Here is a 113,192-nt window from a genome sequence, read left to right as displayed (position 1 = left end):
AGATCAAACCAATGTTCGGTCCTTCCGGAGTTTCGATAGTACACAACCTACCGTAGTGGGTGTAGTGAACGTCACGAACCTCGAAACCTGCACGCTCACGCGACAGACCGCCGGGACCTAAGGCTGACAGACGACGCTTGTGCGTGATCTCTGCCAGTGGATTGGTTTGGTCCATAAACTGCGATAACTGGTTTGTTCCGAAGAACGAGTTGATCACAGATGATAGTGTACGTGCGTTAATAAGGTCGGTTGGTGTGAACACCTCGTTATCACGAATGTTCATACGCTCGCGGATGGTACGTGCCATACGCGCTAAACCAACACCAAATTGTGCGTAAAGCTGCTCGCCAACAGTACGAACACGACGGTTTGACAAGTGATCAATATCATCCACCTCAGCTTTTGAGTTGATGAGTTTGATCAGATATTTCACAATCGCTATGATATCCTGCTTGGTTAATACTTTTGTTTCGTCAGAAGTATTCAGCTTTAATTTACGGTTGATGCGGTAACGGCCCACATCGCCCAAATCATATCTTTTATCTGAGAAGAATAAACGATCGATGATACCACGAGCTGTTTCCTCATCTGGTGGTTCAGCATTACGTAACTGGCGGTAGATATGCTCAACCGCTTCCTTTTCAGAGTTTGAAGTATCTTTTTGTAACGTGTTATATATAATAGTATAATCACCGCTGGTGGCAGCATCCTCTTTGTTAAGGATGATGGTTTTAACACCGGCATCAATGATCATATCGATGTGATCGTCTTCCAGTACGGTTTCGCGCTCAAGGATGATCTCGTTACGGTCGATAGATACCACTTCACCGGTATCCTCATCCACGAAATCTTCTACCCATTTTTTAAGCACCCTTGCAGCAAGCTTACGGCCAATAAATTTCTTTAAGCCGCTTTTGCTTACCTTAACTTCGTCTGCAAGCTCAAATAATTCTAATATATCTTTATCAGAATCATAACCTATAGCACGAAGAAGCGTGGTAACCGGGAACTTCTTTTTACGGTCAATGTAAGCATACATCACGTTGTTAACGTCTGTAGCGAACTCAATCCATGAACCTTTGAAAGGTATAACACGGGCCGAGTACAATTTTGTACCGTTGGTGTGGCGGCTTTGGCCAAAGAACACACCAGGTGAACGGTGTAATTGAGATACAATTACACGCTCGGCGCCATTTATAACAAATGTACCTTTAGGTGTCATGTAAGGGATGGTTCCCAGGTACACGTCCTGTACAATTGTTTCAAAATCTTCGTGCTCAGCATCATTACATGATAAACGAAGTTTTGCTTTTAATGGCACACTGTAAGTTAACCCGCGCTCAATACACTCACGTATATCGTAACGTGGCGGATCAATAAAATAATCAAGAAACTCTAAAACGAAGATGTTCCTTGAATCTGAAATAGGAAAGTTTTCGGCAAATACTTTAAACAACCCCTCTTTGTAGCGGTTGTCTGACGTGGTTTCCAATTGAAAAAATTCCTGGAAAGATTGTAACTGTACATCCAGGAAATCGGGGTAATCAAGTACCTTTCTGCTGGTTGCAAAGTTTACTCTTTGGTTATTATTGTTTGCCAAGGTGTTATAATTTAATTTTATTAAACCTGTGTTTAGATATGAGATATTAGATGCGAAATCTGAGACAGATAAGAACTTCTCTTTTTATAAAACGTGAGATTCTCATATCTCATATCTCACGCCTCAAATCTACATGACGTATATAAACAGCAATAGACCCCGACCAAAAATGGTCGGAGTCTGATGCTATTTTGTGTTAGGTTAAATTATTTAACCTCAACTACTGCTCCGGCTTCCTCTAATTGTTTTTTCAGAGATTCAGCTTCTTCTTTAGTTACACCAGCTTTTAACTCTTTAGGAGCGCCGTCAACTAAGTCTTTAGCTTCTTTCAAACCTAAGCCAGTTAAGTCTTTTACTAATTTAACAACTGCTAATTTCTGACCACCTGCTTCTTTCAGGATCACGTCAAATGCAGTTTGCTCAGCAGCAGCTGCAGGAGCGTCATCGCCACCAGCAGGAGCAGCTACAGCAACAGCTGCAGCAGCAGGCTCAATGCCATACTCGTCTTTTAAGATCTGAGCTAATTCGTTTACTTCCTTTACTGTTAAGTTTACCAACTGTTCAGCAAACGCTTTTAAATCCGCCATTTTATTTTTTATTTTTTACTTAATGCTTTTTGTTTAATATCGAACTTTAAGGTGTTCGTTAACCTCTTTCTTGTAATGTTTTTACAACACCTGCAATGATACTTCCGCCTGATTGTAATGCAGAAATAACGTTCTTGGCTGGTGATTGCAGTAAGCCTACTATCTCGCCTATCAATTGTTCTTTTGACTTCAGTTTGGTCAAAGTATCCAATTGATTATCGCCGATAAATACCGATGAATCAATGTATGCTGCTTTTAAAACCGGTTTATCACCTTTTTTCCTTAAAGCTTTAATCAGCTTTGCCGGGGCAGTTGCCGATTTTGAGAAAAGGATTGATGAAGAACCTTTTAATACATCATATATCGGGGCAAAATCACCACCGGCTGCTTCCATAGCTTTTTTAATTAAGCTGTTTTTTGCAACCTGCATTGTGATATCAGCCTCGAAGCATTGACGACGGATATTATTTACTTTTGCAACCGTTAGATCAGCTGTATCGGTAATATAAAAGTTACCGTACTCTTTAATCTGATCAGCAAGGGCAAGAACAAGGTCGTGTTTTTCTTCTTTATTCATGATTAGATCCCCGCTACTGATTTAGTTTCAATTGTAATACCCGGCGACATGGTTGAAGAGATATGTATGCTCTTAAAATATGTGCCTTTTGCTGCTGATGGTTTTAATTTAGAGATGGTTTGCAATACTTCTAATGCGTTCTCGTAAATTTTTTCAGCAGTGAAAGATGCTTTTCCTATTGAAGTATGGATGATACCGGTTTTGTCAACCTTGAAATCGATCTTACCACCTTTTACATCAGCCACAGCTTTACCAACTTCTGGTGTTACTGTTCCTGATTTAGGGTTAGGCATTAGGTTACGCGGGCCTAATATACGACCCAAACGACCTACCTTAGCCATAACGCTTGGCATAGTGATGATAATATCAACATCAGTCCATCCGCCTTCAATCTTGGCAATATAATCATCCAAACCAACGTAATCCGCACCTGCATCCTTTGCTTCTTGCTCCTTATCAGGAGTACAAAGCACTAATACACGTACAGTTTTGCCGGTTCCATGAGGCAATGTTGCAATACCGCGTACCATTTGATTGGCTTTACGGGGATCAACACCTAAACGTACATCTATATCAACGGATGAATCAAACTTAGTATTGGTTAATTCCTTTACCAATGCTGACGCATCTTGTAATGTATACGACTTATTAGCCTCAATTTTGGAGAGTGCCGCTTTTTGATTTTTTGTTAATCTAGCCACTGTCTTAAACTGATTTGTATAAATTAATTAATTCCAGGGTGCCGTACCTGATACGGTTATCCCCATACTGCGGGCAGTACCTGCCACCATTCTCATGGCTGATTCTACTGTAAATGCATTCAAATCAGTCATTTTATCTTTGGCTATTGTCTCAACCTGTTCCCAGTTTACGCTGGCAACTTTTTTACGGTTAGGCTCGGCCGAACCACTCTTTAAGCCGGTAACTTCTAAAAGTTGTATAGCTACTGGAGGGGTTTTAATGATAAAATCGAAAGACTTGTCGACATAAACAGTAATAACTACAGGTAACACTTTACCAGGTCTGTCCTGGGTACGTGCGTTGAACTGCTTGCAAAACTCCATAATGTTCACACCCTTTGCACCCAATGCTGGGCCAATTGGTGGAGATGGGTTTGCAGCGCCGCCCTTCACTTGTAGCTTTACCATCGCACCGACTTCTTTTGCCATTTTGATTTGTTTTAATTATAACTCAATGTTAGTAAGTGGAAGCTAAGTAACATTTAAGATCGTTAGGTTTGGGACGTTGGATATGAGATTTTGAGACTCGTACCAGGTTATCAAACCTTTATTTTTTTATATTATTGTTAGTGTTGAGGGTTATGACTTTCAGATGCCTTACATCTAAAATCTCATATCTCAATACTACTCTTTCTCTACTTGCATGTAATTCAATTCAAGCGGCGTACGGCGTCCGAAAATCTTTACCATTACTTTCAGTTTCTTTTTCTCTTCGTTAACCTCTTCAATTACACCGCTGAAACCGTTGAATGGCCCGTCCATTACTTTAACGTTCTCGCCAACGTAATATGGTACGTTCATGGTTTCGCCTTGCGCGCTCATTTCATCAACCTTACCTAAGATGCGGTTAACTTCGGCCTGGCGTAAAGGGATAGCATTACCTGCTTTATCACCTAAGAAACCAATTACACTGTTCACATTTTTAATAATGTGCTCCAGCTCGCCGTCAAGTGAGGCTTCCATTAATACATAACCCGGGAAGTAGTTGCGTTCTTTGGCAATTTTCTTTCCATCGCGCATCTGGTAATATTTTTCGGTTGGGATAAGTACCTGTGGTACTAAGTGTGTTATTCCTAACCTGCTTACTTCGGCGTCTATATATTGTTTTACCTTTTTTTCTTTACCACTGATGGCCCTAACTACGTACCACTTTAATTGATCACTCATCTACTTATATATAATTAGGTTAGTGAAGTATAAAACTGATTAAGCAAATAGCCTATTATCTGGTCCATACCAAAAATGACCATAGCAATAATAATTGCAGCTATTAACACCAACACGGCGCTGTTTTGCAATTCTCTCCAGGTTGGCCAGGTAACTTTCTCGGTCAACTCGATGTATGATTCTTTAATATATTCAGCTACGCCTGCCATTTTATTAATTGCTTATGCACGGGAACAAGGATTCGAACCCTGATCAAAGGTTTTGGAGACCTCTATTCTACCGTTGAACTATTCCCGTGTATACTATCTCTAAAAATAGAGAAACTGTATTGTGTTTGCTTATTGTGAATAAAGTACCGAGACAAAAGCCCCGGTACTTTACACAAAAATTAACCGTTTGCTCTGCCTAAAGGCAGATTGTAATTATGCTAATATTTCAGTTACCTGACCAGCACCTACAGTTCTACCACCCTCACGAATAGCGAAACGAAGACCTTTTTCCATAGCAATAGCGTTGATTAGCTTTACAGTGATAGTAACGTTATCACCAGGCATAACCATTTCTACGCCTTCTGCCAAGGTGATCTCACCTGTAACGTCTGTTGTACGGAAATAGAATTGCGGACGGTATTTGTTGAAGAATGGAGTGTGACGGCCACCTTCTGCTTTTGATAATACGTAAACCTCTGCTTTGAAGTCAGTGTGAGGGTTAACAGAACCTGGTTTACAGATAACCATACCACGACGGATATCAGTTTTCTCAATACCACGTAATAATAAACCTACGTTGTCACCAGCTTCGCCACGATCAAGGATCTTGCGGAACATCTCAACACCAGTTACGGTTGATTTTAAGTTCTCAGCACCCATACCTAAGATGTCAACAGGCTCACCAGAGTTAATAACACCACGCTCGATACGACCGGTTGCAACAGTACCACGACCAGTGATCGAGAATACGTCCTCAACAGGCATCAAGAAAGGAAGGTCTGTTAAACGTGGAGGAATTGGAATGTAGCTATCTACAGCATCCATTAACTCCATAATTTTAGCTACCCATTTAGCATCGCCGTTAAGACCGCCTAATGCTGAACCTTGGATAACAGGGATATCATCGCCAGGGAAATCGTAGAATGATAATAACTCACGGATTTCCATTTCAACTAATTCTAATAATTCTGGATCATCAACCATATCCACTTTATTCATGAATACAACCAATGAAGGTACACCTACCTGACGAGCCAAAAGGATGTGCTCGCGGGTTTGAGGCATCGGACCATCTGTAGCAGCAACAACAATGATTGCACCGTCCATCTGAGCCGCACCTGTAACCATGTTTTTCACATAATCCGCGTGACCCGGACAGTCAACGTGAGCGTAGTGACGGTTTGCAGTTGAATACTCAACGTGCGCTGTGTTGATAGTTATACCACGTTCTTTTTCTTCAGGAGCAGAGTCAATTGAATCAAATGAACGAGCTTCTGATAAACCTGCATCAGATAACACTTTGGTTATAGCTGCGGTTAAAGTTGTTTTGCCGTGGTCAACGTGACCGATTGTACCGATGTTTAAGTGCGGTTTACTGCGGTCAAATTTTTCTTTTGCCATGATTTATATTTGTTTGTAGGTTAATTTATTCTTTAAAATATAATTTGTTAAAATTATGAGCCAACAATGGGATTTGAACCCATGACCTCTTCCTTACCAAGGAAGTGCTCTACCCCTGAGCTACGTCGGCTTGTATTAGTTCATTGTAGAGCGGAAGACGAGGTTCGAACTCGCGACCTATAGCTTGGAAGGCTATCGCTCTACCAACTGAGCTACTTCCGCAATTTTTAAAATCCAAAAACTAAACTCTAAGTCCTAAAACAATTTTTAAGATTTAGAATTTAGCATACTGGATATCATTCGTGGGGGGAGAAGGATTCGAACCTTCGTAGCCGAAGCAGCGGATTTACAGTCCGCCCCATTTGACCGCTCTGGTATCCCCCCATTGTTGATTTCGGATTTACAATACTCAATTGGAAGCTAAGTACCATATTTCCGAAATAAACAGAGCCTCCTATCGGGATCGAACCAATGACCTACTGATTACAAGTCAGTTGCTCTACCAGCTGAGCTAAGGAGGCTTAAATTGTTACCATCACCTATTACCATTTCGGGCCTTCGGATTTTTTGGCTGCAAATTAATTGCGCTATTTTATTTCTTTTTAAAGAACCACCCTTTCCATAAACTGAGTGGTGGTTAAGACCTCTCTGAAAGGGATTGCAAATCTACAAAAATTTAGAGCTGTACAAAATATTTTTGCAAAAAAAATCGGCAGGCTTTAAACCTGCCGATCCGCGCACAATTTTAGCGCTCATATATGCTTAAAAATCATCATCTTCCGCAATAAGGGCCGCTTTTTTAGCAGCTTCGGCAGCAATAGATTTTTTTGTTTTATGTTTTTCAATCTGCTTGCGAAGGCTCTCAACCACCAGATCGGTAGCCTCTTCAAACGTTTTACACTTCTCTTTAGCGAAAATTTGGTTGCCGGGCAGCAAAAGCTTTATTTCGGTTATCTTGTTGGCCTCATCCTCTACATTCTCTAATTTTAAATATACTTCACCACTAATGATATGATCAAAAAAGGTTTCCAGCTTATCTACTTTCTTCTGAATAAAATCCAATAGTTTCTGATCTGCAGTAAAGTGAATAGATTGCACGGTAATTTTCATTTTTCCTCCTTTTTATGCCTTTGGATGGGCTTGTTTATAAATAGATTTAAGTCGTTCTACTGAGTTATGCGTATAAATTTGTGTGGCGCTAAGGTTAGCGTGGCCAAGCAACTCTTTTATAGCATTCAAATCGGCGCCTTTATTTAACAGGCTGGTTGCAAAGGTGTGCCTTAACACGTGTGGGCTGCGTTTATCCTGGGTTGATATGTATGACAAATATTTTTGCACTATTATGTATACAAGCTTTGGATATGCGCTTGCTCCTTTATTTGTAACGAGTAACGTTAAGGAATTGTTATTAAAATTTTCACCTTTTTTAGCCTCCATATATCGCTTTAACAGTTGTAAAAGCTCGTTATTTAGCGGTATTATCCTCTGTTTGTTGCGTTTACCTAAAACTTTAACGGTGCTTTCGTACCAATTTATATCATCATCTTTTATGCCTATAATTTCGGCCAGGCGCATGCCGGTGCCAAAAAGCATCTCAATAACAAGTTTATCTCGCAGGCCGGCAAAATCTTCAGAAAAAATATGGGCATCGCCAATATCCATCCTGCCATCCAGCATGCCGGTAAGCCTTTCCCCGTCAACAACGGTTGGCAGGTTTTTAGGTACCTTTGGCACGGTAATGCGCGATGTTGGGTTAATGGTTACTATCCCTTCCTGCAATAAAAATTTAAAGTATTTGCGCAGTGTGGCAATTTTACGGTTAACCGACCGGGCAAGCAGTTTGTTATCCATCAGGGCTATCATCCAGTTGCGGATGTCGTGATGGGAAATTTCTGATGGGTGGGTAACCAGGGGCGTGGTGTTGGGCGGGTTCAAAAAAAGTATAAACTGCTCCAGGTCGCTTTGGTAAGCAGATACAGTATGGGGTGAGTACCTTTTCTCGTAACTGATATACTGTATAAACTTGTCTAAAAACATAAAAACTATTTGAACACCCAATAAATTGAATGTACAAATAGTTTTTTTATAGTGACAAGAAAATATGTAAAATTCTATCCGGAGAAGAATTAAACATTAGTTTCTAAATTCATATTCTGCTTGTAGATAGCATGTTTAATTTCATGCCTGCGGGTAATTGATTTTTTTTCGAAAGCCTGGCGACTGCGCAGTTCTCTTAAAACACCCGTTTTTTCAAATTTCTTTTTAAAGCGTTTTAATGCTTTATCTAATGATTCGCCGTCTTTTACGTTAATGATGATCATAATTCCAAATACCTCCTTTCAGGGACGTCAAAGGTAGGAAATTACTTTTAATTCTGAAATACAATATTTTATATTTTTCTGTACCGATCTTACTGCTTCAACGATTGCGGCGCCCTCTTATCCGGCGGCAAAGCCATAAATTTTTTGTAGCTATCGTTTATGTATGCCACCATCGATTCGTTGTTGTTGCCACGCAGGAATGAATAGCTTGGCCTAAACATGGTCATAAAGTTTTCCAGGTCGTTACCTTTTAAAGGTACAAGGCTGGTTACGTAAGCCGGGCTAAACGCCGCATCAATGGCACGCTGCTCTGCCTCGCGCTGAAAGTAGCGCTTTAACCTGCGTGCTTTTTTACCTTCGCCACTAAACCAGGTTGATGGCGAAAAGGCATAAACCTTACTTTTTTCGTAAACCTCGGGGTACTCTTCGCGTGGGTTAAAGGTTGTGCGCGTGGCCGTGATGTTAACTGCCCTTAAAGATATCATTGACGTGGTAAGCTCAATCTTTTTAGGTGCCATATCAACCAGGTACAGCGTATCTGATGTATACCCGGGCGAGTTAAATATTAAAGTATGCCCTGCCGCGGCCCGGATGCCAAAGTTTCCCTTTTTATCGGTAATACTTACCTGCTTGTTGGTGATGTCTTTTATAAATACATCTGATAAGCGGTTGTTGGTGCCATGTTCGTAAACAGTGCCTTTAAATATACTTTGCGCGCTGGTAAATGTAGCTACTGTTAATAATGGAATGATAAGGATGAGTAGTTTTTTCATGGCTGATAGATTAGCTAACAGTTAAACCTGTATTGTTGGGCAAAGGTTTCAATTTTAATATTTCAAACCAACAAAAAACCCGGCCTAAACCGGGTTTTTTAATATTATTACTTTTTCCACACATTATTGTCCGAATTGTAATCCGGCAATACTTTGTCGGGGTCATAAGTTACAGATTGGATCTCTTCTGTAGACGGGTACCTAACAATAAAGCTGTTGTTACGTTCCCAGATCTCAACAGGTAATTTAACACGGTCAACCTTACCGCTTACGGTTTTAATTTCTAATGTTGCAGGCATAACCAGTTTATCCAGGTTATCTAAAGTAATCAACGCCCCTCTTGAAGCATCGCCGCCAACGTATTTAACATCGCGTACGCCAACATCAAGGCGCCAGTTGTTTACATACCAGCCTCTCCAGAACCATTGCAATGTTTCGCCGCCGGCATTCTCCATAGTACGGAAGAAATCATCAGGTGTAGGGTGTTTGAAAGCCCAACGCGCTATGTAAGTGCGGAAAGCAAAGTCAAAACGCTCGGGGCCTAAGATCTGCTCGCGTAATAAGGTTAAACCTGTACCTGGTTTGAAGTATAGCATCCAACCGGTATTTTCTTCTTTCAGGTTTTCAGGGTAGCTCATTACCGGCTCCATTTGCGAACTGGTTAAGTAAGCGCCAACTTTTTGCATATCCTGTTTTTTACCTGCGTATTCGCCTTTATTAAAATCGGCAGTGCTAAGTGTGTTTATGAACGTGTTAAAGCCTTCATCCATCCAGCCATACAAACGCTCGTTTGAGCCAACTATCATCGGGAACCAGGTGTGGCCAAATTCGTGGTCATTAACATTCCAAAGCGAAGCTTTTTTAGCTTTCCAGCTACAAAAAACAATACCCGGGTACTCCATACCACCCACAACACCCGCTACAGCGGTAGCCGCAGGGTAAGGATACTCGAACCATTTTTGTGAGTTGTACTCTATAGATTTTTTTACATACTCGGTAGAACGGCCCCATGCATCTTTACCATCGCTTTCAACCGGATAAGCAGATATCGCTGTCGATTTTTTACCACTTGGCAAATTCATTTTAGCAGCATCTACTATAAATGCCGCTGATGAACCCCATGATGCGTCACGTGCATTTTTGATCTTAAATTTCCAGGTCAGTTGTTTTTTACCTGCCGGGCGCGATGAAGCTTCGGTGACTTCACTTGCAGAACGGATAACTACCGTCTCCTCGCTCTTTTCTGCTAATGCCCAACGTTTTAATTGTTCCGGCGTATAAACATCTTGTGGGTTTTGCAACTCGCCCGATGCTACCACAATATGGTTTGCAGGTGCAGTAATGCTTAGGTCAAAATCGCCATACTCTAAATAAAACTCGGCAGGGCCGGTATAAGGTAGGGTATTCCAGCCCATAACGTCATCGTAAACGTACATGCGTGGGTACCATTGCGCCACTGTGTAGATGTTCCCGTTTTTAGTTTTTTGGATACCGGTACGGTCCGAACCATACTCAGGTACAACGAATGAATATTCGATGTTTAGTTTTACCTGGCCGCCATTAGGGTTAACACCGTTTGGTAAAAACACCTGCATGCGGGTATCATTAATTAAAAACTTAACAGGGGTGTCGCCCACCTTAACCGATTTGATGTTGTAACCACCGTTTGACAATGCGCCGCGACCACCGTTACGGCTACCGCTTGGGGGAATGATGGCTGTGCCACGAGAGTCTTGTTTAAATAAGTTTTGGTCTAACTGCATCCACAGGAAATCAAGTTTTTGCGGACTGTTATTAGTGTAGGTTAATATCTCTGCACCCGTTACTTCGTTATTTTGATCGTTAAGAGTGGCAGATAATTGGTAGTCGGCACGGTTTTGCCAGTATTTAGGGCCCGGCTGCCCATCTGCCGCGCGGAACTCGTTACCATTTTTGCTGTAGAAAAACGGCGCAAAGGTTTCGTGGTAGTTATAATTGCTCACCGGGGCTTGCTGTGCCTGGCTAATGCCCGCAACAGACATAAAAGCCAGCGTAAACCCGGCAATTAGTTTCATTTTCATAATTTTTTAATGATTTGGTAAAAACAAGGACAAGTATACTAATTATTGAATTAGCTACTATGACATTTATGTACTGTAATAATTAAATTACGAGTATGTGTTAAGTCTGAAGCCCAAAGCCTTAAGTCGGTAAATTCATTCTATTTCATGTTTACCAGGGACTTTCGACTAAGACTATTTACCTAATAAGTGTTCATCGTAAACCTTTTCATCAAAGCCAAAGAAAAGGAAATTGCCTTCCTCTATCACGGGGCGTTTGATCATGCTGGTTTTCTGCTGCAATAATTGCAAGGCATCATCTTTGGTTTTGATGCCCTCCTTAACAGATGGGTCAAGCTGTTTGTAGGTTAACCCCTGCTTGTTCATAAACTTCTCGTATCCTGCCTTGCTATCCCACTCAATTAATTTTTCGGTACTTACACCAAGCTTCTTAAAATCGTGAAACTCGTAAGCAACATTGTTTGCTTTAAGCCAATCGAGCGCTTTTTTTACTGTATTGCAATTGGTTATGCCGTAAACTTTCATGGGCGGGAAGTTATTTGTTAAATTTTGTCATTGTAAGCTCGGTACCTATTGTCGCGAAGCTTTTGATCATTTCTATCGACCGGTCTATCAGGGCAGGCAGCTCGGGCTTTTCATCATCATCAAAACCGCTTAGCACGTAATCTACCTGGCGGCCTTTTGGATAGTTGTCGCTCACACCAAAACGCAGGCGGGCATATTCATTGTTGCCTAATGTTGCTTCGATGTGTTTTAAACCGTTATGCCCGGCGGCGCTGCCTTTGGGTTTAAGGCGGAGCGTACCTAATGGGAGGGCAATATCATCTACAATAACCAATACATTTTGCACCGGGATCTTCAGCTCTTTCATCCAGTGGTTTAAGGCCTTACCGCTAAGGTTCATGTAGGTGGTTGGCTTTATCAAACAAAGGGTGCGGCTTTTATAGGTTACCTCGGTATAGTAAGCCAGCCGCATATTATAAAACTTAGCCCCCTCCTGCTTTGCAAATTCATCAAGCACCATAAAACCTATATTGTGCCTGGTATCGGCATACTCGGGCCCAATATTCCCTAAACCTACAATTAAATACTTCATACCCACTCCTCCCCAAAGGGGCAACTTTTTAAAGCGCAATTATACAAAAATAGCGATGGGTTTAAAACCCATCGCTATGATATCTTTTGTAGCCGTTGTAAGGTTTACAACCCTACTATTGAATACGGTACCCGGATATTTTTTACACGATAATAATACGGATCAAGATAACCATCCTGACAATCTGATACGCCACAGCCCGAAAAATTCAAACAAAAGGTTAGTAACAATTCGTTACGGCCGTTAACAGATTCGGGGTGAATGGCCGGGGTATAATAACGAGCGTATTTACCAACCAAATATTCGCTAATAGTGTAAATGTACTTTTGCTCGGTAAATGGCCCTGTTGGACTGTTAGACGTAGAGATGTAGACATCGCGCTTAGTTTCGCAGTTAAAGCCCTGATCCATAGACATCATGATATATTTACCATTTAGGTAAGATATAGTGTTGTTACCCGGCCCTACTACAATTTTTGCAGCATCGGCGGTGGTAGGCTTGCTTGCCCATGATGTACCATCCCAAAATGTCCACGTCAACGGATCATTTTGTGCAAACCTGGCTACAAAAATATTTTGGCCATAGCCAAAGTTAAAGCCTTGCGAGCCGAAAGAATATACGTAACCATCGTTACCTTTCACCATACCTGTAGAATAAGAAATATCTGTTTGGCCCGACATGCCCTCTGGTGTATAACGCACGGCAGTCCATTCGTTACCCACATTAGGTGTAAGCTTGTATAACGATTGATTTGTAGCGCCCAGGCCCTTACCTTCTCCGCACTGCACCCAAACGTTATTGCCTATCTGTACGCCTAAGCCCGGCCACGACCAATCCGTGCCCGGCTGGTTGTTAAATATTTGCCTTGGCCTGCCATGCGCGCTGTTTGAAATGGTCATGTTAGGGGTATGTTCCGGGTTCCAATCAGTAGCCGTTGGTTGGATCATTACCGAATTATTGTAGTTAAAAAAGTCTGAACAGGCGAATTTCTTATTATCGCGCAGTCTTGAACCGTCCCAGGCATCCTGTGTGATCCACAATACACGGCCATCGCTTAACGGCACGCTGGTACCCTGGTCAAACGCTACCGAACCCTGGCTTGTATTATTCCTTTCAAAGAAACCTATTGCCGCATCATCCCTGTAAACCTGCTCTGCCATTGGCAAAATCGTAAAGTTTTGGTTTGTGCTTTTACTATCTGCTGTTTCAAGGGTTACTCTGCTATCTGTAGCCGATAAACTGAGCGCCAAACCGGTATTCTTATTAACGATATTAAAAATGCCTATTTTTGATCCTTGTATAACTGCCCATAGTTCGGCTGCGTTAGCCGATTCGCGGTACTGTTCGGCTTGTGTGCCCGCCTGTGCCCCGGCACCGGCATTTAAAAATTTACCTGTAAATAAATTTCTGATCTGGTAATACCTTACCCCCCCTACTGCGCTATTGTATATAAGATGCCATTTTTGCCAAAGCGGCATTACATCCAAGTTTGTTCCTACTTCTATTTTCTGGTTATCCTTGTATTTCTCGTTAAAGGTGTAATTGCCTGCTACCTGCAGCAATTTACCATTAGCACTTGTAATACTAAATACACCATACTCAGTAGTATTAAAATCGTAAACTTTAAACTCAACATTCCATTCGTATTTCTCGCCAGATTCGGCGGTTACTACAAATAGCTTTTTTAGCGAGGTGGCATCAAAGGCCTCTCCTGATGCAGGAAATACAGTCGCCCCGTCAGATATGACCATATTGGCTTTTAGTGCCGCCATATCTACACCTTTTTGCACGTTAACGGTTATGGTATGCGTGGTGTTATTGAACAGCGCCGGGCCTACCTGCCCCTCGGCAAGCGCAAACTGTTTGATCATTCTTCCCGGACTGGCAAATCGCTTCTCATCCTTAGAACAGGATACAACAAGTACAATAGCCGTAAGCAGTAGTAATAGTTTTCTCATATTTAATAGTTATGCTAAATTGGTTTAGCAAATATAAAAAAGTAAATCGTTTTAGCAAATTTTATTGAAACTTTCTACTGCATAGCATAATCTGGAAATGCAGACATAAAAAAAGGCGACGGTTGATACCGTCGCCTTTAAATTAATTAATTGGTGAGTTAACCCAATAAATTATTTCCCTTTGCTTGCTTCCTGCTCAGCCTGGCGTAACGCACGTGATGTAGTTACAGATACAATTGTATCTTCCTGCGCGTTGGTAATAGTAAGGTTAGGGATGTTGATCTCGTTAACTTTTACTGATTTACCAACCTCAAGGGCTTCAATACTCACTTCAATGTTATCCAGGTGATCTTTAGGCAATGCCTTAACACGCAGTTTCCTTAGTTTTTGAACTAATTTACCACCCACTTTAACACCCGGAGAAGTACCTGTTAATTTTACAGGGATCTCGATAGTTACCGGCTTGTTTTGATCTAACAATAAAAAGTCGATGTGGATAAGTTGTTCCGTTAACGGGTGGAACTGCATATCTTTAATAATTGCCTGTGATTTAACACCAGCAACTTCAATGTCGATGAAATGAACAACCGGCGTATAAACTACGGCTCTCAAATCAGCTGCGGACACTGCAAAGTGGGTTTGTGTTGCACCACCATAAAGTACTGCAGGCACTAAGCCCTGGTAACGCAGTCCTTTAGCGTCTCTTTTCCCTACGTTCTCTCTTGGAGAACCGCTAATAGCAAATGATTTCATTATTTATTTAATTACCGCGCCTACATTGGCAACGGATGTCTTTATTCTCTTTTGGGCTATGAACCATTAACCATGATCCATTCGCTTCTTTAATCTACTCTAAAAAGCTGGCTTATCGAACCATGCTCGTTTACATTGCTTATTGCCTTTGCAAACAACTCGGCAGTGCTAAGCACCCTAATTTTAGGGCTGCTGTGTTTTAGCGGTATGGTATCGGTCACTATCAATTCGGTTAATGCCGAGTTCTCGATAGTTTCATACGCCTTGCCGGATAATACCGGATGCGTACATACCGCCCTTACGCTTTTCGCACCACGTTCCATAATTAACCCGGCTGCTTTTGCAAGCGTACCTGCCGTATCACAAATATCATCTATCAGTACAATGTCTTGGCCCGTAACATCACCTATTATGGTCATACTCTCGATCTCATTCGCGCGCTTGCGGCGTTTATCGCAAATAACAACTTCGGCATTAAAAAACTTAGCGAAGCTGCGTGCCCTGTAAGAGCCACCCATATCCGGCGATGCAATAGTTAGGTTACCTAAACCAAGGCTTTTAATGTATGGTACAAATATGATAGATGCATCTAAGTGATCTACCGGTACATCAAAAAACGCCTGGATCTGCGCGGCGTGCAGGTCCATCGTCATGATACGGTTAATACCTGCGGCTACCAGTAAGTTTGCTACCAGTTTTGAGCCAATGGCAACACGCGGCTTATCTTTCCTATCCTGGCGGGCCAAACCAAAGTAAGGTATAACTGCAATAATGTAGTGAGCTGATGCACGGCGTGCGGCATCTATCATCATTAACAGTTCCATCAGGTTATCGGTAGGCTGGTGTGTGCTTTGTATTAAAAACACATCGCAACCACGGATACTTTCGTTAAAATGCGGTTGAAATTCGCCATCGCTAAAACGCGACAAAACCACATCGCCAAGCTCCTGCCCGTATGATGTAGCAATGTGTTGAGACAGTTCCTTAGAACCTGATCCTGCAAATAGCTTAACTGTATTAAACTGTAAAGGCATCTTCTTATTTCGGATTTACGATTACGATACCGGGTTTTAAGCCCGTGATCGGCAGCTTCAAGTACATCAACCCCTTATAAAAAACAATCGGATTTCAATTTTTCTATCAGATATTAATCCGAAATTGAAAATTCGAAATCCGAAATTCTTAAGTTGCCCGACCAGGATTCGAACCTAGACAAACGGTACCAAAAACCGTCGTACTACCATTATACTATCAGGCAATCTCCTTTGGTTTGTAAGCCATCCCGAAAAGGAATGCAAATATAGGACGATTTTTTAAAACTCAAAAGCAAAAATTAAAAAAGTATTCTAATTTATTTTTGGAGCCAAAACATCCGTTAAAAAGTGTTAACGTTTGCCGATTTAACATAAACATCGTAATGTTTTTCTTATTTTCGGCTGCTTAAAACCTGAAATAGCTCGTATTAATCAGCATGAACTACAATAAGATCAACAATATTTTTGGCTGGGCAGCCGGCATTATTGCATCAATAACCTACATTTTAACGCTTGAACCCTCTACCAGCTTTTGGGATTGCGGCGAATTTATAGCTTGTATCTACCGCCTGCAGGTGGCCCACCAACCCGGTGCACCCTTATTTACCATGATAGGTAAGGTGTTCTCGCTCCTGTCATTTGGTGATAACATGAAGGTGGCTTACTTTACCAACATGGCATCGGCACTGGCCAGCGGCGCAACCATCCTGTTCTTGTTTTGGACAATTACTGCCTTAGCCAAAAAACTTGTTGTTAAGGCCGGGCAAGAGATCACCCCAACCAACATCATACAAATTATCGGTGCCGGTTTAGTGGGTGCTTTAGCCTATACCTGGTCAGATACCTTCTGGTTTTCGGCTGTAGAGAGCGAGGTTTACGCGCAATCATCCCTTTGTACCGCCATAGTTTTTTGGGCGATATTGAAATGGGAGAACCACGCCGATGAAGAACGTGCAGATAAATGGATCATTTTTATTGCCTATGTAATGGGCTTATCTATTGGTATCCACTTACTAAACTTATTGGTTATACCTGCAATTGCACTGGTTATTTACTTCCGCAGGGCTAAAAACGTTACCACACCGGGCACTATCTGGGCCTTTGTTTTAGGTGTAGTTACCGTAGCCATGATACTTTGGGGAGTAATACAATTTACCGTTAAAGGCGCGGCCTTTTCAGATCTGCTGTTCGTAAACAGCCTGGGCATGGGGTTCAATACGGGCGCCATCATATTTTATTTATTAGTAATTGGCACCCTTGCCACAGGTATTATATATACTATAAACGGCGAAAAAACATACATGTGGGCCGCTATAGCTTGCTTTATACTGGCTATTGGCTTTAGTGCCGGCATTATTGGCCTGGTAGCAGGAGCCGCAATACTCGCATTATTAGAGTATGTAATAAAAGTGCGCGAAAGGCGTGTTGCTTTAAACCGCGTGTTAATTTGCGCGGTGTTTATCCTGTTTGGTTACAGCTCATTCGTAATGATCGTTATCCGCGCAAAAGCGGGCACAAACCTTAATAACAGCGACCCGCAGGATGCTTTCGCGCTTAACAGCTACCTTAATCGCGACCAGTATGGTGATACGCCTTTACTATATGGCGAGTACTTCGATTCGCAGGTTACCGACCAGACCGAGGGCGCTAAGATCTATCGCCGTGGCGAAAAGGCATACGAGGTTGCAGGTAAAAAATTAAACACAATCTACGATAGAAACACGCTGTTCCCGCGTATGTTTAGCCAAAAACCGGGGCATCCTGAGTTTTACAGAATGTGGAGCAACCTTGGGCCCGAGGAGCACCCAACCATGGCTACCAATATTGGCTTTTTCAGCAGCTGGCAGGTTACGCAAATGTACACCCGCTACTTCCTCTGGAATTTTGCAGGCCGCGCCAACGAAATGGACGGACAAACCGCGCAGGGTGTTGATGGCAGCTGGTTAAGCGGTTTTGGCAATAAAGACCTGCCAAGTACCGTTACGCAAAGCAAATCGTACAACAGGTTATATTTTCTTCCGCTTATTATAGGTTTATTGGGGATGATCTATCATTTCCAGCGTAACCAGCGCGATGCGGGCGTAGTAGTAATACTGTTCTTTTTTACCGGTTTAGCCATTGTGCTTTACCTAAACCAGGACCCTTTGCAACCACGCGAGCGTGATTACGCTTATGCGGGCTCGTTCTACGCCTTTGCTATTTGGATAGGCTTGGGTGTGCTGTTTATAGCCGACCTGTTAAGTAAAAAAATAAACCCTAAAACAAGCGCTATAATTGCAACCGTGGTATGCTTACTTGCGGCCCCTGCCTTAATGGCTAACCAGGAATGGGATGACCACGACCGCTCTACCAAACTTACCCCGCATGATATTGCCTACGATTACCTGAACTCCTGCGCGCCAAACGCGATCTTGTTTACTTACGCCGATAACGATACCTACCCCCTTTGGTACATACAGGAAGTTGAAGGCGTAAGGCCCGATGTGCGTATTGTTAACCTAAGCTTGCTGGGTACCGATTGGTACATCCGCCAAATGAAAGGCAAAATGAACAGTTCAGAGCCGCTGCCTATAAGCATGCCAAATGATAAGTTTAAGGCGGGCATCCGTGATGTTATTTATTATAACGATGCCAAAATTGCCGGCAATGTTGAACTGAAAGAGGTTTTTGATTTTATCACCTCTGATAATAAGGATAACATGGTGCAATACCAAAACGGCGAAAACGCTAACTACCTGCCAAGCAAAAACTTTAAAATGACGGTTAATGCAGATGAGGTAATCAGATCCGGAACTGTACCTGCCGATAAAAAAGATAAAATAGTACCGGAAATGGCCTGGACCTACCCCGGCAAATATGTAACCAAAGACAACCTGGCCATGATGGACGTTTTAGTGCATAACAATTGGAAACGCCCTGTGTACTTTGCATCAACCGTACCAAGCGATAATATGCTTGGGCTTGACAGGTACCTTTATAGTGAAGGCTTAACATACAGGTTAATGCCATACCAGCCGGATACTACAGCCGCCGCGCAGGAGAACAGCAACACGCTTAAAATGTACGATAACATGGTTAACAAGTACAAATATGGTAATTATAAAACCGCCAGGTATTTGGATCATGAATCGTTAAACTTGTTTTACCCACTGATTACCCGTTTGTACGCTACCCTTGCCGATAACCTTTTAAAAGAAGGGCATCAGGACCTGGCCAAAAACGCCTTAAAAAAATATGATGAGGTAATGCCTTCTGTTATCATCTCGTCTGAACTGGCGGTGCGTAAATACTACATGGCCGAAAGCGCCTTTAGAATGGGGGATGTTAAATTAGGCGAATCGCTTGTTAAGCAAATTGATAAGTATTTGGTAGAGCAATTGAATTACGCCTACATTTTATATCAAAAAGGTGATGGCAACCTTAACACCCGCGACGTGCAATTATCGCTATCCTTATTAAACGGCATGGTTAATTTAACCAAAAACTTTAAGCAGGACGGCTTAAGCGGCACCATAAACGGCCAGTTAAAAGACTACGGCAATAAATTTGCCGGAATGCAAACACAGCAATAGTCTTCGATTTATGATAAAGCAAAAGCGGCCGAGAGCCGCTTTTTTTATGCCATATATGTCGTAACATTCGCGGCTTTGTATCGTCTCATTTAAAACCATCACTTATGAAATCTACATACATCCTGTTAGCCCTGTTGCTGATAACCGGCATAGCATCAGCCCAAAATAAACTTAACAGGATAGACTCGCTTATTAAAGAGAAAAACAAACAAGGGCTATTTAACGGCAACGTGCTGGTGGCAGAAAACGGGAAAGTAATATACAGAACCGCTATTGGATATGCCGATACAACTAAACAGGTGCAGTTAACCACTGCTTACCGGTTCCACATCGGCTCGATAGCTAAAGAATTTAATGCGGTTAGCATCATGATGCTGCAAGAACAGGGGAAGCTGAATATTGATGATAAAATTAACAAATATCTTAACGGGATGCCCGGCTGGGCAAACAACATCAGTATAAAAAACCTGCTGCAATATAGCAGCGGTATCCCTAACCTTAACTGGAAAGCACTGAATGGTGATGCTGATGCTTTAGCAGCTATAAAGGCCATTGAAAAGCCCGACTTTGAGGCAGGCACACAATATGCCTATAACAACAGCAATACTTTTTTACAACGTCAGATTATCGAAAAAGTAAGCGGGATGAAGTTTAATGACTTTGTCTCCAAAAAATTGCTGAAGCCGCTTGGCATGAACAATTCAATAGTTGACCCGGTTGATAGCACACCTTTTATGGCTATCTCCTATAATAACAGCTTTGTACGTTCGCCATTGGTTTACCCCATAACCGGGTGGACGGCCGTAACACTTGATGATTTTTACAAATGGGAAAAGGGCCTGGAGAATTTTAAACTTATCAACCCCGAATCTACACGGCAGATCCTAACGCCTTTTGCACCCAACCGGCAATGTGGCTTGGGCGGCGGTACCATGGACGGACCTAAACTTATTACACACCAGCATGATGGCACGGCTATGAATTACCAGGCCCTGCTAACCGCAAGTGTACCTAAAGGCCGTACAGTAATACTGATGACCAATAATAAACAAAACAATTTGTACGATATTAACAATGCGATTGAGGCTATTATGGATGACAAGCCATAATAGGCCTTAAAAATTAAGTTTTGACGGGTCAGTGTACAGGGTGTCCCATTCCGTCCCGTTTTTTAAAAAACGGGACACCCCTCTGACCTTTTAAGCAACTGGTAAACAATTACTTAAATAAAAACTACTTTACAGTGTCCCATCCACATAAAAATCCAAGTGTTTGATTTACAGCAATTTGAAATTTAAATTTAACACAGTGACATAAATAACGGGACACTAATTAATAATGCATAAAAAAAAGCGGCCTTTGAGCCGCTTTTGTATAATGTTACCTTAAAATAATTAGTCCTCTTCCACAACACCCATGCTGCAGAATTTGTCGATACGCTCGGCAACCAGTTCATCAACGTTGCGTTCGCCCAAGGCTTTAAGGTCTTTTATCAATTGTTTTTTAAGAATGGCAGCCATAGCAACCGGGTCCTGATGAGCGCCGCCAAGCGGTTCTTTTATAACGCCGTCTATTAGTTTGTTCTTCAACATTTCTGTCGAGGTCAGTTTCAGCATTTCGGCAGCGCGTTCTTTTTGCTCCCAGGTCTTGAAAAGAATGGTAGAACAGTTCTCGGGAGAGATTACCGAATACCAGGAGTTATCCAGCATTAAAACCTTATCGCCAATACCTATACCTAATGCACCACCAGATGCACCTTCGCCAATCACTACACAAATAACAGGCACTTTTAGTACTGCCATTTCTAACAGGTTACGGGCAATGGCTTCGCCCTGTCCGCGCTCTTCAGCCTCAAGACCTGGGAATGCTCCCGGGGTATCTATCAGGGTAACCACGGGCTTGCCAAACTTCTCGGCCATTTTCATCAGCCTTAAAGCTTTGCGGTAACCTTCGGGGTTGGCCATACCAAAATTGCGGTACTGCCGCTCTTTAGTGTTACGGCCTTTTTGGTGGCCAATAAACATCACGGTTTGACCATTTAAAGTCCCAAAACCACCTATGATCGCCTTATCATCACCTACAGTACGGTCGCCATGTATCTCAATGAAATCATCGCACATCAGCTCAAGGTATTGTAGGGTATAAGGGCGCTCGGGGTGGCGGGATATCTGTACTTTTTGCCAGCCGGTTAGGTTAGCATAAATATCTTTCTTAGCGGTTTCCATCTTGGCTTCAAGTTCTGCAATGGTGGCCGACATGTCAAGCTTGTTTTTCTCTTCAACTTGCTTAACCTTTTCTATCTGCCCCTGCAATTCTGCCAGTGGTTTTTCAAAATCAAATGTAATCTTCATACAATTTTATTGGCCGCTAAATTAAATAAATCAAATGGCATATTGTTTAATTATCCTTACTTGAATGTTTTCAATTTATTTATCTGCTGTGGCGATAGTAAATAATAGGTATTAAGCGCCGCGTTTAAAATAGCATTCCGCAATTCGCCCTGGTATAAACCATAGCGGTTTGTATAGTAAATAAGGTTGCTTTCGTTTATCTTTTTTGTGCGGAATAAGGCATCCAGTTTAATTTCGTTAGTTACAATAAAGTTGCCCATTTCTATCTTCTTACGCTTTAACTCGGTGTATATTTTAGTTAAAGAGCTAACCTGCGACGGGCTAAGATCTATCTCCTTCTTAAACTTTAACGCTTTCTCTGCCGATGGGAAGCCGTTAATATCGGCGACCGTGCTCATTCCATAAACATCCTCCCCTCTTATGAGAGCATTGTATTGCACATCGCTCAACGTTTTCACAGGGGATGGTTTTAACGTGCTATCCGGGGCCTGCGCTTTGGCATTAAAGCTGATGAACATGATAAAAACAGTGGCAGTCAGTAGTTTAAACATAGTATCAGTTTGATTATAAACGCGCAATATTTGAGCCAAGGTTTTTACTATAGTACCCTTCAATTTGCATAGTTTAAATATCGCTTGAAGAAGATTTCTCGTCGCTACGCTTTCCCCGAAAGGACATTGAGGCAAGAGTGGTTTACTCCACCTTCATCACCTTAGTACGCTTACTTATTCCGTTCTCGTTAAAGGCTTCTATCTGGAAATAGTATGGCAGGCTTTTTTCCATCCCGTTAAAATAGTACTCGTTTACATTGTATACCATTATGTTGTTATACAGTTTATCGGGTTCGGTGCCAAAGTAAATGGTGTAGCCCACAGCCCCGTCAGTTTGTCGCCAGCGGATCCAGGAATTGCGGCGCTCAGCATCACCACGCAGCACTATTAAATTCCTTACTGTATCGGGCGCGGCACCGGCTCCTTTGCCAAATATACGGAAGCCCGATAAAGCAAACTTACCGGTTGGCATGTGCAAGTTCGTTACTTTAAGATAGCGTGCCTTTGCCGGGGTCTTCAGCTCCACATAATCATGCGGTACATCGGTTTTATTCCTGCTTTTATCTACCAGCATCTTCCACGTTTTACCATCGATAGAAGAGGTGATCACATACTGGTGATAAACCCCTAAAGATTTGCCCATGAAAGTGGCATCCTGATCGGCATAGTTTAGCTGGATAGCCCTAACGGTACTCACTTCGCCAAGGTCGGTTTGCAGCCATTCGCCTTTGTTGGCCGTTTTTGCGCTCCAATAGGTTTTAATATCTTCATCAACCGCCAGGTTTGGCACATAAGCACCCAGCGTTGACGATACCTGCACAGGCTTGTTGTAGTTAAGCAGCATCCAACCTGTAAAATTGCTTTTCAAGTGGTCTTCCTTGCCAATGGCTAAGTAGTGCGGGTAATCGCCATAGGAAGTATTAGTGTACAACACACCATCTTTATCAAAACCGGCCGGCCAGAAACCGTTACGGCGTTCAAAATTATTCTTCACATTAATAACCATAGTGCTGATGTGCCAGTAATTACCATATTTATCGGCCCAGGTAGCGCCGTGGCCCGCTCCTTTCGCGAAGCCGCCAGGCTTATAACTGAACGGATTATGCTTTTGATAAGTAAACGGACCAAGGGGCTTATCGCCCACATAAACGCCGTCGCCATATCCACGGCCTTCGGTGCCCGGCGCGGCATACTGCAGGTAGTATTTTCCGTTATACTTGTTCATCCACCCTCCTTCCATAAAGCCGGTTAGGAATACATTATCATTGTTCTCGCCGAAGCGCTCCCAGCCGTGTTCTTTCCAGTCGAGCTTGATCATTTCCTTTTTAGGGCCTATAGGCTCAAAGGTCTTGCGGTCTATTTCCTGCCCGTACATAGGCAGGGTGTTACTGCTGCCATGATAAATGTACACGCGGCCATCATCATCCGCGAACAACCCCGGGTCCCACGCCCCTACTTTAAAATAATCTTTAGCGGCCTTCCAGGTATCGGTACGCGGGTCGGTACTCATCCACAGGGTAAAATCTTTGTTATAGGTAGAGCCTATTACCAGCAAGGTATCGCCTAAAACCAATGTGCCGGGCGCGCAAAGCTCGTCGCCTTTCACCTCATTGTAGGGCCGTACAAACTTGCGCGATACAAACTTCCAGTTCAGCATATCGCTGCTCCACCAGTATCCAAACTGGTTGGTACTAAACAAATAGTAGTTGCCTTTAAAAAGGGTAACGGTAGGGTCGGCAGTGGCGCGGTGCTTGCCCCATGCCGCGAAATTTTCGAACGGCGTGTAGCCGTAATCTAAATTCAGCGGGTTACAATAAGTAAGCCTTTTGGTTTGTGCCGTTGCGGATAACACACAAGCGTATATAAGGGCAGTTAAAAGGATCCGGAACTTCATAACAGGTAGCGTATTTGGTTAGCACATCAAATATCAGTTTTTGGGCCGATAAAAGAAACACGCCTTAGCCTTTAACACTAATTGGCCAATTAGTTGTGACATTGCAAGAAATTTGATAGCCGCCGTATTTTGTATCTTCGCCCATTCAAACAACACGCTATGTACAAAAACTTATCCCGGGCGACAATAATTGCCTTTGCAGCTTTAAGCTTCGCATCTTGCAACAACACCGCTAAAACCGATAAAGCACCCGTGGCTGATACCATTGCTAAAGCCCCTTCGGCCCCGACGGCAACTTCGCCTCCTGCTGTTATAGATACCGGCAAACTGGTTGGCGCATGGCACGATGAAACCATTAAAACCGATAAAGGCGAAAGTATTGCCTATGAAGTGGTAAGCAGCGGACATAAGGTTTACATTCAGGCTATAACATTCGTAGGAAACGATCTGAAACTGAATGATACGCCGCCTATTACCGCAGCCGCATCAGAGATCCGGAAGGAAGGTGATGGCTACGTAAGTGTGGAACGCCCCGACGAAAGCTACAAAGTTGACAAAAAAGGCAACCTGCTTTTATTTGATAAGGGGATATTGGTTGCCACCTGTAAAAAGATATTGTAACAACAAAGGGCCCTTGGGCCCTTAACTATTATTTGTGATTTTTATTCCAGCCTATCTTCATCTTGCCGCCCTCTTCGTGCGCGCGGATGTGGAGCACAATTCCTTTAAAGCGTTTTTTGGCAAGTTCTTCCTTGTCTGTAATCAGGCTATCTTTCCCCGGGTTGCGCAACGGTATATCCAAAGCAATATCGGTTCCTCTTGTAAACCCATAAACGCCTTCTACATCCACATTTAACACACTGCTGCTAACCTGCAATGGTTTTATGGTTATCATATCACCTTTAACCAAAAAGTGCCCATCTAACTTTGGTATGCTAATGTTCTTAAGGTTGCGGAATGGGAACGCGAATTTACCTACGCTTACCAACGGTTTAAAATCAATTAAAGCCGCGTTGCGTAAGCTGAGGTCTAAATTACCGTTAATGGAGTTTGGCACCAGGTTACCGGCATCTGTAATGCCACCGGTAATGCTTGTTTTGGCCGATAAAAAGCCCTTTAGGTTTTCCGACGTAAAATCCTGCAAACCAAAATTATTAAAGGCCACAAAAAATTCGCGCATGTTTACGTTGCTTATCACCGTGTTCACAGCAAAATTATTCAGCTTTTTACCCTGCATCATTTTACCATTCATTTTTAAAAAGCCACCGGCATGTTTAACCCCTATATTTTTGATAATAATGCCATTATCAGTAGTCAGCAGGTCGGCAGTTGCATCCGTCGCCAGGAATTTTTTATAGTAAACTTTGGCAACTTGCATGTGCATTTCGGCTTTGCCCTTTTCAAGCACCGTGCTTAGCTGGTCTACAACATTACCGCTGTTGGCCCTGCTTTTAATTGCGGGCGTTTGTTTACGTTCGGCTAAAAAGCCTAAAAATTCGCCAAGGTAAAGTTGCGGGCTACGTATTTGCCAGGTAAGCAAGATCTTTTCTGGCGCGTTATAATATAAATTAAGGAAGTTGTTTACCCGACCGTTCATGTTAACAATGCTTCGGCCGCTTTGCAGGCGAATGTTGCTTAGTATCAGGTCATCGCCAACAAAATTTAAGGATATGGACGAATTGGTTAACTTAATATTACGCGGGATATAATGTATATCGGTATTACGCAGTACTATAGCCCCTCTTATAACAGGTTTGTTTATTTTGTAATCTACAATATCTGCGGTGTAACGCAGCTTCATATCAGCCTCGCCATTGGCAAACTTGGCTACGTTGTCTTCCAAAAAGTAATTAAGATCAGCCGCCGGGAAGTTCGATTTAAAATTACCTGTGGCAATAGGTTTTACCAGATTAATAATGCTGCCGGTATCAATAGTGAACGGCAGGTGGTTGTAGCTCCCCTTTAACCCTATTAGTTTAATGGCAGAGTTATCATCGCCGTAACCCTTATCCTTCACATAATTGTTAGTAAAAATGCCGTTGAAACTGCAATTGTCCAGTTCGCCGCCCGGTATGGTTATCTTACTATCCTTAACCCTGGCGGTTACATAAATTTTAGGGCCACCATCGCCTCCTCCAAAACTTCCGTTAAGGTTACAGGTAACATCCATGGGTTTGCTGATGTTAAAGCGATTCAACACTTCGGTAATATTGGGCGCAAGCAATCCAGAGGCGCGTCGCCATAAGATCTGGTCGGCAACAATGTTGATGTCAAAATTAGCCGACGGCTTATCCTTTGTTGCAAAAACTGCGTTTATTTTAAATGGCGTTTCACCAATGTTTAAAGGTTGTACCGATACATTTACCTTGCCACTCCCCTCGTTATAGCCGGCAACAAAATCACCTTCAAGTTTTTGGTTTTTTATAAAGCTGCCCCGCTTACTATTAAATGCCATGCTTTTTGCCAGTACATCCAGATGGAAATTGGCACGCCAGCCACTGTCCGGATATTGCATTTTGCCGCTCAGGTCATTCACGCTAAATTTGAAAAGTTTATATGCCTGCCTGTTATCTACTGTAAACGTCACGTTACTTAGTGTAAACTTTTTTAATTGGGTGGACGAGCTGCTTTCTGACGGGTTATCTTTTACCTTTTTATTATCCTTTTTAAAAACGGCGGTATTACTGTAACCTGTGCTATCTGTAAACAAGTCGATAGCAGCATTACTGATATCAATATGGTTAATGTCGATCGTGCCCCTGAACAAGGCCATGGTATTGATAGAAACATTAAAATCTTTGGCGTTTAGCAGCGTATGCTTATGGCGGTCGTACTGTTTATCGCGGATCAATACGTTTTGCAGGGTAAGCGAAACATCCGGAAAACCACGGAAGAAATTTGGCTTCATATCGCCTATAACGAGGGTGCCGTCCACACTTTTATCAAGCTGTTCGTTCACCATTTTAAGCACCTTGGCTTTATTGAAACTGATATACATGGTTGCGCCAACAAGTACCAGCACAATTAGTAGTACAGCGCCGGCAATAATCTTAAGGGAAATTTTTAACCACTTAGGCATATCAACAGTTTTAGGTTAAATAGTTAAATGCCTTATTTTGTTTGCTTTGTAACAAGATGGTTAATAGCGGATGGGAATAATGACCGGGTGAAAAACCTTCTCACCCTCTTTGCGAAGCAGAGAGCTAGGCAAACGGAGTAATGTAGGGGGTGAGTAGAATAGCCTATTTTACCTATATTAGCTCCGGACAAACCATGGCTAATACTGCACCCCACTTACGCACCGTTAACGTTACCCGCTATGTTACGCCATTGCGCGAGGGCGGTTCGTTGCCCGCTATTGCCGAGGCAGACGACGGATTTTTATATGTACTTAAATTTCGTGGTGCCGGACAGGGACCAAAGGCTCTTATTGCCGACCTGATAGGCGGTGAAATTGCCCGTAAACTTGGCTTTAAAGTGCCCGAACTGGTGTTTGCCAAACTGGATGAAGCCTTTGGCCGCACCGAGCCGGATGAGGAAATACAAGATCTGTTAAAGTTTAGTGTAGGGCTTAATCTCGCTCTGCATTATTTATCAGGCTCAATCACCTTCGACCCTACCGTTACTTTTGTAACCACCGAAATGGCCTCGAAAATTGTGTGGATGGATGCGCTGCTGATGAATGTAGACCGCACCGCACGCAATACTAATATGCTGATGTTTAACCGCGAGCTTTGGTTGATAGACCATGGCGCGGCGTTATACTTCCATCATAATATGGAAAACTGGGAGGAACAGGCAAAACGCCCTTTTACGCAAATAAAAGATCATGTGCTACTGCGCAAAGCCACAGAACTGGAGGCGATGGACGCACAATTTAAAGCCATACTGACGCCGAAATTTATTCAATCGGTTGTAGACCTCATACCGGATGCATGGCTTACAGACCGCTCGTTTGAAACAGAGGATGAGCAGCGGCAGATTTACGCCAAATTCCTGAACACCCGATTAGCTAACTCAAATGTTTTTGTAACCGAAGCACAAAATGCAAGACCGACACTTATTTGAGTATGCCGTAATACGCGTGGTGCCAAGGGTAGAGCGTGAGGAATTTCTGAACGTAGGGGTTGTTTTGTTGTGCAGTAAACAAAAATTTCTGAAAATGATATACCACGTTGACAGGGAGCGCCTGCAAGCCTTCGCCAAAGACCTGGACATTGAGGCACTTGAAGAAAACCTGCTCTCGTTCCAGCGTATTGCGCAGGGTGGTAAAGATGCCGGCCCAATTGGTGAGTTGGATGCGCCTTCGCGTTTCCGCTGGTTAACAGCTACCCGCAGCACGGTGGTACAAACCTCTAAGGTACACCCCGGGTTTTGTTTGGATGGCGAAGATTCGCTGACAAGACTGTACGATCAATTGGTGAAATAATTCTTTGTGCCCCTCATGGGTTAATGAACACCCTGTTACGCCATCGTTTTCGCAGATTTATATTTTGGGGTATGTAAAATGTACACTATATATTTATAAATTAGCTCTCCATTAACCAATTAACCGCTTCATGAACCTATCTGTCAGGATAAAAGCCTTTGTGCTTTGCATGCTTTGTTTTTGTGTGCTAAATGATGCCATCGCGCAAAAAAAGAAGATCAAACCTAAATTCAGCGTTATTGCTTTTTACACCGGTAAGGAAGACCAGGCTCACATCAGCTTTATGCACGAGGCTAACAAATGGTTCCCTGCCATGGCTAAGAAGTATAATTTCACATACGATTCTACCAACAACTGGAAAAACCTGAATACCGGGTTCCTGGCAAAATATAAAGTAGTTATTTTTTTAGATACCCGCCCGGAGGATTCTCTGCAACGCGCGGCCTTCGAAAAATATATGAAGAACGGTGGCTGCTGGATGGGGTTCCACTTCTCGGCGTTCGCACTTAATCAATCGGCAGTGCCGCAAAACTGGGATTGGTACCATAATACCTTTTTAGGCTCGGGCGAATATGACAGTAACACCTGGAGACCAACATCGGCTATTTTAAAGGTTGAAGGTAAAGACCACCCGGCTATGAAAGGGCTTGGCAACACCTTTAAGGCATCGCCAAATGAATGGTACCGCTGGCAAAACGATCTGACTAAAAATCCGGATATTCAAATATTAGCATCTATAGACCCGGTAAGTTTTCCGCTGGGCACAGGCCCTAAACAGCATGAAATATGGCATAGCGGTTACTATCCCGTAGTGTGGACCAACAAAAAATATAACATGGTTTACTTTAATATGGGCCACAACGATATTGATTACGAGCATAAAACCAATAAGGACCTATCGCTCACTTTCGGCAACCCGGCAGAAGACAAACTGATATTAAACACCCTGCTATGGCTGGGTAACAAGAAATAACAATAAAACGTAACCCCTACCCCAACATGAAGAAAACACTTGTGATAGCCGGCCTTTTGTGCTTCAGTGTGAGCGCTTTTAGCCAGGCAAAAAAAACGCCGTACTCGGCTACTAATAAAACGGTAAAAATGTACGTTACCGAAAAAGGATCGACCAAAAGACTTGCCCCTGCCGGTGACTTAAAATTTGTTACAGAAGCACAACCACCCGAAACCGAAACACTTGTTTTTGTAGACCCTGAAAAGAAGTTTCAGACCATGCTGGGTATTGGCGGCGCGTTAACAGATGCCGTTGCCGAAACTTTTTACAAGCTGCCGAAAGATAAGCAAACTGAGCTTTTAGAAGCTTACTACAGTAAAACTAAAGGCATTGGCTTTACCCTTGCCCGCACCAATATCCAAAGCTGCGATTTTAGTAGCGGCAGCTACAGCTATGTAAGCAATAGCGATAAAAACCTGTCGACCTTTGATGTAAGCCACGATAAAAAGTACCGCATCCCGTTCATTAAGGCGGCAACTGCTGCCGCCGGTGGTAAGCTAACCATGTTTGTATCGCCATGGAGCCCGCCCGCTTTTATGAAGGATAACAACGATGTATTACACGGAGGCAAATTAAAGCCCGAATTTGCACAGAGCTGGGCAAACTTCTATATCAAGTTTATTAAAGAATATGAAAAACTGGGCATCCCTATCTGGGGCCTATCGGTACAAAACGAACCGATGGCAACGCAAACCTGGGAATCTTGCAAATATACGGCTGAGGAAGAGCGCGATTTTGTGAAGAACTATTTAGGACCAACGCTTTGGAAACAAGGCATGCAGTCGAAAAAACTGATCGTATGGGACCATAACCGCGACCTGCTTTACCAACGCGCAAGCACCATTTTGGAAGACCCTGCCGCTGCCAAATACATTTGGGGCATTGGTTTCCACTGGTATGAGACCTGGACAGGCGCAGGCCAAAACTTTGAGAATACCCGTTTGACACATGCTGCCTTTCCCGATAAGAACCTGATCTTTACAGAGGGTTGTGTAGAAAAGTTTGATTTCACCCGTTTGGACGACTGGAACCTTGGCGAGCGTTATGGCCTATCTATGATAAACGATTTTAATGCCGGCACCGTAGGCTGGACCGACTGGAACATCCTGCTTGATGAAAAAGGCGGACCAAACCATGTGGGTAACTTCTGTTTCGCGCCGGTACATGCCGATACACGCAATGGGCAGTTATTGTACACTAACTCTTACTACTATATAGGCCATTTCTCTAAATACATTCAGGCGGGTGCAAAACGTATTGCTGCCGCTGCAAGCAGAGACAAACTGCTAACCACCGCCTATCAAAATCCTAATGGCTCGATAGCCGTAGTAGTAATGAACCGCACCGATGAGAAAATTGATTACAGTTTATGGATAAAAGGCAAGGCTGCCAAAACCACAAGCGAACCACATTCAATAGCTACCCTGGTAGTGCAATAGAATAACAAAGCCCTTCAAATTTTGAAGGGCTTTGTTATTCAACAAGAAAAGCGGGCGCCATTGGACATCCCGCTTTATCACTCATCACTCACTCACAAAAATTATCCGGCAGTTGGGGCTTTAACGCCTCTCCTGTTTTTCATTCTTTCTTTTAACTGAGCTTTAAGCTCAGTGTAGTTCTTTAATTGTTCGGCATTAAATACCGCTTTAAGTTCACCGTCGGTTTGCATCATAATTGCTTTGCGGCTCTCGTGGTTCAACTTACGGTCGGCAGTGCTTCGGTTAGCTTTTAGGCTATCCATTTGTGTAGCGCGCTTCAGCAAAATGGTGTTCACCTTAGCATACTGATCCTGGCTAAGCGTTAATTTCTTCTGTAGCATCTGAGACATTCGCTGTGCCTTTTGCTCTGGCGCAATATTTTTGTGCCCGCCGCGTTTGCCATGCATCCTACCTTTAAAACTGGCTTTCAAATCGGCATATTTACTTTGCTGATCGGCAGTTAATATAGTTTTCAAATTCGCATCGGTAGTAACCATAATAGCTTTACGGCTTTCGCGCGTCGCTTTACGGTCGGCGCCTTTCGCAGCCTTCAGGCTATCCATGCTGGCAGCGCTTTTTGCAAAAATCGCTTCGGCTTTTTTAGACTGATCTGCCGACAGGGCTAATTTTTTGCTCAACATATCCGTTCTGTGTTTCGCTCGCTGCTCCGGCGATTTTGCTACCCTTTGGGTTTGTGCCTGGGCAAACACCGCGGTGCCGGCCAGGAATGTTATCATCAATAATATCTTTTTCATGTTTCTTAATTTTGGTAGTATGACGCTATTTAACTGCCTATGGTTTAATTAAGGTCATCATCATATTGTCATTACAGTAGTATTATGCGCAAGCCAGCTATCAACCAAGAGGTTATTTAAATTGATTTTAATGAAAATTTATTATTTATAACACTATATTAGCCTAGCTAATAAGTATTAACCTTTAAACTATGCCATTACAGCTTACAAGAATTTGGAAGGTTTACAAGCTTATTTTTAAAAATATTTTAACCAAAAAATTCAATAAAACAGAGGATGCAAGTAACTGGCGTGCAAAGATATTTATAAAGATAATCCTCTATGCAACACCTTTAAGCCTGCTGGCTTTGTTACCAAGTGTTATTATTTTATTTAACAACGGGCGTACTTTTCTACCCCTGTTTGATTGTTTCATTTTATTAAGCATCCCAACCGTTGCGTTGATCAGCAGAATTAAACTATCGTATCAAAAGGCATACGTGGTTTTAATGCTTTACCTGCTTGCTGTAATTAAAACGGTATTATTGGGTTCGTTTGAAATTGGCGCTATTTACTTGCTGGCATTAAGCGTTTTTATTTCGCTGCTTTTTTCATCGGCGGTAATCATCACATCAGTAATAGCCAACATTTGTATTTACACGGTGCTTGGTTTGATAATACATTTCCAACTGTTTAACTCGCAGCTCATCAATAAATACCCTGTTGATTTCTGGATATTTTATTCATCCAACTTCTTGTTTTTAAACATGGCAATAGTTGTGATAATACGCCATATTATTACCGGGATCGAAAAAACCATTTCGCAGCAAGCCAATTTGCGCATGCATTTGCAGCATGAAGTAAATAATAAGAATTTACTCAATGCCCAACTTATAGAATCTGTAGGGCATTATAAAAGCTTATTTTTCAGGAACCCGTCGCCTATGTGGATATTTGATTCGGAAACGCTTCGGTTTTTACAGGTAAACGGGGCCGCGATCAGAAAGTATGGTTATACCCGCGCCCAATTTAAGTTGATGACCATTAAAGATATCAGGCCCAAAGAAGATATTGAAAGCCTGCTGGATACACTGGACAAGATCAATAATAACAATAATGGTGCGGCTGTTTCTACGGTTAGACATATGGGGAAAAATGGTAAACCGTTTTACGCCCAGGTAAGATGCAGCGATATTGTTTATCGGGGCAAAACGGAACGGTTAGTGATATCCACAGATATAACACAGCAAATACAATACACACAAGCTATTGAAAAACAAAACGAACAATTGCGCGAAATTGCCTACCTGCAATCGCATATTGTAAGGGCTCCGTTAAGCCGTATTTTAGGCTTGGTTAATATGTTAAAAACAAGCACCGATAAACAATCGGAGACTGAGATCATAGCATACTTAGACACATCGGCTAGAGAATTAGATGAGGTGATAAGGGCAATTGTTAATAAAACAGAAGGCGTTGACCCCGTAAACCATAATTAACCGGCAAACTCCTCTACAAATTCATTCAGCGTAATTAAATTGTTAATGGCATCGCCCATTGTGTTATTAAAATAGGCGTAAACCCTTTTTCCGCCGCCAAGCCATTCATGTATATACTGAGCATATTCATACAAAAAAGCATCGGTGTAACTGCCACGGTAGCCCCCATTTGGGCCGTGAAAACGCAGGTAAACAAATTCGGTTGCCATATCTACCATAGGCGTTAACGATTTTGGCATATCTTGTATAACCATCCCACAGGTATAGTTATCAAGCATCTCATACACCTCATCCTTGTACCAGCTGCGGTTGCGAAACTCTATGACGATGTCCCACCCGGCAGATAAGCCTGTATCCCGGATATTAACCAGCAGTTTCTCTAATTGCCTTATATTGCTTACATCATTACTGCCCGGGAACTGAATGAGCAGGCTGCCCTTTTTGTTGCCCGCGGCATCTATTACCTGCATAAAGCGATCAACATCCTCGGGCTTAAAAAGTAACTGCTTGTTATGGGTAATGTCGCGCCAAAGTTTATAGGTGAACCTAAAATTATCGGGCACCTCGTTGGTCCATTTTTTTACGGTAGATGCTTGGGGTAGTTTATAAAAAGAGCTATTGATCTCGATACTGTTAAAAAGCGACCCGTAATAAGTTAACCGCGATTTATCCTGAAAGTGCGGGGGATAAAGGGATTTATTGGGCACTGGCAACACCAGCCCGCTGGCTCCCGAGTAAAAATTTTGCTTAGTATGATGCATGCAATAACTTAACACACTTGTATTTACTATTGTTGCGCTTATCTTAGCAATTAATTAACCCAATAAACCTCATAACATATCTCACATGAAACTTACAGGCCTGTTTATTATTTCGGCACTTGCCCTTGCATCTTGCACATCAAAACCTGCTACAAACGTTAACGACGACAAAGCCTCGCCAATAGTTGGCACCTGGAAACTTGTAGCCGCTGTAACGGTAACCAAAGGCGATACCGTTAAAGATTACCCCGTGCCAAACCAGGAAATGCTTAAAGTACTAAACGCTACCCACTTCGCCTTTATGCGCCACGATCTAAGCAAAGGCAAGGGCAAGGATGCTACCTATACCGCGGGTGGCGGCACCTACGATTTTAAAGGCGATAAATACACCGAGCACCTGGCCTACTTAAACGCCCGCGAATGGGAAGGCCGCAGCTTTGATTTCACCGTTCAATTTAAAGGCGATACGCTGATACAAAAAGGCATTGAGAAGATCGACAGCCTTAACATCAACCACGAGATCATCGAGACTTACGTTAAGCAGAAGTAAAGCTTACGACCAAAACCCCTGCACTTTTATTTGTGCCGATGGATAGCCCTGCTGCTTTAGCAATTTACGCAGCTGGGCTACCATTGTATTGTTCCCTGCCAGGTAAAATATAGTATTCTCTAAACTGTAATGCTGGTTAAGTACCCATTCCATGAGGCTGTTGTGGCCGTAAACATCTTTGCGGGCAACGGGCTCAATAGGCGTCCAAAAATACTCGTTAAATAACTTGCGGTGCTCTTCATTGCCAATTACTACCCCGCCCGAAAAGCGGGTATGCGGCAGCACCATTTTTTGCAGGGCCAGTAAATGCCCCATGCTGCTTTCATCGCCCAGGGCAATTACGGCCGAAGTTTTATCGGGCTGGTGGTGTGTGAAGCCTATTTTCTTAATATAACTTATAGTATCGCCCTTTTTTAAATGCCGTGCCCACTTGCTGCCGGGGCCGTTGTGCACGGCATCAATATAAATGGTGCAGGTATGCGTTTCAGCGTCCCAACCGGATGGGGTGTAATCGCGGAAGGTAAAATCATCTACCCTGAATTTAATGTAAGGTACATGCTCCCAATTGCTCATATCTGCAAGGGGCAAGTGCAGGTCTATTTCTATCAGGGTCGAGGGGTTCCAGGGGCGCACCTCAAGTACAGTACCTGTTTGCAGCAAGCGCGCCTCAAACAGCTGGCCTGCCTTTCTTTTTAATTTGCTTAAAGTGGATGTTTCCATGTGAGATAAATTGACACTACAAAGAAACATCGCAAATCAGCTTACATCAATGGCATACCTGCGGTATTCATTGGACTATTTACGGTATTCTGCGCGAAATGAAAGCGGCGTTACACCTTCCGATTTTTTGAAAAGACGAGAGAAATAGGCATGGTCTTCGTAACCAAGGGTATGGGCTATCTGCTTTACATTTTTACCGCCATAGTATAAAAGGCGCTTGGCTTCCAGCATGATCTCGTTCTGGATCCAGTAACTTACCGAGAACCCGGTGGTTTTCTTGAGTGCCTCGTTGAGGTAAGTTTGAGATACGTTCAACATCTCCGCATATGCCGAGGGGCTTTTAATGGTTACGTAATTTTCTATCAGCAAAGCTTTAAACTGCTGGGATAATTCTACAGGCCGCGAAACTTTTAGGGAGTGGCAATTGCTCTCGGCATAACAACCCGCCGCTATGCCTATAAAAGATTGCAATAGCGAAAGTACGATGGATGTGTTGAATGTGCTGCTTTCATGTTCATCAAAGCGTTGTTGAAGCAAAACCAATAACCCGCGGCATTGCTTCATTTGCCCCTCATTTAATGTGTAGGGTTTTTGAACCGCAAGTTGCCCTTCAAATACTTTGCGGTAATCGGGCGGGACCAACATGGCATCAACCGCCAGGAACCAGCCACCTGCGTGCTTTTTGCTTATACCATGATGCACCTGCCCCGGCAAAACATAATAAAGCGAGTTGGCAGAAAAACTAACTTCGATAAAATCGATCATCATGGCTGAGCTGCCACTTTCAACCACAAAAAAAATGTAATGGTCATCCCGGTGAGCCTCCATAATACTCTCTTCCATACGCATCTCATCAATACTGTAATGCCATATTTCAAGGCCAAGGGCGCTGCGCTTTTTTAACTGATGTACGGGGATGTCTTTCATCTGCAGTAGCAAATGTAAGCGATAAATAAATACCGTTGGGAAAATTGTCCATCTGTTGGCGAACATCTTCCATGGTGCAGGGCGGTAGTTGTTTGCACATTTGTAATGTCAATAACGACAAACTAAAAACATAACACAATGGCACGTTTAAAAGCTTTAAATCCTGACGAAGCAACAGGCAAAACAAAAGAATTATTTACCGCTATAAAAGGCAAACTTGGTGTAATACCTAATATGATGCGCACAATGGGAAATTCACCTGCCCTGTTAGAGGGTTATCTTAACCTGAGTGGTGCATTGTCTCATGGCACACTGGGTGCAAAAACCGGCGAATTATTAGCACTTGCAGTAGGACAGAAAAATAGCTGTGATTACTGTGTATCAGCACATTCATACATAGGCGAAAAATTAGCGCATATTGACGCCGCTACTTTGCAGAACGCACGCAATGCAAACGCGGCGGATGCTAAAACCGATGCCGCTTTAAAATTTGCTACCGCATTGGTTAACAAACAAGGCCTGGTTAGCAGCGCTGATGTTGATACCGTCAAAGCTGCCGGCTATACTGATGGTGAAGTTGGCGAGATTGTGGGCCACGTGGCCTTAAACATCCTTACCAATTACTTTAACAACACTGCCGACACCGAAATTGACTTCCCTGCGGCTAAAGCATTAGATGGTGTTGAGGCCTAATAGCGCGGCTAAAATATCAGCTAACAGTAAAAGTCGAACAATGATGCTTCGGCTTTTGCTGTATTGTTTACCTTTATTTAAGCATATATTTATGGAAAGCCTTACCTTATTTTAACCGGATGCCCGATAATAATAACATACTAACCCTTATAGATCCCGCGAACGGGCACTTCCTTTTCAGATGGTTTACATTTGATTATAACAGCCAGTTTAATTACCTGCGCCGTAATAATTATTACTCGGTAATATGGGTTAAGCAGGGCGCCGGCAAATTACGGTCCGATTTCTCTGAACATGATTTTAAGGATAACGACCTGCTTGCTTTTACCCCGTACCAGCCCTTTATGCTTACCGAAAGCAAGCCGCTAAGTGGCGTATGTATCGAGTTTCACCCCGATTTCTTTTGCATCCATAAGCACGATAAAGAAATTTCGTGCAGCGGTGTATTGTTCAATAACATTTATAGCCCGCCATTTGTAAATATTGACAGTAATACGGCCGTTATACTGGATTTGTTGCTTGGCCAGATCAAAGCTGAAATGGAAAATGAGGCCATGGCACAATACGAGATCCTGATATCTTACCTTAAAATATTCCTGATCACCGCGTCGCGGTTAAAGGCGGCACAACAAGAACTGCACAGCCAGGAAACAGATACTAAAGTTTCTATTTTGCAAAACCTGAAGGAATCTATCGAGCTCAACTTCAAGACCAAACACTCCCCAAGTGAGTATGCCGATATGCTCAATATCTCTGCAAAGGCTTTAGCCCGCATCACCAAAACACACTTTAACAAAACCATAAGCAACTTAATAGCCGAGCGGATCGTAATTGAAGCCAAGCGCGAACTTTACCTTACCAACAGGCCCATTAAAGAAATTGCTTACAGCCTGGGCTACGAGGACGAATATTATTTCAGCAGGTTTTTTAAAACTAACGCGGATGTATCGCCGCAAATGTACCGCGATAAGGTGGGCTTTGCCAAAGCTGTGGTAAACGGCAAACTGATGATAAATTAAAAACGGGCCACCTTTTCGGCAGCCCGTTTCCAGGTGTAGGATATAAAGAAACTCTCAATCAAACTTCCAGCGAACAAAGGCCTCGATGGCTTCGTATTCGGCAAGGCCAAGCTGGTTGTAGAGGCGGGCGGTTTCCTGGGTGCGGTCCTCGGCCCTTACCCAAAACTCGCGTGCATCATCACCGGGGAAAACCGGGATATCCTTTTGGGATTGATGTTTAAAGATGGCCAAACGTTTACGCAAAACCTCCTGCGGCGATAGCGGCACAGCCATCTCTATCTCATGAATTTCAAACTCGTGCCATGCACCACGGTAAAGCCAGATCCAGCAGTCTTTTGTCCAATGTTCTATCTGGCGAAGCCTGTTAAAAGCTTCCAGCATAATTTCGAAACATACTTTATGCGTGCCGTGCGGGTCGGCAAAGTCGCCGGCCGCGAAGATCTGGTGAGGCTTTATTTCCTGCAAAAGCTGCATCGTTTGCTGTATATCATCCTCAAAAGATACGTTCTTCTCTGTTTTGCTGCGGTCGTAAAACGGCAGGTCCATAAAGTGGATGCGCTGATCTTTCAAACCTGCAAGCCTGGCCCCCGCGATGGCCTCTCCCTTGCGTATTAATCCTTTAACGGTGCGGATAGCTTCGGTATCGCTTTGGTTTGGCGCTTTGGTTTTCAGGAAGGCGGTCATGCTTTTGTACAAGCCCTCGAGATAAGTGGCATCCTGCGATTGCGACCGGGCAAAATCCATTGCAAACTCTACATAACGCAACATCTCATCATCCCAAACGGCGGTGTTACCCGATGTTTGGTATGCTACATGTACTTCGTGCCCCTGGTCGGCCAGGCGGATGAATGTACCACCCATCGAGATCACATCATCATCCGGATGCGGCGAGAATACAATAGAACGCTTCACCTGCGGGTTAGCACGCTCGGGGCGCTGACTGTCATCGGCGTTAAACTTACCACCCGGCCACCCGGTAATCGTATGCTGTATATTATTAAATATGCTGATATTAATGTTGTATACCGGCCCAAACTGGGTTGCCAGCTGCGCCATACCGTTATTGTTATAATCGCTCTCGGTAAGTTTAAGTATGGGCTTATTTAGCGTTTTGGCCAGCCATGTTACCGCTTTCTTAATCAGCATATCGTCCCAAACACAATCCTTTACCAGCCATGGGGTATTAAATCGGGTGAGTTCTACAGATGCATCACGATCTATCACAAACTCTACATTATCTGAATTTTGCAGGTAAGTGGCGGGGATATCCGGCGATATAACACCCTCAATAGCTTTTTTAATGATGGAAGCCTTCTTACCATTCCATGCCATCAGGATAATTTCGCGGGCTTTAAAAATAGTGCCTACCCCCATGGTGATGGCTTTGGTAGGTACATTCTCTTTACCACCAAAATCTTTAGATGCATCGCGGCGGGTAAGGTCATTCAGGGTAACCAAACGGGTGCCTGAGTTTGGTGCGGAGCCCGGCTCATTAAAACCAATGTGCCCGGTACGGCCAATACCCAATATTTGTACATCTATGCCGCCATAGCTGTTTATCTTTTGCTCGTATGCCATACAAAATGCGGCTATATCCTGTTCTGCAAGTGTACCATCGGGGATGTTTACGTTAGCCATATCAATATCAATATGGTCAAACAACTGCTCTTTCATAAAGCGCACATAGCTCTGCGCCGAGTTGGGCTGTATTGGGTAATATTCGTCCAGGTTAAAGGTTACCACGTTTTTAAAGCTCAGGCCCTCTTCTTTATGCAGCCTTATAAGCTCCTTATAAACTTTTATAGGCGATACACCTGTTGCCAAACCTAATACAGCGGTTTTGTCTTCGGCTTGTTTTTGTTTAATAATGGTGGCAATGCGCTTGGCAACGTCAAGGCTCGCCTCACTATCGGTGTTGTAAATTTTAACGGGAACCTTCTCGTAACGGGTTTCTTCTAATAAATTAAGTAGCATAATATCGGGGGTATTTTTATTTATGATTTAGGCATAGCAATTCCATTACCGCGCGGAAGCCTGCTTTTCAGCAGGCCCGTCGGTTAGTGCTATTTATGTTTGTTAGGCTTTTAGTTAAAAGCCGCTGTCATCAAGCGCGAAGGTATTCTTGCGCTCTTTCCATTTGCCTTTTGTAAAATCGGGGAATGCCTGCGGGGCGTTACCTTCTTTAAGCGATTTTTCGGAAAGCGGTGTTATTACGCTCATGGTTAACGAGTCGTACACATCTATAGGAGTTTGTTTCTTTTGCTTTACAGCTTCAACAAAACCGTTAAAAACGAACCAATCCATACCGCCGTGGCCTGCGCCTTCGGCATATTTTTCAAATTTTTTCCAAAGCGGGTGGTCATATTTTTCAAACCACTCGCTGGCTTTATCCCACTGGTCGTAGCTTTTTGATTTACCCTCAATGTAAACAGACTCTGCTACGTCCATCCAAATACCCTCGGTACCCTGCACCCTAAAGCCCAATGAATATGGCCTTGGCAAGTGAGTATCATGACTTAACATTACGGTTTCGCCATTGGCACAATTGATCATGGTAGTTGTAACGTCACCATTTTTAAATTTGATCTTAGAGTTTTTATTACCCGGAGATAGCTTATCAATATATTTGTTTAAACCAAGAGATTTTGAAGAGAACGATACCAGGTTGGTGAAGCGGTTGCCACGATTAATATCAATATAATTCATTACCGGGCCTGCGCCGTGGGTAGGGTAAATATCCCCATCGCGGTCAATATTCCACTGGGTACGCCACTGGGCTTCGCCCACGGTTTGCGGGCCAAACTCAGCACCTTTGCCACTAAAGCTTTTACCATCGTTAAACAATACGCCACGCAGATCATGTTGGTAGCCACCTTCTAAATGAATAAGCTCGCCAAATATATTTTGGCGTACCATGTTCAGGGCAGCCATAACATCACGGCGGTAGCAAACGTTCTCCAGCGTCATGTATGGCACTTTGGTTTCGTCATAAACTTTCAGGATGTCCCAGTGGTCTTTCTCGGTAATACCGGCAATAACCTCGCAGCCAACATATTTGCCTGCACGCATAGCAGCAATAGATTGCTCTTTGTGGAACTGCCATGGTGTAGCAATTATAACACCGTCAATATCTTTACGATCTAACATTTTTTTATAGGCATCAAGGCCGCCGGTGTACTCGGCAGGGAGTTTCTTTTTGGCTTTTACAAATTGCGCGCGGCAATATTTCAGCGAGCTTTCCTGTATATCGCAAATGGCTACTATCTCCACGTCATCGCGAAGCAGCCCCTCACCTATATGGTTACGGCCACGTAAGCCTACACCTATATAACCCAACCTTACCTTATCTGCATTTTTTGCGAATAATAACCCTGAAGGCAAAATTGTTAAACCTGCCAAACCTACGGCACTGTTTGTAACAAATTGTCTGCGATTCATAATTTTTAGTTTTTATTTATTGATGATTATAGTTGTACTTTTTGAATTTTGGCTTTACCCACTTTATGCCCGCTAACAGCATAATAAAGTATAATAAAATACGCGGGTATTAATATAATGTAACCATAGCTTGGGTTTAGGGCTTGTGCCAGCGTACCATAAGCCAGTGGTACAATAGCGCCTCCTGCTATACCCATAATTAATAGTGATGACCCAATTTTGGTAAACCTACCAAGGCCCGATAAAGCCATAGGCCAAATGGCAGGCCAAACCAGCGAATTTGCCAACCCTAACAATGCAATTGCCGCCACCGAAACATAACCGGTTGTAAGTATCGCTACTGCGGAAAGTATCAAACCCAATCCTGCAGAAAGTTTCATGGCTTTTTCCTGGCTTAAGTATTTGGGGATGCAAAGGATGCCCACCCCATAACCCACCAGCATAAAGATCAAAGTGGCCGTGGTAAAATACTTAGCAGTGCCTAAAGCTATGCCTTGTGTGCTGCCGTAATTAATAATGGTATCGCCGGCAATAACCTCTGCCCCTACATAAAAGAACAGGGTTAGCACCCCTAACAACAAATGCGGAAATTGGGTAATGCTTGTTTTACCGCTATTGTTCATGGCAGTAGTCTCATCTTCCTGGTCGGTATCAATCTCGGGCAGGCTGGAGTAATAAATGATTACAGCCAATACCAACAGCACAATAACAATGATGATATATGGAAGAATAACGCGTGATGCCAGTTCATTCAGCTGTGCGATCTTCACATCAGCGGCCATGGTAGCTAAACGTTCTTTAAAACCGTCGGCACTTTTTAGGGTAATGGCACCTAATACTATCGGAGCCAGAGCGCCCGCAATTTTGTTGCTAACACCCATAATGCTAATGCGTTTTGCAGCGCTCTCGGGCGGGCCCAAAATGGTGATGTATGGGTTAGATGCGGTTTGCAATAAAGCAAGGCCCGAGCCTTGTATAAACAATCCTAACAAGAATAACCCGTAATAACGGGTTAACGCCGCTGGGATAAATATCAATGCACCAACCGCTATAATAGCAAGCCCTACCGACATACCCTTTTTAAAGCCTGTAACCTTAAGTATCCAGGCAGATGGGATAGCCAGCACAAAGTAGGATATGTAAAACGCGGTGGTAACTAAATATGCTTCAACAGTGGTAAGCTCGCAGGCCAGTTTCAGGTAAGGGATCAAAACCGAGTTTAACCAGGTGATAAACCCAAAGATGAAGAACAACATCCCAATAATAAAAATGGGACTAAGGGTTGCTTTTTTGTTGCTTGCTGCTACTGCTGTATCTACCATATACTGTGTTTTGAATGTTAATATTAAGATGCTTTTCTGCTAAAAGTTATTTCTTTAAAAAACCTGCTCAAATGAAACTCGGGTTTTTGAGCCTCTATTTTGTTCCAGCATAAAAAGTGCGGTTGGGGCAGGCCGTCGCCGCATTTAAAAAGGTTAACCTTTGCCTTACTCTGCTCAAACGACAGCGCCGGATGAAACATGAATATCTTTTTGGGGATGCATAAAGTAAGCTCCCACTGTATACTACCTACTACGGTGCTTTTAACCAGCGTTTGGTGCCGTATGGTTTTCAGCAAGTTTACAGGTATAAATGTACGCCCGTTTTTATGCTGCCCGTATTGCGCCCTGCTGGTGCCCATACAGTTAAACTCCAGGTTATAATAGCTCATGTCGTCATCAAACGCTATGAAGAACTCCACACAGCTATCCTCAAACACCGGGTCGTTAAATTTACTGTATTCGGCCTTTAAAGTATGCTCATTTACGTAATATTTCAGATAGATCTCGTCGTTATCGTAAGCCAGCGCGAATGATGCCTCAGGCTGCTTTTCGCCTGCCGACCATGGCGCGTACCTGATAGGCCTGCGTTCGTGGGTATCTAAAACCTTTGATATGTCCTCTACCGAACGCAGGTCATCAAAGCCATTAAGATACGGGATATTTACCGATATAGCCACATCCATTAGTATTGCGCGGTTTTATAGCTTTCCATTTCTGTTAATATGGTTTGGTGCATTTGCCCGGCGTGTGCATCAAGCATTTTCAGCAGTTGGAACTGCGCCCTTGCACGTTGCAGGTTATGCCCCTCAAACTTTATTTTGAAATAGGTATCGCCATTAATATGATCTGTTAAAAAGCGTACGGCTTGCATGTATGGCAATAGTAAAGCGCCCTTCATTAGTGAATTTACCTCGGCATCGGTCAAAAACTTCGAAGCTTCTTTCAGGTAGCCTTTTACATAAGCATCAAACAATGGCATATTCAATTGAATTTTGCTCAGATCGGCCTCGTCCTCGGTAGTAGTGTTAATGATGGTGCGAATAGCGTCGCCGAAATCATATGCCACATAACCATCCATCACGGTTTCCAGGTCTATCACACATTGCGCTTCGTCATTACTATCCAGTAACACATTATTAAACTTGGTATCGTTATGTATAACGCGTTTAGGTAAAGCGGCAACCTGCCCGGGCTGCTGAAAATATTGCATTGCTTCGGCATAGTGCTTTACAATCTCCAGTTCGGGGGTAACAGATGCTACACGGCCATGGGTATCTTTAGCAATTGCCTCATCTAAATGCTGCAAACGTTTTTGTATGTTATGAAAATCGGGGATCACTTCATATATCTCGCCTGCCGGGATATCTGATAACATGTATTGAAACTTGCCAAAAGCCTTACCACCTTCGTAAGCCTGCTTTTGCGTTTCAACCACATCATAGCTTTTGGTATCGCCTAAAAAATAAAACATACGCCAGTAGTCGCCATCGCTGTCTTTATAAAAAAAGCTGCCGTTGGTTGTTGGTATCAGGGTCATCACCTCTTTCATGGGGTCGCCATATCCAAGGGCATTAATCTTACTTTTAAGATGCTCGGTTACTTTGCGCATGTTATCGGTAAGCTTCTCTACATTGGTAAATATCTTATGATTTATACGCTGTAACAAGTAGTCGGCGCCACCGGGCGACACATTCTTTAACTTGAACGTATCATTAATATGCCCCGACCCATAAGCTTTTTGCGAGCCCACATCTGCCGCACATTTAAAATGCGATACAACCTCAGCTATGTTTTTAGAACTTTGCACTATTCTTTATTTATAAATTTTCTACTTAATCAATTCAAACACCGGCAGCCTGTCGGCCGCTACATCCATCTCTATCTTCGCGGGCCCTTTAACGGTTTTGCCCAAATCACTTTTCCATTTTCCTTTTGGCAGGTATATTGTTTTTTTAGTCCCGCTGGCTACCATTGGCGCCACCAGATATTTATTACCAAGCATAAACTGGCCCTGCACATCAGCAAAACCCTGGTTTGGGTATTCGTACTCCATACTGCGGGCAATAGGCTCGCCGGTTTGTGCGGCTTTTTGTACCAGCTGCATAATATATGGTGTGTATTTGGCCCTAACCTCCACAGCCTTTTTTACCGCTGCAAGGTTTTGTTTTGATAACACCCTCCACGGCGCTACCGAAAACTGCATCATGGGCATCAGCGCCGAGCATTGCGCCGAACGTACCACCAATGCCTCATCAAGCTTATCTCTACCTATGAACGATCCATATTCTCCGCCGCCTATCATATCGGGACAGGTAAACTGGTAGCCCAAGAGGCCGGCGGTAGTCAGATCAGGGATCAGTTTTTGCAGATCATCCCAGTTATGCTTTTTATCGCGCAGGCGCTGTACCAATGGTTCGCCACCCATTTTCCACATGGCTCTGTACTCGTTTAATGGGTAGTACAAGCCCAACTCTCCCCAAAGCCTGCTATGCTCATTAGGGGTTACTTTTTTAAACGAGCCTACGTTAGCAGGATAAAAATCAGCGTCGCCGGCATCAAACTTAAAACCATCCAAATGGTAAGTATTCACCATGTGATCTAAGCGGCTTTTAAACCATTTTATAGCATCGGGGTTGGTAAAATCCAGCACGGCACTGTAACCGTTCCACCAGGAGATTATAGCCGGCTCGTCGGCATCCTTTTCCGGGTTACCCGTTTTTACCTTATAGGCTGTAAGTAATAGCTTTTTAGCGAGTAACTCCCTGGCAACTTCGGTATCCGGCGATACAAACGGACTTATCCACAGCATTACTTTAAAGCCCATGCTATGCAGCGTATCAACCATAGCCGCGGCGTTAGTAAACCTATCCGCCCGGAAATCGAACCTGCCGTAGTAATCGGCCCAGTTATCATCTATCATGATCACTCCGGGAGGAAAACCATTATCAATTATTGAACGGGCATATTTTAAAATATCCTTTTGGTTTTGGTTATAAACCAGTTCTATCCAGGTGTTATACTGCGGCTTGCTGAACAGCAATGTATCAGGCAGTTTACCCTTAGCCGGGAAGAAACCTTTTGACGCATTACTAAATGCCTCGCGCAAATTCTTTCCTGCCGAATCAATGGTTAAAGGGCCTTTCGCATTGCTGATGAGCAGCTTATTATTTGCTATAGCAAACTTAAAAGGCTCTTCGCTCCAAACGAACCTCCCTTTGGTAGATACAAGCAACGGAGCGGCCTGGTTACCTTTGGTATCGGCATACATATCGTAGCTGTAACCATCTTTAAACGGTGCAAGGTGTGCCTCGTTGGTAGCGCCGCCAAACCATTTTTCACCATCTTTAATAGCTATGCTTGTTTGCGCGTATAACCCTTTACCGGCGGTACAAAGCATCACGGCAAACAAACATATTTTAAAGGCCTTTATCATTTATTAGCGGGATATTAGTTAACTTTTATGGTGTGGTTTAACTTATTGTAACCTGTGGCAGCTTCCCAGGTGCCATTATTAGCTAAGCGAATGCTAAACTCGGGCCTGGCAGCTATGCTTGCATAAGCATCTGGCAGATTCAATAATAATTCGTAATCGCCGGCAGGGAAATCAGAAGGAATCTTTACGGCCTCTGTAACCGTATTTACACCGCTGTACCATCTTCTTACATCGGTAGCAAGGTCAAACGACTTTACCTCATTGGTTTTGGTATTACGCAGCACCAATTTAGCCGTACGTTTATTGTATGGCGATGCATAGCCGGCGTTTTTAATATTTAACACAATGTTAAGGTCGGTGCCTTTAACAACATTGTCTGGTAGTGACGCGCTTTGCAATACAAAACGGTAACCCAGGTTGCGTTTAATGTTATCCATACAGCCGCCATCCTGCCAATCGTTATTAACCTCGGTATTGTAGTGAGCGTTTATAAAGCTGTAATGTAAGGCCGCAAATTCCGCCTGGATCTTACCCCCCGGCTCACAATCATTGGTTGGGCTGTAGCCATCAGAGCAGGTTTCGCCGCCTACTACTACAAATTTGCTGTCGGCTTTAAAATAATCTTTCAAAGTATTCAGCACGGCGCCGTCAGAGGCACGCGGGCTCGAACTGTTACCGTAATCGGTATAAGTACCAAAATCATCCGCACTGGCCATAAAGCAATCGTTATGGAAGCCTAAACGGGCAATATCAGTTTCGGTAAAAGCACCACTTTCCGTTAAAGGAGCAGAGCTAAGCGGGGCATTAACACCATAAATGTAACGTTGCTTTAATTGCGGGTAACGCAGTTGTATCATCCTGTCGGCAGGTACGGCATCAAGCAACGCTTTTATTACCTCTATCCTGTCTTTCCAGTTTTGGTCAAGCAGTTTACCCTGCGCTGCGTTTGGTGAGGCATCCCCAAAAAAGTCGCTATAATATTGCTCTCCCCAGGTACCAATAAAGCCTAATTGCACACAGGCAATAACATCGGCATTATCATGCAAAACAGGTTTTAATTGCGAAATATGATTAAGGATAATAGCTTTTGGCGCATCACCATAAAGCGGACAAATAAACCCTTCGGGGCAGTTACCCGGCTTAGCGGTAGCAGTATAAACAAAACGCGGAATAAGCTTAACCCCGGCGGTCCGTGCCGCGTCAAAGTCTTTCTTAAGGTTAGTTAAGAACGATGCCGAAATAGCCTGGTTAACTACATCATCTAAAATATAGTATCTGAAAACCAGTGTGCTTGCTACCTGGTAATTGGCAGATTGTATCGACTGCGGTGAACGGTAACCTTTTAATTCATCAGCGCTTAATACGGTATAGTTACTTGAGTGAACCTCAGAGTAGCGGTAAAAACCACGCTCGGGGTTCGGGAAATCCTCGGCGCTTTCGGTATAAGTAACATTTACTTTTTCAACCTTTACCAGGTTGGCCTCTTTATCTTTACACGATGACGAAAGCAGTACCGCTGCTAAACATATGCCCAGGGCATAGCCTGTAAGTCTTTTGATCATGATTTGTGATTGTTGGTAGGAGATTTATAGTTTAAAAAAGATATTTCGTTTATAAAGCCAGTAACATAAGCCCCATTCCAATACCAGCGCCGATATGGCTGATGCTACTGCTGCAACGCTTACTGGCACATTTAAAAACAAGTGGAGCATATCGCCGGTAAAAACGGCTACTTTGTCATTCACCCATTGCGCCCCTACGGTTTCGAAGAACAGGTAAATGAATATGGCATTCATGCCCACTACCGTAAAAATCCAGACATATTTAATGTTCCGTTTTACATCAACCAGCCAATAAACCACGGCCAGTATCAGCAACACCCACCCTACCGATGCAAAAGCGAACGAACTTGTGCTGATGCGTTTGATGATAGGCGTAATGCCTGCCCAATCTAACCCGAAGCCAATAGCTAACGCGACAAAGCCTGCAATTACCAAAGCCTTTATTTTGTAACCGGTGGTTTTGTTAGAGATAAGCAGCTTGCCTGCCAGTACACCCCAGATAGTATGTGCCGCGGTTGGGATGCAATTAATGGTCACCCAGCCATCGCTGTTTATTTTACCCATAAGCAGGGTGTCTGCATAGGCCCCAAAGTTTTTACCCTCAACGAATGGCTGGTCGAAACCAGGCATCAATATGCTGCGGTATAAAACCTCGGTGAGAATGAGCAGCCCTATGGTAAACACCAACTGCCAAGTGTACCCCTTATCAATTATTAAATAAGCTACAATGGTAGTAAACGATAATTGGGTTAGTACGTTCCAAAGTTCCCAAACAGGTTTGCCTGCGTAAAAGCAATGCAGGGCAACGCCACATATAAAAAGTTTTAGGCTACGGCTGAGCACATGTTTAAGATTATGCCCCCAGGTTTCGCCTTTTGCCAGTTTACGGCTGTAAGAAATATACATCGCGGCGCCTGCCATGAACATAAACGCGGGCTGCACTAAATCCCAGAAACGCAGCCCGTGCCACGGATGGTGAAAGAACTGATTGATCAACCCGCCCATAGGCTGCGCCGGATCGATATGCCTGATAGCTTCGTAAAGCCTGCAACTTTCGCCGCAAAGCAGTATCATGATCATGCCGCGCATCACATCTAACGACACTAAGCGCCCGTTAGCCAATTGATCAGCATTCAAATTCTTTACCATAAAACGCTCTGATGTATATTCTTTATTTACAGCCTCAACTAACCAATTAACCTTATTCGCTCATGTCTAAGAAAAAGCTTGGGCCACCGTCATCGGGCGCGCTGCCCAATGTTACCGACCAATCGCTTTTTGTGGCCTGTAAGGCTATACGCAGGCCTGAGCCCGTTAACCCTTTAAGCTTACCACGCGCAATACGCATCTCAAATTTCACAACGCCGCCTTCTTCCTGAACAGTGCCTACCTGATAAGCATCAGCAATTGACTGCTGTGCGAAAGAAAAATCTGCCTGGTTTGTGCTGTTGTGGTAAAATATATCTACGCCTGCTGTAAGCAACTGGCCTTCCAGCAATACATCATACCCACCTTCGGTAAAGGTCCCTGTAGACAACCCTGTAGAAGGGTTGTTATCTGTGTCCATGTAAAAATCGAAGATCACACCGTCGGCTTTTTTGCCGGTCATTTCGGCATACATGTAAACATAGTTACCGTCGTAATCATATTTAACATTTCTAAAGATGCCTTTTTTGGCACCCAGGGTAACTACATCTTTGGTAACTGCAGCCCAATCGGTTAACGAGTTATCGTTAATTTTTACCGGCGATGTTTTAGCGATACGCAGCACGGTAGATGCTTCGGCAGCCTTTCCGTTTACCGATGCGGTAAGCGTTGGCACATATTTACCCTTGCCCGGATAGGTATGTGTCGGCTTGGCATCTGTAGATGAGGTACCGTCGCCAAAATCCCATTTTAAGTCAGTAACGCCTTCTGTTTTTACCGAGAAGGTTGCTGTAGCGCCGTCAACCTCTACATCGTAAAGCAGATCGGTTTGAGGTGTGTAACTATCCTTTTTACAAGAGCTGAATACCGAACTTGCCACGGCTACCGACAGCACGAACATGTAAGCTTTAAAATTTTTCATATCAATTTATATGTTACTATGTGATAATTAAATTATGGGTTTTGGGTTGCTAAAGGGTTACTTAACACCTCATCAATAGGGATGTAATAAATGGTCCGCGGGCTGGTGTAAGGCACGGTTAGGTTAGGGTAACCGGCCGGTGTTTTCGACAGATCGATATCCGTTTCTTTTAAACCTGCCAGGTGATAGCCCCAGTATGCTTTATTAAGCGTGCGTTTGTTGCGGAAAACATCATAGGTACGGTGGCCTTCAAATGCCATCTCTATGCGTTTCTCGTCCAACACCACGTCTAAAGCGGTTTTACCAGCGGGTAAAACTTTATTGTATAGGGAACCTTCCAGTCCACGGTTCTTACGAATCTCATCAACATCATCAAGCGCTGCGGCGGTAGCGCCGGTTTTAGCTTCTGCTTCGGCACGGATCAGGTACTGCTCGGCTATCCTGAACATTATTGGCGAGCTTAAATTTGGCCTGCCATCCTGGAAAGAAAATTTGCTGATGTAGTACATTTCGATACCATTCTTTTTCTGCACGTTACCGTTGGCATCTTTTGCCGGCACAATGTACGACCAGCGAACATCCTCGGGGTGTGCCGACATAGCACCACGTAATGATGACGACGCGTACTCCTCACCCCAGCCCGAGTTACCGTCTGAGTAGATCATAGATGCTATGGAACCGAATTTGCCATAATCATCAACCTGTGTAAACGCGAAGCAGAAAATAGTTTCGCTGCTGGCCACTGCGTTGGCAAACAGTGTTGGGTAAGCAGCCTTAGTAGCCAGCGTAAATTTGCCTGAGTTAATTACTTTGTTAGCATACTCTATAGCTTTTGTGTTATCTTCTTTATAAAGATTAACACGTGCCAACAAAGCATTGGCTGCCTCTTGTGATGCATATTGCACACCGCGTGGCTTGGTCATTAAACCGGCAGCTTTTTCAGCATCGGCAATCACGGAGTCGTAAACTTCTTTAACGGTAGATCTTGCTTTCTTAGAATCATCTGTAAGGTTAGTACGCAGGATGATACCCGGTGAGTTAGCATCAACCGAGTAGGGTTTAGCAAATAACCTAACCAGGTTAAAGTGGCAGAATGCACGTAAAAAGTAACACTCGCCTAATAGCTGGTTGGTGGCAGCATCTGTTTTGCCCGATTTTTCAACCGCGTCGATAACCGTATTAACACCGGTAATTATTTTGTATGATACATACCAGTAATAACGGGTATTACCCTGTGCCGGCGAATGGCCCAGGCTAAAGCTATAGTACAATGGGTCGGTGGTTACCTGGCCGCAAACAATATCATCGCTGGCAAAATCACTCAGGTGATAAAACTGGCGCAGGTACATGTTATTTTGGTCTATGGTACCGTTAAACTCAATGTGGTCTTTAAACAAGGCGTAAGCTCCGTTAAGGGCATTGGTTAAACCATCGCTGGTAGTTACCAGGGTACCGGTGCTTATGGCATCACTTGGGTTAACATTTAAGTTTTTACAGCTGCTTGCCGCAACCAGCACAAGTGTAATAATGGTGAATATTTTCTTTTTCATATACTTGATTTAATAGGCCCGGGCCTTCTTAAAAGTTGAAATTTACAGTTAATAAATACTGACGGTTGTTAGGGTATTTAAAGTCGGACACGCCCGGTGTTGCAAAGCTGCCCGGTGTTATGGTAGTTTGCGGGTCCTGACCTAAGAAGTTTGAGAACGTGGCAACGTTATCGGCAGTTACGCCAACATTTATACCTTTCATGGCAATTTTGTTAGCCCATGCAGTTGGTAAAGTGTACGAGAACGCAATATTCCTGATGGCGAAGTAGCTTCCGTTTTTTAGGTAACGTGTTGATGTTTCGGTGGAGTTGGCCGAGTTTTGCGGGCTTGGCTCTGTGGCTTGTGTATCGCCGGGGCCGCTCCATATTTTTGAACCGGAAGGTAATTTTATCTGGTTGTAATATGGTTCGTGGCCGTCGTTCATCATAAACCTTAAGTTATTGCTAAACACTTTATTACCATAATTAAAGTAAGTGCTTACACGTAAGTTAAAGTTTTTGTACCTAAGGCTATTATTAAAACCACCCTGGAATTTAGGTAACGCCGAACCTACTTCCTGGTTGGTAGCCTGCGCGTAGTCTGATGTTTTTTCGCTGGCTACAGCTTTGCCTTCGGTATTGTAGATGATTTTTTCCCAAACCGGCGCGCCTGTTTGCGCATCAACACCTAACCATTTTGGCATGTAAAACTCAAACAGGTTACCACCATTGCGGTAAATTTGCGAGATGCTCCATGAGCCGGTCTTGATAATGTCTGACGGGAAGCCCGAAAGTTTGTTGTTGTTAAAGTTGATGGTGAAATCGGTTGTCCACTCAAAGTTTTTAGTTTTAATGTTGGTTGAGTTAATACCTACCTCAATACCCTTGTTAATTACAGTACCGGCATTTTCCCACTTGGTCTCGAACCCTACCGAAAGTGGTTGAGACACCTGTAGCAACAGGTCTTTGGTATCGTTGCGGTAAATATCCACGGTTAAGTTCACACGTTTAAACAAACCGATATCGATACCGGCATTTATCTGGCGTTTGCTCTCCCAGGTAAGATTAGGGCTTGCCAACTGGTAAGGCACAGCGCCTACTAATGAGTTGTATTGTGTTGTTAACGAGAACAGGCCCAAATAACGCGATGCGCCAATATCCTGCGTACCGGTTATACCATAGCTACCGCGTAACTTCAGGTTGTTTATTACACTGTTATCAGCTAAAAAATCTTCATTGCTTGCTAACCACGCTGCTGATACTGATGGGAAACCACCATACCTGTTGCTTGGTGCAAAGTTTGATGAACCATCATACCTGAACGAGCCCGATAAGAAATATTTGCCTTTGTAGCTGTAGTTTAATTGAGATATTAACGATTGCAGTATGTATTTGCTGTTGGCACCTCTTACAAGTTGATTGTTTGACACTACATTGAGCACTTTTAAACCTTCTGGCAAGCCTTTACCGGATCCGCCCGAATATTCATTTTTGCTGCTTTCGAACGCGCCGCCAACAAAGCCGTTAATGGCGTGGTCGCCAAGTTTAAAATCAAATTTGAACAACTGGTTGCTTATAATACCGTAGTTAAGCGTGTTCAATTCATCTATATAACCTGTACCGTGGTAAGTACCCGCGGCAACCGGCGATACATAGTTGGTACCTTTGTCAAAAGATGCGGCTATCCTGTTCGTACTGGCAAATGTTAACCAGTTGGTAATACGGTAGTTGATACCCAGGTCGTAGTTCACGTTAAAGCCTTTGTAGGAGTGATCCGAATTTTGTACTGTGTTAAGCGGGTTGGTTTTATCTCTGGACCACCATTTGAATGTAGAGTTACCATCTACATAAATGGGGTTACCGGCAGCATCGTATGGGTTATCCCACGGCATGTTCAGGAACGAGTAATACACGTCCATATAATCGTAGCTTTTGCCCTGCGATGCACTTAGGTTGATGTTATTGGTTACATCAAGTTTTTTAGAGAAATGGTAGGTGGAATTACCACGTAAGTTAACGCGCTCAAAGTTGGTATTAACAAACGTACCTTTCTCTTTATAATACGAGGCACCTACATAGTAATCGTTCTTTTCTGTTTTGCCACTGGCAGACAGGTAGAAGTTATATATAGGGGCTTTTTTAAACGACTCTTTTGACCAGTTGTAATCCTGGCTGCGTAATGATAATGGGCGCTCTGCGTAAAACTTAGTCAGGTCTATTTTATAAGAGTTGTCGGTAGCACCTACAATGTAATCGCGGTAAAATTCTTTCTGGTAATCGTAAAGTTCGTTGCTGTTCATCACGTTCAGCTTACCAAAATCGGCCGTACGGAAACCTGTCGAGATCTTGGCCTCAAACCTGGTTTCGCCTTGTTTGGCGCTTTTGGTAGTAATGATGATAACACCCGCGTTGGCCTGCGAACCATATAAAGCGGTAGCGCCTGCATCTTTCAATACGGTTACGCTTTCCACGTCGTTAGGGTCATAGTTACCACCTATAATACCATCAACTACAAAAAGCGGGCTTTGGCTTGCGTTAACAGACGATACGCCACGCAGCCTGATCTCGGCAACCGAACCCGGCGCTCCCGAGCTGTTTACCACGTTTAAGCCAGCCACTTTACCTTGCAGCATAGTACCAACATCGTTAGAGGTAACGTCCTTAAGTTTGTTGGCCGATACCACCGTAACCGAACTGGTTAGCTCGTTTTGTTTTTTGCTGGTGTAACCTACTACCACAACATCGTTAAGCTGCTGCACATCTTCGGCTAATTGCACCTGGATGCCGGTTTGGCCGCCGGTTACTGCTACCTCTTTAGGCAGGTAACCTACAAAACGTACAACTAAGGTTGCTTTACCGGCCGGCACGTTTAATGAGAAATCGCCGTTAACGTTTGTCATGGCGCCATTGGTTGTACCTTTAACCGAGACTGTTACGCCCGCCATAGGTTGCTTGTCCAGCGCCGATACTACACGCCCTGTTACCGGTAAGGTTTGCGAAAAACCCTGCAGGCAAAACATAATAGCGCAAGAACAGATAAGTAAAATTTTCCTGGTCATATTTTGTGAGTTAGTTTAAATAGTTTAGCATAGTTTGTTGGTTATTGTAAAAGTGATGTAAAATTATTGTTAACGAAAGGCCGGGGTATTGCGGTAAAATATAAACACGTTTACGCAACCGTTTGCGTGAGTTACGCAACCGTTTGCGCAATTTTACGCAACCGTTTGCGTAAAATGCACTTATACGCTGATTAGCAGATTATTATTGGCTGTTTAGCGCCTTAAACACCATTAATATTGGATAAGCAATAAAAGAAAGATTAATTATTTGGCTAATGAGTAATCTATCATCTCAGAATCGATAATATGTTGTAACAGCGGTAACTCGGCCGAATTGGGTTTATTGGCATTGTTGATCATCTTGAACAGGAACTCCGCCGCCATGGATGACTGCTTGTTGGCAAATTGCTCTATCGAACCTAATGGTACGCTATCCATATATTCCCAAATGGGTAAATTGGCAAAACTAATAAAGCTGATGTCTTTATTTACCACCAAGCCTGCTGCTTTAACGGCGGCTATACAGTCCAGCAAAACATAGTCATTAAAAACAATCACGGCGGTAGGCGGCTCTTCCAAACCAAGCAACTTGTTTATGGCTTTTTTATTATCGGCTTTGGCAAGCGTAGTAGATACAATAATGTCCTGATCCATCGGCAGGTTGTTTTCCTTTAAACACCTGAAATAGATCTCTAACCTTTGCAGTGTTGCGGCCAGTTTAGCAGGGCCGTTAATTAAGCCTATACGGCTATGCCCAATGCCAACCAATTTGGTTATGGCCTGCAGCATGCCTGATACCAGGTTGCAGGCTACATAGTTTATATCTTTACGATTGGGCACCCTGTCGAAAAACACCACGGGGATATTGTATTTCTTCAGGCTGTCGAAATGCTCGTAGGTGGATGTTTCTTTGGTGAGCGATACCAGCACGCCGTCCACACGATGGTCCTTCATGTTCTCTACTATTTTTTTCTCGCGCTCAAAATTATCAAGCGATTGCCCGATGATCACGTTATAGTTGCTGGCTTCGGCGGCATCTTCTACCCCCGTTAGCGCTGCCGAAAAGAACGGTTCGGAAAGATCGGGGATGATTACGCCTATGGTATATGTTTTACGCTCTTTAAAGTAAATGGCCATTTTATTGGCCTCGTACCCCAGTTCTTTAGCCACCTTGTGTACCCTCATGGTAGTTACCAAACCAATACTCGGGTGATCGTGCAACGCCCGGGAAACGGTAGATGCTGATACGTTGAGCCGCTTGGCTATCTCTTTTATAGTAGGTAACTTATTGTTGTTCGACATGGTTGCTTGCGGAGCAGTACTTATTAGCTAATGTACTATATTAATTGTAAAGCTAACAATTAGCATCTGCTAAAAAACAACAACGGCCATATAATAGCATAGCTTTAGGTAGTAAGGCCCTGCCTTATTTAATTGTTATAATGGCATTCATTCCATAATTTAGGAACTCATTTAAACACCATGAAATACCTTTTTTACCTGTTGATATTTATTAGCGCCAACTGCTTTGCTCAAAATTTTAATGCGCAGATAGCCACCCATCGCGACAGCTATAAAAAGGATTTTATAACTGATAAACATTCGCCACTAAAGGAAGCCGACCTGCCCAATCTGCAATTTTTTGATGCCGATAGTACATACCGGGTAAATGCCGATGCCGAATTACTAAGCGATCAGCCTGCATTCCAAATGCCTACGTTTGATGGTGCCAGGCAGTCATATGTAAAATACGCGCTGGTTAAGTTTACAATAAAAGGTAAACCCTGCCGGTTATATATTTACAAGAATGTGTCGTTCAGTAATATACCATCTTTAGTAGATTATTTGTTCCTGCCTTTTACCGATGAAACCAACTCTACTGTAACCTACGGGGGTGGCCGTTACATTGACCTAAAAACCGGCGACATTAAAAACGAGCACGTTATTATTGATTTTAACAGAGCCTACAACCCTTATTGCGCATACAGTGACGGTTACCATTGTCCAATGCCCCCCGAAGAGAATAATTTAAAGCTAAAAATAGAAGCCGGCGAGAAAAACTTTACAGGTGAGAAAAAGCATCGCCCATAAAGCGAAACATTTAATTATGAATGGTTTAGCTTTTTTGTAAATTGCATAATTAAACCACTATATAAACCTTTTCCATGCAAAACCCAGTTAAAATATGGCGTGTGCTATTTGCGTTTGCTATTATTGCTATTGCTGTGCAGCAAATTATTTTCTCGGTATTTATGCCGGTAATTGTTCCCTGGCCGGCAGATCTTGCAGCATCAAAACCAGCCGTTTATATAGGCAGCCTGGTACTGGCAACCATAGCGGCTTTTATAATTATTGATGGCAAGGCCCACCCGGCAGCCATTTATTTGGGCTTATTGTTTTTATTACTGCTAATTATATTTCATATCCCCAACCAGTTTTTAACCACGCCAAATTTTTTGGGCAGCTGGGCTAATTCACTAAAAATATTTGCGCTTGCCGGATGCTCGTTAATAGTTGCTTCGGTGTTACCGCAGGGAGGATATACCACGGGTTTTGAGGGAATGATACCCGCCGGAAAATATTTTTTGGCCACTACCATGGTTGTTTTTGGGGCTGAGCATTTTATATATGCCGATTTTGTAAAGAACCTTGTGCCCAGGGGCCTGCCCGGACACTTGTTTTGGACCTATCTTACCGGCATTGCGCTTGTTGCTGCAGGGCTTGGTATAATCCTGAATATCAAACGCCGATTGGCAGCGCAATTATTGGGTATTATGCTTCTTATTTGGTTTGTAATGCTTCACCTGCCCCGCGCCATGGCCAGCCCGCGCAACCTGAATGGTAACGAAATAGTAAGCGCTTTTGAAGCCCTCGCCTTTAGCTGCGGCGCGTTCATACTAGCGGCAGTAAGCAAGCGTAATAATATACCTGTTACAAGTAAAGTAAAAGCCAGAAGGAAATAACCTATAGATGGTTAGCTAACCCTTGTAGCCTCAAAAATAAACCAGGCGTTTAACAGAATGTACAAGCCTAACAAAACCTGTGCGGCTACAAAATCAAACTTTTTGGCCTTTTCTATTTTATCCTTCTTTATCAGTTTTAAAGAATAAGCTGTACCAATAATAACCGAAAGTATAAACAGCAGCGTTAATCCATGCAAGGTATCTACCAGGGTGAAGGTTGTGGACTCGGGCAAGGCCGAATCTACAATGTACTTATTACCAATTACCGCGAATAAGGCGCCCACGCTCAAACCAAACCTCGAATCGATACTGTCTGTGTGGATGTAAAAACACATGTATGCTATCAGAAAGGCTACGTACATCCCTAAAAACATCTTCCAGAACAAGCCCATCGCGTTACGGGCAATGGTAAGCCGCATTTTAAAGTTGCTGTATTCGGTATGCGGTTTGGCTATGCTCTCGTCACCAAAAGCGGTTTCATATTGCTTAATACCGGTAGAAATATTGAGACTGTCTATCTGCCACCCCCGCAGGGTAAACCTCGGGTCAAATTCTTTTCCTAACGTATCGGCAGCAAACACTAACGACTTTGAATCGAACTGCGAGTTCTCGATAGAGAACCTTAGCTTTTGCTTGTCAAACGGGAAATTATCTATCGCCCATGAATCTTTCATCACACATTGCAACTTCATCAGAATGTAGATCCTGTTATCGCTGGAGTCTACGGTAGAATAGGATTGCGTAACCGTTTTGGCCTGCGGCACCTCCAGGTTATGCAAAAAGTCAAACTTTTTGTTTTTATATTTTAGCCATAACCAAAGGTTAACTGTGTACTCTTTATCCTTAAAATTTATATCGTGTATGCTGGTAATATAAACCCCTGCCTTTACTGTATCAGGGCGCTCCTTTTGCGCTTGTACCTGTACAAACAGTATGGTAGTTAAAGTAACTGCTAATAACAAACGTTTTAACATAGCCGTATCGGGTTTGAGGTATAAGCTAAAAATAAACATTTTGTTTGATTTTGCTATTTTAGTAACATGTTATATATTACCCAACTCATTTATATTAAACCGGGGCAGGAGACTGTGTTTCACCAATTTGAAGAGGTGGCAATACCCCTAATAGCCAAGTATAACGGCTCGCTGCTTCTAAGGGTTCGCCCGGATGAAAAAAGCATTATTGAAAGCAATACCAAACATCCTTATGAGATACACCTGGTGCAATTTCCTGCCGAGCAGGACCTGCAGAATTTCATGAAGGATGAGGAACGCAAGAAATTCCTGCACTTAAAAGAGCAATCGATAGAATCTGTTGTACTGATAAAAGGTGAGGAGATGTAAAAAGCCCATCTTGTTGGGATGGGCTTTATGCATTTTATTTGGTAACGATATTAATATTGCCCCCTGTTTTAAACAGATCGTGCGATACAAAATAGCCGTTTATTTTTTTACCGTTAACTTTTATAGCGGTTATACCCCTGCCCTTACCGGGTTTGGTAATGGTAAGTATTTTACCGCTGCTGGTTTTCCAGGTCACTTTATCAAATAATGGCGCGGTAACAATGTACTTGGGGTCGGTTGCCGAGAACGGGTATAAACCCATCGAACTAAACACATACCATGACGACATTTCGCCCGCATCGTCCATCCCGCTTAATTCCAGGCCTTCATCGCCAATACCGTAAAGGTTGTTCAGGATATTGTCTAACACCTTTTGGGTCTTCTCGGGCTTGCCTATAAAAGTATAAGCGAATGGCGCCTCATGGTCGGGCTGATTACCCTGGCAGTACTGGCCAATCATGGTTTCTACATTGCGCGCAATGTGTTTGGGGTTCCAAGGTAGGGTAAATAACGAATCTAATTTAGATTCAAACTTTTTAGGGCCGCCGTACAGGGCTATTAAGCCGGGCATATCATGCGGCGCGTAAAAAGATACCTGCCAGGCGTTGGCCTCGCGATACATATATTCGTAATAAGGTTGCTGCGGATCAAATGGTTTTATCCAATCGCCGTTCTCCAGTCTGCCCCGCATAAAGCGTGTAGACGGATCGAACATGTTCTTATAATTTTTAGAACGTGCCATCAGAATACGGTAATTTGCCGTATCGCCCAACTCCTTAGCAATTTGCGCTACCGAATAATCGTCATAAGAGTACTCCAACGTTTTTGACACTCCCGCTTTAGCTTTGGTTTCCACCTCGGGATGGGCAATATCGGGGTCGGAGATGTAGCCCTTTCCTATATATTCCTTAACAAATGGGCGGGCACCGCCTTCTACATTGGCGTTTCTTAATAAGATCTTGTACGTGCCTTTGATATCAAAATCGGTAATACCTCGCAAATATGCTCCCGCAATTGACGATGCGCCGTGGTCGCCATGAAAAAAAGTTGGAATAAACCCGGTTTTATCACCCACATCCTTCATGGATTTGATGACGTTAAGTGTAACTTTAGGTGTAACCAACCCCAACAGCACATCCTTATTGCGGTAAGTATCCCACAGGGATGGCTCGGTATAATAGTTAAAATCCGCTTTGGCTACCTTGTGTTTGGCATCGGTATATTCCCCATTTATATCACTGCGTAAAGCCGGCCATAAAAATGACCTGTACAAACTGGAATAAAACATACCTGTTTGTTTAGCTGTACCGCCCTTAACCTGTATGTTAGATAATAAGGCCTCCCATTTGAGGTTAGCCTCCTTGCGTATTATTGCAAAGCTTTTATTGCCTATTTCTGCTTCCAGGTTTTGTTTTGCATTTTCAACGCTAACGAATGAAAGACCGATCTTTAGTTCAACCGGTGCATTGCTGCCGTCGGCTAAATGCAGTAAAGCATAACCTGTTCGCTTACCTTCGTCGGTTTTATCAAGCTTTTCAATATCGGCATTCAGCGTAGCATAAAAATAAACGTTCTCACCTCCCTGGAAACCCTGTACGGCAGATTTGCCTACCTGCTCTATTCGCCAGGTAGTAACACGGCTGTTAGCCTTGCCAAGGTCGAAGAGTATCTGGCGGTTCTTGTTATTCTTAAACTCGTATTTATGATAACCCGCTCTTAAGGTTGAGGTTAAACTTACATTAATATCATAATCATCCAGGTAAACCTGGTAAAAGCCCGGCGAAGAGCTTTCTCTTTTATGGCTAAACCTCGACCCAAACTTACCGCCCCGGTTTGACATAGGCAGGATAGGGATATTACAAAGGTTCCAGTGGCCTTTATTAGTATGGGTAAACCCGAGTATAACAGAATCTTCGTACTGGTAACCTGCGCCCGAGCCATACTCTGTCATGGGGCTTAACTGCACCATAGCGTTGGGAAGCGAACTGCCCGGGAATGTTAAGCCCGCCCACGAACGCCATCCCTTAGGCAGCTCGTACCCCAATATTTTGGGGTCATTAAGCGGTGCTGTACCAATAAAGGTGTTAACATACTTGGTGTATTGTACCTTTTGTGCGATGGCATTGCTAAATAGAAAAAAGGCAGCAAGCGCCCCAAAAGCAGACTTTGTAATTTTGCTAATCATAGGTTTATGCCGGCCAATTGGTAGGTGCCGGTTAATTGTAAGATGCAATTTATGCGCTTATCCCCTAAGATGTGAGATTTTATTTTTGAGCAGGAACTAACCTATATAACCACAAAAAAGCCCTTTGGAGATAATCAAAAGGGCTTTTACAAGCGTTTGCTTATTTCTCAAAGTAATGTCCCAGCTCCAGGTCTTCAATTAAGCCGATGTGGTTTGGGCGGTAGCCAAGCCGCTCGGTAGTAGATTCTCCTGATGCAGGTACATCCCATCCAAAAAATCCGGCGAACCAGCCAAAGTGATCAGCGGCCTCTTCCGGACTAATGCTTTTAACCGGCAGATCCAGGTGCCTGCCAATAGTTTCAGCTATCTGTCGGGTTGGTACACCGGTATCACCTACGGCATGGTAAGTTGTAGCTTCACCTTTTTCTACTGCCAGCCTGTACAAACGGGCGGCATCTAAACGGTGCACGGCAGGCCAGCGGTTGTTACCATCATTAATATAAGCAGATACGCCCTTTTCGCGGGCGATGTTGATAAGGATAGGTACAAAACCATGGTCGCCCTTATCGTGTACCGATGGCGGCAGGCGCATAATAGACGCGTTTACACCTTTAGCTTTGGCATCAGCTACTGCTTCTTCTGAAGCCGCGCGGGGATGATGTGTAGTAGTACTATTCACTACATTGGTTTCAACTGCTAACTGGCCCGGGGCAGATGTGGCTAAACCCGTGCCAGAAGTTACTATCAATGGCTTATTAGTCCCGGTAAGAGCCTCGGCCAGGGCGGCTACAACTTGCCTGTCCCATTCGCAGCTTTCTTTAAATTTCGAAAAATCGTGGATAAAGGCTGTGTGGATAACGCCATCGCAGGCGGCGGCACCTCTTTTTAGGCTTTCCAGATCCTGCAAGGTACCGTTATGTACCTCGGCCCCTGTTTCTGTTAATTGTTTTGCGCCCTCCTCAGAGCGGGTTAGGCCAAGTACCTGGTGGCCTGCTTCAATCAGATCTTTTACAACGGCCGAGCCTACAAAGCCCGTTGCGCCGGTTACAAATACACGCATGTTTAATTATTTTGGTAAACGATTCTATGTTTTAACAACACAAAAGTCGCCTATTCAAAAAGCCAAAACGAGGACATAAATCACCGTTTTTAGATTTATGCTTTCACCTGTGCATGCCTGATGCGACTTAACGTCTCGCGGGATAGCCCTAAAAACGAAGCCACCATATGCAGTGGCACACGCGCCATAATACCGGGAAAGTTTTTTACAAAGTCATCGTACTTCTCTTCGGCAGTCGCGGTCTGGTTAAAGAACAGACGGTCGCGGGTGCGGTAAAGATTGCGCTGGATCATATCTTCAGAATAAGCTTTAAGGGCGGGCAAGTTCTTAAACAGATCATCGAAATCTTTTTTTGCCCACATGACCACTTCAGATGGTTCAAGCGCATCTATATTATAAACCGATGATGTTAGGTTGTTGTAACTTTCAGGATCAGTTGTCCAACTGTTTTCGGGCGAAAACTGCAGAATGTGCTCGCTCCCAGTCTCGGTTGTGCGGTAAGTACGCAGCAGGCCTTTACACACAAATATCTTGTAACGGCAAATGTTACCCTGCTGCAATAAGAACCCTTTTCGGCGCAGGGTTTGTTCAACGGCAGTTTTGCGGAATAACGCGACTTCATCGTCGGTTAATTCAACATGAGCGCGTATATATTTTTCAAAATCGGCAAACATAGTATCAAATGTAAATAAATTGGCCGACGTTGTTTTAACTTGATAACAGGATATTGATAGGACTAATTGAACGATCGCCTGAATTCCAGCGGCGACAAGTTAGTTTTTGTCTTGAATAGTTTACTAAACGATTGCGGGTGCTCAAAACCTAATGCATACGCCACCTCGCTTACAGTTAAGCTCGTAGTAGATAATTTCTCCTTGGCTTTTTCTATCAGCTTTTGGTGGATGTGTTGCTGGGCGTTCTGGCCCGTAAGCGAACGCAGCATATCGCTCAGGTAACTTGGCGACATGTTTAGATTTTCTGCAAGGTAATGAACAGTAGGGAGCCCTTCGCTTACAGAGCGCTCGTTAGCAAAGTATCCTTCCAGTATATTTTCTAATTGCTGCAGCAGCCCACTGTTTACTGCCTTACGTGTAATAAACTGGCGTTTGTAAAACCGGTCGGCGTAGGTAAGTAAAAGCTCTATTTGCGACATGATGACATCCTGACTAAGATCATCAATACGACTGTTCAGTTCATCATCTATCATCTTAAATACCGACATGATGGTTGTCTTCTCTTCTTCCGAAAGATGCAGCCCTTCGTTAATGGCATATGAGAAAAACCCATATTGCTTTATCTTTTTAGCTAAAGGATAGTTCCATAAAAAGTCCGGATGAATTAGCAATGTGTACTGGGAACATACCGTGCCGTCACTTTCGGCGCTTCCCATTATCTGGCCAGGCGCGGCAAATAGCAAGCCGCCTTCGTCAAAATCGTAATAACCCTGGCCGTATTTTAATTTACCGGCAAGTTTTGGCTTGTAGGAGATCTTGTAAAAACCTAAAACATGTTGCTGGCCCGGCTTGTGTGGTTTTGGCCATGATGGCGCGCCGTTTATCATACTGATCAACGGATGTTTCGGCTGAGGCATACCAAATGCTCTGTGCGCGTCAGACAGGGTCTCAAATCTTATAAGATTTTTCTCTTCCTTTTTCATTTACTAAAGTTAAAGCAAATTATAACCGGCTGCGTAATGTACCGCCGGTTATAATTAAATATTTACCTGTCAATTACTTTGCGGTGCCTTGTGCCGAGGCTGATACGGCATCCCATTCTTCCCAAAGGGCTAAACGCTCTTCGTATACGCCACGTGTCCACGCTAAGTTATTGCTACCCAGGTTAAACCTAAGCGGTGGGTTTTCGGCATCAATCACCTTGAACAAAGCCTGCGGCGTAGCATTGGGGTCGCCCCGCTCCAGATTTTTTAAATTGTTAAAGAAATCCTCTTTAAACTTGGTGTAAATATCCAGGCCCGGTGCAAATTTGAGCGATTCCGGGCTACCAAACTCAGTAGCATAAGCACCCGGCTCTATAATAGTTACTTTAATGCCAAAATCTTTAACTTCCAAGGCAAGGCTTTCGTGGATAGCCTCAAATGCCCATTTAGATGAAGCATAATAGCCAATAACCGGCAATACCACATGCCCAAGGTTACTGGAGGTACCTAGTATATGCCCACTGCCCTGTTGGCGCAATAAAGGCAAAGCCGCCTGGATAACGGCCAGCGCGCCAAAAATATTGGTGTCGTACATTGCCTTTACGTCATCGGCACTGGCTTCTTCAATTGTGCCAACCAATGAATAACCTGCGTTGTTCAGCACCACATCCAGCCTGCCAAAATGTGCATGGGCCTGCGCTACGGTCGCGTTTACCTGTTGGGTGTTGGTTACATCCAGTTCTAACGTAAGTACGTTATCGCCATATTTTTCTTTAAGCTCAGCAATACTATCCAAATTACGTGCTGTAGCTGCTACTTTATCGCCACGTTTAAGCGCGGCCTCGGCCCAAACACGGCCAAAACCACGTGAAGCACCTGTAATAAACCAAACCTTATTTTTTTGTTGATTCTCCATCTTGTTTTCTTTTTGATAATACATCAAAGATGGGCACATAACGTTTACTAAATGTAGCCGAATTGAGTGGGCTTGTAGCCAAATTGAGGATGCATAAAAAACCCTGCGGACAGGGCTTTTGAAAGATTTAATTAAGTAACTGTTTTTTAAATAAGTTAGGGCTTATACCTACCTCCTTTTTAAACAGACGCGAAAAGTACGACAGGTTTTCGAACCCGAGAGCGTAAGCAATTTCTGATACCGATTTATCCTCGCCTATCAGCTTGTTTTTAGCTTCGGAGATCAAATAAATGTGGATATGCTCTAACGCTGTTTTACCGCTTTCCTGTTTTAGTACATCGGTTAAATACCCGGCAGATATATTGAGCCTGCCGGCAATTTCATGAACGGATGGCAGCCCCCTGGTGTTTAGCAGCCCGGCGGCCACATAACGATTAAGCTCTTCATTAAACTTAGTAACCGTTTTGCCCGAGATCTCAGTACGGCTAATAAACTGCCTCTTATAAAACCGCTGGCTATACTTCAGCATTGTATCTACATTTGCGAGGATAAGCTCGCGGCTGTATTCGTCCTGGTTGTTAAGATATTCGTTCTCTATCTTACGATATAGCTCCCATATCGTTTTTTCTTCAGCCGGAGACAGGTGCAGGGCTTCGTTGGTTTCATAATCAAAATAATGATACTTTTTTATATCATCGTGCAGCGTGTGCCCGTTCAGGTAATCCTCATGGAGGAAAATTAAGAAACCATCCTCTTCCATTTTCAGGTTCTTCATTTCAATAACCTGCCGTGGTTTAAAAAACATCATTGAGCCAGATTGATGATCGTACTTAGTGCGCCCGTACAATACCTCGCCCAATACTATCTTCTTAAAACCTACCATATAAAAATCGCTCGTAAATTCCTTATCGCCCATGCTGCAGGCACCGTTACATTGGTAAATACTAAACAGCGGATGTTCTGGCGGCGGGAAGCCGTTAGCTTTATGCAGATCGATCAGGTTTTTATAGTGGTTCATCGCGCTTAATAATTAAGACACCACAATCTACACATTAATATGTGCAGATTGTGGTTAATGGTTTTATATGATGCATTAATGACCGTGAGCCGCGGCAGAAACATCTTTCCAAGCCTCAAACTCGGCCAAACGGGCTGCGTAAGCTTGCTTAACACCAGGATAGGCAATTTTACCCAACAGTAAATGTAAAGGTGGATTTTCGCTGTCTATCAACGCTAAAACAGCGGGTGTTGTTGCCTCGGGATTACCCCAACTATCCGGTGTTGCCGATTCTGCGAACGCTTTTTTAATTGGCGCATATGCTTCAATGGGGTCTGTTTGGAATGCAGATGCTCCCGACCAGTCTGTAGAAAAACCATTTGGCTCAATTAAGCTTACCTTTATACCAAAGCCTTTTACTTCTGATGCTAATGTTTCACTTAAGCCGTTAACCGCATATTTTGATGCGTTGTAAAGGCCTAAAACCGGCAGAGTAACCAAGCCCAAAAAGCTGGATACCTGAATTATATGTCCGCTTTTTTGCTCTCTCATTATTGGCACTACCGCTTGTGTAATCCATAACAGCCCAAAAAAGTTGGTTTCCATTTGTGCACGGGCTTGCTGCTCGGTTGTTTCTTCAATAGCTCCAAATAAGCCAAAGCCGGCATTATTTATCAATACATCAATACGGCCAAAATGGTCTTTCACTTTATGCACAGCAGCAAAACCTGCTTCTCTGTCATTTACATCCAACTGAAGAGGCAGCACGGCATCGCCATACGCTTCTACAAGGTCATTTAAATCGGCCATGTTCCTGGCAGATGCGGCAACTTTATCGCCGCGTTCTAAAAGGGCTTTTGCCCAAATTTTACCAAAGCCACGTGAGGCGCCGGTTATTAAAATTATTTTTGACATTGTCTTTCTTTGTTAATTGTTGATAACAAAGGTATTGGCATAGTATAAAACTAATTTATACAAAACACGGTAGTATTAACACATTTCCAAGATGAGTGTTAATAGGTACTTAATTAAAATCATAATTTACCCTTACGAAGCTTTATAGCTATTTTGCAGCAAATAGTACCAAATGAAAACATTACAAGACTTTAAACAATCATTTAATTCGGCGCAGCCCGAGGCCAGCCTTACCGCGCAGTTAAAAAGCCTTTGGTATGATGGCAAAGGCGATTGGCAACAGGCGCATGCCCAGGTTGATCATCTTACAGATCGGGAGTCGGCATGGGTGCACGCTTACTTACATCGTAAAGAGGGCGATATAGGGAATGCCGATTACTGGTACAGTAGGGCCGGACAAAAGCGGCCAAACATATCTTTAAACGAAGAGTGGGAGCAGTTGGTGGTAAACTTTTTGTGATAACTAACAGCCTGCCGCTATTATCTTATAAAATACAAGGCATAAAAAAAGCCCCGCGGACGTGCGGGGCTTTGCTCCTGAGGCTGGGCTCGAACCAGCGACCCTCTGATTAACAGTCAGATGCTCTAACCAGCTGAGCTACTCAGGAGTGTTTTTCCTGATTGGAGTGGTGCAAAAGTATGATTTCTGAGGTAATTTCACAATATTTGCACAAAAAAAATTAAAAAATATTTTACATGAGTTTGTTAGTTATTGGTACTGTGGCGTTTGATGCAATCGAGACCCCTTTTGGAAAGACAGATAAGATTGTTGGAGGGGCCGCTACCTATGCAAGTTTGGCCGCTTCTTACTTTTACGACAAGATAAAAATTGTTGCTGTTGTGGGTGACGACTTCCCAGCGGAAGAGATAAAAGATTTTAATAATCACCATATAGATACCGAAGGCCTGCAAATTAAACAAGGCGAAAAATCATTTTTCTGGAGCGGAAAGTATCATAATGATATGAATAGCCGCGATACTTTAACAACAGAGTTAAATGTACTGGCCGATTTTGACCCGATCATCCCGGAGGCTTACCAGGACTGCGAATACCTGATGCTGGGTAACCTTACCCCGCAGGTACAACAAACGGTTATTAAGCGCCTTAAGAACCGCCCTAAACTTATTGTAATGGACACCATGAACTTTTGGATGGACATTGCTATGGACGACTTGCTGGAAACCATTAAAATGGTTGACGTTTTAACTATTAACGATGCCGAAGCACGCCAGTTATCGGGCGAGTATTCGTTGGTTAAAGCTGCCAATAAAATATTAACCATGGGCCCTAAATATCTTATTATTAAGAAAGGCGAGCATGGTGCACTATTATTTCACGAAGACCGCATCTTTTCTGCACCTGCCCTTCCGCTGGCCGAGGTGTTTGACCCAACAGGCGCTGGTGATACCTTTGCCGGTGGCTTTATTGGTTACATGGCAAAAGTAGGTACCATTAACTTTAATAATATGAAGAACGCTATTATTTTCGGATCGGCGCTGGCATCATTCTGTGTAGAAAAGTTTGGCACCGAGAAGATCAAAAACCTTACTGATGCCGAAGTTGCCGCACGCGTGCAACAATTTGTACAGTTATCTACTTTCGAGATCTAATATTAATAAAGACACTCTTGATTTTTAGCCCTCTCCCACGGAGAGGGCTTATAAGGCCTAATATTCCAACCACTTTTTTATTTTGAGGCCAACAATGTCGCCATTATTATACTTACCGCTGTCGTCATTAACAACACGTAGTAAAACGCCATCATTTTCTAATATCAGGTCTTCATAAAAGCCTTTAAAAAGCACCTCTTTTACCGTCCATTTGTTGGTTTTAAGGACATTATTAAGGCGGATCCACTCAGGATATATCACTACGGCTTGCTTTTCGGTTTCAATACCGCAGTCTTTCGCTTCATCAACCGTAAGCACATTACAATTGGTAAGTAACTCTGCCGTGTACAAATTTAAAGGAGCATGATATAACACTTTAGGATGACCGGTCTCAACTATTTCACCATCTTTTAAAACAATAAGTTCATCTGCCATCGAGAGAACTTCGGCCGGGTCATGCGATACCATTATTACGGTAAGGCCCGTCTCCTTTACGATCTGCCGTATATCATGCTGCAAACCCTCACGAAACGAAGTATCTACCTGGTTAAAAGGCTCATCAAGTAATAAAACTTCTGGGCGGGTAATAATGGCACGGGCAATGGCAACACGTTGTTTTTCTCCGCCGCTAAGGTCGGCAACACGCTTTAGCGCAAGGTGCATCATGTTTAGCTGGGTTAGCACCTGTTCGGTTTTTTCTTCCTTAACTTTAACGTTAGTGCTTGGCAGCATGGCAGCTACGTTATCCCAAACACGGGCAAAAAGGTTAAGGTCGTCGGTATGCTGGGTTACCATTTTCATGGCATCGTGGCCGGGTATCAGCTTTTCTTCGGGACCCCAAACGCGCTCGCCTTTAAATTCCACTACTCCTTCATCCGGGGAAAGCAAACCGTAAAACAACCTTAGTAAAGTGCTTTTACCACTACCGCTTTGGCCAATTATAGCGGTTATTTTTCCGGGGATAATGTCGAGATTGATTCTTTTAACGCCCGATGCTTCTGCCCCGCCGTATGATCTGCTAATTGATCTTGCCTGTAAAAAAGGTGTTTCTGCCATTGCAGGCAAAGATAACCGGGATTGATCTGATTTTACAGATTTTTAGGATTTAACTTGATTTAGAATAAATATATCCCCGACCTAAAATAAAAAAAAGGATTTTATCCTTGCAGATAAAATCCCTTGAATCTATATCATTAGCTAAATCCCGGTCATTACCAACCAACACTCATACCAAATGAGAAGTTACGTAAGCCATCCTGTGCCGGGCTGTTTTCAAACACATTATTGAAATAGTATTTACCAAATACACCAATGGCACCGTAACCAATACGTAACGAAGCACCGTACCTGAATTTAGAGAAGTTGTAGTTACCCCCCAGTTTAAGGTTGCCGTTCTCCTTACTCTCTTGTTTTAGGCTGCTGCTGATAAGCACGCCCATTTCAGCGGCACCTACAAAGTGAAACCTACGCCCGTCATCATCGTCGCGGGTGCGGAAATCAAACGCTACTGGGACACGTATATAAGTAGCCGAAAGGCGGTTCTTGTCATACTTAACAGCATCCTGTGTATAAGCAAGCGGTGCCTGGTTACGCAATATGGTTACGCTTTCACGCAACCGAAAGTTAGTCCAATCGAAACCACCGGCGGTGTAGATCCTGAACGAGCTGTTGAAGCGGTAACCCAACTGCAAAACATCAAACCCAATATTACTGCTCCTCCACGACCGGTAGTTTAAGAACTGATTTGTTGGCGATAGTTTAAAGCTACCGTTATCATTCAGGGTGGTTAAACCAATATCAAACCTGGTAAAGGTTAGGCCAAATGAAAAGCCCGGCGCTTTTGAATGTGTGGTGATGGTATCATTTATGCCAACCTGGGCCACGTCATCGCCAAAGCCAAGGCGAATACGGGTGCGGCGGGTTTTGGTAGTATCAGTGCTGGTTTTAACGGAGTCTGTTTGTGCAAACAGGGTTGTTGCCGCCAGGCATATTATGGTAGTAAATATTAAACGCTTCATACTTTGGTATATTTATTTTCTATTGATCTGTCTTTTTTATTTTTATGAATCCAAGGTTCAACCCGCTTAAGGTTGAGTCGTCTTCGTCCTTCGGGGTCGAAAACTCTATCAGCTTATCCTTTCGTTTATCAACCTTACTTACAACAGCGTTTATCAGGTCGCCAAAGTTACGGATACGGCGTTTTTTTACCGGCGCAGCAGCCAATGTTTTAGCCACCTCTCCTTGTGGTTGTATAACTTGCGCATTAGCACTTATCGGCTCCTGTTCGGGTGTAGCAATCTTTTCGTTAAACGGCACACTTTTATCCGGCACAACATACTGTACCTGCACATCTGTTTTTTGAACCACCTGCGCTAATTGCTGTACAGGCTGTATAATTTCTTCTTGTTTTATGATAGTAACCGGCTTTTGAGCAACCTTAACTTTTTGTTTACGCGATACTACCGTGTTTAATGCTATCACTTTTCTGAGTTGCGGCTCTGTTACATTTGGTACCACAATTACCGGCAGTACAATTGTTTTTGCAGGTTTATTGTTTTTAGCCGCAACAATTTGTACAGGCTTTTTGGCCACATCATTTGTGTTTGATACAAAATACAAGCCCGCGCTAAGCAATATAAGCAAACTGGCCGCTATGCTGAGGTATAACCCCAGCGGCCTTTTCTTATTAGCCATTTGAGTCTCTATACCATTCCAAACATGCGCGGACGGCTCAATCTCAAAATTATCGAGTTTAGACCTGAACAGGCTATCTATCTCTTTATCCTGCATATCCATATTTTTTATTTTCAATTTTCAATATCTGTTCCTTTAAAATGGCCCTTGCACGCGACAACTGCGATTTTGACGCCCCCTCGCTGATGCCTACAATCTCGGCAATCTCTTTGTGCGAGTAACCATCTATAGCATACAAATTGAATACCATACGGTAACCCGGGGACAATGCCTTAATTAATACCAGCAGATCTTTAGCCTCTAAACTGCTTGACGCCGCTGCGTTTACAGAAGGTTCGTGTCCCGATTCGTCAATATCAACTACCTGCATCATCTTGTGGTGGCGGCGGTAATACTCAATAGAGCTATGCACCATAATTCGCCGTACCCAACCTTCAAACGAACCATCGCCGCGGTAATCCGCTATTTTCTGAAACACTTTTATAAACCCGTTCTGCAGCATGTCCTCTGCTTCCATTTTATCGGTTGCGTAGCGCATGCAAATACCCAGCATTTTGGCCGCAAACTGCTTGTATAGCATTTCTTGCGCTTTACGCTGGCCCTCTTTACAGGCTCTTACTAAATGTTCTATATTAGATTTAGGTTCCAAAAACATCATTTAACAGTAAGATGTAAAGGAACGCGCAATGGTTGCATAAGGGTTAAAATAAATTTGGAGGAATTTACGATAATAGCCAGTTATGCCGAGTTTATTTCGGATCAAACTGCATCAAATGTCTTTAGAAATACTAAAACAACTTCAGGATGAAGACGACAGACTATTTCTTCTCCCTAAAACGCTTGTAGATCTTCACTGCCATCATCAATATCACGCTAAAGGCTATAATACCTACAACCCCAAAGATCCAGTTAAGCGCGCTTTTAAGGACTACTAAAAACACAATAGCGAACAGGATAATGGTAGCCAGTTCGTTCCATAAACGCAATTGTGTAGACGTCCATGTGAATTTGCCCTGCGCCATTTGCTTCATTTTGCTTTGGCAGATGAAATGATAAATTATTAAGCCAATAACGAAGGTAAGCTTAACATGCAGCCAAGGCATTTTCCAAAGCATGGGGTTAATGTGTAACATGGTTGCGCCTGCTGCAATCACAATGTACATACTTGGGGTAGCGATGATCCACCAGAGTTTCTTTTCCATCACCGCAAACTGGTCGGACAGAATGGTTCGTGCAGGTTCGGGTTTATCCTGCGCTTCGCGGTGATAAATAAACAGGCGCACAATGTAAAACAGCCCCGCCATCCAGCAGACTACAAATATGATATGTATGGCTAAAACGTATTGGTACATGGCTTGCCTATGAGTGTCATTACGAGGAGCGCTGCGACGTGGCAATCCCGTCGCGTTCAATTAGCAAGCGACGAGATTGCCACGCTATCGCTCGCAATGACATATTGCTATTATTAATACCTAAACTCCTTTATTACTTCTACAGCATACTTCACATTATTGAACGGGATATCCGGCATAATGCCGTGGCCAAGGTTGAAGATGAAGCCGTTCTCGCCACGCATACGCTCAAACAAGCGGTGAATGCGCTCTTTAATCACCTTTTTATCGGCATATAATATATGCGGATCAAGGTTGCCTTGTACGGCGACGTTTGCCGGTAAGCGATGCTTGATGTCAAGCAGGTCGACATTCCAGTCAATAGACACTACATCCGGTTTTGCCTCCGCCATTAACGGCGCGAATACCGAGCTACCCTTACAGAATGATATGACAGGGATATCCTTTCTGTTTAGTTTGCTAATGATCTCCTGGATATAACGGTGTGAAAACTCGGTATAATCATCCCATGATAATGCCTGTGCCCAGCTGTCAAATATTTGTACGGCGTTAACACCGGCTGCAATTTGCAGGTTCAGATAATCGGCCGTTACGGTGGCTATTTTTGATAAAAGCTGATGCGCCATTTCCGGGTGGTTATGCAGCATCAGTTTAGTTAGTTTAAAATCTTTTGAAGATCCGCCCTCTACCAGGTAGCTCATTACGGTGAATGGCGCGCCTGCAAAACCAATTAGCGGGATGCGGCCATTCAAACGCTGCTGGATTACCTTAATGGCATCGGCAACATATTGCAACCTGTCGCCAACGTTGGTTTCAAGGGCGTCAATATCTGCCTGGGTACGAACCGGGTTGGCAAATTTAGGGCCTACACCCTGCGTAAAGCTAAGGTCGCCGCCCATGGCTTCGCCGGTAACCAATATATCCGAAAACAGAATTGCCGCATCAATATCCAACAGATCAACAGGCAGCATGGTAACATCGGCAGCAATTTCGGGGGTTTTGCACATCTCCAGGAACGAGTACTTGTTCTTGATCTCCCAATACTGGGGCATAAAGCGACCGGCCTGGCGCATCATCCATACGGGTGGTCGTTCTGTTTGTTCTGAAAATGCGGCTTTTAAAAATAACGAATCTTTCATGTTTCTTTAGGAGATTCAAGAGCCAAGAATCAAGAGTCAAGATCCTACCTGTCGGTTTTCTTGATTCTTGATTCTCACATCCTAATTCTTTATTTGTGTTTTTTTAACTCCTGCTCAACCTTTTGGATCACATCCCTCATTTTAGCAGTTATATTGTCTTTATGTTTCTCGGTAAGTTGCAGGTAGGCTTTGGCTTTTTCGTAATTACCATTGCGTACGTTAATGTTTGCTACGTGTACAAGCGCTGCAACATGGTCGTTAGCGCTGCGCAGCGGGTATAAAGCGGCTAACTCATAATGTTGCTCGGCCTCGGCATATTCGCGCCTTTGCAGGCAAACCCCTCCGTATATAAACTCGTAAAACCCACGTCGCTTTTTACTAAGCCACTCGGGTTTGGGCACTTGTTTTAAAAGGTCTTCGGCCTTATCGTAATCTTTTTGGTGAAACGCTTTTGCAGCCAGCACAATAGTACCCTGCTTAAAGTAACCCCATATTAACAAGCCAATAAACATTACGTTAACCGCCGCCAGCTCGTAAATCTTATACTGAAGCACAATAGCCAGCGATACAATAAAAAGCCCGGTTACTAATATTCGTGCCCTGTTTGTAAACATGTATTAGTGCTGGTTATCGGTAAATTTATAACCTACACCACGTATAGAATGAAAATAAACCGGGTTTTTAGGATCCGGCTCAAAATACTTACGGAAGGTTAAGATAAAGTTATCGATAGTACGGGTAGACGGGTAAACGTCATAATTCCATACAGTCTCCAGGATCTGCTCGCGCGATACAGCCTCGTTGCGGCGCTCTATTAAAAGCTTAAGCAGCATAGTTTCCTTTTTAGTCAGCGGCGTAATGCTTTCATCGCCGTTAACCAATTCAAACGAGTTAAAGTGGATGGTTTTATCACCGATTTTGTAGCTGTTAAATTCTTTAAGGTCATCGCCTTTTAAGCTGCGCTTTACAAGGTTATTTACTCGTAAAATAAGCTCTTCCAGATTGAACGGTTTGGTCAAATAATCATCGGCACCTTTTTTAAGGCCCGAAATTTTATCCTCATTAGTGTTTTTGGCGGTAAGGAACATAATAGGCACCTCAGAATTCTCAAGCCTGATGGTTTCGGCAACCACAAAGCCATCTATCTCGGGCATCATTACATCTAATATTACGAGGTTGAAACGCTCTTCTTTAAATATCTGAAGGGCCTTTTTACCATTGTTTGCTGTAGAAACCTTATAACCTTCCAGTTCCAGGTTTAACTTAATGGCCTCCAATAAATGATCTTCGTCTTCGGCTAATAAAATTCTTTTTTTGTTAAGCATACTCATATTGTTTAGGTTAATGCAAATACTACTTCAAATACACTCCCGGCAGGGCGGTTGTCTTTAACTTTAATGCTGGCCTGGTGCTTATCTAATACTTCTTTTACAATGTATAAACCCAAACCGGTACCCTTTGTATTACGTGTATCTTCGCTGCCTACACGGTAAAATTTATCAAAAATACGGGGCTTCTCATTGTCTGCAATACCTATGCCATGGTCTGCCACCTGAAAGTAAACTTTACCCTCTTTCTCAAATAGCTTTACGTTCACCGTTTCGCAAGGGCTCGAATATTTTACAGCGTTCTCTACCAAATTGGTAACTACCGATGTTAATGCAAATTTGTCGCCTGTTATTTCAATTTTAGGCTCTATCTCGGCATTGATGATCTGCTGGTTGCAATCGCACTTGCTTATTTGCAGGCGGTTTACAATACTGTCTACCAAAACCGAAAGGTTAAATTTAGCCTTGGGGAAACTATATGAGCGGTTATCAATTTTTGATGCCAGGAGCATGTTTTCTACCATATCATCCAAACGCTCTACATCAAGTAGAGATTTATCAATAAAGTTTAGGATCTGTTCTTTGGTCAAATCGCGCTTTTGGATGGTTTGCAACAGTATTTTAATTGATGCAAGCGGCGATTTAAGTTCATGAGTTACGGATAGCAGGAAATTCTTTTTCTGTTCCTGTAACTTTTCTTCCTTATTTAAAGATTGATGCAGGAAGTAAGCGCCGACTAAAAAAACGGTAATAAACATACATCCCTCGCCCAATATCATGCCTTTACGGCTTGGGTTTAGGTGTACCAGCATATACCCCCACCATATCAGTTCTGCAACGGCATAAATGATTATGGCATAAAATATAACAAGCGTTTTTTTCATGTTAATTCTTTTCAAATACAATATCCAAACTATCAAATATAGCTATTTTTGTGGTTTCCAGGTCAGCGGTTGTATGTGCTGCCGAAATAAAGCCAACTTCGTAGCCCGACGGGCCTAAATATATGCCCCTGTTTATTAACTCGCGATGCATTTCTTTAAATTTAACCATGCTCGCCGGGTCTATCTCTTCGGCTGTAGAGATGCTCTCCTGAGTTGTAAATGCAAACCAAAAAATAGACCCAATCGTAAATATTTTGACCGCATAACCACGGTTATCAACAAATGCCTGTATATCGTTTACAAAACCTGCCGTTTTGGCATGTAATTCGTCATAAAAGCCAGGCTTTAAAAGTTGGGTTAATTGAGCGATACCCGCCGCCATGGCAACCGGGTTACCCGACAGTGTGCCGGCCTGGTATACCGAACCTACCGGGGAAATTTGATCCATGACCTCTGCCGATGCGCCGTAAGCGCCAACAGGTAAACCACCGCCTATAATTTTACCATAGGTAATAATATCCGGCTGAATGTTATAATAAGCAGCGGCACCCTCAAAACCCACACGGAAGCCTGAGATCACCTCATCAAAAATGAGCATTGTGCCGTTGTCGGTACATATCTGGCGCAGATAATTTAAATAATCCTGCGTTTGTAAAAGCAAGCCGTTGTTAGCCGGAACAGGCTCGATAATAACGGCGGCAATTTGGCCCTTAAACTCTTCAAAGGCCTCTTGTAAGGCTTTTTTATCGTCAAGCGACACCACGATGGTTTCATCGGCAAAAGCCTTTGGTACGCCTGCTGACGAAGTTTCACCAAAGGTTACCAGGCCCGAACCCGCTTTAACTAATAGGCTATCTGAATGGCCATGATAGCAACCTTCAAATTTTAAAACCTTATCACGCTTGGTGTAACCCCTTGCCAACCTGATGGCCGACATAACCGCCTCGGTGCCCGAGCTAACAAAACGGATTTTTTCAATATATTTATTGTTACTGATTATCAGCTCTGCCAGTTCATTTTCTAAAGCGGTAGGTGCGCCGAAGGACATGCCTTTTTGCATCACTTCGATTACCTTGTCGCGAACAGCAGTATTGTTATGCCCCAAAATAAGCGGCCCCCACGAGCAGCAAAAATCTATAAACTCGTTACCATCGGCATCCCAAATATGGCTGCCATCGCCCTTCTCAATAAAAAGCGGCGTACCGTAAACAGATTTAAACGCCCTAACAGGGGAGTTCACCCCTCCGGGAAAATAGGTTTTTGCTTTTTCGTATAGTCCTGCAGATTTTGCTCTGCTTATATCAGGTTTGCTCATTTTTATTTATTCAAGTATTCGGGTCATGCTGAGCCTGTCGAAGCATAACGGGCATGGCCTTTACGCGCAATCCTTCGACAGGCTCAGGATGGCAACGCTCTTTATAACTAATCTCCGGTCACTAATCTCTAATCACTATCTACAGCCACTTGTTTAACAGCACCTCTTTAGCATGATACGTTAGTATCGCGCTGGCACCGGCACGACGGAAGCTGGTTAACACCTCAGTAACCGAACGTTGCTCATTTAACCAACCGTTTTTTACGGCGGCTTTTATCATGGCGTATTCGCCGCTTACGTTGTAGGCAGCAATGGGCAGTTCGGTATTATCTTTTAAAAGTTTAATTACGTCCAGGTAAGGCAGCCCGGGTTTCACCATCAGGAAATCGGCACCTTCCGCTTCATCTAAAGCAGCTTCGATCAAAGCCTCGCGCTGGTTAGCGGGGTTCATCTGGTAACTTTTTTTATCGCCGAATTTGGGGGCCGAATTTAACGCATCCCTAAACGGGCCATAAAAGGCACTGGCATATTTGGCTGTGTACGACATGATAGAAACACCTGTAAAGCCGGCATCATCCAGCACTTTACGAATATATCCCACGCGGCCATCCATCATATCCGAAGGGGCAATAATATCGGCACCACTGCGGGCATGGGCGAGGGCCATTTTGCCTAAAATTTCTAAAGTTTCGTCGTTTAATACCTCACCATTTTGAACAAGGCCATCATGACCATCGCTGCTGTACGGGTCCATAGCAACATCGGTTATCACGCACGACTCAGGGAACTCCTTTTTTACTGCGCGTATGGCACGCAGGTAAAGGCTCTCATCGCGATGGCCTTCGGTAGCATATTTGTCCTTAAGCGCTTCATCGATATTTGGGAAAAGGTCGAACGAGTTTAAGCCAAGCTTCATACAACTTTCTATCTCGCGCAGCAGGTTATCTATTGAGTACCTGAAGATGCCCGGCATTGATGCTACCTCGGTTTTCTGATTTTCGCCCTCCACAATAAACAGCGGGAATATCAGGTTAGCCGCGCTAACATGTGTTTCCTGCACCATCTGGCGTATAACTTCGCTCTTTCTATTTCTTCTTGGTCGTTGTAACATTTCTTTTAGTTCATCGGTTCACTGGTTTATTTGTTCATTGGTGCATAGCTTAATAAAGCTATATGAATAAACCAATGAGCAAATGAACCAATGAACATCTATATCCCAAACACTGCCTCTGCCAACCCTACCTCATCGGGAGAGAATGGCAGGGTGTATTTTACACCCATTTCGTCAAATTTTTTACCGGTTGATTTGCCTATGGCTATTACCTTTTGCCCCGGCTCCAACAGGTTATCGGCAAAGTAAGCCTCCACGTTGCTTGGGCTCGTAAATACCACTACATCGGCACCTGTAGGCTCTACTTCTTCTTCTAATACGGTCTCGTAAACTGGCAGATCAATTATCTTTGTTTCGGCAGACAGGCCTTGCTGGATACTCCTCATGGGGTTATCGGCACCCGGGAATAAAATGGTTGTGCCATTCGCCAATGCGGCAAAATCGGCAGCTACATCAGCAGTGTCGTTACTTTCACCAACAAAGTCGGCAAAGTGCCCGTTGCGTCGCAGCATATCTTCGCTACCTGCGCCCATCACCCCAAATTTTACTTTTTTAGGGAACTGTGGCGATAGCTTAAAGAAGTACTCAACCGCGTTTTTACTGGTAAAAAATACCCAGTCGATATTTTTAAGTATGTACGAATCAAACTTAGTGATAACCGGCACCGTGCGGATCAATGAACGGGCTTCAATTTCTATTTTATGTTTTTCCAGCGCTTTGCGGAAATAACTTGTGGCAGAGATATCCCTCGAGATAAATACTTTAGCAGGGAATTTCCTGTCCTTAGCAAAACGGTCCACTATCTTTTCGGCAACGCCATCAAGGGTGTCGCTTTCAATAAAATAACGGTCGGGGAATTGGTCGCCGGCATCTGCCTTTGAAGTAAACACCTGGTATTTACCATCATCTTTACGGCAATACACACCAAGCGGCAAATGGCAACCACCACCAAACATTTTTAATACCCCACGCTCCAGGCCAAGCTCTTCGGCAACATCGGGATGATGCAAAGCCTGCAGTACTTCGTATAATTCAGTATTGCTCTCGCGAATCTGAATAGCTAAAGCACCCTGTGCAGGTGCGGGTATAAATTCGGTAGCGGTAAGTTCCTCTACGTGAAATTCGCTCAGGTCGATACCCAGACGGGTAACGCCGGCCTTGGCAAGCATAATGGCGTCATACTTTTCATCGCGCAATTTGCCTATGCGGGTAGGCACGTTGCCACGCAGTTCATCTATCTCCAGGTCGGGGCGTATGGCCAGCAATTGCGCTTTGCGCCTGTTTGATGATGTGCCCACCAAACCACCAAATTTAACAGATAGCTTCTGGCGCACATCAACCACGTCTTTCAAGATCAACAACAGTTCAGCCGGGTCTTCCCGTTCTGAAACTGCTGCGATAATGAGTCCCGGAGGGTTTTCAGTCGGCAGGTCCTTGTGCGAATGCACGGCAATATCTATAGTGCCTGCCAACAATTCTTCTTCTAATTCTTTAGTGAAAAATCCTTTACCTTCCAGCTTATCAAAGCTAAGGTTAAGGATACGGTCGCCCTGTGTTTTTATAATTTTAAGTTCGGCGGTAATGTTTATAGCGGCCAGGCTATCTTTTACAAAGTTGGCTTGCCATAAAGCTAATTCGCTGCCACGCGTTCCTATTATTACTGTTCTGTCCAAGGGGATAAATTTTTACAGCACAAATTTAATTTTTTATGTACAGTAATATAGTATTAATTAAGGATATGATTGTGGGCTGACTATTATAAGTCTACGCTGAAGTTCTAATGGCGTATTGATGTCTGTAACGTTCTAAAAGCTGCTGCAAAGCTTGGGGCTTGATATTGAACAAGCTAATATCCAGTTTAACTGTTCCCAATGCATGGTGGTAATAAAGGACATACTTGCTTTGCCTCCCCTCACCAACTCTGATCACTTTCTCGTTTTTGATTTTCTCCCATGGATAAAACCCATCTTTCACTATAAATATACCCCTGTCACTTATAATTACCTGTGGCTTTCGATCGAATAAAGATCTGGAGGCAATAACACCAATTATTGTAAGCAGGGTTAAAATGAAACCGGGAATTTTAAAATTGTGGATATATAGAAAAATGCCTACCCAAAGCCACAATAATAGCAGTATAACAAGAAATACGCCTTTTGCTTTAGAGTTATAAATTACTGTTTTCTCAGGCGAGAAACCCCCAACTACAGACGAGTCGGGCATTAGTTATTATTGATCAATATATCCTTCGCCATGATCATGGGGACGCTGATATATTTTTTCTCCATGTAGTTGATCACTTTCTCCAGTATCTCGCGCGATTCTTTGTCAAGGCTTTGTACCTCATCGGCAAATACCGTGTTTACCGCGTTATTGCGGATCTCTTTGATCTTTTCGGGCACCTGGCGCATCGCAAGCTCAATTTTACGCTGCTTAAGCATCACCAAATGCTCGGAAATATTTTGTTCAATAATAGCTTCGGCATGTACCAGTTCGTGGTAACGTTCCTGCAAGTTTTTCTTGGCTATTTCGTTAAGGCTGTGTACCTCAATAAAGTTCACATCAAATTGCTCCAGTACTTCCGGCGCGGTATCGTTAGGGATGGCCAGATCTACAATAGTTTTCTTATCAGTGTCGCCGTTTAAGAGCGAGGTATAGATCTCCGTTGTAAGAATAGGCTCAACTGCAGAGGTACAGGTAATAATGGCATCAAAGCCGCCTTTAAAATCCTTCAGCTCGTGAAGCTCGTAAGCCCGGCCGCCTAAGTCATCAGCCAATTGCCGGGCTTTTGAAAGCGTGCGGTTAAATACCGAAAAGTTTGAGAATTTATGTTTTTGAAGATATTTAGAAATATTGCGGTTGGTTTCGCCGGCACCAATAATAAGGATACGGGCATTACCGCAAAGCTTCAGGTCTTTTAATTTACGATAAGCCAGTGACACTACCGAAATTGGGTTTTTTGAAATATTGGTGTAGGTGTAAACCTCTTTAGCCGTTTTAACTACGCACTCCATAGTAACACGTAATTTATCGCCTGTAAGGCCCGCTTCGCGGCAATCTTCGTAAGCTTTACGCAATTGCGCCAAAATTTCCTTTTCGCCGACTATAAGGCTTTCTAACGAGCATGAAGTGCGTAAAAGGTGGTTCATAGCTTCCTGGCCTTCGTAAATAGAAGCAGCATCCAGGAAAGTAGCGGTAGAGTGTGTACAAAGGCCCATTTGCATTTCGGTTAAAAACGCCTCTGCAAATTCCCTGTCAACCTTATGTTGAGTTGATAACACAAACTCAACCCTGTTACAGGTTGATAAATAAAATATCTCGTCGATGCCAAAATGTTCTTTAACCGCATGGAGCTTATCGGCTGTGTTTTCCTGGCATAACACCAGTTTACCCAATTCCTTCAGCTCAATGTGTTTATGTGTAAAAGCTATAACTTTTAAATACTTCAAACCAGTTTTATATTTTGACCCAACAAAAGTAATACACCTTGTTAGATGCAGTGTCAATTATTTGTCATACAGACGCATTTAGAATGATTATAAATAATGCGTTTTTATCAATAAAAAGCCATATTTTTACAATATTCTTTATTAATCAATCGATTGAACAATTAAAAATGCGAATTTTTAAAAACATTAGCCTCTCCATTTTAGTACTTAGTTACCTTGCTGCCGGGGCAAATCATTTTATCCATCCGCAGGGATACATCAGCATCATTCCATCTTATCTACCCGCGCCCGCTGTGTTAAATTACGTGGCAGGTTTTCTGGAAATTGCGTTTGCAGTAATGTTGATACGGCGGCCAACGCGCAAGGTTGCTTCGTATAGCATAATATTCATGCTTATCGCCTTTTTACCGGTACATATTACAATGCTTCAACAATCTCCAATAAAAATCGGTACTTTAATGGTTACACCTGCAATTGCCTGGGCACGCTTATTATTGCAACCGCTACTCATGTTATGGGCTTGGTGGCATAGGGAATAGTCTAAAATACTAAGTCTGAAGTCAAAAGTCCAATAGTTTCTTAAAATTTCATACTCACGACTTCAGACTTAAACCAAACATTCCCCGCCCATCTCCGTTACAGGAAAATGGATCTGCAAAGTATCGAACTGCGTACCCTGGAGGTACAGGATTACCAGGAACTTAAAAAGTCGATGAAATCGGCTTACCTGGATATGGACGAAGACCATTGGGATATGGCTTCTATTAAAAAGCTACTAAAGCTATTTCCCGAGGGGCAGGTTTGTGTTACCGTTAACGGCGAGGTAGTAGGCTGCGCCCTGTCCATCATTGTTGATTATGCCAAGTTTGGCGATAACCATACCTATAAGCAAATTACCGGAGGCGGTAGTTTTAAAACCCACACCGATAAGGGCGATGTTCTATACGGTATTGAAATATTTGTACACCCCAAATACCGTGGCTTACGTTTAGCCCGCCGTTTGTATGAGGCGCGCAAGGCCCTTTGCGAAAAATTAAACCTCAAGAGCATCATCGCAGGCGGACGCATCCCAAATTATCAGAAATATCAAAATGAACTTACACCCCGCCAATATATAGACAAGGTAAAATATAAGGAGATCTTCGACCCAACGTTGTCGTTCCAGTTATCAAATGATTTCCACGTACGTAAGATCTTACGCAATTACCTGCCTGAGGATGCCCGCTCTAAAGGCTTTGCCACGCTTATAGAATGGAACAATGTTTATTACGAAGAGATAAGCTCTGTAATAAACCAAAAAACTGTTGTACGCATAGGTCTGGTGCAATGGCAAATGCGGCCCTACAACAACATAAGCGAGTTGATGAAACACGCCGAGTACTTTGTGGATGCGGTAAGCGACTACCAGTCTGATTTTATTTTGTTCCCGGAGTTATTTAATACGCCGCTAATGGCAGAATATAACCATATGGATGCAGCCAAAGCCATGCGCGAACTGGCTAAGTCAACCGGGCCTATTACCGAAGCCTTCTCTAAACTGGCGGTATCCTACAATGTTAATATCATATCGGGCAGTATGCCCTGCATAAAGGATGATTCGTTGTATAATGTATCATACCTGTTCAGGCGTAACGGCAGTATGGAAGAAAGCGTAAAGCTACACCCCACCCCTTCCGAGATCAGTTCGTGGGGGATGCGTGGCGGCAGCGAGCTAAAAGTATTTGAGACTGATGCGGGCCGGATTGGAATCTTAATTTGTTACGATGTGGAGTTTCCCGAGCTTTCGCGCATACTTGCCAGCCAGGATATGCAGATATTGTTTGTACCGTTCCTTACTGATACCCAAAACGGCTACAACCGGGTTAAATTTTGCGCCCAGGCCCGCGCGGTAGAAAATGAATGTTATGTGGCCATCGCCGGTTGTGTAGGTAACTTGCCAAACGTAAACAATATGGATATTTCTTACGCGCAATCTGCTGTGTTCACCCCTTCAGATTTTGGTTTCCCTACCAATGGCATTCAATCTGAAGCGACGCCAAACAGTGAGATGATCGTGATAGCGGACGTAGACCTTTCGGTGCTAAGCGCCCTGCATGAGTATGGTAGCGTACAAAATTTAAAAGACAGGCGGACGGATCTGTATGGAATTACTTTCAACGGGAAGAAGGTTTAACAAACTTACCGAAAACAAAACACATAGATACATTTCTATATATCAATAATACTATTTATGTTTGCAGTCCCGGTTGGTCATCTATAAAATGATCACCCAAAACAATGGATAATAAAAAAATAGAGAAAATATCCCGTGCACTGAGCGACACCAGCCGGATAGCTATTTTACAGGAATTTAAAAAAAAGAAGGATTGCCTTTATTGCGCCGAGGTGAACGACCTGCTTGATCTTACGCAGCCTTCGGTTTCGCACCATTTGAAACAATTAGTAGATGCAGAACTGCTATTACCTCAAAAAGAAGGCCGCAATCTCAAATATGTCTTAAATCAGCAGGTACTTAACGAGTATATCGAATGTTTAAATGATCTGAAAGATCAGTAGCCATTTACTCAAAAACCAATAACCACCACTTACATATCGAAACATTTAAATATTTGAATTAATGCAAAGATCTATCTATATATTGGCACTGGGCGCTTTTGGTATTATCACTACCGAGTTTGGTGTGATTGGTATTTTACCCACCATTAGCCGGGAGTTTAGGGTATCATTAGATACCGCGGGGTGGCTGCTAAGTGCTTTCGCATTAACTGTTGCTATTTCTTCGCCATTTATAACCGCGCTAACCTCCAAAATAAACCGCAAGTTCTTGCTTTGCATGGTGTTAGGTGTATTTATACTATCCAACCTCCTGTCGGCTTTTTCAACCAGTTTTACTATGCTTATGATTGCCAGGGTTCTACCGGCATTCTTTCACCCTTTATTCTGGAATATCTCTATAGCCGTGGCGTTTAAACAGGGTGGCGCTAAAGCCGTTTCAGTAGTAATGACGGGCCTAAGCATTGCTACGGTATTAGGCATTCCGCTAACCACCTACGCTGCCGATTTCTTTCATACATGGCAGGCATCCTTTTTTCTTACAAGCCTTATTAGCTTTATTGCCTTTTTAGGATTGTTGCTATTTGTACCTTCCATGCCGGGTAATAAAGAAAAGGTGGCAGAAAGCCATTTATATGTGTTAAAAGATCCTAAACTATGGCTTAACCTGTTTTCAACTATCCTTACACTCTCTGCCATGTTCTCGAGCTATAGCTACCTGGCTGCCTATCTCGAAAAAATTACGCGCATGAATGTGGCCGAAATTAGTATGATGCTGCTTTTGTTTGGCACTATGGGTATAGCCGGTAATTGGCTAACAGGTATGGCCCTGGGCAAAAACGTAATACTGGCCAGCCGGGCATTTTTTATATTGCTTATAGCAGTCCAGGTATTAGCCTATTATTTCGGAAGCATATTTATACCGATGGTTATTATCGTTTCCTTTTGGGGGTTAATACATACCGGCGGGTTTTTAGTGCCCAACATCCGTACAACCCAAAGTGTACCGCACAGTTCTTTAGAATTTGTAAACAGCCTGCTAACGTCATGTTATAATGTAGGTATATCTATAGGTGCATTCCTGGGCGGTTTTGTAATTACTAAATTTGGCATTCATGAAATTATCTGGATGTCGGTACCGTTATTATTAGTAGCATACGGTTTAAGCTTTATCGATGTTAAAAAGTATAAGTCTGTACCAGCGGTTAGCGGCCTTTAATATTTCACTTAAAGTAACGCGTACCATATTAGGTATAAGATGCATTACTTTAGGGTTATTACATTCGCCGCAAAAACTGTAATTTTCGGCCTATGATTGTTAAGCAACATTATACCATTCCCGGCGCAAAGGGCCGCGGGATGACAGCCGATATAACATACAGCACAAAACACCAATACGGCCCGCTCGTGATCTTTGCCCATGGCATCCGTGGGTTTAAGGATTGGGGGGCGCATAATTTGGTCGCTCAATATTTTGCTGAAAATGGCTTTCGTTTCTTAAAATTTAATTTTTCTCATAATGGTACTACGGCCGAGAGGTTAACCGAATTTGCCGACCTGATAGCCTTTAGCGATAACACATTTACCATTGAGCTGGATGACCTGAGATCGGTTATTGATTTTGCCTGCGGGGGCTCAGCTATTCCAAGGGTAAAGCATGTATACTTGATTGGCCACAGCCTTGGGGGCGGCATCAGTATTGTTAAAACTGCTGAGGATAAACGTATAGCCAAGCTGGTTACCATGGCGGCTATATCAAGCTTTTATAACCTATGGCCAAAAGATGCCGAAAAACAATGGCGGCTGCAAGGCATTATGTATATGAAAAACGCGCGCACCGGTCAAAACATGCCTTATAAATCATCGCTGTTAAAAGATCTGGACGACAACCCCGCACGTTTAGATATCCAGCTCAGGGCTTCGGAAATAACGCAACCCTGGTTAATTGTACATGGTGATGCTGATACAAGCGTACCTTTAAGTCACGCTCAATTACTGCATAAAGCGCAGCCCGTTGCAAGCCTTGTGGTTATACCTACTGCCGACCACACTTTTAACGCTACCGAGCCCTACACATTTACCGAATTGCCTGCGCAGCTATTAGCCTTTTGCAATGCAGCCATTAATTTTTTTAAGGTATAATTGTTAATAGCGATCTTTCCACATAACATTGTTTAATTAGCAGCACAAGTTTTATAATTGCTTATGAGTATAGCGGGAGCAAAAAAAGAGGGGCGGAAATTTCTAAACCCCATACCTACCAAAGAGGCAAGTATGGGTGTTATGATACCGATATTGCTGGAGTATATCAATAACAAAGCCGAGAACGTCCCTAAAATACCTATCACCGTCCCTAAAACGGATACATCCATCTATAACACGCCATCTGCTGGCGGCTTAAGGGTAACCTGGGTTGGGCACAGCAGCTTGCTGATTGAGGTCGACGGCATCCGTATCCTTACCGACCCGGTTTGGAGCCAGCGTGTATCATTCTCACAAGCCTTTGGGCCTAAAAGGTTTTTTCAGCCACCAATTGCATTAGATGATCTGCCCCCATTAGACGTTGTTATTGTATCGCATGATCATTACGATCACCTTGATAAAGCAACTATCAAGTTTTTTGCCGGGAAACCTATTCAGTTCATTACACCAATGGGCGTTTGTAAATACCTGGAAGATTGGGGTATCCTAAAAAACTATATCCACGAGGTTGACTGGGGCGATAGCGTGCTGATTGGCGATTGTAGTATCACGGCTACACCATCAAGGCACTTTTCGGGACGCGGTATATTTAACCGGATGGAAACCCTTTGGGCATCTTTTGTGATAAAGGGCCCGCAACATAATATTTACTTTGGTGCCGATTCGGGCTGGTTCCCCGGCTTCGCGGAAATTGGTGAGGCTTTTGGCCCATTCGATCTTACGATGCTGGAGATTGGCGCTTACGGCAAATACTGGCCGGATATTCATATGGGGCCGGATAATGCAACCAACGCACACCTTGCCCTTAAGGGTAAATTAATGATGCCATTACACTGGGCCACTTTTAACCTTGCACCACATGCCTGGTACGAGCCGGGCGAACGGTTGGTAAAATACGGCGAAGAAAAAAATATAAAGTTATTTATGCCCCAGCCCGGAAAGCCTACTGAAGTAAACGGCGCGTATAATTCAAACTGGTGGAAGGCTTTTATGAGTATTTAGGAGAGATAAAAATCAGGAATAAAGATAGGAACTAACGTTTTTACTTTTGATGCTTTAAATGATGTAAATTTACTTATATGAATAGCATGCTATCTCTTTATAAAGTTCTGTTTTTACTTATGCTGTGCAGTTTTGCATCACAGGCGCAAACGGTTATACCGCTTTGGGCTAAAGGAGCGCCGGGGTTTGAGAACCGCCGGAATGAACCTGAGCAGGCTAAAGACTACTGGGTAAAAAATATACATAATCCATCGCTTACAGTTTATATGCCACCTGCTGATAAGACAAACGGAGCCGCCGTAATTATATGTCCGGGTGGAGGGCATCGTTTACTGGTATATAATTCGGAAGGTGTTGCACCCGCGAAGTTTTACAACGAACTGGGAATAACTGTTTTTATTTTAAAGTACCGTTTAGGCAAGGATAGCCTTTCGCCATACAAGGTAGACATCCATCCAAAACAGGATGCATACCGTGCCATGCGTTTAGTTAGGAGCCGGGCGGCAGAGTTTAATATCGATACCAACCGTATAGGTATGATGGGCTTTTCGGCAGGCGGCGAGGTTGTGGATATGGTTGCTTTTAGCGGCTGGCAGGGCGACCCAAAAGCTGCCGACCCAATTGACCGCGTAAACGCTAAACCCAACTTTATTGTACAGGTATATCCCGGGCCGGGGTTTGTGCCCGAAAAGATAACGGCAGAAGCCCCTCCAGCCTTTTTGATTGCCGCAAATGACGACGCCTGCTGCTCGTTGCCACTCATCCAATTATTACAACGCTATCGCGAGGCTAAGGTACCTGTAGAAATGCATATGTATGCCCGTGGTAACCATGCCTTTAATATGGGCACTAATCGCAGGTTAAAATCAATCAACAACTGGCCGCAACGCCTTGCCGACTGGCTGGAAGACAGTAATATTTTGCAACCTGAACACAAAAAGGTTTTGCATTAATGTTGCAATAGGAATACCATCTTTAAAAAACGTATTGTCATATTTAACGTTATTATTAAAAGTATAAAGGAGATAAACCGATGGCAAACTTCCAGGATATTATAGCTTCAGAAAAACCTGTATTGGTAGATTTTGCTGCAGAGTGGTGCGGCCCATGTAAAATGATGCCGCCCATATTAAAGCAGGTTAAAGACGCTCTTGGCGATAAAGTAACCATCATCAAGATAGACATCGACAAAAACCCCGCGGCAGCTAACGCATACCGGGTGCAAAGTGTACCTACTTTGATGATCTTCCAGAATGGAGAAAGCAAATGGCGCCAAAGCGGTGTTATGCAGGCAAACCAGCTGCAGCAGGTTATCCGGCAATATATTAAGTAATTGGCTTTATAAGTAGCTTAGCCACCACTGCGCGTGTGTTTGCTTGTATTTGGAGAACCATTTGCATGGATAATATAAGGCAAGTATAATTGCTAACCACAACAAGTACACCCCCCCTATGCTAAAGCCAAAGCCCGGCGGCACAAACAGGAACGGAACATTTGGGGTTATAATTTGCGAAGTGTTGTATCCCTGAAGGAAAAATACAACTATAGATAACGTCCTGATGAGGTAAAAGTGGCAAACGTAATAAAAGAAGGGCACACTGCCGTACACTTTAAAGAAAGCCGCCAACTTGCCTGTTGCCTCTTCTGTGAGGGCTAAAATTATTAACGCCGCAGATAGGGTCAGCAAACAATAATCAAGTGACGGCGGGTACTTGCTCACATTAAGGAATGACATTACAGTATAAACATTTGAGTTATTCACCGCCCATGGCGACTGGTCGCCGTAAACATTAATCAGCCGTAATACCACAAAGGCTATAAACATCAACGTTGAGCAATAGGTAAGCATTGTTTTCCTTTTGGGAGGCGTAAACTTCAATTGATATATGCTCCCAAACGCATACCCTAAAAACATCACGCCCGCCCAGGGTAGTACGGCGTACAATATGAATACTATGTGGGTTTTATCCAGGAAAACCAACGCGCCGCGCGAGGTAAGAAAAAGCTTCATCAATACATCACCGGGACTATTTGGTGCAAGACTGATGTTATCTAACAAATTATGCCCAACAATTATGAGGATACCCAAAGCTCCAATCAAACGCAATGGCAGCCGTACCAACAGCCCAAGTAACACCATGCTTACGCCAATGGCCCAAATAACCTGTAAAGCAAAGCCGTGGTAAAGCGGATCGAGTGTTAGGGCCAGTGAAATAACGGCTAACTCAACAAAGATGAGCCACAAGCCGCGCTTTATCAAAAAACCGCTTAATTCGCTTTTGGTGCGTCGTGTACCCGCAAGGTAAGCTGATAATCCGCTCAGGAAAACAAATGTTGGGGCGCAATAATGTGTTACCCACCTGGTAAAGAAAAGCAACGGGGTTGTTGTAGCCAGATTGGTAGGGTCACTTGTAATGGCACTAATGTGAAAATATTCGCGCACATGGTCAAGTGCCATGATCAGCATAATTATTCCACGTAAAATATCTATCGACTGTATTCTTTGTTTTGTTGCGGCATTTGCAGGCATTGTGGTAATTATCAGGTTTTTAATCCCCTGAAATTACTTATTATCTACCTAAATAAAAATAGTTATTTGGTTTCGGCAACAGGGGCTTCCTGTTTATTGGCTGGCTTACGCAAATATAACCATGCTACCAGGTATAAGCATGGCAACCCTAATAAAAAGCCGCCCAAAACATCGGTAAACCAGTGGGCGCCTAAATAAATTCGTGAGATGGGAATGCCGAAAATAAAGAACAGGCTTATGGGGATAACGGTAAACTTTAACCACTTAGGTATTCTTTCTAATTGCAGCATCAGCAGCACCATAAAGCCAAAATATACTACATAAAACAGTACATGCCCGCTGGGGAAGCTCTGTTGGGCTGTTTCCTTAAATATCCTCACCAGGTCTTTGGATGGTCGCGGCCGGTTAACCAGTGCTTTTACAATGGTGCTTACCAAACCGGCCGCACCTGTTATCAGCGTAAATAAAGCCGCCTTTTTATATTTGAACAGGAAAAGCAACAGGCTGGTGGTAGCCACAATAATTACCGACTCTGGCATATAGCCGGGTGTGCTTATAAAATACATCAGCCCATCAATAAAGCCATTTTGATGCTCCTGTATCTCTTGCGAAACCTTAAGATCTATAGGCATTGATGGATATAGGGCCACCAGAAACGAAAGGCTTATAAACCCAACTGTGATAAGGGCGATAACCAATAGCAATATATGCCGCCTGCGTATATTCATTAATTTATATAAGGTCCTTTAAATGTTTATAGTTGGCTTTGATGGTATCTATCACCTCATCCATACGGCCGTTTAGCATGAGTTTGGTCATGGATAATGCCATGCCTTTTACTTGCCCTAATTCTACCTTTGGCGGCATGGCCAACGCATTAGGATCGGTAAAGATATTTATTAAAGCCGGGCCTTTATATATCAAACCCTCAATTAAGGCCTGCCTTGCTTCGTCGGGGTCTTTAATTGTGATACCTTTTATACCCATTGCTTTGGCAACCATGGCAAAATCAGGGTTGTGCATTTCTGTTTGCCAATCGGGCAGACCGGCAACTTCCATCTCCAGCTTAACCATTCCTAACGAGCGGTTGTTAAATACAATTATTTTAATGGGCAGGTTATATTGTGTAATGGTAGCCAGGTCGCCCATTAACATCGAAAGGCCACCATCGCCACATAAAGCAACAACCTGCCGGCCCGTGAAAGCCAATGCAGCGCCTATTGCCTGTGGCATCGCATTAGCCATAGACCCATGATTAAAAGAGCCTATCATTTTACGCTTGCCCGTAGCATTAATGTACCTTGCCCCCCATACGCATGACATCCCCGTATCTACTGTAAAAATTGCATCGTCTGTTGCCAGTTCATCAATTAAAGTGGCTATATATTCGGGATGGATATTCTCTTTTTTGCCGGTATCTTTTACATAGATCTTCATGTTCTCCTTAACATGGCCGTAAAACTCCAGTTGCGCTTTCAGGAAGCTATCATCCCGGTGCTGCTCAACGTGGGGTAATAATGCTTCTAAAGTATCTTTAACAGAACCGCTTAAGCCAACGTCTACTTTAGCGCGACGGCCAATGCGCTCGGGTTTGATGTCTACCTGTACAATTTTGCAATCGGTAGGCATAAATGGAGTGTAAGGGAAATCGGTGCCTAAAAGTATCAGCAAATCGCTTTCATTCATACTATGATAAGCAGACGGAAGGCCAAGCAGACCTGTCATCCCTACCTCGTTAGGATTATCGTATTGGATATCCATTTTAGAGCGGAAAGAGTAGGCCACCGGCGCATTAAGTTTTTGAGATAAGGCAACTACTTCGTTATGCGCGTCGGCGGCCCCTATGCCACAAAAAATGGTAATTTTTTTATGCTGATTTACCAAAGCCGCGAGCCTGGCTATATCTTCGTCGTTCGGGCGGGTTACCGCAACCGGATCAAAGTTTTGGGTAGATGTGGTAATGTCTTCGGCATCCATACTTGTCAAATCGCCAGGCACACCAATTACAGCTACCCCTTTGCGGTGCAATGCTGCCTGTATCCCACCCTGCAACATCCGCGGGAACTGTTTGGGGGTAGTAGCTACCTGGTTATAATGGCTGCAATCATCAAATAGTTTTATGGTATTGGTTTCCTGAAAGTATTCGGTACCGTATTCAAAACTAGATATGGTAGATGCTATAGCAATAACCGGGGCGCCGGAGCGGTGGGCGTCATATAAACCATTTATTAAGTGTACATGGCCCGGCCCGCTGCTACCGGCGCAACATGCAAGGTTGCCTGTAAGTTGAGCTTCGGCACCGGCGGCATACGCCCCCGCCTCTTCATGCCTTACATGTACCCACTGGATGCTGCCTTCGCGCCTTACGGCATCATTTACCTCGTTTAAGCTATCTCCTGTTACTGCATATATCCTTTTGATGCCGGCGTTCACCAGCATCTCAATCATTTGGTCTGCTACATTTGCCATAGTACGTTTTATAATATACTATCTAAACCCAATTAGCAGTTATGAGTTTTAAAATTCGGCAAACATTACAAAACATTTAAACACAAAAAAAGCCTCCCGAAATTCGGGAGGCTTTATATACTTTAAGTTGAATAACTAATTATTCGCCTTTTTCAGCATTTTCTTCCTTGTCGTCAGCTGCAGGAGCTTCAGTAGCAGGAGTTTCTTCAACAGCCGGTGCAGCTTCAGCTACAGGGGCAGCAGTTTCGGCAGGAGCAGCTTTAGCTTTAGAAGCACCACCACGACGACGTGTTGATTTTTTCTCAGCTTTGGCCTCAACTTCTTTACCGTAAACAGTATTGTAGTCAACCAGTTCGATAATAGCCATTTCAGCGTTGTCACCTAAACGGTTTTCTAACTTAACGATACGTGTGTAACCACCCGGGCGGTTAGCAATTTTCTCAGCAACTTCACGGAACAGGATGTTCACAGTGTCTTTGTCTTGTAAATAGCTAAACACTGTACGGCGAGAGTGAGTAGTATCGTTTTTTGATTTTGTTAACAAAGGCTCAACATACACACGCAAAGCTTTCGCTTTAGCTAAAGTAGTAGTAATACGTTTGTGTTGGATCAATGATGAAGCCATGTTAGCCATCATTGCTTTGCGGTGGCTGTCTGTGCGGCCTAAGTGATTAACTTTTTTTCCGTGTCTCATTATGTTTTTTGTTGTGGCACGTGCATACCGTTGGGCGGCGTTTTATCGTCAAGCCCGCGGAATTACGCGATGTTTAGTGACTGGTTAATTAGCGATCAGAGATTAGTCACTTTGTTGTCTCCGGTCTGTTATAAAAAAATGGTGATTAAAAGCATGAGACCTAATCTCTACTCTCTAATCACCATTCTAATATTATTCTTCGTCTAATTTAAATTTAGACAAGTTCATACCAAAAGATAAACCTTTTGATTTAACCAGATCCTGAATTTCAGTTAATGATTTTTTACCAAAGTTCCTGAATTTTAACATATCAGCAACATCGTAAGAAACCAGGTCTGCAAGGCTGCGGATATCGGCAGCTTTTAAGCAGTTAAGCGCGCGAACTGACAGGTCAAGATCAACCAATTCAGTTTTAAGGATCTTACGCATGTGTAAAATTTCCTCATCAACTTCTTTAGTTTCTTCTTTAGCCTGCGCCTCAAGCATCATGTTCTCGTCAGAGAACAGCATGAAGTGCTGGATAAGGATTTTAGCAGCTTGCTTCAATGCATCTTCCGGATGGATAGAGCCATCTGTAGAGATATCAAGGATCAGTTTCTCGTAATCTGTTTTTTGCTCAACACGATAGTTTTCTAAAGTGTATTTCACATTTTTAATAGGTGTAAAGATAGAGTCGATAGCTATCACACCTACGTTAGCATCAGGGTTTTTATTTTCCTCGTTGCTGATGTAACCACGGCCTTTAGCAACAGTAAGCTCAACTTCAAGCGTTACTGATGAATCCATGTTACAAATAACAAGATCAGGGTTCAATACGGTAAAGTTGTTTGAAAACTTTGTAATGTCGCCTGCAGAAAAAGCATCCTGGCCGTTAATGATCACAAATATTTTCTCATTATCGCCCGATTCACCTGTTTTTTTGAAACGTACTTGTTTCAGGTTAAGGATTATCTCGGTTACATCTTCAACCACACCTTTGATGGTCGAAAACTCATGCATCACGCCAGAAAAACGTACTGAAGTAATAGCATAACCTTCTAATGAAGAAAGTAAGATACGACGCAGAGCATTACCAATGGTTACACCGAAGCCTGGTTCTAACGGACGAAACTCAAACGTGCCATCAAAATCATTTGATTTCTGCATGATAACCTTGTCTGGTTTTTGAAATGCTAAAATTGCCATTTATATCTTTTGTTTATTGTTAACTTGATTATAGATTTGAGATATGAGACGTGAGATATGAGACCTTGCCCGTTACCTTTCTCTCTCTTAAATCCTTTACTTATTTTTATTGTGACCTGAAACCAGAAATGAGACTTGAAAAAAATCTCAAATCTCATATCTTAAATCTCAAATCTTATTTAGAGTATAACTCTACGATTAGGTTTTCCTTGATGTTCTCAGGGATCTCATCGCGGTTAGGGTAGTTTAGGAATTTACCTGATAATTCATCAGCATTCCATTCTAACCAGCTATATTTATTTACTTTACGGCCTGCTACTGAATTAGTAATGCTTTCAAGTGATTTTGATTTTTCACGAACTGCAACAACGTCGCCAGCTTTTAGTTGGTAAGAAGCGATGTTTACAACGCTACCGTTAACAGTGATGTGTTTGTGGCCAACAAGTTGGCGTGCACCAGAACGTGTAGGAGCAATACCTAAACGGTAAACTGCATTATCTAAACGTGCTTCCAGGAACTTTAATAAGTTCTCGCCGGTGATACCTTCTTTTGCAGATGCAGTGTGAAACAAGTTTTCGAACTGACGCTCTAATACACCGTAAGTGTATTTAACTTTTTGTTTTTCCATTAACTGTACCGCGTACTCAGATTGCTTTCCTCTTCTTTTAGAAGCGCCATGCATACCTGGACCGTAGTTTTTTCTTTCTAACGCTTTATCCGGACCGAAGATCGGCTCGCGGAACCTACGCGCAATTTTTGATTTGGGGCCTGTATATCTTGCCATTATTTGTGTGTTTTAAAGTATCAAACAGCCCGCAGCTGCCGAATCTTAGCTTTAAAAAATTAGTGAATTAAACTCTTCTGCGTTTAGACGGACGGCAACCATTGTGTGGAAGCGGTGTGATGTCTTTGATGGTAGTTACCTCGATACCGGTAGTTTGCAGCGTACGGATAGCAGACTCGCGGCCTGAACCCGGACCTTTAACAAATACCTCTACCTTGCGTAAACCTAAGTCGTAAGCAACTTTACCGCAATCGGCAGCAGCCTGACCGGCAGCGTATGGGGTGTTCTTTTTAGAACCTTTAAAGCCCATTTTACCAGCAGAAGACCATGAAATAGCCTGGCCGCTTTTGTTGGTAAGGGTGATAATGATGTTGTTAAAAGTTGCATTGATGTGTGCCTCGCCAACTTGCTCAACAACAACAATACGCTTTTTGGTAACTTTTTTGCTTTTAGCCATTTTGTTTTTTAATTATTGATTTAGTGAATTACTGAGTTAGTGATTTGTAACTCGGACCCACCAATCACTTTAATTTTATTATTCCTGGCAAGCTTAAAGTATTAACTACTCACCGCTTACCAATCAATTATTTACTATTTAGTAGCTTTCTTTTTGTTAGCAACTGTTTTACGTTTTCCTTTACGGGTACGTGAGTTGTTTTTGGTGCGCTGGCCACGTAGAGGTAAACCTTTACGGTGACGGGTACCACGATAGCAACCTATATCCATTAAACGTTTGATGTTAAGCTGAACTTCTGAGCGTAGGGCACCTTCAACTTTAATTTGATCGTTGATGATAGTACGAATAGCAGTTAACTGATCATCTGACCAATCCTGAACTTTAGTATTAAAGTCTATGCCTGCTTCAGTTAGAATGTTTTGGGCGGTAGTACGGCCAATACCGTAAATGTAGGTTAAGCCTATCTCGCCTCTTTTGTTTTTTGGTAAATCAATACCTGAGATCCTTGCCATATTGTTTTTTCTGTTTTAAATGATACCGAACGGCGGGCCACCGTTGTACGGCTATCACGATTTTTAATTATCCCTGACGCTGCTTAAACTTAGGATTCTTTTTGTTTATCACATAAAGTTTCCCGTTACGGCGGATGATCTTGCAATCAACGCTGCGTTTTTTAATGGATGCTCTAACTTTCATCTCGTTTATTATTTATATCTGTAGGTTATTCTTCCTTTTGTTAAATCATACGGGCTCATCTCTAATTTCACTCTATCGCCAGGTAATATTTTGATGTAGTGCATCCGCATTTTTCCGGATATGTGTGCAATAATCTCGTGGCCATTTTCAAGTTCAACTCTAAACATCGCATTAGATAATGCTTCGCGAATTGTACCATCTTGCTCAATCGAGGATTGTTTTGCCATATTTTATTGATTATTACTTAATTATCCACCCCAAAACCGGGATGCAAAATTAATAAAAATTATTTACTTTTTATTTTTTTCTTCTAAAACTTTATCGATATAATCAAACGTCGATAAAACATCGGGTTTTCCCCTCTTCACAGCTACCGTATGTTCATAATGTGCCGATGGTTTTTTATCAACGGTTGATACCGTCCAACCATCATCCCAAAACTTAACACCGGCGCGCCCCGCGTTGATCATCGGCTCAATGGCAATTACCATTCCTTCCTCCAGTTTAATACCTGCACCACGTTTACCATAGTTAGGTACTTCGGGCTTTTCGTGCAGGCGTGTACCTACACCATGGCCAACCAACTCTTTAACAACGCCAAAACCGTTCTTCTCAGCATGCTCCTGCACCGCGTAGCCTATGTCGCCAATGCGCATACCTACAACAGCCTTTTCTACACCAAGGTCCAAACACTCTCGGGTTACGCGCATTAATTTCCGGGTGGCTTCATCAACCTCGCCAATGGCGAAAGTAAAAGCGGAGTCGCCGTAATATTTGTTCAGGATAACACCACAATCAACCGATACCAGATCGCCCTCTACCAAAGGTTTGTTAGTAGGGAAGCCATGTACCACCTGGTCGTTAAGCGAAATACATAACGAAAAAGGGAAACCGTTATAGTTCAAAAATGCCGGGACCCCTCCGTTGTCACGGATAAAGGTCTCGGCAAGTTTATTTAATTCTAAAGTAGTGATACCGGGGCCAATAACTTTTGCTATTTCCCCGTGTGTTTTAGAAACAAGTAAAGAACTTTCTCTTATCAGTTCTATCTCTTCAATAGACTTATAGATGATCTTTGACATTGTTTATTAGATAACCGGCGGAGTTGCACCTGAAGCTGTAGGAATACTTGCACGGCCTTTGATACGCCCTGTTTTCATTAACCCGTCATAATGGCGCATTAACAAGTGGCTTTCTACCTGCTGTAAAGTGTCTAACACAACACCCACAAGAATGATCAATGATGTACCGCCAAAGAACCTCGCAAAGATGCTGCTCACGCCTACCAAACTGGCTAAAGCCGGTATAATAGCGATGATAGCCAGGAAAATAGAACCCGGTAAGGTTATTTTAGAAATAACACCGTCGATATAATCGGCTGTAGATTTACCCGGCTTAACACCAGGGATAAAGCCACCGTTCTTTTTCATGTCATCAGCCATCTGGTTAGGATTAACTGTAATAGCAGTATAGAAGTAAGTGAATAGTATAATTAATATACCAAACGTTACATTGTGCTGCCATGAGTTATAGTTTGATAAGGCTATTAACAAACCGTTTGAACTTGCATTAGGGAAAAACTGGGAAACAGTAGCCGGTATAAACATTAATGCCTGGGCAAAAATGATAGGCATTACACCCGCAGCATTCACTTTTAATGGAATGTACTGGCGTACGCCACCGTACTGCTTATTACCAACAATACGTTTAGCATATTGTACAGCAATTTTACGTGTACCCTGTACTATTAATATGGTGAACATTACCACACCAAGCAGCGCCACAATTTCAACAATGAAGGTAATTAAACCACCGGCACCATTAGTACGAGAGTCGAACTCTACGACAACAGCGCTTGGTAACTGGGCTATGATACCGGTCATGATGATCAATGAGATACCGTTACCAATACCTTTATCAGTGATCTTCTCTCCCAGCCACATTACAAATAATGTACCTGCTGTTAATACGCAAGTGTTTAATATTGTAAACAACGGGTTAGAGATAGACATGGCATCCGGCTGCACCTGTGATTTAAGGTACCCAATAGCCTGCAATGCAGTAATTGCTATAGTTAGGTAACGTGTCCACTGGTTAATTTTGTTACGGCCGCTTTCGCCCTCTTTTTGCAGTTTAATAAAGTATGGTACCGCGATACCTAATAATTGCACCACAATTGAAGCAGAGATATAAGGCATAACACCTAATGCCAAAATAGAAGAACGTGAAAACGATCCTCCGGCAAACATGTTTAACAAGCCTACAAGCCCTTCTTTGTTTTGTGTAGCACTAAGTGATGCCGCCTTTACGCCCGGCAAAACAATATACGAACCAACACGATATATCAAAAGAAATAAGAGTGTGTTTATGATACGCACTCTTAGATCTTCAATTTTCCAGATATTGGATAATGTGGTGAAAAATTTCTTCATCGAAATTATAACTTTACAATAGTTCCGCCGGCTGCTTCAATAGCTTTTTGTGCAGTAGCAGTAAATGCATGTGCTTTAACCTCTAATTTAGCTTTTAATTCGCCACGACCAAGGATTTTAACCAAATCGTTACGAGAAGCTAAACCGTGCTCTTTCAGGATATCGAAATCTACTGTAGACAGTGAGAATTTCTCAACCAGTTGTTGCAACACATCAAGGTTTACACCTGTGTACTCAACACGGTTAGGGTTTTTAAAACCAACCTTAGGCACACGGCGTTGTAATGGCATCTGGCCACCTTCAAAACCTACCTTAGTAGATGTACCTGAACGTGAACCGGCACCTTTATGGCCACGGGTTGATGTACCGCCACGGCCAGAACCTGTACCACGGCCAATTCTTTTTCTATTTTTAGTAGAACCTTCTGCAGGTTTAAGATTACTTAAATTCATGATATTAAATATTTTCTACTGCTACCAGGTGGTTAACTTTACGTACCATACCTATAATAGCCGCAGTGGCTTCAACTTCCACGCTGTGGTTAATTTTCTTAAGGCCTAAGGCCTCAACGGTTTTTTTCTGGCGCTCGCTTCTGTCGATAACGCTTTTAATTTGTGTTATTTTAATTTTCGACATGACTGATTATCCGTTAAATACTTTACCTAAACTAATACCGCGTTGTTGCGCTACAGTAACAGCATCACGTAATTGTGATAATGCCGATACGGTTGCTTTAACCACGTTGTGCGGGTTTGATGATCCTTTTGATTTTGCCAATACGTTATGTACACCGGCACTCTCTAATACCGCGCGCATTGCACCACCAGCTATTACACCGGTACCGTTTGCAGCAGGTTTTAAGAATACAAAACCACCAGAGAATTTACCTATTTGCTCATGAGGGATAGTGTTGTTGATAATTGGAACCTTTACCAGGTTCTTTTTAGCATCGTCAATACCTTTAGCGATAGCTTCGGTAACCTCTTTTGCTTTACCTAAACCGTAACCTACAACACCGTTCTCATCACCTACTACTACAATAGCAGAAAAGCTGAATGTACGGCCACCTTTGGTTACTTTGGCTACACGTTGTATGCTTACCAGGCGATCTTTCAATTCGATCTCGCTGGTTTTTACTCTTTTTATGTTGATTGTTGACATTTCCTGTTTCGATTAAAAGTTTAAACCACCTTCACGTGCACCTTCGGCCAATGATTTGATACGGCCATGGTACAGGTAACCATTCCTGTCAAACACTACATCTTTAATACCTGCGGCAATAGCCTTCTCAGCTACTAATTTACCTACAGCAACAGATTGGTCTGATTTGGTTGTACCACTTGCAACAAAATCTTTTGATAATGATGAAGCTGATACAATAGTTTTACCAGTAACATCGTCAATGATTTGTGCATAGATGCCTTTGTTGCTTCTGAATACAGATAAACGTGGGCGTGCTGTTGATCCTGAAAGGCGTTTTCTGATGCCTTTTTTAATCCTGTCTCTTCTTGATAATTTCATGACGATTATTTTTTAGATGCTGATTTACCTGCTTTTCTTCTCAATATTTCGCCAACAAACTTGATACCTTTACCTTTGTAAGGCTCCGGAGTACGTAACGAGCGTATTTTCGCCGCAACTTGTCCAATCAATTGTTTATCGTTTGATTCCAGGATGATGGTTGGGTTTTTACCCTTCTCAGCAGTGGTTGAAACTTTTATTTCTTCTGGTAATTGGAACACATAGTGGTGAGAGTAACCCAACACAAGGTCTAATGTATTGCCGGTGTTAGTTGCGCGGTAACCCACACCCACTAATTCCTGCTCTATTTTGTAACCGGTGGTTACACCAACAACCATGTTGTTTAAAAGCGAACGGTATAAACCGTGTAACGCTTTATGACGTTTTTGGTCCGAAGGGCGTTTTACTAATAATTCGCCACCTTCTTGCTCAATGATGATATCTCTATCAACTGCCTGTTGCAATTCACCTTTTGGGCCTTTAACAGTAACAACATTATCTGCTGATACGGTAACGGTAACTCCGCTGGCTAATGCTATAGGTGCTTTTCCTATTCTTGACATTGCTTAATTTCCTCCTATTAATAAACGTAGCATAAAACTTCGCCACCCACATTTTGTGCACGAGCTTCTTTATCGGTCATTACACCGTGAGAAGTCGATAAGATGGCGATACCTAAACCATTTAATACACGTGGCATGGTATCCATACCGGCGTATTTCCTCAAACCTGGTTTACTAACACGTGCTATGCTGCGTATAGCAGAAACTTTAGTTATTGGGTGGTACTTCAAAGCAACTTTAATTGTGCCTTGAGGGCCGTTATCCTCAAACTTGTAATTAGCAATGTAACCTTTTTCGAAAAGCACTTTAGTGATTTCCTTTTTCAGATTTGATGCAGGAATTTCAACAACCCTGTGGTTGGCTTTAATAGCATTCCTTACTCTTGTAAGATAATCTGCGATTGGATCTGTATTCATTATTATTGATTATGATAGTGGTTTCCTTCCCGGTAACATCCCGGGCGACCTTCTATCGGTTAAATTCTTATAAAATTCGAGCCGCGAAATTACAAAAAAATTCAAAACATATTGTAGTATGTTTTGAATTCAATTTCGTTCCCGATATTTTGCTTACCAGCTTGCCTTTTTAACACCTGGTATTTTACCAGCTAATGCCATATCACGGAATGTAACACGTGATATACCAAACTGGCGCATATAACCACGAGGGCGGCCGGTTAACTTGCAACGGTTGTGTAATTTAACCGGTGATGCGGCTTTAGGCAATTTGTCTAAACCTATGTAATCGCCAGCTGCTTTTAACGCTGCTCTTTTTTCAGCAAATTTTGCTACTAATTTGGCACGTTTTACTTCACGAGCCTTTACGCCTTCTTTAGCCATTGTTAGTTGGTGTTTGATTTTTAAATGGTAAACCAAATTGTTTCAGTAACTCCAATGCTTCAACATCGTTAGTTGCCGAGGTTACAAAGGTAATATCCATACCCTGGATCTTGTTAATCTTGTCAATGTTGATCTCCGGGAAGATGATCTGCTCTGATATACCTAAGGTATAGTTTCCTTTACCGTCAAAGCCTTTGTCGTTAATACCTTTAAAGTCACGTATACGTGGCAGGGCAACAGCAATTAAGCGGTCTAAGAACTCATACATGGTGTTATCACGTAAGGTTACACGTACACCTATTGGCATACCTTTACGTAATTTAAAGTTTGAGATATCCTTTTTAGATTTAGATGCAACAGCTTGCTGGCCGGTAATGGTTGTTAATTCGGTGATAGTGTTCTCGATAAGTTTTTTATCGGTAGTAGCACCGCCAACACCCTGGTTAATAGCAATTTTTTGCAACTTAGGAACCTGCATTACGCTTTTATAGGCAAACTTGTCTTTAAGCGCGGTGCGGATATCTTCCTTATATTTTGTTTTTAATCTTGGTACGTAAGTCATTACTTAATTTCCTCCCCTGATTTTTTTGATACTCTAACCAATTTGCCGGCATCGTTTAATTTACGGCCAACGCGGGTTGTTTTACCTGTTGAAGGTTCAACCAGTGCCAGGTTAGATATGTGTATAGCAGCCTCCTGCTTTACAATACCGCCGTTAGGGTTGGCTGCATTAGGCTTAGTGTGTTTTGATACCATGTTGGCACCTTCAACTACAGCCCTGTTCTTATCAATGATAACTTCAACTACCTTACCTTGCGATCCTTTAGAATCTCCGGCTATTACCTTAACTAAATCGCCCTTACGGATCTTTAATTTAGCTGGTTTTGTGTTTTTCTTTTCCATATTACAATACCTCCGGTGCTAATGATACAATTTTCATAAATTGTTTTTCACGTAATTCTCTGGCAACAGGGCCGAAAATACGTGTGCCCCTTGGCTCATCCTGGTTGTTTAACAAAACTGCTGCGTTATCGTCAAAGCGGATATATGAACCATCTTTCCTGCGGATCTCTTTCTTGGTTCTAACCACTACCGCTTTAGATACAGTACCTTTTTTAACGTTACCTGATGGTAAAGCGCTTTTTACGGTAACTACTATCTTATCGCCAATAGAAGCATATCTTTTACCGGTACCACCTAATACGCGTATTACTAAAACTTCTTTAGCACCGCTGTTATCGGCTACATTTAATCTTGATTCCTGTTGTACCATCTTATTTAGCCCTCTCTAAAATTTGAACTAATCTCCAGTTTTTGTTTTTGCTCAACGGACGGGTTTCCATAATCAATACGGTATCGCCAACACCACAGGTGTTAGCTTCGTCATGAGCCATAAATTTGGTAGTCTTCTTTACGAATTTACCATAGATGGGGTGTTTCACCTTCCGTTCTACAGCAACCACAATAGACTTTTCCATCTTATTGCTTACTACCAGGCCGGTACGTGTTTTTCTTAAATTTCTTTCCATTGTTTTCCGACGCTTAAAAATTAATTCTGTTCAGAAGCTGACGCCGCCTTGCGTTTTGTTAGTTCAGTAGTTAAACGAGCAATATCCTTACGCACTTTAGTAATGCGGGTTGGGTTCTCAATAGCCGAAACCGCATGCGCGAATTTCAGTTTAGTAAGAGTTGACTTTTCCTCGCTCAGTCTTGCTGACAATTCTTCGGTTGTAAGCTCTAAAATTTCTGAGTTCTTCATGTTCTTTATTGTTGTTGTAATGTTGGAAAGTTTAAATGTTTAATGTTACCTAATGGCGGCTGCAATAACCTTACAACCTTTCAACACTTACAACTTTCAACCTTAAATTTATGCTTCTACGTAATCCCTACGTGTTACAAATCTTGTTTGCACAGGTAACTTTTGTGCTGCCAGGCGTAAAGCCTCTTTGGCAACGTCCAAAGGCACACCCTCTGCTTCAAATATCATCCTGCCCGGGCGTACAACTGCAACCCAGTACTCTGGTGCACCTTTACCTTTACCCATACGTACCTCTGCAGGTTTTTTGGTTACAGGCTTGTCAGGGAATATCCTGATCCACACCTGGCCTTCACGTTTCATGAAACGTGTTACAGCGATACGTGCAGCCTCGATCTGGCGGCTGGTTATCCAGGCGGCTTCGAGTGATTTTATACCGAAAGATCCGAATGAAAGCTCAGTACCACGACTGGCTAAACCTTTCATCCTGCCTTTTTGCATCTTTCTGAACTTCGTTCTTTTTGGCTGTAGCATTTTATTAAGCTTTTATATCCTCACGGATATGTCTTTTCTAATTCTTGTTATCTTCTTCCCGGGCCACCTGGACGGTTACCACCACCTTGACCTGGACCACCCGGACGGCCACCACCTCTACGGTCGTTGTTACCGCCTGGCTTACGATCGCCTCTGCGCTCGCCACCTCTTTCGCCGCCACGTGCATTATCACGGCCGCCAAAACCTGGTGCGCCACCTTCAGGGCGTCCGCCTTTACCGCTTGCGCTGCTTGTACCGCCAATGTTTGGAGATAGATCGCGCTTGCCGTAAACCTCACCTTTACAGATCCATACTTTAACGCCTATTTTACCATAGGTAGTTAAGGCTTCTGCCAAAGCATAGTCAATATCGGCACGGAAAGTGTGCAAAGGAATTCTTCCTTCTTTATATTGTTCGGTACGTGCCATCTCAGCGCCACCTAAACGGCCTGATGTCATCACTTTAATCCCTTCGGCACCCATTCTCATGGTAGAAGCGATTGTAGTTTTCATGGCACGACGGAAAGAGATACGTGCTTCAAGTTGTTTAGCAATACCTTCGGCAACTAACTGGGCATCAAGCTCAGGGCGTTTTATTTCGAAGATGTTGATCTGAACATCTTTTTTTGTTAATTTTTTTAACTCTTCCTTGATCTTATCAACCTCGGCACCGCCTTTACCAATTACAATACCCGGACGGGCAGTGTGAATCGTTACAGTGATGCGTTTTAAAGTACGTTCTATAACTACTTTAGATACACCACCTTTATTGATACGTGCTGATAAGTATTTGCGGATCTTTTCGTCTTCAACTAATTTGTCGGCATAGTGATTTCCACCGAACCAATTAGAATCCCAACCGCGGATGATCCCTAACCTGTTACCTATTGGATGTGCTTTTTGTCCCATTTCAAATTAGTTGTTATCGTTTTTACTATCCACAATTAGAGTTACATGGTTAGAACGTTTGCGGATACGGAAACCTCTACCTTGTGGTGCAGGGCGTAACCTCTTTAACTGACGGCCACCACCTACTGATACTTCTTTAACAAACAGCAAATTATCCTCTAAGCGTTTTCCTTCGTTTTTTGCTTCCCAGTTTTTAATGGCTGATAACAAAAGTTTCTCTACGCGTATCGCAGCTTCTTTGTTTGTAAATTTTAAAGTGCTTAAAGCTTTGTTAACTTCAAGACCACGGATCAGATCAACCACCAAACGCATTTTGCGTGGTGAAGTTGGACAGTTCTGTAGTTTAGCAACCGAAGAGCCACCCACTACGAGTTTAGCCGCTTCTTTCTGTTGCCTGATCAATACAGACTTTTTGATTTTAGTTGTTGCTTCCATGCCTTATTTTTTCTTTTCTGCGTGACCGCGGAATGTGCGGGTTGGTGCAAATTCTCCCAACTTGTGACCAACCATGTTTTCTGTTACATACACAGGGATAAACTTGTTACCGTTGTGTACTGCGAATGTATGACCAACGAAATCAGGAGAGATCATGGAACGACGTGACCATGTTTTTACAACTGATTTTTTACTTGCATCATTCAAGGTAAGAACTTTTCTTTCCAGGTTATGATCTATGTAAGGTCCTTTTTTAATTGAACGTGCCATTATTATTTCTTCCTTCTTTCAATGATGTAACGATCTGATCCTTTTTTCTTGTCACGGGTTTTGTAGCCTTTAGCTAATAAACCTTTACGTGAACGTGGGTGACCACCTGATGAACGGCCTTCACCACCACCCATAGGGTGATCTACCGGGTTCATGGCAACACCACGAACGCGAGGGCGACGACCTAACCAACGTTTACGGCCTGCTTTACCCAACACCGCGTTTGCTTTTTCTCCGTTAGAAACGGTACCGATAGTTGCCAAACAAGTTGACAATATCATACGTGTTTCGCCTGAAGGCAATTTGATGATGGCGTATTTACCATCGCGTGCTGATAGCTGAGCGTAAGTACCGGCGCTGCGGGCAATAATACCACCCTGCCCCGGGTTTAACTCAATGTTGTGGATGATAGAACCTAAGGGAATGTTTTTCAAAGGCATGGTGTTACCAACCTCTGGTGCTGCAGTCTCGCCCGATACTACTATCGTACCAACTGTTAAGCCTTCCGGGGCTATCATGTATCGCTTTTCGCCATCAACAAAATGTAACAGGGCTATACGTGCAGATCTGTTTGGATCGTACTCAATAGTTGCAACCTTTGCAGGGATGTCAAATTTGTTACGTTTAAAATCAACTAACCTGTATGCTTGTTTATGGCCACCACCCAGGTAGCGCATAGTCATTTTACCGCTGTGGTTACGACCACCCGATCTTTTGTTCGCAGCTTCAACCAACGATTTTTCAGGAACGTTTGTTGTAATGTCCGAATTAGATACATCAATTCTGAAGCGGGTACCCGGTGTAACCGGTTTAAATCTCTTTACTGCCATCTCTATATTATATATTGCTGTAAAAATCTATTGTTTCACCATCCTTCAGCGTGATGATGGCTTTCTTATAAGTAGCCGCGCGGCCAGACACTGCACCTGCTTTTGTATTGCGGGTTTTAAGTTTGCCTACATATTTCATAGTATTAACTGCTGTAACGTTAACACCATACATAGCCTCAATAGCGCCTTTGATCTGAATTTTGTTAGCCCTGTGGTCAACTTTAAACGCGTAGCGGTTAAGTTTCTCAGTTAATTGAGCTACTTTTTCAGTAAGTAAGGGTTTCTTTAAAATTTCCATATTACTTAGCTAATGCTCCCTCCAAAGTTTTAACAGCGCCTGTTGTTAAGATTAATTTACCGGCGTTTAACACGTCATAAGTGTTTAACTGCTCAACGGTAATAACCTTGGTTTTTTTCAGGTTTCTGCTCGATAAATAAACGTTGTTATTTTCAACACCTGCTAATACTAATAACGTTTTATCGTTAGTAACATTCAGGTCGGCTTCCATTTGAACGTAAGTTTTGGTTTTGATAGCATCAAAGTTGAAATCTTCCAATACCAAAATGTTGTTATCTTTCGCTTTGTATGATAAAGCTGAAGCACGGGCCAATGATTTAAGCTTTTTGTTTAATTTAAAGCTGTAATCACGTGGCTGCGGACCGAAAACACGACCACCACCATTGAACAATGGAGATTTGATGCTACCGGCACGGGCGCCGCCTGTACCTTTTTGTTTATGTAATTTGCGGGTACTACCTGCAATTTCATTACGTTGTTTTGATTTGTGCGTACCCTGGCGTTGGTTAGCTAAGAACTGCTTTACATCTAAGTAAATAGCATGATCGTTTGGCTCTACTCCGAATACGGACTCAGGCAGCTGCACCTTGGCACCTGTTTCTTTACCTGATAGATTTAATACGTTGATTTCCATCTTATTTATCCACTATTACGAATGAACCCTTAGCTCCGGGGATTGAACCTTTAACTACAATTAGGTTTTGCTCTGCAAATACTTTAACTACTTCTAAGTTTTGTACTTTAACGCGAGCGTTACCTGTTTGACCCGCCATACGCATGCCTTTAAATACGCGAGATGGCCATGATGAAGCACCCAGTGAACCTGGTGCGCGTAAACGATTGTGCTGACCGTGAGTTTGCATACCCACACCACCAAAACCGTGACGCTTTACAACACCCTGAAATCCTTTACCTTTTGAAGTACCTACAACATCAACGTAATCGCCTGCGGCAAAAATCTCAACAGTAACAGTGTCACCAAGAGCTTTTTCCTCTTCGAATGTTTTAAATTCAACAAGTTTACGTTTTGGAGTAGTACCGGCTTTTTGGAAATGGCCTTTTAACGGGCCTGAGGTGTTTTTTTCCTTCTTCTCGCCATATGCTAACTGTACAGCTGCATAACCGTCTGTTTCAACAGACCTGATCTGGGTTACTACGCAAGGGCCAGCTTCGATTACAGTACAAGGAATGTTTTTCCCTGCTTCATCGAAAATGCTGGTCATTCCTACTTTTTTACCAATAATTCCTGACATTTTCTTTATTTTATTTGTGCCCATCGAAGCAGTAGGGCTTCGTTCAAGGCATATTATTTCCCCCTTAAGGGACGGCAAAGATAGAAACTTTACATTAATTTTCAAATAGTTATCAACTTATTTTTAAATAAATGTTTGGTAAAGGGAAATAGTTGGTTTTATGAGTTATAAGCTTGGAGTAGAACAAGGCACATACAACTATTTTAGAAGATTAGCTCGGTGACATTAAAGTGTAAATAAGAATTATAATGAATCAAGATCAAGGCTGTCTACCTGGGTATCAATTAAGTGTTACGTAATTATGTCTTTTAAAGCTTATATTTAATAAAAATTCAAGATGCGCTTAAAACTTATTCAAGATTTTGTAAATAATAATACAATTGAAAATTTAAAAGAATATAATAAATTTTTAATTGAGAAATTAAAAGATGCCTCTATTCAAAATAATAGAGTATCTACATATATGATTGCAGTAGTCATTCTATATCTTTTTTTTAAAGAATCTACTATTAAAGATGTTGATTTAAGCTTTATTAAAATAGAGAAATTTGTAATAATTGCCCAACTAACACCACCGCTTTTTAGCTTATTATTTTTATACTATTTGTTGTTAAATGCTCATCGAGCAGAAATGATTCAATTTTCAAGAATACTTACTTACGAATTATACCCTAATAGCCTTGAGAGTAAATCTTCAGTTGTTTATAGAGAAGCAAATACATTTGCGAGACTTATCCAACCCTATTCATTTTGGTTAGAAACTACCAAATGGGATATTGATGGTAAAGCAACTACTGGAGATGCTATTCTACGATTACCCGTGTTATTAATCGTACTTTCACCACTTATCTTTATAATTTACATTTTAAAGATTCTGTATTTTGAATATTGCGATCTAACTTTGTCAAAATACACATTTATATTTTCAATCTGGGTTACTATTTATACAATATACAACCTTTGGCGATTGTTGTATCAAAATTATAAATGGACGCAAGAAGTTTAATAGTATGGCTAACTGCTCATCAACCTTCGTATCAGTTCGGCACTTTGCTTATTTCCCTCTTCCAGCCTGTCGGCAAAAAAGGCCTGTACCTCGTTAAAGTGTTTTTTGTAGCCTTCCATGTCGCCGTAACCAATAATAGCGCTCCACTCCCGCACAGCCGAATGGAATTCCAGGTCGTCGCCGCGAATGGTTTTATCGTAAAGTGCGGTTTCTATTGATTCTTCTAACAATTCCTCATTCTTAAACAGGTATTCGGCAATGCCTAAACGTAAACGAAAGGGCGGCGTTTGGCAAATGAGGTTATCATAAGGGTTTACACCCAGGTGGTACCAGGCATCAACCATGCTTAATATACTCAGGTGCGAGTTTGGTTTTTGATGCCCGGCATCACGCGCCAGTGAAAACTCGCGCATAACGGCATCATTAAACATAATGGGCTTGCGGCTTTCGTGAAAAACAAAATCGCGCGCGCGGTAAAGGCGGTTCCTAAACTCCTGCTCCTCCTCCTTTATCATCAGCTTAAACAAGTCGGATTCTGATTCGGCGTAGCGCTTCACCTGCTGGCGCGCATAAGGGTTCAGGATGGCCAGACCCGCATAAACGTGCGCTTTATAGCTAAATATGCGCAACGTCGTCAGGATTTTTACGTTATCTATACCACCTATGTAAGAAGCATTCTCCCATGGGAAAAAACCGGCCGATTTCCATGCCGTGCCCATGCTCTCGAACCCAACGTGGGTTACGGCCTGGGTATCGGCTACAATTTTATCATGCTCATGGTAGTCGGGGATCTCTACAATGTCTGTCTCAACGGCGTTGAACAGATCGAGCATGCGCTGGTATGCATCTGCTTCGCTACGATGATTAATAAGGATCAGCTTTTGCCCTTTGGGATCAAAACCCGGGCCATGCATGGCATGAAAAGTGATGATCTGCGCATCGGCAGGCAGGTATTTTTCAAAGATGGCTATCTCAGGATGTTTTACAGATGTTTGCCCGGCCACTATAGCGCCATACTTGGTTGATGGGCCATACATGCCAACTACCTGCTCCAATTTATCGGCTTCAACAGAATATATAATTAGGTCGCTTACGCGCGATACATCTTTACCATCGTCCATCAGGCCTATGCCCAATGAGTTTAGTTCATTCTCCAGCCGTTCCCGGTTAAGGGGCATGTCGCAACCGCAAACCATGTAGCCCGCTTTTGCAAAAGCCTTGGCGTAAAGTTTGCCCATATCGCCTAAACCTATGATACCTATCCGCATAGTATAAAATAAAGGCCTAATATATGCTTTTTGCCAATTACAGCTTATTATATACAAGTATTACTTATGATGAATTGTAAAGATGATACCGAAACAAGCCATTTGTTTAAACAATATTTATAAACTTAAAATTAATTTGTTACGTTTAACATATTATACATTAAAAGCCTAAACCTATCTTATAACCCGAATACCTGTAACTATGACCAAGCTTTTAAATTTACGGATTACCTTATTAACTATAATTATTTTAACCGGCGCAGGCATCAGCCAAGCACAGGATTCAACAAAAAAGGTACCCGCCGCCAAACCAGTAGCTGTTAAACCTAAATATAGTACCTATAATAAACCGGTTGCCGCTACGCCAACATCAGGCACCGCAGCAGTACCGGCTACTGCCATACGCGTACAACCGCGCCCTGTACCTGTACAACAACCTGCCTCACCTGTTGATAAAAGCTTACGTGGCCAATACCAGTACCTGCTTACTAAAGTTTATAATTATCAGCAGCCCCTGGTTGCCGCTTTGTTTAAAAATTATAACGATACGCTTAGCACCACGCGCAAACAATTAAAAGCAGCACAGGCTACTGTTGCCGAACAGGCAAAAACTATAGATACATTAAAAAAATCGTCAGCGGGTAAAGACCAGGCAGTGGCCGAATCAAAAGCTAAGGTTGATGAAGTAAGCCTTGCCGGCATCCCCCTTACCAAAAGCACCTACAACTTAATTATGTGGGGCTTGGTAATTGGTTTCGGCGCAATAGCAGCTATAGTAATAGCCCGTAGCGGCAGCCACAGTCGCGAAGCCAGTTACCGCATTAAGCTTTATAACGAGCTTGAGGAAGAGTACAAAGCCTACAAAACCAAAGCCAACGAAAAAGAAAAGAAACTTGCCCGCGAGTTGCAAACCGAACGTAATAAAAACGATGAGCTATTAGGTAATGGTTAAACCATTAAATAAAGCATTCCTATTTGGCTGGAACCCCATTAAGTTCAAATGGGAAGATATAGATGAGGACATTGCCAAGTTAAAAGCAACCGGCGAGCTCGTTGACAACTGGAGCGTTGCCAGCCATAAAACTATTTCCATTGGCGACCGCGCGTATCTGGTACGTTTAGGTGCCGAACCACGGGGTATATTCGGGTCAGGCCATATTGAGTCTGAACCTTACCTGGCATCACGCAACGGGCGCACCCATCATCGTATAAACATAGGTATTGATGCATTGCTTAACCCTGATAAAGAACGCATCCTTACTTTCGACATTCTTAAAACCGGCAACCTTGCAGAACAAACCTGGGCACCTCAGGCATCTGGAATATCCATACGGCCGCAGCTTGTTGAAGAATTGGAGGGCGTGTGGCTGGATTTTTTATCTGATACTTATTACGGGCAGTTGTAATTTTGTCCCTTTTTAGGGGTTAGGGGATTGTCGCAACCGCCACCTTAACTTGTCGCTTTTACGCATTTGCAGAACGAGTTCAGCACAGCTTCGAAGAGCTTGATGGCCACCATTGGAAATTCGTGTGGATGGATCCTAACGGCATCCACAGCATTAATAAAGAATCTATGCGTCCAGATCAAGTAAAAGCTATAAAGGCCAACCATTAACGGTTGGCTTTTATATTATTGGATCTTGCCTATTATCCCAAAAGAAATGTATTTCAATTTCTCGGTCTTTCACTTCGTATAGAAATGAACAATTAGCATGTACAACGCATTTTCTTAAAGTTGCATCTTGAGCCAATGCCTGATAGATAAATGGAGTTTCTTGGATAATTCCAATCTGTTTATAAACCCTCAACTCGAAATCAGCAGCTATATTTGCACCCCATCTCGAATGACTTTGTTCGAATATCAAATCATATGTTTCAACTGCATGTGCTGAAAAAGCTATTGAATATTCCATCTATAAAGCCTTGCTCCTGCTTTTGAATTCCTCGAAAGTCATAGTTCGGCCCGCTTTAAAATCCTCCCTGCTTTTTTGTATTCCTTTAAGTACATGCTCGGGCAACTCAGTTGTTGGATCATCTTTAATAAACGATATATCCAAAGCTTCTAAAAAAGCTTTCACTATTTTTGCCTGTTCATCAGTTGGGTTTATAACAAATGTGCTCATATTCAAATATACAAAAATTGAATTTTACAAAAAAAGCCATTCTTTTTCAAGAATGGCTTTTGTATAGATCTTCCGGTACTATCACACTTTGATCTCAACTTCAACACCGCTTGGCAATTCAAGCTTCATTAGCGCATCTACAGTTTTAGAGTTTGAGCTGTAGATATCCAATAAACGTTTGTAAGAACATAACTGGAATTGCTCACGTGCTTTCTTGTTAACGTGTGGTGAACGTAAAACAGTGAAAATTTTCTTTTCGGTTGGTAACGGAAGTGGTCCGCTAACTACAGCGCCTGTTGGCTTTACTGTTTTAACGATCTTCTCGGCTGATTTGTCAACCAAGTTGTAATCGTACGATTTTAATTTGATCCTGATTCTTTGGCTCATTTTGTTTTTGTTTTAAACCACCCTAAGAGCTATTTATTAGGATGATTGGTTTATTTTATAAGTTGATTGGTAACTACTATAATTCCCAATCAACTAATTTTTATTACTTAGTCTACAGATACTTGGCGTTTACCTTTGTTTTTGGCAACAACCTCGTCTTGTACGTTACGCGGAGCCGGTTCGTAGTGATCAAACTCCATGGTTGATGTTGCACGGCCTGAAGTGATAGTACGTAATTGCGTTACGTAACCAAACATTTCAGAAAGTGGCACCATAGCTTTAATTACTTGTGAGCCGTTACGGGTATCCATACCTTGAAGCTGACCACGACGACGGTTCATGTCACCAATAACGTCACCCATGTTCTCTTCAGGGGTTAAGATCTCGATCTTCATGATAGGC

Annotated in this window: 124 protein-coding genes and 7 tRNA genes (2 of these 131 running past the window's edge); 27 read left to right on the top strand and 104 right to left on the bottom strand. The window is 42.9% G+C overall.

Annotation, left to right across the window (positions count from 1 at the left end; all coding sequences use genetic code 11):
* From rpoB to ACFQZI_RS03045, 24 genes are all read right to left on the bottom strand, one after another.
* Window positions 1-1,600: the beginning of a DNA-directed RNA polymerase subunit beta gene (gene rpoB, locus ACFQZI_RS03160; RefSeq protein ID WP_377138285.1), read on the bottom strand. Its footprint begins 2,204 nt before the window's first position; only the first 1,600 of its 3,804 coding nucleotides appear in the window; its start codon is at window positions 1,598-1,600; its stop codon lies beyond the left edge, outside the window.
* 206 nt (window positions 1,601-1,806) lie between these two features.
* On the bottom strand, window positions 1,807-2,187 hold the full coding sequence (gene rplL, locus ACFQZI_RS03155; RefSeq protein WP_121246032.1) for a 50S ribosomal protein L7/L12: 381 nt from the start codon (window positions 2,185-2,187) through the stop codon (window positions 1,807-1,809).
* Between the two features lie 58 nt (window positions 2,188-2,245).
* On the bottom strand, window positions 2,246-2,764 hold the full coding sequence (gene rplJ / locus ACFQZI_RS03150; RefSeq protein ID WP_377138282.1) for a 50S ribosomal protein L10: 519 nt from the start codon (window positions 2,762-2,764) through the stop codon (window positions 2,246-2,248).
* Window positions 2,765-2,766: 2 nt separating this feature from the next.
* Complete coding sequence (rplA, locus tag ACFQZI_RS03145) at window positions 2,767-3,465, bottom strand: 50S ribosomal protein L1 (protein ID WP_377138280.1); 699 nt, start codon at window positions 3,463-3,465, stop codon at window positions 2,767-2,769.
* 27 nt (window positions 3,466-3,492) lie between these two features.
* The gene (gene rplK / locus ACFQZI_RS03140) at window positions 3,493-3,933 is read right to left on the bottom strand and encodes a 50S ribosomal protein L11 (RefSeq protein WP_377138277.1); all 441 of its coding nucleotides are present in this window, start codon (window positions 3,931-3,933) and stop codon (window positions 3,493-3,495) included.
* A 195-nt stretch (window positions 3,934-4,128) separates the two neighbouring features.
* Window positions 4,129-4,671 carry a transcription termination/antitermination protein NusG gene (nusG, locus tag ACFQZI_RS03135; RefSeq protein ID WP_377138274.1) on the bottom strand — a complete coding sequence of 181 codons (543 nt, stop codon included), beginning with the start codon at window positions 4,669-4,671 and terminating at the stop codon, window positions 4,129-4,131.
* 14 nt (window positions 4,672-4,685) lie between these two features.
* Window positions 4,686-4,880: a preprotein translocase subunit SecE gene (secE, locus tag ACFQZI_RS03130; protein ID WP_067059686.1), complete on the bottom strand. Its 195-nt coding sequence runs from the start codon at window positions 4,878-4,880 to the stop codon at window positions 4,686-4,688.
* 17 nt (window positions 4,881-4,897) lie between these two features.
* Window positions 4,898-4,968, bottom strand: a tRNA-Trp gene (locus tag ACFQZI_RS03125).
* Window positions 4,969-5,093: 125 nt separating this feature from the next.
* Entirely contained in the window at window positions 5,094-6,281 is a 1,188-nt protein-coding gene (gene tuf, locus ACFQZI_RS03120; RefSeq protein WP_377138271.1) for an elongation factor Tu, read from the bottom strand.
* A gap of 58 nt (window positions 6,282-6,339) precedes the next feature.
* Window positions 6,340-6,411, bottom strand: a tRNA-Thr gene (locus tag ACFQZI_RS03115).
* A 19-nt stretch (window positions 6,412-6,430) separates the two neighbouring features.
* A tRNA-Gly gene (locus ACFQZI_RS03110) sits at window positions 6,431-6,503 on the bottom strand.
* 81 nt (window positions 6,504-6,584) lie between these two features.
* Window positions 6,585-6,665, bottom strand: a tRNA-Tyr gene (locus ACFQZI_RS03105).
* Window positions 6,666-6,729: 64 nt separating this feature from the next.
* A tRNA-Thr gene (locus ACFQZI_RS03100) sits at window positions 6,730-6,802 on the bottom strand.
* Between the two features lie 241 nt (window positions 6,803-7,043).
* Window positions 7,044-7,391: a ribosome hibernation-promoting factor, HPF/YfiA family gene (gene hpf / locus ACFQZI_RS03095; protein ID WP_377138268.1), complete on the bottom strand. Its 348-nt coding sequence runs from the start codon at window positions 7,389-7,391 to the stop codon at window positions 7,044-7,046.
* A gap of 12 nt (window positions 7,392-7,403) precedes the next feature.
* Window positions 7,404-8,318 (bottom strand): tyrosine-type recombinase/integrase, encoded by a 915-nt coding sequence (locus ACFQZI_RS03090; RefSeq protein WP_377138265.1) that lies wholly within the window; start codon window positions 8,316-8,318, stop codon window positions 7,404-7,406.
* An 89-nt stretch (window positions 8,319-8,407) separates the two neighbouring features.
* Window positions 8,408-8,602 (bottom strand): 30S ribosomal protein S21, encoded by a 195-nt coding sequence (gene rpsU / locus ACFQZI_RS03085; protein ID WP_377138263.1) that lies wholly within the window; start codon window positions 8,600-8,602, stop codon window positions 8,408-8,410.
* A gap of 89 nt (window positions 8,603-8,691) precedes the next feature.
* Window positions 8,692-9,375, bottom strand: coding sequence for a hypothetical protein (locus tag ACFQZI_RS03080; RefSeq protein WP_377138260.1), 684 nt, complete (start codon window positions 9,373-9,375; stop codon window positions 8,692-8,694).
* Window positions 9,376-9,482: 107 nt separating this feature from the next.
* The gene (locus tag ACFQZI_RS03075) at window positions 9,483-11,435 is read right to left on the bottom strand and encodes a M1 family metallopeptidase (protein WP_377138257.1); all 1,953 of its coding nucleotides are present in this window, start codon (window positions 11,433-11,435) and stop codon (window positions 9,483-9,485) included.
* Window positions 11,436-11,609: 174 nt separating this feature from the next.
* A complete protein-coding gene (locus tag ACFQZI_RS03070) occupies window positions 11,610-11,960 on the bottom strand; it encodes a Spx/MgsR family RNA polymerase-binding regulatory protein (RefSeq protein WP_377138254.1) in 351 nt (116 codons plus the stop codon).
* A gap of 10 nt (window positions 11,961-11,970) precedes the next feature.
* The gene (gene pth, locus ACFQZI_RS03065) at window positions 11,971-12,531 is read right to left on the bottom strand and encodes an aminoacyl-tRNA hydrolase (protein ID WP_377138251.1); all 561 of its coding nucleotides are present in this window, start codon (window positions 12,529-12,531) and stop codon (window positions 11,971-11,973) included.
* 104 nt (window positions 12,532-12,635) lie between these two features.
* Entirely contained in the window at window positions 12,636-14,489 is a 1,854-nt protein-coding gene (locus ACFQZI_RS03060) for a DUF4185 domain-containing protein (RefSeq protein ID WP_377138248.1), read from the bottom strand.
* Between the two features lie 171 nt (window positions 14,490-14,660).
* The gene (locus ACFQZI_RS03055) at window positions 14,661-15,242 is read right to left on the bottom strand and encodes a 50S ribosomal protein L25/general stress protein Ctc (RefSeq protein ID WP_377138245.1); all 582 of its coding nucleotides are present in this window, start codon (window positions 15,240-15,242) and stop codon (window positions 14,661-14,663) included.
* 89 nt (window positions 15,243-15,331) lie between these two features.
* Window positions 15,332-16,276, bottom strand: a complete 945-nt coding sequence (locus tag ACFQZI_RS03050; RefSeq protein ID WP_377138242.1) for a ribose-phosphate pyrophosphokinase — start codon at window positions 16,274-16,276, stop codon at window positions 15,332-15,334.
* Between the two features lie 153 nt (window positions 16,277-16,429).
* Window positions 16,430-16,500, bottom strand: a tRNA-Gln gene (locus tag ACFQZI_RS03045).
* Window positions 16,501-16,713: 213 nt separating this feature from the next.
* Between ACFQZI_RS03045 and ACFQZI_RS03040 the strand changes: the two genes are divergently transcribed.
* A complete protein-coding gene (locus ACFQZI_RS03040) occupies window positions 16,714-19,848 on the top strand; it encodes a DUF2723 domain-containing protein (RefSeq protein WP_377138239.1) in 3,135 nt (1,044 codons plus the stop codon).
* 104 nt (window positions 19,849-19,952) lie between these two features.
* Window positions 19,953-20,957, top strand: a complete 1,005-nt coding sequence (locus tag ACFQZI_RS03035; RefSeq protein WP_377138236.1) for a serine hydrolase domain-containing protein — start codon at window positions 19,953-19,955, stop codon at window positions 20,955-20,957.
* 285 nt (window positions 20,958-21,242) lie between these two features.
* Here ACFQZI_RS03035 and ACFQZI_RS03030 read toward each other — a convergent pair whose 3' ends face one another.
* The 3 genes from ACFQZI_RS03030 to ACFQZI_RS03020 form a co-directional block, all read right to left on the bottom strand.
* Window positions 21,243-22,199: an acetyl-CoA carboxylase carboxyltransferase subunit alpha gene (locus tag ACFQZI_RS03030; protein ID WP_377138234.1), complete on the bottom strand. Its 957-nt coding sequence runs from the start codon at window positions 22,197-22,199 to the stop codon at window positions 21,243-21,245.
* Window positions 22,200-22,255: 56 nt separating this feature from the next.
* Entirely contained in the window at window positions 22,256-22,750 is a 495-nt protein-coding gene (locus ACFQZI_RS03025; RefSeq protein WP_377138231.1) for a hypothetical protein, read from the bottom strand.
* Window positions 22,751-22,892: 142 nt separating this feature from the next.
* On the bottom strand, window positions 22,893-24,644 hold the full coding sequence (locus tag ACFQZI_RS03020) for a family 43 glycosylhydrolase (protein ID WP_377138229.1): 1,752 nt from the start codon (window positions 24,642-24,644) through the stop codon (window positions 22,893-22,895).
* A 159-nt stretch (window positions 24,645-24,803) separates the two neighbouring features.
* On the opposite strand from ACFQZI_RS03020, the gene ACFQZI_RS03015 reads away from it, so the two are divergent.
* Entirely contained in the window at window positions 24,804-25,265 is a 462-nt protein-coding gene (locus ACFQZI_RS03015) for a hypothetical protein (protein ID WP_377138226.1), read from the top strand.
* A 28-nt stretch (window positions 25,266-25,293) separates the two neighbouring features.
* Here ACFQZI_RS03015 and ACFQZI_RS03010 read toward each other — a convergent pair whose 3' ends face one another.
* A complete protein-coding gene (locus ACFQZI_RS03010; protein ID WP_377138223.1) occupies window positions 25,294-27,723 on the bottom strand; it encodes an AsmA family protein in 2,430 nt (809 codons plus the stop codon).
* Window positions 27,724-27,917: 194 nt separating this feature from the next.
* Here ACFQZI_RS03010 and ACFQZI_RS03005 point away from each other — a divergent pair, with 194 nt between their 5' ends.
* The 4 genes from ACFQZI_RS03005 (at window position 27,918) to ACFQZI_RS02990 (ending at window position 31,524) form a co-directional block, all read left to right on the top strand.
* Complete coding sequence (locus tag ACFQZI_RS03005) at window positions 27,918-28,712, top strand: HipA family kinase (RefSeq protein ID WP_377138221.1); 795 nt, start codon at window positions 27,918-27,920, stop codon at window positions 28,710-28,712.
* Window positions 28,690-29,073 (top strand): DUF3037 domain-containing protein, encoded by a 384-nt coding sequence (locus ACFQZI_RS03000; protein ID WP_377138218.1) that lies wholly within the window; start codon window positions 28,690-28,692, stop codon window positions 29,071-29,073. Before ACFQZI_RS03005 ends, ACFQZI_RS03000 begins: the two co-directional genes overlap by 23 nt.
* Before the next feature lie 130 nt (window positions 29,074-29,203).
* Complete coding sequence (locus ACFQZI_RS02995) at window positions 29,204-30,046, top strand: ThuA domain-containing protein (RefSeq protein WP_377138215.1); 843 nt, start codon at window positions 29,204-29,206, stop codon at window positions 30,044-30,046.
* A 26-nt stretch (window positions 30,047-30,072) separates the two neighbouring features.
* Window positions 30,073-31,524, top strand: a complete 1,452-nt coding sequence (locus ACFQZI_RS02990) for a glycoside hydrolase family 30 protein (RefSeq protein WP_377138213.1) — start codon at window positions 30,073-30,075, stop codon at window positions 31,522-31,524.
* A 101-nt stretch (window positions 31,525-31,625) separates the two neighbouring features.
* Here the strand turns inward: ACFQZI_RS02990 and ACFQZI_RS02985 are convergent, their stop codons facing one another.
* Window positions 31,626-32,318: a hypothetical protein gene (locus ACFQZI_RS02985; RefSeq protein WP_377138210.1), complete on the bottom strand. Its 693-nt coding sequence runs from the start codon at window positions 32,316-32,318 to the stop codon at window positions 31,626-31,628.
* A 191-nt stretch (window positions 32,319-32,509) separates the two neighbouring features.
* On the opposite strand from ACFQZI_RS02985, the gene ACFQZI_RS02980 reads away from it, so the two are divergent.
* Window positions 32,510-33,796 carry a PAS domain S-box protein gene (locus tag ACFQZI_RS02980; protein ID WP_377138208.1) on the top strand — a complete coding sequence of 429 codons (1,287 nt, stop codon included), beginning with the start codon at window positions 32,510-32,512 and terminating at the stop codon, window positions 33,794-33,796.
* Here ACFQZI_RS02980 and ACFQZI_RS02975 read toward each other — a convergent pair.
* Window positions 33,793-34,557 carry a DUF72 domain-containing protein gene (locus ACFQZI_RS02975; RefSeq protein ID WP_377138205.1) on the bottom strand — a complete coding sequence of 255 codons (765 nt, stop codon included), beginning with the start codon at window positions 34,555-34,557 and terminating at the stop codon, window positions 33,793-33,795. The two genes, ACFQZI_RS02980 and ACFQZI_RS02975, sit on opposite strands and share 4 nt — an antisense overlap.
* Window positions 34,558-34,642: 85 nt before the next feature.
* Here ACFQZI_RS02975 and ACFQZI_RS02970 point away from each other — a divergent pair, with 85 nt between their 5' ends.
* A complete protein-coding gene (locus ACFQZI_RS02970) occupies window positions 34,643-35,107 on the top strand; it encodes a hypothetical protein (protein ID WP_377138203.1) in 465 nt (154 codons plus the stop codon).
* Between the two features lie 3 nt (window positions 35,108-35,110).
* Here ACFQZI_RS02970 and ACFQZI_RS02965 read toward each other — a convergent pair whose 3' ends face one another.
* Together ACFQZI_RS02965 and ACFQZI_RS02960 are read right to left on the bottom strand one after the other, a co-directional pair.
* Window positions 35,111-35,827 carry an SIP domain-containing protein gene (locus ACFQZI_RS02965; protein ID WP_377138202.1) on the bottom strand — a complete coding sequence of 239 codons (717 nt, stop codon included), beginning with the start codon at window positions 35,825-35,827 and terminating at the stop codon, window positions 35,111-35,113.
* A 75-nt stretch (window positions 35,828-35,902) separates the two neighbouring features.
* Complete coding sequence (locus ACFQZI_RS02960) at window positions 35,903-36,754, bottom strand: helix-turn-helix domain-containing protein (protein WP_377138200.1); 852 nt, start codon at window positions 36,752-36,754, stop codon at window positions 35,903-35,905.
* Window positions 36,755-36,892: 138 nt separating this feature from the next.
* Here ACFQZI_RS02960 and ACFQZI_RS02955 point away from each other — a divergent pair, with 138 nt between their 5' ends.
* Both ACFQZI_RS02955 and ACFQZI_RS02950 read left to right on the top strand, forming a co-directional pair.
* Window positions 36,893-37,447, top strand: coding sequence for a carboxymuconolactone decarboxylase family protein (locus tag ACFQZI_RS02955; RefSeq protein ID WP_377138198.1), 555 nt, complete (start codon window positions 36,893-36,895; stop codon window positions 37,445-37,447).
* A 119-nt stretch (window positions 37,448-37,566) separates the two neighbouring features.
* Complete coding sequence (locus ACFQZI_RS02950; protein WP_377138196.1) at window positions 37,567-38,466, top strand: helix-turn-helix domain-containing protein; 900 nt, start codon at window positions 37,567-37,569, stop codon at window positions 38,464-38,466.
* 54 nt (window positions 38,467-38,520) lie between these two features.
* Here the strand turns inward: ACFQZI_RS02950 and nagB are convergent, their stop codons facing one another.
* The 12 genes from nagB to ACFQZI_RS02890 all read right to left on the bottom strand — a co-directional run bounded on the left by nagB (window position 38,521) and on the right by ACFQZI_RS02890 (window position 56,178).
* Window positions 38,521-40,443, bottom strand: coding sequence for a glucosamine-6-phosphate deaminase (gene nagB, locus ACFQZI_RS02945; protein ID WP_377141726.1), 1,923 nt, complete (start codon window positions 40,441-40,443; stop codon window positions 38,521-38,523).
* Window positions 40,444-40,554: 111 nt separating this feature from the next.
* Window positions 40,555-41,904, bottom strand: coding sequence for a Gfo/Idh/MocA family protein (locus ACFQZI_RS02940; RefSeq protein WP_377138194.1), 1,350 nt, complete (start codon window positions 41,902-41,904; stop codon window positions 40,555-40,557).
* A gap of 26 nt (window positions 41,905-41,930) precedes the next feature.
* Window positions 41,931-43,226, bottom strand: a complete 1,296-nt coding sequence (locus tag ACFQZI_RS02935) for a sugar MFS transporter (protein ID WP_377138192.1) — start codon at window positions 43,224-43,226, stop codon at window positions 41,931-41,933.
* Window positions 43,227-43,249: 23 nt separating this feature from the next.
* On the bottom strand, window positions 43,250-43,909 hold the full coding sequence (locus ACFQZI_RS02930) for a carbohydrate-binding family 9-like protein (protein ID WP_377138189.1): 660 nt from the start codon (window positions 43,907-43,909) through the stop codon (window positions 43,250-43,252).
* Window positions 43,909-45,033, bottom strand: a complete 1,125-nt coding sequence (locus ACFQZI_RS02925) for a phosphotransferase enzyme family protein (RefSeq protein ID WP_377138186.1) — start codon at window positions 45,031-45,033, stop codon at window positions 43,909-43,911. The genes ACFQZI_RS02930 and ACFQZI_RS02925 overlap by 1 nt, the downstream gene beginning before the upstream one ends.
* A 21-nt stretch (window positions 45,034-45,054) precedes the next feature.
* On the bottom strand, window positions 45,055-46,659 hold the full coding sequence (locus ACFQZI_RS02920) for a glycoside hydrolase family 31 protein (RefSeq protein ID WP_377138184.1): 1,605 nt from the start codon (window positions 46,657-46,659) through the stop codon (window positions 45,055-45,057).
* A 14-nt stretch (window positions 46,660-46,673) separates the two neighbouring features.
* Window positions 46,674-48,221 carry a DUF4832 domain-containing protein gene (locus ACFQZI_RS02915; protein ID WP_377138181.1) on the bottom strand — a complete coding sequence of 516 codons (1,548 nt, stop codon included), beginning with the start codon at window positions 48,219-48,221 and terminating at the stop codon, window positions 46,674-46,676.
* A 24-nt stretch (window positions 48,222-48,245) separates the two neighbouring features.
* Window positions 48,246-49,370, bottom strand: a complete 1,125-nt coding sequence (locus tag ACFQZI_RS02910; protein ID WP_377138179.1) for an acyltransferase family protein — start codon at window positions 49,368-49,370, stop codon at window positions 48,246-48,248.
* Window positions 49,371-49,422: 52 nt separating this feature from the next.
* Window positions 49,423-50,289, bottom strand: coding sequence for a PKD domain-containing protein (locus ACFQZI_RS02905; RefSeq protein ID WP_377138176.1), 867 nt, complete (start codon window positions 50,287-50,289; stop codon window positions 49,423-49,425).
* A 32-nt stretch (window positions 50,290-50,321) separates the two neighbouring features.
* Window positions 50,322-51,839 (bottom strand): RagB/SusD family nutrient uptake outer membrane protein, encoded by a 1,518-nt coding sequence (locus ACFQZI_RS02900; protein ID WP_377138173.1) that lies wholly within the window; start codon window positions 51,837-51,839, stop codon window positions 50,322-50,324.
* A 28-nt stretch (window positions 51,840-51,867) separates the two neighbouring features.
* Entirely contained in the window at window positions 51,868-54,876 is a 3,009-nt protein-coding gene (locus ACFQZI_RS02895; RefSeq protein ID WP_377138171.1) for a SusC/RagA family TonB-linked outer membrane protein, read from the bottom strand.
* A gap of 264 nt (window positions 54,877-55,140) precedes the next feature.
* The gene (locus ACFQZI_RS02890) at window positions 55,141-56,178 is read right to left on the bottom strand and encodes a LacI family DNA-binding transcriptional regulator (RefSeq protein WP_377138168.1); all 1,038 of its coding nucleotides are present in this window, start codon (window positions 56,176-56,178) and stop codon (window positions 55,141-55,143) included.
* Between the two features lie 180 nt (window positions 56,179-56,358).
* Here ACFQZI_RS02890 and ACFQZI_RS02885 point away from each other — a divergent pair, with 180 nt between their 5' ends.
* Together ACFQZI_RS02885 and ACFQZI_RS02880 are read left to right on the top strand one after the other, a co-directional pair.
* Window positions 56,359-56,967: a DUF1684 domain-containing protein gene (locus ACFQZI_RS02885; RefSeq protein WP_377138166.1), complete on the top strand. Its 609-nt coding sequence runs from the start codon at window positions 56,359-56,361 to the stop codon at window positions 56,965-56,967.
* Window positions 56,968-57,041: 74 nt separating this feature from the next.
* Window positions 57,042-57,839: a DoxX family protein gene (locus tag ACFQZI_RS02880; protein WP_377138164.1), complete on the top strand. Its 798-nt coding sequence runs from the start codon at window positions 57,042-57,044 to the stop codon at window positions 57,837-57,839.
* Between the two features lie 11 nt (window positions 57,840-57,850).
* Here the strand turns inward: ACFQZI_RS02880 and ACFQZI_RS02875 are convergent, their stop codons facing one another.
* Window positions 57,851-58,852: a hypothetical protein gene (locus ACFQZI_RS02875; RefSeq protein WP_377138161.1), complete on the bottom strand. Its 1,002-nt coding sequence runs from the start codon at window positions 58,850-58,852 to the stop codon at window positions 57,851-57,853.
* 27 nt (window positions 58,853-58,879) lie between these two features.
* Here ACFQZI_RS02875 and ACFQZI_RS02870 point away from each other — a divergent pair, with 27 nt between their 5' ends.
* Window positions 58,880-59,182: a hypothetical protein gene (locus ACFQZI_RS02870; RefSeq protein WP_377138158.1), complete on the top strand. Its 303-nt coding sequence runs from the start codon at window positions 58,880-58,882 to the stop codon at window positions 59,180-59,182.
* A gap of 34 nt (window positions 59,183-59,216) precedes the next feature.
* Here the strand turns inward: ACFQZI_RS02870 and ACFQZI_RS02865 are convergent, their stop codons facing one another.
* From ACFQZI_RS02865 to ACFQZI_RS02835, 7 genes are all read right to left on the bottom strand, one after another.
* On the bottom strand, window positions 59,217-61,367 hold the full coding sequence (locus ACFQZI_RS02865; RefSeq protein WP_377138155.1) for a GH92 family glycosyl hydrolase: 2,151 nt from the start codon (window positions 61,365-61,367) through the stop codon (window positions 59,217-59,219).
* A 160-nt stretch (window positions 61,368-61,527) separates the two neighbouring features.
* A complete protein-coding gene (locus tag ACFQZI_RS02860; RefSeq protein WP_377138153.1) occupies window positions 61,528-62,427 on the bottom strand; it encodes an SDR family oxidoreductase in 900 nt (299 codons plus the stop codon).
* Between the two features lie 95 nt (window positions 62,428-62,522).
* The gene (locus ACFQZI_RS02855) at window positions 62,523-63,101 is read right to left on the bottom strand and encodes a Crp/Fnr family transcriptional regulator (RefSeq protein ID WP_377138151.1); all 579 of its coding nucleotides are present in this window, start codon (window positions 63,099-63,101) and stop codon (window positions 62,523-62,525) included.
* A gap of 62 nt (window positions 63,102-63,163) precedes the next feature.
* Window positions 63,164-64,084: a helix-turn-helix domain-containing protein gene (locus ACFQZI_RS02850; protein WP_377138149.1), complete on the bottom strand. Its 921-nt coding sequence runs from the start codon at window positions 64,082-64,084 to the stop codon at window positions 63,164-63,166.
* A 73-nt stretch (window positions 64,085-64,157) separates the two neighbouring features.
* Window positions 64,158-65,000: an SDR family NAD(P)-dependent oxidoreductase gene (locus tag ACFQZI_RS02845; RefSeq protein WP_377138147.1), complete on the bottom strand. Its 843-nt coding sequence runs from the start codon at window positions 64,998-65,000 to the stop codon at window positions 64,158-64,160.
* 127 nt (window positions 65,001-65,127) lie between these two features.
* Window positions 65,128-66,018: a helix-turn-helix domain-containing protein gene (locus ACFQZI_RS02840; RefSeq protein WP_377138145.1), complete on the bottom strand. Its 891-nt coding sequence runs from the start codon at window positions 66,016-66,018 to the stop codon at window positions 65,128-65,130.
* A 75-nt stretch (window positions 66,019-66,093) separates the two neighbouring features.
* Window positions 66,094-66,912, bottom strand: a complete 819-nt coding sequence (locus ACFQZI_RS02835; protein WP_377138143.1) for an SDR family NAD(P)-dependent oxidoreductase — start codon at window positions 66,910-66,912, stop codon at window positions 66,094-66,096.
* Between the two features lie 172 nt (window positions 66,913-67,084).
* Between ACFQZI_RS02835 and ACFQZI_RS02830 the strand changes: the two genes are divergently transcribed.
* The gene (locus ACFQZI_RS02830) at window positions 67,085-67,372 is read left to right on the top strand and encodes a hypothetical protein (RefSeq protein ID WP_377138141.1); all 288 of its coding nucleotides are present in this window, start codon (window positions 67,085-67,087) and stop codon (window positions 67,370-67,372) included.
* Window positions 67,373-67,446: 74 nt separating this feature from the next.
* Here the strand turns inward: ACFQZI_RS02830 and ACFQZI_RS02825 are convergent.
* Window positions 67,447-67,520: transfer RNA gene (locus tag ACFQZI_RS02825), tRNA-Asn, on the bottom strand.
* Window positions 67,521-67,608: 88 nt separating this feature from the next.
* On the opposite strand from ACFQZI_RS02825, the gene ACFQZI_RS02820 reads away from it, so the two are divergent.
* Entirely contained in the window at window positions 67,609-68,523 is a 915-nt protein-coding gene (locus ACFQZI_RS02820; RefSeq protein WP_377138139.1) for a PfkB family carbohydrate kinase, read from the top strand.
* A 57-nt stretch (window positions 68,524-68,580) separates the two neighbouring features.
* Here the strand turns inward: ACFQZI_RS02820 and ACFQZI_RS02815 are convergent, their stop codons facing one another.
* The 14 genes from ACFQZI_RS02815 to hemA form a co-directional block, all read right to left on the bottom strand.
* Window positions 68,581-69,579, bottom strand: coding sequence for an ABC transporter ATP-binding protein (locus tag ACFQZI_RS02815; RefSeq protein WP_377138137.1), 999 nt, complete (start codon window positions 69,577-69,579; stop codon window positions 68,581-68,583).
* Between the two features lie 155 nt (window positions 69,580-69,734).
* On the bottom strand, window positions 69,735-70,541 hold the full coding sequence (locus tag ACFQZI_RS02810) for an outer membrane beta-barrel protein (RefSeq protein WP_377138135.1): 807 nt from the start codon (window positions 70,539-70,541) through the stop codon (window positions 69,735-69,737).
* A 19-nt stretch (window positions 70,542-70,560) separates the two neighbouring features.
* Window positions 70,561-71,334 carry a hypothetical protein gene (locus tag ACFQZI_RS02805; RefSeq protein ID WP_377138133.1) on the bottom strand — a complete coding sequence of 258 codons (774 nt, stop codon included), beginning with the start codon at window positions 71,332-71,334 and terminating at the stop codon, window positions 70,561-70,563.
* Entirely contained in the window at window positions 71,303-71,875 is a 573-nt protein-coding gene (locus ACFQZI_RS02800) for an RNA polymerase sigma factor (RefSeq protein ID WP_377138131.1), read from the bottom strand. The genes ACFQZI_RS02805 and ACFQZI_RS02800 overlap by 32 nt, the downstream gene beginning before the upstream one ends.
* A gap of 160 nt (window positions 71,876-72,035) precedes the next feature.
* Window positions 72,036-72,569, bottom strand: a complete 534-nt coding sequence (gene hemJ / locus ACFQZI_RS02795) for a protoporphyrinogen oxidase HemJ (protein ID WP_377138129.1) — start codon at window positions 72,567-72,569, stop codon at window positions 72,036-72,038.
* A 113-nt stretch (window positions 72,570-72,682) separates the two neighbouring features.
* Window positions 72,683-73,708, bottom strand: a complete 1,026-nt coding sequence (hemE, locus tag ACFQZI_RS02790) for a uroporphyrinogen decarboxylase (RefSeq protein WP_377138127.1) — start codon at window positions 73,706-73,708, stop codon at window positions 72,683-72,685.
* A gap of 89 nt (window positions 73,709-73,797) precedes the next feature.
* The gene (locus ACFQZI_RS02785) at window positions 73,798-74,322 is read right to left on the bottom strand and encodes a tetratricopeptide repeat protein (RefSeq protein ID WP_377138125.1); all 525 of its coding nucleotides are present in this window, start codon (window positions 74,320-74,322) and stop codon (window positions 73,798-73,800) included.
* 3 nt (window positions 74,323-74,325) lie between these two features.
* On the bottom strand, window positions 74,326-75,033 hold the full coding sequence (locus ACFQZI_RS02780) for a response regulator transcription factor (protein WP_121246355.1): 708 nt from the start codon (window positions 75,031-75,033) through the stop codon (window positions 74,326-74,328).
* A gap of 11 nt (window positions 75,034-75,044) precedes the next feature.
* Complete coding sequence (locus tag ACFQZI_RS02775) at window positions 75,045-75,920, bottom strand: sensor histidine kinase (RefSeq protein ID WP_377138123.1); 876 nt, start codon at window positions 75,918-75,920, stop codon at window positions 75,045-75,047.
* A 1-nt stretch (window position 75,921) separates the two neighbouring features.
* Entirely contained in the window at window positions 75,922-77,235 is a 1,314-nt protein-coding gene (gene hemL / locus ACFQZI_RS02770; RefSeq protein WP_377138121.1) for a glutamate-1-semialdehyde 2,1-aminomutase, read from the bottom strand.
* Between the two features lie 139 nt (window positions 77,236-77,374).
* Window positions 77,375-78,346 carry a porphobilinogen synthase gene (gene hemB, locus ACFQZI_RS02765; RefSeq protein WP_377138119.1) on the bottom strand — a complete coding sequence of 324 codons (972 nt, stop codon included), beginning with the start codon at window positions 78,344-78,346 and terminating at the stop codon, window positions 77,375-77,377.
* Window positions 78,347-78,444: 98 nt separating this feature from the next.
* Entirely contained in the window at window positions 78,445-80,019 is a 1,575-nt protein-coding gene (gene hemC / locus ACFQZI_RS02760; RefSeq protein WP_377138117.1) for a hydroxymethylbilane synthase, read from the bottom strand.
* A 91-nt stretch (window positions 80,020-80,110) separates the two neighbouring features.
* Window positions 80,111-80,569, bottom strand: a complete 459-nt coding sequence (locus tag ACFQZI_RS02755; RefSeq protein ID WP_377138115.1) for a hypothetical protein — start codon at window positions 80,567-80,569, stop codon at window positions 80,111-80,113.
* Window positions 80,569-81,795: a glutamyl-tRNA reductase gene (gene hemA, locus ACFQZI_RS02750; protein WP_377138113.1), complete on the bottom strand. Its 1,227-nt coding sequence runs from the start codon at window positions 81,793-81,795 to the stop codon at window positions 80,569-80,571. Before hemA ends, ACFQZI_RS02755 begins: the two co-directional genes overlap by 1 nt.
* A gap of 38 nt (window positions 81,796-81,833) precedes the next feature.
* On the opposite strand from hemA, the gene ACFQZI_RS02745 reads away from it, so the two are divergent.
* The 8 genes from ACFQZI_RS02745 to trxA all read left to right on the top strand — a co-directional run bounded on the left by ACFQZI_RS02745 (window position 81,834) and on the right by trxA (window position 88,885).
* Window positions 81,834-82,334, top strand: coding sequence for a DoxX family protein (locus ACFQZI_RS02745; RefSeq protein ID WP_377138111.1), 501 nt, complete (start codon window positions 81,834-81,836; stop codon window positions 82,332-82,334).
* Window positions 82,335-82,441: 107 nt separating this feature from the next.
* Window positions 82,442-83,968: a carbon-nitrogen hydrolase family protein gene (locus ACFQZI_RS02740; protein ID WP_377138109.1), complete on the top strand. Its 1,527-nt coding sequence runs from the start codon at window positions 82,442-82,444 to the stop codon at window positions 83,966-83,968.
* Window positions 83,969-84,072: 104 nt separating this feature from the next.
* Window positions 84,073-84,351 (top strand): ArsR/SmtB family transcription factor, encoded by a 279-nt coding sequence (locus ACFQZI_RS02735; protein WP_377138107.1) that lies wholly within the window; start codon window positions 84,073-84,075, stop codon window positions 84,349-84,351.
* A 61-nt stretch (window positions 84,352-84,412) separates the two neighbouring features.
* On the top strand, window positions 84,413-85,567 hold the full coding sequence (locus ACFQZI_RS02730) for an MFS transporter (protein ID WP_377138105.1): 1,155 nt from the start codon (window positions 84,413-84,415) through the stop codon (window positions 85,565-85,567).
* Between the two features lie 92 nt (window positions 85,568-85,659).
* On the top strand, window positions 85,660-86,490 hold the full coding sequence (locus ACFQZI_RS02725; RefSeq protein ID WP_377138103.1) for an alpha/beta hydrolase family protein: 831 nt from the start codon (window positions 85,660-85,662) through the stop codon (window positions 86,488-86,490).
* A 63-nt stretch (window positions 86,491-86,553) separates the two neighbouring features.
* Complete coding sequence (locus tag ACFQZI_RS02720) at window positions 86,554-87,552, top strand: MBL fold metallo-hydrolase (RefSeq protein ID WP_377138101.1); 999 nt, start codon at window positions 86,554-86,556, stop codon at window positions 87,550-87,552.
* 119 nt (window positions 87,553-87,671) lie between these two features.
* Window positions 87,672-88,505, top strand: a complete 834-nt coding sequence (locus tag ACFQZI_RS02715; RefSeq protein WP_377138099.1) for an alpha/beta hydrolase — start codon at window positions 87,672-87,674, stop codon at window positions 88,503-88,505.
* A gap of 80 nt (window positions 88,506-88,585) precedes the next feature.
* Window positions 88,586-88,885: a thioredoxin gene (gene trxA / locus ACFQZI_RS02710; protein WP_377138097.1), complete on the top strand. Its 300-nt coding sequence runs from the start codon at window positions 88,586-88,588 to the stop codon at window positions 88,883-88,885.
* Between the two features lie 6 nt (window positions 88,886-88,891).
* On the opposite strand, the gene ACFQZI_RS02705 is transcribed toward trxA, so the two are convergent.
* From ACFQZI_RS02705 to rplC, 32 genes are all read right to left on the bottom strand, one after another.
* Window positions 88,892-90,082, bottom strand: coding sequence for a DUF1624 domain-containing protein (locus tag ACFQZI_RS02705; protein ID WP_377138095.1), 1,191 nt, complete (start codon window positions 90,080-90,082; stop codon window positions 88,892-88,894).
* Between the two features lie 62 nt (window positions 90,083-90,144).
* Entirely contained in the window at window positions 90,145-90,810 is a 666-nt protein-coding gene (locus ACFQZI_RS02700) for a phosphatase PAP2 family protein (protein WP_377138093.1), read from the bottom strand.
* Window positions 90,811-90,814: 4 nt separating this feature from the next.
* Window positions 90,815-92,551 carry a thiamine pyrophosphate-dependent enzyme gene (locus ACFQZI_RS02695; RefSeq protein WP_377138091.1) on the bottom strand — a complete coding sequence of 579 codons (1,737 nt, stop codon included), beginning with the start codon at window positions 92,549-92,551 and terminating at the stop codon, window positions 90,815-90,817.
* 139 nt (window positions 92,552-92,690) lie between these two features.
* Window positions 92,691-93,245 carry a 50S ribosomal protein L17 gene (gene rplQ, locus ACFQZI_RS02690; RefSeq protein ID WP_377138089.1) on the bottom strand — a complete coding sequence of 185 codons (555 nt, stop codon included), beginning with the start codon at window positions 93,243-93,245 and terminating at the stop codon, window positions 92,691-92,693.
* A gap of 192 nt (window positions 93,246-93,437) precedes the next feature.
* The gene (locus ACFQZI_RS02685; protein ID WP_129876212.1) at window positions 93,438-94,430 is read right to left on the bottom strand and encodes a DNA-directed RNA polymerase subunit alpha; all 993 of its coding nucleotides are present in this window, start codon (window positions 94,428-94,430) and stop codon (window positions 93,438-93,440) included.
* A gap of 175 nt (window positions 94,431-94,605) precedes the next feature.
* Window positions 94,606-95,214: a 30S ribosomal protein S4 gene (gene rpsD, locus ACFQZI_RS02680; protein ID WP_377138087.1), complete on the bottom strand. Its 609-nt coding sequence runs from the start codon at window positions 95,212-95,214 to the stop codon at window positions 94,606-94,608.
* Between the two features lie 67 nt (window positions 95,215-95,281).
* Entirely contained in the window at window positions 95,282-95,671 is a 390-nt protein-coding gene (gene rpsK, locus ACFQZI_RS02675; protein WP_134335657.1) for a 30S ribosomal protein S11, read from the bottom strand.
* Between the two features lie 134 nt (window positions 95,672-95,805).
* Window positions 95,806-96,183 carry a 30S ribosomal protein S13 gene (rpsM, locus tag ACFQZI_RS02670; protein WP_121245926.1) on the bottom strand — a complete coding sequence of 126 codons (378 nt, stop codon included), beginning with the start codon at window positions 96,181-96,183 and terminating at the stop codon, window positions 95,806-95,808.
* Between the two features lie 67 nt (window positions 96,184-96,250).
* Window positions 96,251-96,367, bottom strand: coding sequence for a 50S ribosomal protein L36 (gene rpmJ, locus ACFQZI_RS02665; protein ID WP_082855993.1), 117 nt, complete (start codon window positions 96,365-96,367; stop codon window positions 96,251-96,253).
* 8 nt (window positions 96,368-96,375) lie between these two features.
* Window positions 96,376-96,594, bottom strand: a complete 219-nt coding sequence (gene infA / locus ACFQZI_RS02660; protein ID WP_022833270.1) for a translation initiation factor IF-1 — start codon at window positions 96,592-96,594, stop codon at window positions 96,376-96,378.
* A 63-nt stretch (window positions 96,595-96,657) separates the two neighbouring features.
* Window positions 96,658-97,449, bottom strand: coding sequence for a type I methionyl aminopeptidase (map, locus tag ACFQZI_RS02655; protein ID WP_377138084.1), 792 nt, complete (start codon window positions 97,447-97,449; stop codon window positions 96,658-96,660).
* Window positions 97,450-97,455: 6 nt separating this feature from the next.
* Window positions 97,456-98,799 carry a preprotein translocase subunit SecY gene (gene secY / locus ACFQZI_RS02650; RefSeq protein ID WP_377138082.1) on the bottom strand — a complete coding sequence of 448 codons (1,344 nt, stop codon included), beginning with the start codon at window positions 98,797-98,799 and terminating at the stop codon, window positions 97,456-97,458.
* Window positions 98,800-98,804: 5 nt separating this feature from the next.
* Window positions 98,805-99,251 carry a 50S ribosomal protein L15 gene (rplO, locus tag ACFQZI_RS02645; RefSeq protein WP_377138080.1) on the bottom strand — a complete coding sequence of 149 codons (447 nt, stop codon included), beginning with the start codon at window positions 99,249-99,251 and terminating at the stop codon, window positions 98,805-98,807.
* Window positions 99,252-99,255: 4 nt separating this feature from the next.
* The gene (rpmD, locus tag ACFQZI_RS02640; RefSeq protein ID WP_067059736.1) at window positions 99,256-99,435 is read right to left on the bottom strand and encodes a 50S ribosomal protein L30; all 180 of its coding nucleotides are present in this window, start codon (window positions 99,433-99,435) and stop codon (window positions 99,256-99,258) included.
* 6 nt (window positions 99,436-99,441) lie between these two features.
* Window positions 99,442-99,960: a 30S ribosomal protein S5 gene (gene rpsE, locus ACFQZI_RS02635; protein ID WP_138806717.1), complete on the bottom strand. Its 519-nt coding sequence runs from the start codon at window positions 99,958-99,960 to the stop codon at window positions 99,442-99,444.
* 12 nt (window positions 99,961-99,972) lie between these two features.
* Entirely contained in the window at window positions 99,973-100,320 is a 348-nt protein-coding gene (rplR, locus tag ACFQZI_RS02630) for a 50S ribosomal protein L18 (RefSeq protein WP_129876204.1), read from the bottom strand.
* A 5-nt stretch (window positions 100,321-100,325) separates the two neighbouring features.
* Window positions 100,326-100,883 carry a 50S ribosomal protein L6 gene (gene rplF, locus ACFQZI_RS02625; protein ID WP_377138077.1) on the bottom strand — a complete coding sequence of 186 codons (558 nt, stop codon included), beginning with the start codon at window positions 100,881-100,883 and terminating at the stop codon, window positions 100,326-100,328.
* A gap of 17 nt (window positions 100,884-100,900) precedes the next feature.
* Complete coding sequence (rpsH, locus tag ACFQZI_RS02620) at window positions 100,901-101,299, bottom strand: 30S ribosomal protein S8 (RefSeq protein WP_449288972.1); 399 nt, start codon at window positions 101,297-101,299, stop codon at window positions 100,901-100,903.
* Window positions 101,300-101,452: 153 nt separating this feature from the next.
* The gene (rpsN, locus tag ACFQZI_RS02615; RefSeq protein WP_377138075.1) at window positions 101,453-101,722 is read right to left on the bottom strand and encodes a 30S ribosomal protein S14; all 270 of its coding nucleotides are present in this window, start codon (window positions 101,720-101,722) and stop codon (window positions 101,453-101,455) included.
* Window positions 101,715-102,284, bottom strand: coding sequence for a 50S ribosomal protein L5 (gene rplE, locus ACFQZI_RS02610; protein ID WP_377138073.1), 570 nt, complete (start codon window positions 102,282-102,284; stop codon window positions 101,715-101,717). Before rplE ends, rpsN begins: the two co-directional genes overlap by 8 nt.
* Window positions 102,284-102,625 (bottom strand): 50S ribosomal protein L24, encoded by a 342-nt coding sequence (gene rplX, locus ACFQZI_RS02605; RefSeq protein ID WP_377138071.1) that lies wholly within the window; start codon window positions 102,623-102,625, stop codon window positions 102,284-102,286. Before rplX ends, rplE begins: the two co-directional genes overlap by 1 nt.
* A 1-nt stretch (window position 102,626) precedes the next feature.
* On the bottom strand, window positions 102,627-102,995 hold the full coding sequence (gene rplN / locus ACFQZI_RS02600; protein WP_073405786.1) for a 50S ribosomal protein L14: 369 nt from the start codon (window positions 102,993-102,995) through the stop codon (window positions 102,627-102,629).
* A gap of 1 nt (window position 102,996) precedes the next feature.
* On the bottom strand, window positions 102,997-103,251 hold the full coding sequence (rpsQ, locus tag ACFQZI_RS02595) for a 30S ribosomal protein S17 (protein ID WP_129876199.1): 255 nt from the start codon (window positions 103,249-103,251) through the stop codon (window positions 102,997-102,999).
* A 20-nt stretch (window positions 103,252-103,271) separates the two neighbouring features.
* Window positions 103,272-103,481, bottom strand: a complete 210-nt coding sequence (gene rpmC / locus ACFQZI_RS02590; protein ID WP_377138069.1) for a 50S ribosomal protein L29 — start codon at window positions 103,479-103,481, stop codon at window positions 103,272-103,274.
* 108 nt (window positions 103,482-103,589) lie between these two features.
* Window positions 103,590-104,012: a 50S ribosomal protein L16 gene (rplP, locus tag ACFQZI_RS02585; protein WP_129876197.1), complete on the bottom strand. Its 423-nt coding sequence runs from the start codon at window positions 104,010-104,012 to the stop codon at window positions 103,590-103,592.
* Window positions 104,013-104,059: 47 nt separating this feature from the next.
* Window positions 104,060-104,920, bottom strand: a complete 861-nt coding sequence (gene rpsC, locus ACFQZI_RS02580; RefSeq protein ID WP_377138067.1) for a 30S ribosomal protein S3 — start codon at window positions 104,918-104,920, stop codon at window positions 104,060-104,062.
* 6 nt (window positions 104,921-104,926) lie between these two features.
* The gene (rplV, locus tag ACFQZI_RS02575; protein ID WP_377138065.1) at window positions 104,927-105,355 is read right to left on the bottom strand and encodes a 50S ribosomal protein L22; all 429 of its coding nucleotides are present in this window, start codon (window positions 105,353-105,355) and stop codon (window positions 104,927-104,929) included.
* A 3-nt stretch (window positions 105,356-105,358) separates the two neighbouring features.
* Window positions 105,359-105,625, bottom strand: coding sequence for a 30S ribosomal protein S19 (gene rpsS / locus ACFQZI_RS02570; protein ID WP_067059750.1), 267 nt, complete (start codon window positions 105,623-105,625; stop codon window positions 105,359-105,361).
* A gap of 2 nt (window positions 105,626-105,627) precedes the next feature.
* Window positions 105,628-106,455 carry a 50S ribosomal protein L2 gene (rplB, locus tag ACFQZI_RS02565; RefSeq protein WP_377138062.1) on the bottom strand — a complete coding sequence of 276 codons (828 nt, stop codon included), beginning with the start codon at window positions 106,453-106,455 and terminating at the stop codon, window positions 105,628-105,630.
* Window positions 106,456-106,462: 7 nt separating this feature from the next.
* Window positions 106,463-106,753, bottom strand: a complete 291-nt coding sequence (gene rplW, locus ACFQZI_RS02560; protein WP_121245911.1) for a 50S ribosomal protein L23 — start codon at window positions 106,751-106,753, stop codon at window positions 106,463-106,465.
* A 1-nt stretch (window position 106,754) separates the two neighbouring features.
* Window positions 106,755-107,387, bottom strand: a complete 633-nt coding sequence (gene rplD / locus ACFQZI_RS02555) for a 50S ribosomal protein L4 (RefSeq protein WP_377138060.1) — start codon at window positions 107,385-107,387, stop codon at window positions 106,755-106,757.
* Between the two features lies 1 nt (window position 107,388).
* Window positions 107,389-108,006 carry a 50S ribosomal protein L3 gene (gene rplC, locus ACFQZI_RS02550; RefSeq protein ID WP_377141717.1) on the bottom strand — a complete coding sequence of 206 codons (618 nt, stop codon included), beginning with the start codon at window positions 108,004-108,006 and terminating at the stop codon, window positions 107,389-107,391.
* Window positions 108,007-108,343: 337 nt separating this feature from the next.
* Here rplC and ACFQZI_RS02545 point away from each other — a divergent pair, with 337 nt between their 5' ends.
* Complete coding sequence (locus tag ACFQZI_RS02545) at window positions 108,344-109,012, top strand: hypothetical protein (protein WP_377138058.1); 669 nt, start codon at window positions 108,344-108,346, stop codon at window positions 109,010-109,012.
* Between the two features lie 8 nt (window positions 109,013-109,020).
* Here the strand turns inward: ACFQZI_RS02545 and ACFQZI_RS02540 are convergent, their stop codons facing one another.
* Window positions 109,021-110,280, bottom strand: a complete 1,260-nt coding sequence (locus tag ACFQZI_RS02540) for an NAD(P)-binding domain-containing protein (protein ID WP_377138056.1) — start codon at window positions 110,278-110,280, stop codon at window positions 109,021-109,023.
* Between the two features lie 202 nt (window positions 110,281-110,482).
* Between ACFQZI_RS02540 and ACFQZI_RS02535 the strand changes: the two genes are divergently transcribed.
* Both ACFQZI_RS02535 and ACFQZI_RS02530 read left to right on the top strand, forming a co-directional pair.
* Complete coding sequence (locus ACFQZI_RS02535) at window positions 110,483-111,232, top strand: hypothetical protein (RefSeq protein WP_377138054.1); 750 nt, start codon at window positions 110,483-110,485, stop codon at window positions 111,230-111,232.
* The gene (locus ACFQZI_RS02530) at window positions 111,225-111,686 is read left to right on the top strand and encodes a hypothetical protein (protein WP_377138052.1); all 462 of its coding nucleotides are present in this window, start codon (window positions 111,225-111,227) and stop codon (window positions 111,684-111,686) included. The genes ACFQZI_RS02535 and ACFQZI_RS02530 overlap by 8 nt, the downstream gene beginning before the upstream one ends.
* Before the next feature lie 219 nt (window positions 111,687-111,905).
* Here ACFQZI_RS02530 and ACFQZI_RS02525 read toward each other — a convergent pair whose 3' ends face one another.
* From ACFQZI_RS02525 to fusA, 4 genes are all read right to left on the bottom strand, one after another.
* Complete coding sequence (locus tag ACFQZI_RS02525) at window positions 111,906-112,193, bottom strand: type II toxin-antitoxin system RelE/ParE family toxin (RefSeq protein WP_377138050.1); 288 nt, start codon at window positions 112,191-112,193, stop codon at window positions 111,906-111,908.
* Window positions 112,194-112,403: a DUF2683 family protein gene (locus ACFQZI_RS02520; RefSeq protein ID WP_377138048.1), complete on the bottom strand. Its 210-nt coding sequence runs from the start codon at window positions 112,401-112,403 to the stop codon at window positions 112,194-112,196.
* 81 nt (window positions 112,404-112,484) lie between these two features.
* Entirely contained in the window at window positions 112,485-112,790 is a 306-nt protein-coding gene (gene rpsJ, locus ACFQZI_RS02515) for a 30S ribosomal protein S10 (RefSeq protein WP_022830652.1), read from the bottom strand.
* A 107-nt stretch (window positions 112,791-112,897) separates the two neighbouring features.
* On the bottom strand, window positions 112,898-113,192 hold the 3' portion of the coding sequence (gene fusA / locus ACFQZI_RS02510) for an elongation factor G (RefSeq protein ID WP_377138046.1). The gene runs 1,817 nt beyond the window's last position; the window shows 295 of its 2,112 coding nt (coding positions 1,818-2,112); its start codon lies beyond the right edge, outside the window — the gene reads right to left on this strand; its stop codon occupies window positions 112,898-112,900.

Source organism: Mucilaginibacter lutimaris, from assembly GCF_042676625.1.
Classification (GTDB): domain Bacteria; phylum Bacteroidota; class Bacteroidia; order Sphingobacteriales; family Sphingobacteriaceae; genus Mucilaginibacter; species Mucilaginibacter lutimaris.
Note: the sequence above shows the minus strand (reverse complement) of the source record. Positions and strands in the feature narration are given on the sequence as shown.

Bases quoted from the DNA above. Each gene is read 5' to 3' on its own strand.
- ACFQZI_RS02535 (WP_377138054.1), top strand. From the start codon at position 110,483: ATGACCAAGCTTTTAAATTTACGGATTACCTTATTAACTATAATTATT.
- ACFQZI_RS02935 (WP_377138192.1), bottom strand. From the start codon at position 43,226: ATGGTAGATACAGCAGTAGCAGCAAGCAACAAAAAAGCAACCCTTAGT.
- ACFQZI_RS02885 (WP_377138166.1), top strand. From the start codon at position 56,359: ATGAAATACCTTTTTTACCTGTTGATATTTATTAGCGCCAACTGCTTT.
- ACFQZI_RS02755 (WP_377138115.1), bottom strand. From the start codon at position 80,569: ATGCCCGACTCGTCTGTAGTTGGGGGTTTCTCGCCTGAGAAAACAGTA.
- ACFQZI_RS02910 (WP_377138179.1), bottom strand. From the start codon at position 49,370: ATGGTAAAGAATTTGAATGCTGATCAATTGGCTAACGGGCGCTTAGTG.
- ACFQZI_RS02800 (WP_377138131.1), bottom strand. From the start codon at position 71,875: ATGATGTTTTTGGAACCTAAATCTAATATAGAACATTTAGTAAGAGCC.
- ACFQZI_RS03050 (WP_377138242.1), bottom strand. From the start codon at position 16,276: ATGCCTTTACAGTTTAATACAGTTAAGCTATTTGCAGGATCAGGTTCT.
- ACFQZI_RS02865 (WP_377138155.1), bottom strand. From the start codon at position 61,367: ATGATTAGCAAAATTACAAAGTCTGCTTTTGGGGCGCTTGCTGCCTTT.
- rplJ (WP_377138282.1), bottom strand. From the start codon at position 2,764: ATGAATAAAGAAGAAAAACACGACCTTGTTCTTGCCCTTGCTGATCAG.
- ACFQZI_RS02705 (WP_377138095.1), bottom strand. From the start codon at position 90,082: ATGCCTGCAAATGCCGCAACAAAACAAAGAATACAGTCGATAGATATT.
- ACFQZI_RS02900 (WP_377138173.1), bottom strand. From the start codon at position 51,839: ATGAAAAAGAAAATATTCACCATTATTACACTTGTGCTGGTTGCGGCA.
- hemJ (WP_377138129.1), bottom strand. From the start codon at position 72,569: ATGTACCAATACGTTTTAGCCATACATATCATATTTGTAGTCTGCTGG.
- rplN (WP_073405786.1), bottom strand. From the start codon at position 102,995: ATGGTACAACAGGAATCAAGATTAAATGTAGCCGATAACAGCGGTGCT.
- hpf (WP_377138268.1), bottom strand. From the start codon at position 7,391: ATGAAAATTACCGTGCAATCTATTCACTTTACTGCAGATCAGAAACTA.
- ACFQZI_RS02740 (WP_377138109.1), top strand. From the start codon at position 82,442: ATGGATCTGCAAAGTATCGAACTGCGTACCCTGGAGGTACAGGATTAC.
- ACFQZI_RS02730 (WP_377138105.1), top strand. From the start codon at position 84,413: ATGCAAAGATCTATCTATATATTGGCACTGGGCGCTTTTGGTATTATC.
- ACFQZI_RS02530 (WP_377138052.1), top strand. From the start codon at position 111,225: ATGGTTAAACCATTAAATAAAGCATTCCTATTTGGCTGGAACCCCATT.
- ACFQZI_RS02850 (WP_377138149.1), bottom strand. From the start codon at position 64,084: ATGAAAAAGGAAGAGAAAAATCTTATAAGATTTGAGACCCTGTCTGAC.
- ACFQZI_RS03060 (WP_377138248.1), bottom strand. From the start codon at position 14,489: ATGAGAAAACTATTACTACTGCTTACGGCTATTGTACTTGTTGTATCC.
- ACFQZI_RS02940 (WP_377138194.1), bottom strand. From the start codon at position 41,904: ATGAATCGCAGACAATTTGTTACAAACAGTGCCGTAGGTTTGGCAGGT.
- ACFQZI_RS02960 (WP_377138200.1), bottom strand. From the start codon at position 36,754: ATGAAAGACATCCCCGTACATCAGTTAAAAAAGCGCAGCGCCCTTGGC.
- ACFQZI_RS02875 (WP_377138161.1), bottom strand. From the start codon at position 58,852: ATGTTTATTTTTAGCTTATACCTCAAACCCGATACGGCTATGTTAAAA.
- ACFQZI_RS02840 (WP_377138145.1), bottom strand. From the start codon at position 66,018: ATGAACCACTATAAAAACCTGATCGATCTGCATAAAGCTAACGGCTTC.
- ACFQZI_RS03040 (WP_377138239.1), top strand. From the start codon at position 16,714: ATGAACTACAATAAGATCAACAATATTTTTGGCTGGGCAGCCGGCATT.
- ACFQZI_RS02995 (WP_377138215.1), top strand. From the start codon at position 29,204: ATGAACCTATCTGTCAGGATAAAAGCCTTTGTGCTTTGCATGCTTTGT.
- ACFQZI_RS03030 (WP_377138234.1), bottom strand. From the start codon at position 22,199: ATGAAGATTACATTTGATTTTGAAAAACCACTGGCAGAATTGCAGGGG.
- ACFQZI_RS02905 (WP_377138176.1), bottom strand. From the start codon at position 50,289: ATGAAAAATTTTAAAGCTTACATGTTCGTGCTGTCGGTAGCCGTGGCA.
- ACFQZI_RS02880 (WP_377138164.1), top strand. From the start codon at position 57,042: ATGCAAAACCCAGTTAAAATATGGCGTGTGCTATTTGCGTTTGCTATT.
- ACFQZI_RS02780 (WP_121246355.1), bottom strand. From the start codon at position 75,033: ATGCTTAACAAAAAAAGAATTTTATTAGCCGAAGACGAAGATCATTTA.
- ACFQZI_RS02715 (WP_377138099.1), top strand. From the start codon at position 87,672: ATGCTGTGCAGTTTTGCATCACAGGCGCAAACGGTTATACCGCTTTGG.
- ACFQZI_RS02725 (WP_377138103.1), top strand. From the start codon at position 85,660: ATGATTGTTAAGCAACATTATACCATTCCCGGCGCAAAGGGCCGCGGG.
- rplD (WP_377138060.1), bottom strand. From the start codon at position 107,387: ATGGAAATCAACGTATTAAATCTATCAGGTAAAGAAACAGGTGCCAAG.
- ACFQZI_RS02520 (WP_377138048.1), bottom strand. From the start codon at position 112,403: ATGAGCACATTTGTTATAAACCCAACTGATGAACAGGCAAAAATAGTG.
- rplP (WP_129876197.1), bottom strand. From the start codon at position 104,012: ATGCTACAGCCAAAAAGAACGAAGTTCAGAAAGATGCAAAAAGGCAGG.
- ACFQZI_RS02775 (WP_377138123.1), bottom strand. From the start codon at position 75,920: ATGAAAAAAACGCTTGTTATATTTTATGCCATAATCATTTATGCCGTT.
- ACFQZI_RS02915 (WP_377138181.1), bottom strand. From the start codon at position 48,221: ATGATCAAAAGACTTACAGGCTATGCCCTGGGCATATGTTTAGCAGCG.
- rpsK (WP_134335657.1), bottom strand. From the start codon at position 95,671: ATGGCTAAAAGCAAAAAAGTTACCAAAAAGCGTATTGTTGTTGTTGAG.
- ACFQZI_RS02815 (WP_377138137.1), bottom strand. From the start codon at position 69,579: ATGGCAGAAACACCTTTTTTACAGGCAAGATCAATTAGCAGATCATAC.
- ACFQZI_RS03005 (WP_377138221.1), top strand. From the start codon at position 27,918: ATGGCTAATACTGCACCCCACTTACGCACCGTTAACGTTACCCGCTAT.
- ACFQZI_RS02965 (WP_377138202.1), bottom strand. From the start codon at position 35,827: ATGGAAACATCCACTTTAAGCAAATTAAAAAGAAAGGCAGGCCAGCTG.
- rplE (WP_377138073.1), bottom strand. From the start codon at position 102,284: ATGACTTACGTACCAAGATTAAAAACAAAATATAAGGAAGATATCCGC.
- ACFQZI_RS02540 (WP_377138056.1), bottom strand. From the start codon at position 110,280: ATGCGGATAGGTATCATAGGTTTAGGCGATATGGGCAAACTTTACGCC.
- ACFQZI_RS02685 (WP_129876212.1), bottom strand. From the start codon at position 94,430: ATGGCAATTTTAGCATTTCAAAAACCAGACAAGGTTATCATGCAGAAA.
- rplO (WP_377138080.1), bottom strand. From the start codon at position 99,251: ATGAATTTAAGTAATCTTAAACCTGCAGAAGGTTCTACTAAAAATAGA.
- ACFQZI_RS03070 (WP_377138254.1), bottom strand. From the start codon at position 11,960: ATGAAAGTTTACGGCATAACCAATTGCAATACAGTAAAAAAAGCGCTC.
- rpsJ (WP_022830652.1), bottom strand. From the start codon at position 112,790: ATGAGCCAAAGAATCAGGATCAAATTAAAATCGTACGATTACAACTTG.
- rpsM (WP_121245926.1), bottom strand. From the start codon at position 96,183: ATGGCAAGGATCTCAGGTATTGATTTACCAAAAAACAAAAGAGGCGAG.
- rpsS (WP_067059750.1), bottom strand. From the start codon at position 105,625: ATGGCACGTTCAATTAAAAAAGGACCTTACATAGATCATAACCTGGAA.
- ACFQZI_RS03055 (WP_377138245.1), bottom strand. From the start codon at position 15,242: ATGAAATCATTTGCTATTAGCGGTTCTCCAAGAGAGAACGTAGGGAAA.
- hemB (WP_377138119.1), bottom strand. From the start codon at position 78,346: ATGTTACAACGACCAAGAAGAAATAGAAAGAGCGAAGTTATACGCCAG.
- ACFQZI_RS02835 (WP_377138143.1), bottom strand. From the start codon at position 66,912: ATGTCAAAAATAATTTTAATAACCGGCGCCTCACGTGGCTTTGGTAAA.
- rplR (WP_129876204.1), bottom strand. From the start codon at position 100,320: ATGAAATTATCAAGAAGAGACAGGATTAAAAAAGGCATCAGAAAACGC.
- tuf (WP_377138271.1), bottom strand. From the start codon at position 6,281: ATGGCAAAAGAAAAATTTGACCGCAGTAAACCGCACTTAAACATCGGT.
- rpsC (WP_377138067.1), bottom strand. From the start codon at position 104,920: ATGGGACAAAAAGCACATCCAATAGGTAACAGGTTAGGGATCATCCGC.
- rpsN (WP_377138075.1), bottom strand. From the start codon at position 101,722: ATGGCTAAAGAAGGCGTAAAGGCTCGTGAAGTAAAACGTGCCAAATTA.
- ACFQZI_RS02545 (WP_377138058.1), top strand. From the start codon at position 108,344: ATGCGCTTAAAACTTATTCAAGATTTTGTAAATAATAATACAATTGAA.
- ACFQZI_RS02870 (WP_377138158.1), top strand. From the start codon at position 58,880: ATGTTATATATTACCCAACTCATTTATATTAAACCGGGGCAGGAGACT.
- rpsU (WP_377138263.1), bottom strand. From the start codon at position 8,602: ATGATCATCATTAACGTAAAAGACGGCGAATCATTAGATAAAGCATTA.
- ACFQZI_RS02890 (WP_377138168.1), bottom strand. From the start codon at position 56,178: ATGTCGAACAACAATAAGTTACCTACTATAAAAGAGATAGCCAAGCGG.
- ACFQZI_RS02830 (WP_377138141.1), top strand. From the start codon at position 67,085: ATGAAAACATTACAAGACTTTAAACAATCATTTAATTCGGCGCAGCCC.
- ACFQZI_RS02985 (WP_377138210.1), bottom strand. From the start codon at position 32,318: ATGAAAAAGATATTATTGATGATAACATTCCTGGCCGGCACCGCGGTG.
- hemE (WP_377138127.1), bottom strand. From the start codon at position 73,708: ATGAAAGATTCGTTATTTTTAAAAGCCGCATTTTCAGAACAAACAGAA.
- ACFQZI_RS02720 (WP_377138101.1), top strand. From the start codon at position 86,554: ATGAGTATAGCGGGAGCAAAAAAAGAGGGGCGGAAATTTCTAAACCCC.
- ACFQZI_RS03020 (WP_377138229.1), bottom strand. From the start codon at position 24,644: ATGAAGTTCCGGATCCTTTTAACTGCCCTTATATACGCTTGTGTGTTA.
- ACFQZI_RS02700 (WP_377138093.1), bottom strand. From the start codon at position 90,810: ATGAATATACGCAGGCGGCATATATTGCTATTGGTTATCGCCCTTATC.
- ACFQZI_RS02525 (WP_377138050.1), bottom strand. From the start codon at position 112,193: ATGGAATATTCAATAGCTTTTTCAGCACATGCAGTTGAAACATATGAT.
- ACFQZI_RS02785 (WP_377138125.1), bottom strand. From the start codon at position 74,322: ATGTTTACAAACAGGGCACGAATATTAGTAACCGGGCTTTTTATTGTA.
- ACFQZI_RS02970 (WP_377138203.1), top strand. From the start codon at position 34,643: ATGAAACTTACAGGCCTGTTTATTATTTCGGCACTTGCCCTTGCATCT.
- rplL (WP_121246032.1), bottom strand. From the start codon at position 2,187: ATGGCGGATTTAAAAGCGTTTGCTGAACAGTTGGTAAACTTAACAGTA.
- rplB (WP_377138062.1), bottom strand. From the start codon at position 106,455: ATGGCAGTAAAGAGATTTAAACCGGTTACACCGGGTACCCGCTTCAGA.
- nusG (WP_377138274.1), bottom strand. From the start codon at position 4,671: ATGAGTGATCAATTAAAGTGGTACGTAGTTAGGGCCATCAGTGGTAAA.
- ACFQZI_RS03000 (WP_377138218.1), top strand. From the start codon at position 28,690: ATGCAAGACCGACACTTATTTGAGTATGCCGTAATACGCGTGGTGCCA.
- rplC (WP_377141717.1), bottom strand. From the start codon at position 108,006: ATGTCAGGAATTATTGGTAAAAAAGTAGGAATGACCAGCATTTTCGAT.
- secY (WP_377138082.1), bottom strand. From the start codon at position 98,799: ATGAAGAAATTTTTCACCACATTATCCAATATCTGGAAAATTGAAGAT.
- rpsH (WP_449288972.1), bottom strand. From the start codon at position 101,299: ATGAATACAGATCCAATCGCAGATTATCTTACAAGAGTAAGGAATGCT.
- rplW (WP_121245911.1), bottom strand. From the start codon at position 106,753: ATGGAAATTTTAAAGAAACCCTTACTTACTGAAAAAGTAGCTCAATTA.
- ACFQZI_RS03090 (WP_377138265.1), bottom strand. From the start codon at position 8,318: ATGTTTTTAGACAAGTTTATACAGTATATCAGTTACGAGAAAAGGTAC.
- rplQ (WP_377138089.1), bottom strand. From the start codon at position 93,245: ATGAGACACGGAAAAAAAGTTAATCACTTAGGCCGCACAGACAGCCAC.
- ACFQZI_RS02895 (WP_377138171.1), bottom strand. From the start codon at position 54,876: ATGACCAGGAAAATTTTACTTATCTGTTCTTGCGCTATTATGTTTTGC.
- ACFQZI_RS02930 (WP_377138189.1), bottom strand. From the start codon at position 43,909: ATGGATGTGGCTATATCGGTAAATATCCCGTATCTTAATGGCTTTGAT.
- ACFQZI_RS03035 (WP_377138236.1), top strand. From the start codon at position 19,953: ATGAAATCTACATACATCCTGTTAGCCCTGTTGCTGATAACCGGCATA.
- infA (WP_022833270.1), bottom strand. From the start codon at position 96,594: ATGGCAAAACAATCCTCGATTGAGCAAGATGGTACAATTCGCGAAGCA.
- ACFQZI_RS02920 (WP_377138184.1), bottom strand. From the start codon at position 46,659: ATGATAAAGGCCTTTAAAATATGTTTGTTTGCCGTGATGCTTTGTACC.
- rpmJ (WP_082855993.1), bottom strand. From the start codon at position 96,367: ATGAAAGTTAGAGCATCCATTAAAAAACGCAGCGTTGATTGCAAGATC.
- ACFQZI_RS02820 (WP_377138139.1), top strand. From the start codon at position 67,609: ATGAGTTTGTTAGTTATTGGTACTGTGGCGTTTGATGCAATCGAGACC.
- ACFQZI_RS02980 (WP_377138208.1), top strand. From the start codon at position 32,510: ATGCCATTACAGCTTACAAGAATTTGGAAGGTTTACAAGCTTATTTTT.
- rpsE (WP_138806717.1), bottom strand. From the start codon at position 99,960: ATGTCAACAATCAACATAAAAAGAGTAAAAACCAGCGAGATCGAATTG.
- rplX (WP_377138071.1), bottom strand. From the start codon at position 102,625: ATGGAAAAGAAAAACACAAAACCAGCTAAATTAAAGATCCGTAAGGGC.
- rpmC (WP_377138069.1), bottom strand. From the start codon at position 103,481: ATGAAGAACTCAGAAATTTTAGAGCTTACAACCGAAGAATTGTCAGCA.
- ACFQZI_RS02695 (WP_377138091.1), bottom strand. From the start codon at position 92,551: ATGGCAAATGTAGCAGACCAAATGATTGAGATGCTGGTGAACGCCGGC.
- trxA (WP_377138097.1), top strand. From the start codon at position 88,586: ATGGCAAACTTCCAGGATATTATAGCTTCAGAAAAACCTGTATTGGTA.
- rpsD (WP_377138087.1), bottom strand. From the start codon at position 95,214: ATGGCAAGATATACAGGCCCCAAATCAAAAATTGCGCGTAGGTTCCGC.
- pth (WP_377138251.1), bottom strand. From the start codon at position 12,531: ATGAAGTATTTAATTGTAGGTTTAGGGAATATTGGGCCCGAGTATGCC.
- map (WP_377138084.1), bottom strand. From the start codon at position 97,449: ATGTCAAAGATCATCTATAAGTCTATTGAAGAGATAGAACTGATAAGA.
- ACFQZI_RS02860 (WP_377138153.1), bottom strand. From the start codon at position 62,427: ATGCGTGTATTTGTAACCGGCGCAACGGGCTTTGTAGGCTCGGCCGTT.
- rplV (WP_377138065.1), bottom strand. From the start codon at position 105,355: ATGGAAGCAACAACTAAAATCAAAAAGTCTGTATTGATCAGGCAACAG.
- ACFQZI_RS03015 (WP_377138226.1), top strand. From the start codon at position 24,804: ATGTACAAAAACTTATCCCGGGCGACAATAATTGCCTTTGCAGCTTTA.
- ACFQZI_RS03010 (WP_377138223.1), bottom strand. From the start codon at position 27,723: ATGCCTAAGTGGTTAAAAATTTCCCTTAAGATTATTGCCGGCGCTGTA.
- secE (WP_067059686.1), bottom strand. From the start codon at position 4,880: ATGGCAGGCGTAGCTGAATATATTAAAGAATCATACATCGAGTTGACC.
- rplF (WP_377138077.1), bottom strand. From the start codon at position 100,883: ATGTCAAGAATAGGAAAAGCACCTATAGCATTAGCCAGCGGAGTTACC.
- ACFQZI_RS03025 (WP_377138231.1), bottom strand. From the start codon at position 22,750: ATGTTTAAACTACTGACTGCCACTGTTTTTATCATGTTCATCAGCTTT.
- ACFQZI_RS03075 (WP_377138257.1), bottom strand. From the start codon at position 11,435: ATGAAAATGAAACTAATTGCCGGGTTTACGCTGGCTTTTATGTCTGTT.
- ACFQZI_RS02735 (WP_377138107.1), top strand. From the start codon at position 84,073: ATGGATAATAAAAAAATAGAGAAAATATCCCGTGCACTGAGCGACACC.
- ACFQZI_RS02845 (WP_377138147.1), bottom strand. From the start codon at position 65,000: ATGGAGAATCAACAAAAAAATAAGGTTTGGTTTATTACAGGTGCTTCA.
- ACFQZI_RS02855 (WP_377138151.1), bottom strand. From the start codon at position 63,101: ATGTTTGCCGATTTTGAAAAATATATACGCGCTCATGTTGAATTAACC.
- rplK (WP_377138277.1), bottom strand. From the start codon at position 3,933: ATGGCAAAAGAAGTCGGTGCGATGGTAAAGCTACAAGTGAAGGGCGGC.
- rpmD (WP_067059736.1), bottom strand. From the start codon at position 99,435: ATGTCGAAAATTAAAATAACACAAATTAAAAGCGTTATCGACAGAAGC.
- ACFQZI_RS02975 (WP_377138205.1), bottom strand. From the start codon at position 34,557: ATGCATCATACTAAGCAAAATTTTTACTCGGGAGCCAGCGGGCTGGTG.
- ACFQZI_RS02810 (WP_377138135.1), bottom strand. From the start codon at position 70,541: ATGAAGCGTTTAATATTTACTACCATAATATGCCTGGCGGCAACAACC.
- ACFQZI_RS02955 (WP_377138198.1), top strand. From the start codon at position 36,893: ATGGCACGTTTAAAAGCTTTAAATCCTGACGAAGCAACAGGCAAAACA.
- rpsQ (WP_129876199.1), bottom strand. From the start codon at position 103,251: ATGGAAAGAAATTTAAGAAAAACACGTACCGGCCTGGTAGTAAGCAAT.
- ACFQZI_RS03080 (WP_377138260.1), bottom strand. From the start codon at position 9,375: ATGAAAAAACTACTCATCCTTATCATTCCATTATTAACAGTAGCTACA.
- hemL (WP_377138121.1), bottom strand. From the start codon at position 77,235: ATGAGCAAACCTGATATAAGCAGAGCAAAATCTGCAGGACTATACGAA.
- ACFQZI_RS02990 (WP_377138213.1), top strand. From the start codon at position 30,073: ATGAAGAAAACACTTGTGATAGCCGGCCTTTTGTGCTTCAGTGTGAGC.
- ACFQZI_RS02950 (WP_377138196.1), top strand. From the start codon at position 37,567: ATGCCCGATAATAATAACATACTAACCCTTATAGATCCCGCGAACGGG.